Source organism: Epilithonimonas sp. 33E (genome assembly GCF_059372615.1).
On the sequence record NZ_CM182009.1, the window covers coordinates 1,557,130 to 1,672,472 of the forward strand.

Annotated in this window: 110 protein-coding genes and 1 pseudogene (2 of these 111 only partly in view); 56 read left to right on the forward strand and 55 right to left on the reverse strand. The window is 35.8% G+C overall.

The features are described 5' to 3' along the window. Positions 1 to 593, forward strand: the 3' portion of a protein-coding gene (locus AC5P2S_RS07240) for an MFS transporter (protein WP_494556757.1). The gene continues 559 nt to the left of window position 1, outside the view; the window shows 593 of its 1,152 coding nt (coding positions 560–1,152); its start codon lies beyond the left edge, outside the window; its stop codon occupies positions 591 to 593. On the opposite strand, the gene AC5P2S_RS07245 is transcribed toward AC5P2S_RS07240, so the two are convergent. The 3 genes from AC5P2S_RS07245 to AC5P2S_RS07255 are packed head-to-tail and all read right to left on the reverse strand — an operon-like array spanning position 586 to position 3,246. Next, positions 586 to 1,200 (reverse strand): alpha-ketoglutarate-dependent dioxygenase AlkB family protein, encoded by a 615-nt coding sequence (locus tag AC5P2S_RS07245; RefSeq protein ID WP_494556758.1) that lies wholly within the window; start codon positions 1,198 to 1,200, stop codon positions 586 to 588. The genes AC5P2S_RS07240 and AC5P2S_RS07245 overlap by 8 nt on opposite strands. Next, entirely contained in the window at positions 1,200 to 1,655 is a 456-nt protein-coding gene (locus AC5P2S_RS07250; RefSeq protein WP_494556759.1) for a nuclear transport factor 2 family protein, read from the reverse strand. The genes AC5P2S_RS07245 and AC5P2S_RS07250 overlap by 1 nt, the downstream gene beginning before the upstream one ends. Positions 1,656 to 1,665: 10 nt before the next feature. After that, positions 1,666 to 3,246, reverse strand: a complete 1,581-nt coding sequence (locus tag AC5P2S_RS07255; protein ID WP_494556760.1) for a Na+/H+ antiporter — start codon at positions 3,244 to 3,246, stop codon at positions 1,666 to 1,668. A gap of 157 nt (positions 3,247 to 3,403) precedes the next feature. On the opposite strand from AC5P2S_RS07255, the gene hisS reads away from it, so the two are divergent. Continuing rightward, positions 3,404 to 4,837, forward strand: coding sequence for a histidine--tRNA ligase (gene hisS / locus AC5P2S_RS07260; RefSeq protein WP_494556761.1), 1,434 nt, complete (start codon positions 3,404 to 3,406; stop codon positions 4,835 to 4,837). 6 nt (positions 4,838 to 4,843) lie between these two features. Here hisS and AC5P2S_RS07265 read toward each other — a convergent pair whose 3' ends face one another. Then, positions 4,844 to 6,598, reverse strand: a complete 1,755-nt coding sequence (locus AC5P2S_RS07265; protein WP_283415048.1) for a helix-turn-helix domain-containing protein — start codon at positions 6,596 to 6,598, stop codon at positions 4,844 to 4,846. A gap of 282 nt (positions 6,599 to 6,880) precedes the next feature. Here AC5P2S_RS07265 and AC5P2S_RS07270 point away from each other — a divergent pair, with 282 nt between their 5' ends. From AC5P2S_RS07270 to AC5P2S_RS07285, 4 genes are all read left to right on the forward strand, one after another. Then, positions 6,881 to 7,096, forward strand: coding sequence for a hypothetical protein (locus AC5P2S_RS07270; protein ID WP_283415049.1), 216 nt, complete (start codon positions 6,881 to 6,883; stop codon positions 7,094 to 7,096). Positions 7,097 to 7,372: 276 nt separating this feature from the next. Beyond that, positions 7,373 to 8,197: a CvfB family protein gene (locus AC5P2S_RS07275; protein ID WP_283415050.1), complete on the forward strand. Its 825-nt coding sequence runs from the start codon at positions 7,373 to 7,375 to the stop codon at positions 8,195 to 8,197. 91 nt (positions 8,198 to 8,288) lie between these two features. Continuing rightward, positions 8,289 to 9,188: a TIGR01777 family oxidoreductase gene (locus AC5P2S_RS07280; protein WP_494556762.1), complete on the forward strand. Its 900-nt coding sequence runs from the start codon at positions 8,289 to 8,291 to the stop codon at positions 9,186 to 9,188. A gap of 57 nt (positions 9,189 to 9,245) precedes the next feature. Then, a complete protein-coding gene (locus AC5P2S_RS07285; protein ID WP_283415052.1) occupies positions 9,246 to 9,791 on the forward strand; it encodes a DUF1003 domain-containing protein in 546 nt (181 codons plus the stop codon). A gap of 57 nt (positions 9,792 to 9,848) precedes the next feature. On the opposite strand, the gene AC5P2S_RS07290 is transcribed toward AC5P2S_RS07285, so the two are convergent. The 3 genes from AC5P2S_RS07290 to AC5P2S_RS07300 all read right to left on the reverse strand — a co-directional run bounded on the left by AC5P2S_RS07290 (position 9,849) and on the right by AC5P2S_RS07300 (position 12,788). Beyond that, complete coding sequence (locus AC5P2S_RS07290; RefSeq protein WP_494556763.1) at positions 9,849 to 10,961, reverse strand: FAD-dependent monooxygenase; 1,113 nt, start codon at positions 10,959 to 10,961, stop codon at positions 9,849 to 9,851. A 2-nt stretch (positions 10,962 to 10,963) separates the two neighbouring features. Further along, positions 10,964 to 11,851, reverse strand: coding sequence for a class A beta-lactamase, subclass A2 (gene bla / locus AC5P2S_RS07295; protein WP_494556764.1), 888 nt, complete (start codon positions 11,849 to 11,851; stop codon positions 10,964 to 10,966). A 70-nt stretch (positions 11,852 to 11,921) separates the two neighbouring features. Beyond that, on the reverse strand, positions 11,922 to 12,788 hold the full coding sequence (locus AC5P2S_RS07300) for a sigma-70 family RNA polymerase sigma factor (protein ID WP_072998255.1): 867 nt from the start codon (positions 12,786 to 12,788) through the stop codon (positions 11,922 to 11,924). Positions 12,789 to 13,253: 465 nt separating this feature from the next. Between AC5P2S_RS07300 and gldD the strand changes: the two genes are divergently transcribed. From gldD to AC5P2S_RS07320, 4 genes are all read left to right on the forward strand, one after another. Then, complete coding sequence (gldD, locus tag AC5P2S_RS07305) at positions 13,254 to 13,811, forward strand: gliding motility lipoprotein GldD (protein ID WP_494556765.1); 558 nt, start codon at positions 13,254 to 13,256, stop codon at positions 13,809 to 13,811. Positions 13,812 to 13,897: 86 nt separating this feature from the next. Beyond that, on the forward strand, positions 13,898 to 14,818 hold the full coding sequence (locus tag AC5P2S_RS07310) for a PfkB family carbohydrate kinase (protein WP_283415056.1): 921 nt from the start codon (positions 13,898 to 13,900) through the stop codon (positions 14,816 to 14,818). Between the two features lie 56 nt (positions 14,819 to 14,874). Beyond that, positions 14,875 to 16,710 carry a hypothetical protein gene (locus AC5P2S_RS07315; RefSeq protein WP_494556766.1) on the forward strand — a complete coding sequence of 612 codons (1,836 nt, stop codon included), beginning with the start codon at positions 14,875 to 14,877 and terminating at the stop codon, positions 16,708 to 16,710. A 66-nt stretch (positions 16,711 to 16,776) separates the two neighbouring features. Continuing rightward, positions 16,777 to 18,153 carry a peptidylprolyl isomerase gene (locus AC5P2S_RS07320; protein ID WP_494556767.1) on the forward strand — a complete coding sequence of 459 codons (1,377 nt, stop codon included), beginning with the start codon at positions 16,777 to 16,779 and terminating at the stop codon, positions 18,151 to 18,153. Between the two features lie 55 nt (positions 18,154 to 18,208). On the opposite strand, the gene AC5P2S_RS07325 is transcribed toward AC5P2S_RS07320, so the two are convergent. Both AC5P2S_RS07325 and AC5P2S_RS07330 read right to left on the reverse strand, forming a co-directional pair. Then, positions 18,209 to 19,294, reverse strand: a complete 1,086-nt coding sequence (locus AC5P2S_RS07325; RefSeq protein ID WP_494556768.1) for an MBL fold metallo-hydrolase — start codon at positions 19,292 to 19,294, stop codon at positions 18,209 to 18,211. Between the two features lies 1 nt (position 19,295). After that, a complete protein-coding gene (locus tag AC5P2S_RS07330; protein WP_494556769.1) occupies positions 19,296 to 19,652 on the reverse strand; it encodes a hypothetical protein in 357 nt (118 codons plus the stop codon). A 288-nt stretch (positions 19,653 to 19,940) separates the two neighbouring features. Between AC5P2S_RS07330 and AC5P2S_RS07335 the strand changes: the two genes are divergently transcribed. From AC5P2S_RS07335 to AC5P2S_RS07345, 3 genes are all read left to right on the forward strand, one after another. Then, positions 19,941 to 20,273, forward strand: a complete 333-nt coding sequence (locus AC5P2S_RS07335) for a single-stranded DNA-binding protein (protein WP_283415061.1) — start codon at positions 19,941 to 19,943, stop codon at positions 20,271 to 20,273. A gap of 62 nt (positions 20,274 to 20,335) precedes the next feature. Further along, positions 20,336 to 20,791 carry an HRDC domain-containing protein gene (locus AC5P2S_RS07340; RefSeq protein WP_494556770.1) on the forward strand — a complete coding sequence of 152 codons (456 nt, stop codon included), beginning with the start codon at positions 20,336 to 20,338 and terminating at the stop codon, positions 20,789 to 20,791. 69 nt (positions 20,792 to 20,860) lie between these two features. After that, positions 20,861 to 23,407, forward strand: a complete 2,547-nt coding sequence (locus AC5P2S_RS07345) for a phosphoenolpyruvate carboxylase (RefSeq protein ID WP_494556771.1) — start codon at positions 20,861 to 20,863, stop codon at positions 23,405 to 23,407. A 46-nt stretch (positions 23,408 to 23,453) separates the two neighbouring features. Here AC5P2S_RS07345 and AC5P2S_RS07350 read toward each other — a convergent pair whose 3' ends face one another. Then, positions 23,454 to 25,064: a S8/S53 family peptidase gene (locus AC5P2S_RS07350; protein WP_494556772.1), complete on the reverse strand. Its 1,611-nt coding sequence runs from the start codon at positions 25,062 to 25,064 to the stop codon at positions 23,454 to 23,456. Positions 25,065 to 25,214: 150 nt separating this feature from the next. On the opposite strand from AC5P2S_RS07350, the gene AC5P2S_RS07355 reads away from it, so the two are divergent. After that, positions 25,215 to 26,339 (forward strand): DegT/DnrJ/EryC1/StrS family aminotransferase, encoded by a 1,125-nt coding sequence (locus AC5P2S_RS07355; RefSeq protein WP_494556773.1) that lies wholly within the window; start codon positions 25,215 to 25,217, stop codon positions 26,337 to 26,339. Positions 26,340 to 26,789: 450 nt separating this feature from the next. Further along, positions 26,790 to 27,809, forward strand: a complete 1,020-nt coding sequence (gene galE, locus AC5P2S_RS07360; protein ID WP_494556774.1) for a UDP-glucose 4-epimerase GalE — start codon at positions 26,790 to 26,792, stop codon at positions 27,807 to 27,809. Between the two features lie 33 nt (positions 27,810 to 27,842). Here the strand turns inward: galE and AC5P2S_RS07365 are convergent, their stop codons facing one another. From AC5P2S_RS07365 to AC5P2S_RS07390, 6 genes are all read right to left on the reverse strand, one after another. Then, complete coding sequence (locus tag AC5P2S_RS07365; protein WP_494556775.1) at positions 27,843 to 28,496, reverse strand: NAD(P)H-binding protein; 654 nt, start codon at positions 28,494 to 28,496, stop codon at positions 27,843 to 27,845. 128 nt (positions 28,497 to 28,624) lie between these two features. Then, positions 28,625 to 29,134 (reverse strand): isopentenyl-diphosphate Delta-isomerase, encoded by a 510-nt coding sequence (gene idi / locus AC5P2S_RS07370; RefSeq protein WP_494556776.1) that lies wholly within the window; start codon positions 29,132 to 29,134, stop codon positions 28,625 to 28,627. A gap of 175 nt (positions 29,135 to 29,309) precedes the next feature. Then, on the reverse strand, positions 29,310 to 30,080 hold the full coding sequence (gene rsmA / locus AC5P2S_RS07375) for a 16S rRNA (adenine(1518)-N(6)/adenine(1519)-N(6))-dimethyltransferase RsmA (RefSeq protein ID WP_494556777.1): 771 nt from the start codon (positions 30,078 to 30,080) through the stop codon (positions 29,310 to 29,312). 115 nt (positions 30,081 to 30,195) lie between these two features. Next, positions 30,196 to 31,317 (reverse strand): lactonase family protein, encoded by a 1,122-nt coding sequence (locus tag AC5P2S_RS07380; protein WP_494556778.1) that lies wholly within the window; start codon positions 31,315 to 31,317, stop codon positions 30,196 to 30,198. Between the two features lie 62 nt (positions 31,318 to 31,379). Further along, complete coding sequence (locus AC5P2S_RS07385) at positions 31,380 to 33,701, reverse strand: DUF5686 family protein (protein WP_494556779.1); 2,322 nt, start codon at positions 33,699 to 33,701, stop codon at positions 31,380 to 31,382. Between the two features lie 57 nt (positions 33,702 to 33,758). Next, on the reverse strand, positions 33,759 to 34,832 hold the full coding sequence (locus AC5P2S_RS07390; protein ID WP_494556780.1) for a lactonase family protein: 1,074 nt from the start codon (positions 34,830 to 34,832) through the stop codon (positions 33,759 to 33,761). A gap of 208 nt (positions 34,833 to 35,040) precedes the next feature. Between AC5P2S_RS07390 and AC5P2S_RS07395 the strand changes: the two genes are divergently transcribed. After that, on the forward strand, positions 35,041 to 35,685 hold the full coding sequence (locus tag AC5P2S_RS07395; RefSeq protein WP_494556781.1) for a uracil-DNA glycosylase: 645 nt from the start codon (positions 35,041 to 35,043) through the stop codon (positions 35,683 to 35,685). Here AC5P2S_RS07395 and AC5P2S_RS07400 read toward each other — a convergent pair whose 3' ends face one another. Together AC5P2S_RS07400 and AC5P2S_RS07405 are read right to left on the reverse strand one after the other, a co-directional pair. Further along, on the reverse strand, positions 35,686 to 36,102 hold the full coding sequence (locus AC5P2S_RS07400) for a hypothetical protein (protein WP_494556782.1): 417 nt from the start codon (positions 36,100 to 36,102) through the stop codon (positions 35,686 to 35,688). It lies immediately after the preceding gene. Positions 36,103 to 36,113: 11 nt separating this feature from the next. Then, positions 36,114 to 36,602: a DUF456 domain-containing protein gene (locus AC5P2S_RS07405; protein ID WP_494556783.1), complete on the reverse strand. Its 489-nt coding sequence runs from the start codon at positions 36,600 to 36,602 to the stop codon at positions 36,114 to 36,116. Between the two features lie 86 nt (positions 36,603 to 36,688). On the opposite strand from AC5P2S_RS07405, the gene AC5P2S_RS07410 reads away from it, so the two are divergent. From AC5P2S_RS07410 to AC5P2S_RS07440, 7 genes and pseudogenes are all read left to right on the forward strand, one after another. Continuing rightward, positions 36,689 to 37,948, forward strand: a complete 1,260-nt coding sequence (locus AC5P2S_RS07410; protein WP_283415076.1) for a mechanosensitive ion channel family protein — start codon at positions 36,689 to 36,691, stop codon at positions 37,946 to 37,948. A gap of 28 nt (positions 37,949 to 37,976) precedes the next feature. Further along, positions 37,977 to 38,696 carry a pyridoxine 5'-phosphate synthase gene (locus tag AC5P2S_RS07415; protein ID WP_283415077.1) on the forward strand — a complete coding sequence of 240 codons (720 nt, stop codon included), beginning with the start codon at positions 37,977 to 37,979 and terminating at the stop codon, positions 38,694 to 38,696. Positions 38,697 to 38,712: 16 nt separating this feature from the next. Further along, a complete protein-coding gene (locus AC5P2S_RS07420; RefSeq protein WP_494556784.1) occupies positions 38,713 to 39,486 on the forward strand; it encodes an alpha/beta fold hydrolase in 774 nt (257 codons plus the stop codon). Between the two features lie 208 nt (positions 39,487 to 39,694). Next, a pseudogene (locus AC5P2S_RS07425) lies at positions 39,695 to 40,509 on the forward strand (prolyl oligopeptidase family serine peptidase). 294 nt (positions 40,510 to 40,803) lie between these two features. Beyond that, the gene (locus AC5P2S_RS07430; protein ID WP_494556785.1) at positions 40,804 to 41,802 is read left to right on the forward strand and encodes an NAD-dependent epimerase/dehydratase family protein; all 999 of its coding nucleotides are present in this window, start codon (positions 40,804 to 40,806) and stop codon (positions 41,800 to 41,802) included. 93 nt (positions 41,803 to 41,895) lie between these two features. Further along, positions 41,896 to 44,754 carry an aminomethyl-transferring glycine dehydrogenase gene (gcvP, locus tag AC5P2S_RS07435; protein ID WP_494556786.1) on the forward strand — a complete coding sequence of 953 codons (2,859 nt, stop codon included), beginning with the start codon at positions 41,896 to 41,898 and terminating at the stop codon, positions 44,752 to 44,754. A 288-nt stretch (positions 44,755 to 45,042) separates the two neighbouring features. Beyond that, on the forward strand, positions 45,043 to 46,458 hold the full coding sequence (locus AC5P2S_RS07440) for an OmpA family protein (protein WP_494556787.1): 1,416 nt from the start codon (positions 45,043 to 45,045) through the stop codon (positions 46,456 to 46,458). Positions 46,459 to 46,560: 102 nt separating this feature from the next. On the opposite strand, the gene AC5P2S_RS07445 is transcribed toward AC5P2S_RS07440, so the two are convergent. The 4 genes from AC5P2S_RS07445 to pyrH all read right to left on the reverse strand — a co-directional run bounded on the left by AC5P2S_RS07445 (position 46,561) and on the right by pyrH (position 49,437). After that, positions 46,561 to 47,085, reverse strand: coding sequence for a hypothetical protein (locus AC5P2S_RS07445; RefSeq protein WP_494556788.1), 525 nt, complete (start codon positions 47,083 to 47,085; stop codon positions 46,561 to 46,563). 104 nt (positions 47,086 to 47,189) lie between these two features. Continuing rightward, entirely contained in the window at positions 47,190 to 47,957 is a 768-nt protein-coding gene (locus AC5P2S_RS07450) for an alpha/beta hydrolase family protein (protein ID WP_494556789.1), read from the reverse strand. A gap of 120 nt (positions 47,958 to 48,077) precedes the next feature. Continuing rightward, positions 48,078 to 48,632 carry a ribosome recycling factor gene (gene frr, locus AC5P2S_RS07455; RefSeq protein WP_283415086.1) on the reverse strand — a complete coding sequence of 185 codons (555 nt, stop codon included), beginning with the start codon at positions 48,630 to 48,632 and terminating at the stop codon, positions 48,078 to 48,080. A 97-nt stretch (positions 48,633 to 48,729) separates the two neighbouring features. Beyond that, positions 48,730 to 49,437 carry a UMP kinase gene (pyrH, locus tag AC5P2S_RS07460; RefSeq protein WP_283415087.1) on the reverse strand — a complete coding sequence of 236 codons (708 nt, stop codon included), beginning with the start codon at positions 49,435 to 49,437 and terminating at the stop codon, positions 48,730 to 48,732. 137 nt (positions 49,438 to 49,574) lie between these two features. Here pyrH and porQ point away from each other — a divergent pair, with 137 nt between their 5' ends. The 5 genes from porQ to AC5P2S_RS07485 all read left to right on the forward strand — a co-directional run bounded on the left by porQ (position 49,575) and on the right by AC5P2S_RS07485 (position 52,724). Next, positions 49,575 to 50,573 (forward strand): type IX secretion system protein PorQ, encoded by a 999-nt coding sequence (porQ, locus tag AC5P2S_RS07465; protein WP_494556790.1) that lies wholly within the window; start codon positions 49,575 to 49,577, stop codon positions 50,571 to 50,573. Positions 50,574 to 50,676: 103 nt separating this feature from the next. After that, positions 50,677 to 51,354: a (d)CMP kinase gene (gene cmk / locus AC5P2S_RS07470; RefSeq protein WP_283415089.1), complete on the forward strand. Its 678-nt coding sequence runs from the start codon at positions 50,677 to 50,679 to the stop codon at positions 51,352 to 51,354. Between the two features lie 94 nt (positions 51,355 to 51,448). Next, positions 51,449 to 51,826: a YtxH domain-containing protein gene (locus AC5P2S_RS07475; RefSeq protein WP_283415090.1), complete on the forward strand. Its 378-nt coding sequence runs from the start codon at positions 51,449 to 51,451 to the stop codon at positions 51,824 to 51,826. A gap of 90 nt (positions 51,827 to 51,916) precedes the next feature. Next, a complete protein-coding gene (locus AC5P2S_RS07480) occupies positions 51,917 to 52,225 on the forward strand; it encodes a hypothetical protein (protein ID WP_283415091.1) in 309 nt (102 codons plus the stop codon). A 4-nt stretch (positions 52,226 to 52,229) separates the two neighbouring features. Further along, entirely contained in the window at positions 52,230 to 52,724 is a 495-nt protein-coding gene (locus AC5P2S_RS07485; RefSeq protein ID WP_283415092.1) for a phosphoribosyl-ATP pyrophosphatase, read from the forward strand. 37 nt (positions 52,725 to 52,761) lie between these two features. Here the strand turns inward: AC5P2S_RS07485 and AC5P2S_RS07490 are convergent, their stop codons facing one another. Next, positions 52,762 to 53,490 carry a TrmH family RNA methyltransferase gene (locus AC5P2S_RS07490; RefSeq protein ID WP_283415093.1) on the reverse strand — a complete coding sequence of 243 codons (729 nt, stop codon included), beginning with the start codon at positions 53,488 to 53,490 and terminating at the stop codon, positions 52,762 to 52,764. Here AC5P2S_RS07490 and tamL point away from each other — a divergent pair. The 7 genes from tamL (at position 53,476) to AC5P2S_RS07525 (ending at position 63,729) form a co-directional block, all read left to right on the forward strand. Continuing rightward, positions 53,476 to 56,070: a translocation and assembly module lipoprotein TamL gene (tamL, locus tag AC5P2S_RS07495; protein WP_494556791.1), complete on the forward strand. Its 2,595-nt coding sequence runs from the start codon at positions 53,476 to 53,478 to the stop codon at positions 56,068 to 56,070. The two genes, AC5P2S_RS07490 and tamL, sit on opposite strands and share 15 nt — an antisense overlap. Positions 56,071 to 56,087: 17 nt before the next feature. Next, entirely contained in the window at positions 56,088 to 57,122 is a 1,035-nt protein-coding gene (locus tag AC5P2S_RS07500) for an SRPBCC family protein (protein ID WP_494556792.1), read from the forward strand. Between the two features lie 126 nt (positions 57,123 to 57,248). Further along, positions 57,249 to 60,059 (forward strand): 2-oxoglutarate dehydrogenase E1 component, encoded by a 2,811-nt coding sequence (locus AC5P2S_RS07505; protein ID WP_494556793.1) that lies wholly within the window; start codon positions 57,249 to 57,251, stop codon positions 60,057 to 60,059. A gap of 65 nt (positions 60,060 to 60,124) precedes the next feature. Continuing rightward, complete coding sequence (odhB, locus tag AC5P2S_RS07510) at positions 60,125 to 61,366, forward strand: 2-oxoglutarate dehydrogenase complex dihydrolipoyllysine-residue succinyltransferase (protein ID WP_494556794.1); 1,242 nt, start codon at positions 60,125 to 60,127, stop codon at positions 61,364 to 61,366. A gap of 79 nt (positions 61,367 to 61,445) precedes the next feature. Then, on the forward strand, positions 61,446 to 61,889 hold the full coding sequence (locus AC5P2S_RS07515) for a hypothetical protein (protein WP_494556795.1): 444 nt from the start codon (positions 61,446 to 61,448) through the stop codon (positions 61,887 to 61,889). Positions 61,890 to 62,029: 140 nt separating this feature from the next. Beyond that, complete coding sequence (dnaX, locus tag AC5P2S_RS07520; RefSeq protein WP_494556796.1) at positions 62,030 to 63,112, forward strand: DNA polymerase III subunit gamma/tau; 1,083 nt, start codon at positions 62,030 to 62,032, stop codon at positions 63,110 to 63,112. A gap of 26 nt (positions 63,113 to 63,138) precedes the next feature. Next, positions 63,139 to 63,729 (forward strand): DUF8439 domain-containing protein, encoded by a 591-nt coding sequence (locus AC5P2S_RS07525; protein WP_494556797.1) that lies wholly within the window; start codon positions 63,139 to 63,141, stop codon positions 63,727 to 63,729. 4 nt (positions 63,730 to 63,733) lie between these two features. Here AC5P2S_RS07525 and AC5P2S_RS07530 read toward each other — a convergent pair whose 3' ends face one another. Then, the gene (locus AC5P2S_RS07530) at positions 63,734 to 65,467 is read right to left on the reverse strand and encodes a helix-turn-helix domain-containing protein (RefSeq protein ID WP_494556798.1); all 1,734 of its coding nucleotides are present in this window, start codon (positions 65,465 to 65,467) and stop codon (positions 63,734 to 63,736) included. A gap of 278 nt (positions 65,468 to 65,745) precedes the next feature. Here AC5P2S_RS07530 and AC5P2S_RS07535 point away from each other — a divergent pair, with 278 nt between their 5' ends. The 4 genes from AC5P2S_RS07535 (at position 65,746) to rsgA (ending at position 69,466) form a co-directional block, all read left to right on the forward strand. Further along, positions 65,746 to 65,961 carry a hypothetical protein gene (locus AC5P2S_RS07535; RefSeq protein WP_283415102.1) on the forward strand — a complete coding sequence of 72 codons (216 nt, stop codon included), beginning with the start codon at positions 65,746 to 65,748 and terminating at the stop codon, positions 65,959 to 65,961. A 169-nt stretch (positions 65,962 to 66,130) separates the two neighbouring features. After that, entirely contained in the window at positions 66,131 to 66,847 is a 717-nt protein-coding gene (locus AC5P2S_RS07540; protein WP_494556799.1) for a hypothetical protein, read from the forward strand. 502 nt (positions 66,848 to 67,349) lie between these two features. After that, positions 67,350 to 68,429, forward strand: a complete 1,080-nt coding sequence (locus AC5P2S_RS07545; protein WP_283415104.1) for a chorismate mutase — start codon at positions 67,350 to 67,352, stop codon at positions 68,427 to 68,429. 110 nt (positions 68,430 to 68,539) lie between these two features. Beyond that, positions 68,540 to 69,466 (forward strand): ribosome small subunit-dependent GTPase A, encoded by a 927-nt coding sequence (rsgA, locus tag AC5P2S_RS07550; RefSeq protein WP_494556800.1) that lies wholly within the window; start codon positions 68,540 to 68,542, stop codon positions 69,464 to 69,466. Positions 69,467 to 69,516: 50 nt separating this feature from the next. On the opposite strand, the gene AC5P2S_RS07555 is transcribed toward rsgA, so the two are convergent. Together AC5P2S_RS07555 and AC5P2S_RS07560 are read right to left on the reverse strand one after the other, a co-directional pair. Then, positions 69,517 to 70,941 carry an OmpP1/FadL family transporter gene (locus AC5P2S_RS07555; RefSeq protein WP_494556801.1) on the reverse strand — a complete coding sequence of 475 codons (1,425 nt, stop codon included), beginning with the start codon at positions 70,939 to 70,941 and terminating at the stop codon, positions 69,517 to 69,519. Positions 70,942 to 70,977: 36 nt separating this feature from the next. Next, the gene (locus tag AC5P2S_RS07560) at positions 70,978 to 72,021 is read right to left on the reverse strand and encodes a prolyl-tRNA synthetase (RefSeq protein ID WP_494556802.1); all 1,044 of its coding nucleotides are present in this window, start codon (positions 72,019 to 72,021) and stop codon (positions 70,978 to 70,980) included. 150 nt (positions 72,022 to 72,171) lie between these two features. Between AC5P2S_RS07560 and proS the strand changes: the two genes are divergently transcribed. From proS to AC5P2S_RS07575, 3 genes are all read left to right on the forward strand, one after another. Next, the gene (gene proS / locus AC5P2S_RS07565; protein WP_494556803.1) at positions 72,172 to 73,647 is read left to right on the forward strand and encodes a proline--tRNA ligase; all 1,476 of its coding nucleotides are present in this window, start codon (positions 72,172 to 72,174) and stop codon (positions 73,645 to 73,647) included. Positions 73,648 to 73,812: 165 nt separating this feature from the next. Next, positions 73,813 to 75,090: a DUF937 domain-containing protein gene (locus AC5P2S_RS07570; RefSeq protein ID WP_494556804.1), complete on the forward strand. Its 1,278-nt coding sequence runs from the start codon at positions 73,813 to 73,815 to the stop codon at positions 75,088 to 75,090. A 115-nt stretch (positions 75,091 to 75,205) separates the two neighbouring features. Further along, positions 75,206 to 76,534, forward strand: coding sequence for an Nramp family divalent metal transporter (locus AC5P2S_RS07575; RefSeq protein ID WP_283415110.1), 1,329 nt, complete (start codon positions 75,206 to 75,208; stop codon positions 76,532 to 76,534). Positions 76,535 to 76,696: 162 nt separating this feature from the next. Here AC5P2S_RS07575 and fsa read toward each other — a convergent pair whose 3' ends face one another. The 3 genes from fsa to gyrA all read right to left on the reverse strand — a co-directional run bounded on the left by fsa (position 76,697) and on the right by gyrA (position 81,470). Continuing rightward, positions 76,697 to 77,350: a fructose-6-phosphate aldolase gene (fsa, locus tag AC5P2S_RS07580; protein WP_283415111.1), complete on the reverse strand. Its 654-nt coding sequence runs from the start codon at positions 77,348 to 77,350 to the stop codon at positions 76,697 to 76,699. Between the two features lie 101 nt (positions 77,351 to 77,451). Next, positions 77,452 to 78,828 (reverse strand): tetratricopeptide repeat protein, encoded by a 1,377-nt coding sequence (locus tag AC5P2S_RS07585; RefSeq protein WP_494556805.1) that lies wholly within the window; start codon positions 78,826 to 78,828, stop codon positions 77,452 to 77,454. Positions 78,829 to 78,845: 17 nt separating this feature from the next. Beyond that, positions 78,846 to 81,470: a DNA gyrase subunit A gene (gyrA, locus tag AC5P2S_RS07590; protein WP_494556806.1), complete on the reverse strand. Its 2,625-nt coding sequence runs from the start codon at positions 81,468 to 81,470 to the stop codon at positions 78,846 to 78,848. Between the two features lie 146 nt (positions 81,471 to 81,616). Between gyrA and AC5P2S_RS07595 the strand changes: the two genes are divergently transcribed. The 3 genes from AC5P2S_RS07595 (at position 81,617) to AC5P2S_RS07605 (ending at position 86,177) form a co-directional block, all read left to right on the forward strand. Beyond that, positions 81,617 to 81,931, forward strand: coding sequence for a DUF4286 family protein (locus AC5P2S_RS07595; protein WP_494556807.1), 315 nt, complete (start codon positions 81,617 to 81,619; stop codon positions 81,929 to 81,931). A gap of 41 nt (positions 81,932 to 81,972) precedes the next feature. Beyond that, positions 81,973 to 83,610: an ABC1 kinase family protein gene (locus tag AC5P2S_RS07600; protein ID WP_494556808.1), complete on the forward strand. Its 1,638-nt coding sequence runs from the start codon at positions 81,973 to 81,975 to the stop codon at positions 83,608 to 83,610. A 305-nt stretch (positions 83,611 to 83,915) separates the two neighbouring features. Further along, positions 83,916 to 86,177: a polyribonucleotide nucleotidyltransferase gene (locus AC5P2S_RS07605; protein WP_378174289.1), complete on the forward strand. Its 2,262-nt coding sequence runs from the start codon at positions 83,916 to 83,918 to the stop codon at positions 86,175 to 86,177. Positions 86,178 to 86,564: 387 nt separating this feature from the next. Here the strand turns inward: AC5P2S_RS07605 and AC5P2S_RS07610 are convergent, their stop codons facing one another. The 22 genes from AC5P2S_RS07610 to AC5P2S_RS07715 form a co-directional block, all read right to left on the reverse strand. Beyond that, positions 86,565 to 87,071, reverse strand: coding sequence for a hypothetical protein (locus AC5P2S_RS07610; RefSeq protein WP_494556809.1), 507 nt, complete (start codon positions 87,069 to 87,071; stop codon positions 86,565 to 86,567). An 18-nt stretch (positions 87,072 to 87,089) separates the two neighbouring features. Then, complete coding sequence (locus AC5P2S_RS07615; RefSeq protein WP_494556810.1) at positions 87,090 to 87,581, reverse strand: DUF6985 domain-containing protein; 492 nt, start codon at positions 87,579 to 87,581, stop codon at positions 87,090 to 87,092. Between the two features lie 36 nt (positions 87,582 to 87,617). Next, positions 87,618 to 88,316, reverse strand: a complete 699-nt coding sequence (locus tag AC5P2S_RS07620; protein ID WP_494556811.1) for a hypothetical protein — start codon at positions 88,314 to 88,316, stop codon at positions 87,618 to 87,620. Between the two features lie 9 nt (positions 88,317 to 88,325). Beyond that, on the reverse strand, positions 88,326 to 88,742 hold the full coding sequence (locus AC5P2S_RS07625) for a hypothetical protein (protein WP_494556812.1): 417 nt from the start codon (positions 88,740 to 88,742) through the stop codon (positions 88,326 to 88,328). A gap of 38 nt (positions 88,743 to 88,780) precedes the next feature. Further along, the gene (locus AC5P2S_RS07630) at positions 88,781 to 89,308 is read right to left on the reverse strand and encodes an SMI1/KNR4 family protein (protein ID WP_494556813.1); all 528 of its coding nucleotides are present in this window, start codon (positions 89,306 to 89,308) and stop codon (positions 88,781 to 88,783) included. A gap of 17 nt (positions 89,309 to 89,325) precedes the next feature. Continuing rightward, positions 89,326 to 89,727, reverse strand: coding sequence for a hypothetical protein (locus AC5P2S_RS07635; protein WP_494556814.1), 402 nt, complete (start codon positions 89,725 to 89,727; stop codon positions 89,326 to 89,328). Further along, entirely contained in the window at positions 89,703 to 89,879 is a 177-nt protein-coding gene (locus AC5P2S_RS07640; RefSeq protein WP_494556815.1) for a hypothetical protein, read from the reverse strand. The genes AC5P2S_RS07635 and AC5P2S_RS07640 overlap by 25 nt, the downstream gene beginning before the upstream one ends. A gap of 125 nt (positions 89,880 to 90,004) precedes the next feature. Beyond that, positions 90,005 to 90,493, reverse strand: a complete 489-nt coding sequence (locus tag AC5P2S_RS07645) for a DUF6985 domain-containing protein (protein ID WP_494556816.1) — start codon at positions 90,491 to 90,493, stop codon at positions 90,005 to 90,007. Between the two features lie 172 nt (positions 90,494 to 90,665). After that, a complete protein-coding gene (locus tag AC5P2S_RS07650) occupies positions 90,666 to 91,271 on the reverse strand; it encodes an SMI1/KNR4 family protein (protein WP_494556817.1) in 606 nt (201 codons plus the stop codon). A gap of 135 nt (positions 91,272 to 91,406) precedes the next feature. Continuing rightward, on the reverse strand, positions 91,407 to 92,171 hold the full coding sequence (locus AC5P2S_RS07655; RefSeq protein ID WP_494556818.1) for a hypothetical protein: 765 nt from the start codon (positions 92,169 to 92,171) through the stop codon (positions 91,407 to 91,409). Positions 92,172 to 92,175: 4 nt separating this feature from the next. Then, positions 92,176 to 92,676: a hypothetical protein gene (locus AC5P2S_RS07660; protein ID WP_494556819.1), complete on the reverse strand. Its 501-nt coding sequence runs from the start codon at positions 92,674 to 92,676 to the stop codon at positions 92,176 to 92,178. A 17-nt stretch (positions 92,677 to 92,693) separates the two neighbouring features. Further along, on the reverse strand, positions 92,694 to 93,083 hold the full coding sequence (locus tag AC5P2S_RS07665) for an immunity 22 family protein (protein ID WP_494556820.1): 390 nt from the start codon (positions 93,081 to 93,083) through the stop codon (positions 92,694 to 92,696). Positions 93,084 to 93,387: 304 nt separating this feature from the next. Further along, the gene (locus AC5P2S_RS07670; RefSeq protein ID WP_494556821.1) at positions 93,388 to 94,038 is read right to left on the reverse strand and encodes a hypothetical protein; all 651 of its coding nucleotides are present in this window, start codon (positions 94,036 to 94,038) and stop codon (positions 93,388 to 93,390) included. A gap of 41 nt (positions 94,039 to 94,079) precedes the next feature. Next, complete coding sequence (locus AC5P2S_RS07675; protein ID WP_494556822.1) at positions 94,080 to 94,367, reverse strand: hypothetical protein; 288 nt, start codon at positions 94,365 to 94,367, stop codon at positions 94,080 to 94,082. A gap of 14 nt (positions 94,368 to 94,381) precedes the next feature. Next, positions 94,382 to 94,810, reverse strand: coding sequence for a hypothetical protein (locus tag AC5P2S_RS07680; protein WP_494556823.1), 429 nt, complete (start codon positions 94,808 to 94,810; stop codon positions 94,382 to 94,384). A gap of 9 nt (positions 94,811 to 94,819) precedes the next feature. Further along, positions 94,820 to 95,353, reverse strand: a complete 534-nt coding sequence (locus AC5P2S_RS07685) for a DUF4274 domain-containing protein (protein WP_494556824.1) — start codon at positions 95,351 to 95,353, stop codon at positions 94,820 to 94,822. A 620-nt stretch (positions 95,354 to 95,973) separates the two neighbouring features. Beyond that, positions 95,974 to 98,406, reverse strand: coding sequence for a TonB-dependent receptor domain-containing protein (locus AC5P2S_RS07690; protein WP_494556825.1), 2,433 nt, complete (start codon positions 98,404 to 98,406; stop codon positions 95,974 to 95,976). Between the two features lie 71 nt (positions 98,407 to 98,477). Then, on the reverse strand, positions 98,478 to 98,918 hold the full coding sequence (locus AC5P2S_RS07695; protein ID WP_120214905.1) for a MarR family winged helix-turn-helix transcriptional regulator: 441 nt from the start codon (positions 98,916 to 98,918) through the stop codon (positions 98,478 to 98,480). Between the two features lie 117 nt (positions 98,919 to 99,035). Next, entirely contained in the window at positions 99,036 to 100,094 is a 1,059-nt protein-coding gene (locus tag AC5P2S_RS07700) for a nucleotidyltransferase domain-containing protein (RefSeq protein ID WP_494557015.1), read from the reverse strand. 5 nt (positions 100,095 to 100,099) lie between these two features. Then, complete coding sequence (locus AC5P2S_RS07705; RefSeq protein ID WP_494556826.1) at positions 100,100 to 100,618, reverse strand: DNA polymerase beta superfamily protein; 519 nt, start codon at positions 100,616 to 100,618, stop codon at positions 100,100 to 100,102. Then, entirely contained in the window at positions 100,615 to 100,848 is a 234-nt protein-coding gene (locus tag AC5P2S_RS07710) for a nucleotidyltransferase domain-containing protein (protein WP_494556827.1), read from the reverse strand. Before AC5P2S_RS07710 ends, AC5P2S_RS07705 begins: the two co-directional genes overlap by 4 nt. Before the next feature lie 98 nt (positions 100,849 to 100,946). Next, positions 100,947 to 102,338: an RtcB family protein gene (locus AC5P2S_RS07715; protein ID WP_494556828.1), complete on the reverse strand. Its 1,392-nt coding sequence runs from the start codon at positions 102,336 to 102,338 to the stop codon at positions 100,947 to 100,949. A 97-nt stretch (positions 102,339 to 102,435) separates the two neighbouring features. Here AC5P2S_RS07715 and AC5P2S_RS07720 point away from each other — a divergent pair, with 97 nt between their 5' ends. The 4 genes from AC5P2S_RS07720 to AC5P2S_RS07735 all read left to right on the forward strand — a co-directional run bounded on the left by AC5P2S_RS07720 (position 102,436) and on the right by AC5P2S_RS07735 (position 104,319). Beyond that, the gene (locus AC5P2S_RS07720) at positions 102,436 to 102,771 is read left to right on the forward strand and encodes a HopJ type III effector protein (RefSeq protein WP_494556829.1); all 336 of its coding nucleotides are present in this window, start codon (positions 102,436 to 102,438) and stop codon (positions 102,769 to 102,771) included. Positions 102,772 to 102,856: 85 nt separating this feature from the next. After that, a complete protein-coding gene (locus AC5P2S_RS07725; RefSeq protein WP_494556830.1) occupies positions 102,857 to 103,864 on the forward strand; it encodes a helix-turn-helix transcriptional regulator in 1,008 nt (335 codons plus the stop codon). A 40-nt stretch (positions 103,865 to 103,904) separates the two neighbouring features. After that, a complete protein-coding gene (locus tag AC5P2S_RS07730; protein WP_494556831.1) occupies positions 103,905 to 104,027 on the forward strand; it encodes a hypothetical protein in 123 nt (40 codons plus the stop codon). A 127-nt stretch (positions 104,028 to 104,154) separates the two neighbouring features. Then, positions 104,155 to 104,319, forward strand: a complete 165-nt coding sequence (locus AC5P2S_RS07735; protein ID WP_283415126.1) for a phosphatidate cytidylyltransferase — start codon at positions 104,155 to 104,157, stop codon at positions 104,317 to 104,319. Between the two features lie 46 nt (positions 104,320 to 104,365). Here the strand turns inward: AC5P2S_RS07735 and AC5P2S_RS07740 are convergent, their stop codons facing one another. Next, positions 104,366 to 104,653: a rhodanese-like domain-containing protein gene (locus tag AC5P2S_RS07740; protein WP_494556832.1), complete on the reverse strand. Its 288-nt coding sequence runs from the start codon at positions 104,651 to 104,653 to the stop codon at positions 104,366 to 104,368. A gap of 129 nt (positions 104,654 to 104,782) precedes the next feature. Between AC5P2S_RS07740 and queG the strand changes: the two genes are divergently transcribed. The 4 genes from queG (at position 104,783) to AC5P2S_RS07760 (ending at position 109,849) form a co-directional block, all read left to right on the forward strand. After that, entirely contained in the window at positions 104,783 to 105,706 is a 924-nt protein-coding gene (gene queG / locus AC5P2S_RS07745) for a tRNA epoxyqueuosine(34) reductase QueG (protein ID WP_494556833.1), read from the forward strand. Positions 105,707 to 105,940: 234 nt separating this feature from the next. After that, positions 105,941 to 106,618 carry a TIGR02117 family protein gene (locus AC5P2S_RS07750; protein ID WP_494556834.1) on the forward strand — a complete coding sequence of 226 codons (678 nt, stop codon included), beginning with the start codon at positions 105,941 to 105,943 and terminating at the stop codon, positions 106,616 to 106,618. Between the two features lie 212 nt (positions 106,619 to 106,830). Beyond that, the gene (gene alaS, locus AC5P2S_RS07755; protein WP_494556835.1) at positions 106,831 to 109,434 is read left to right on the forward strand and encodes an alanine--tRNA ligase; all 2,604 of its coding nucleotides are present in this window, start codon (positions 106,831 to 106,833) and stop codon (positions 109,432 to 109,434) included. Between the two features lie 97 nt (positions 109,435 to 109,531). Further along, positions 109,532 to 109,849 carry a hypothetical protein gene (locus AC5P2S_RS07760; RefSeq protein WP_494556836.1) on the forward strand — a complete coding sequence of 106 codons (318 nt, stop codon included), beginning with the start codon at positions 109,532 to 109,534 and terminating at the stop codon, positions 109,847 to 109,849. Between the two features lie 151 nt (positions 109,850 to 110,000). On the opposite strand, the gene AC5P2S_RS07765 is transcribed toward AC5P2S_RS07760, so the two are convergent. Continuing rightward, on the reverse strand, positions 110,001 to 110,483 hold the full coding sequence (locus tag AC5P2S_RS07765; RefSeq protein WP_283415131.1) for a SixA phosphatase family protein: 483 nt from the start codon (positions 110,481 to 110,483) through the stop codon (positions 110,001 to 110,003). A gap of 86 nt (positions 110,484 to 110,569) precedes the next feature. Further along, positions 110,570 to 111,511, reverse strand: coding sequence for a ketopantoate reductase family protein (locus tag AC5P2S_RS07770; protein WP_494556837.1), 942 nt, complete (start codon positions 111,509 to 111,511; stop codon positions 110,570 to 110,572). Between the two features lie 305 nt (positions 111,512 to 111,816). On the opposite strand from AC5P2S_RS07770, the gene AC5P2S_RS07775 reads away from it, so the two are divergent. Continuing rightward, positions 111,817 to 112,449, forward strand: coding sequence for a TetR/AcrR family transcriptional regulator (locus AC5P2S_RS07775; RefSeq protein ID WP_494556838.1), 633 nt, complete (start codon positions 111,817 to 111,819; stop codon positions 112,447 to 112,449). Here the strand turns inward: AC5P2S_RS07775 and AC5P2S_RS07780 are convergent, their stop codons facing one another. After that, positions 112,450 to 112,953, reverse strand: coding sequence for a DUF6702 family protein (locus AC5P2S_RS07780; RefSeq protein WP_494556839.1), 504 nt, complete (start codon positions 112,951 to 112,953; stop codon positions 112,450 to 112,452). It lies immediately after the preceding gene. Positions 112,954 to 113,014: 61 nt separating this feature from the next. Here AC5P2S_RS07780 and AC5P2S_RS07785 point away from each other — a divergent pair, with 61 nt between their 5' ends. Together AC5P2S_RS07785 and AC5P2S_RS07790 are read left to right on the forward strand one after the other, a co-directional pair. Continuing rightward, complete coding sequence (locus AC5P2S_RS07785; RefSeq protein WP_494556840.1) at positions 113,015 to 113,593, forward strand: HupE/UreJ family protein; 579 nt, start codon at positions 113,015 to 113,017, stop codon at positions 113,591 to 113,593. Between the two features lie 242 nt (positions 113,594 to 113,835). Continuing rightward, positions 113,836 to 115,343: the 5' portion of a M1 family metallopeptidase gene (locus tag AC5P2S_RS07790; protein WP_494556841.1), read on the forward strand. 865 nt of this gene lie beyond the right edge of the window; only the first 1,508 of its 2,373 coding nucleotides appear in the window; the start codon lies at positions 113,836 to 113,838; its stop codon lies off the right edge, out of view.

Sequence of the window (115,343 nt, forward strand, 5' to 3'; positions counted from 1 at the left end):
CAACATTGAAAGACGAATTAGAGTTTTTCAAATCTGCAAAAGCCTGGCATATCATCGCCATTACCGGAATCGGATTTGGAGGTTTGTTTGCGTGGTTCAGCTATATCACACCTTTGATGACCAATGTTTCCAGATTCGAAACGGATTTTATCGCTTATATTATGGTTTTAGCCGGCGCCGGAATGGTAGTTGGGAATTTTCTTGGCGGCATAATGGCTGACAAAATGCGGCCGGCTTTAGCTGCGGCAATTTTGCTTAGTGCAATGATTCTAGCTCTGATTGGTGTTTTCTTCTTTTCAGAAAACCAGTCGGTTTCGTTGGTTCTGACTTTTGTCTGTGGAGCTTTGTCTATGGCTGTGGGAACACCGGTTAATATTATAATGCTGCGTTCTGCCAAAAACTCGGAAATGATGGCGGCGGCTTTTATGCAGGCGGCGTTCAATGTGGGAAATTCACTAGGTGCTTTCTTTGGTGGTTTACCTTTGGAATTCGGTTTGTCATATAATTATCCTTCATTGGTTGGAGCTGGTTTAGCAGGAATAGGATTGTTGCTTTGTATCGCATTTATCAAAAAATATAAGCCGGTTATTTAGACTTATCAATTGTCCGAAAAGTCAGACTGATTCTTGGTTTGATGATTTTTGTGGTCGTTGGTAATCTGTGAAGCCAGAATTTTTGGGTAACATCTTTCATCATCAGCAGACTTCCGTTTTCGAGAATCAATGAAATCAATTCCTTCGTAGTTTTATGTTTGAAATTGAATTTACGTTCCGCACCAAAACTCACCGAACTGATTGCGCCATTATCTTTCAGATCCTTTTCGCCGTCGCTGTGATAGGCCATTCCTTCGGAACCGTCGTGATAAAGATTTAATAAACAAGAATTAAACGTTTCCCCGCTGACATTTTCTATTTTCTCTTTAATTTCGAGAAGGGTTTTGTTCCAGGGCAACGCTGTTTTTGTCCTTCCGGAATATGTATAGCTGAAAGGCTCACTTCCGTACCAGGCGACTTTCCGTTTGGTTTCAATCAGTTTTCCGAAGATAACAGCTTCGTCACTTTTCCATTGGATTCCGGACATTAATTTTTGAAAATAATCGTTCGCTTCTTCTTCGGAAAATATTTTTCCGTAATAGGAAGTCACACCATCGTAAGGCAAAATATTTTCAATGATATCGAATTGGTCATCAAAAAGGCTCATTATTTCGTCTCGTCAAAATTATCGTAATAAGTAAAATCTTTGGTAATTTTTCCATTCTCAATGGTGAAAATTGTGCAAATCGGCAATTCAAATCTAGTATTATCCGGCGCAGTTCCTGTCGAAACAAATTCAACGATGACGTTGTTATTGCCAGATACATAAATTGTTTTGATCTCATCTTTCAGGTCAGGAAAGATTTCGGTTAACTCCGAATATTTCTTGACAAATCCTTGTCGGCTTTGCTTTACAATTCCGATTCCGAAACTTGGATCTTTGAATTCTGCGTTTTCCACGTAAAGTTCAGAGAGCGCTTTCCATTGATGTTGGTTAAACAGTTGGAAATATTTCTTTACGAATTGTTCATTTGTCGAATTGTCTTTCGAATCACAATTGTTACAGGCAATTGTAATTACAGAAACAAATAATGCTGTTATCAGAATTTGAATGATTTTCATATTATATTTTTTAGATGCTCTTAATTCGTTCCTCTTCCAAATCAATCTGGTACAATTGCTGACGTATGATTTCCTCATCAATTTTCGGATCTTGATTCAGTTCTGTCAGATATTCTCTTTGGTTTTCAAGAAGTTCGTAAAATATTTCTTTCGATTCATTGCTCATCCAGCTGTCGTCATTCGCATTGATTTTTTCTTCCCAATGTTTCATAATCCTTTCAAATCCCGGATTTCCATTCAAACCGTTGTCATACTTATATTTCAATTTGTCATAAATATGGTGTCGCAATCCGTGCTTGATTTTTCGCCTGGTTTCCAATTCGTCATCTTCATTGTAAATTCCTCCAAATAAACCTGTTCTTTGAATTAGTACAGGCAAAGTAAGCCCCTGAATTACCAAAGTCAATAAAATGACAATAAATGTGATGAATAAAATCAAATTTCTGTGCGGAAATGCCTCACCATTTAAAGTCACCGGAATAGCCAAAGCAGCAGCTAGTGAAACCACACCACGCATTCCTGTCCAACCGAGAAGTAATGGCATCAGATAACGTCTGCGTCTGGATGAAGCGTTAGGAATGACACTGGGACGGAAAATAATCGTCGCCACCAAAGCCGCATAAGCACTGATAATTCTGGCCAAAATCAAAACAGCTGTTACCAAAATGCTGTAACCAACTGCCGTTCTTACCTGAACACCTTCCGAACGTATGCCGTCTACAATTTCCGGAAGTTCCAATCCTATTAGCAAAAACACGATGCCGTTGAGAATGAAAACAAAACTTTCCCAAACGCTGTAACCTTTGATTCGGCTGGCACTGTTAAGAAAAATCAAACGTTTGGAGGACATATACAATCCGCCGGCAACTACCGCCAAAACGCCGGAACTGTGGAGTAATTCTGCAGCGAGATACATAAAATAAGGTTCAATCAATGTCAATGCGACATCAGAAGCAGGTTCTGTATCCAGCAATTTGTGAATCTGAACGAATAACCAACCCAAAACCAATCCGATTCCAGCGCCGCCGATGACCATCCATACAAAGCTGGTAGCTGCTTCCTGCCAGATAAATTGTCCAGTCCCGACAGCAATCAGTGCAAATCGGAAAATAATTAATGATGAAGCATCGTTCAGGAGACTTTCGCCTTCAAGAATTGCTGATGTTGATTTTGGAATTTTGACGAATTTGGTAATAGCACCCGTACTAACAGCATCAGGAGGCGAGACAATTCCGCCCAAAAGAAATCCCAATCCGATGGTGAAGCCGGGAATAAAATGATTGGCGAAAATAGCTACTGACAATGCCGTAAAAAAAACGACCAAAAATGCGAAACTGCCGATGATTCGCCACCATTTTTTCATTTCTTTGAAAGAAATGCTCCAAGCTGCTTCGAACAGTAAAGGTGGTAAGAAAATGAAAAATATAAGGTCCGGGTCTACTCTCACCATTGGCAAACCGGGAACAAAACTGATGAGTAAGCCGGCAACCACCAGCAAAATAGGATAGGCGATTCTCAGCTTATTGGCCAAAATGGTAAGCAAAACAATGGCCGCAACCATAGCAAGCAAAAAAGGTAAAAGTGTATGCATTAATTATTGTTGTGTTTTTAAGTTCAAAATAATTCTTAAAAATATAAAAATGCCCGAATTTTTCCTATAAGTTATTTCTGATTTTAGAAACCTTTGTTTGATTATTCTTATTTTTGCAGTCGATTTAACATTTATCAATCATCATTTATTTTATATAATGAAGCCGAGCTTAGCAAAAGGAACCAGAGATTTTACTGCGAAAGAAGTTTCCAGGAGAAAATACATCATCAATACATTACAGAAGAATTTTGAATTGTTTGGATTCCAGCCTTTGGAAACGCCAAGTTTCGAAAATCTTTCAACTTTGACAGGAAAATATGGCGAGGAAGGTGATAGATTGATTTTTAAAATCTTAAATTCTGGTGATTATCTAAAAGATATTCAAAATTATTCTTACTTAATTGATAAACAAGAATACTCAAAAGAACAATTGGATACTGATAAGAATTTAAAGCTAATACCCTCAAGAGATAATATTTTTTCAAATGTTGATTCAAAAAAATTAATTCCTTATATATCAGATAAAGCACTTCGTTACGACTTAACGGTTCCATTCGCTCGTTTTGTAGCTATGAATCACGGACAATTGGCTTTTCCTTTTAAGCGTTATCAGATTCAGCCGGTTTGGAGAGCTGACAGACCTCAAAAAGGGAGGTTCAGAGAGTTTTACCAATGTGATGCGGATGTTGTAGGAAGTACCAGTCTTTGGCAGGAAGTTGAATTGTTGCAATTGTATTTTAAATCATTCAAAGATTTGAAGTTATCGGTTTCGATTCACATCAACAACAGAAAAATCCTTTCCGGATTAGCAGATTATGCAGGAATTGCGGACAAGTTAATTGATTTTACAGTTGCTTTGGACAAGCTTGATAAAATTGGAAAAGAGGGCGTTGTAAAAGAAATGCAGGAAAAAGGAATTTCTGAAGAAGCAATTTCTAAACTGGATTTTCTTTTCAATCAAACGACAGATGCGTTGGAAAATCTTCTTAATCTTAAAGAAAAATTTGCTGGAAACGAAATCGGACTGAAAGGCGTTGAAGAATTGGAATTTGTTATTACTAATGCTTTGAATCTCGGCATCGATTCTCAGAATCTTGTTTTTGATATCACTTTAGCCAGAGGTTTGGATTATTATACAGGCGCTATTTTTGAGGTTAAGGCCGATGAAGTCGTAATGGGTTCTATAGGTGGTGGCGGTCGTTATGACAATCTGACGGAAGTTTTCGGCGTAAAAGATATTCCGGGAATTGGTATTTCTTTTGGTTTGGACAGGATTTATCTTGTAATGGAAGAATTAGGCGTTTTTCCTGAGGATTCTGAGAACAATGTCAAATACCTTTTCGCCAACTACGGAGAAGCCGAATCCATCGAAGCTTTGAAACTGATTTCGGAATTAAGAGCAAAAAATATTTCCGCAGAGCTATATCCCGAAGCTTCCAAACTGAAAAAACAATTTACTTACGCAGAGAAAAAAGGCATAGAAAATCTTGTTTTTCTTGGAGGAGAAGAAATCAAAAGTCAATCAGTTACCGTAAAGAATTTGCAAACCGGAGAACAGCAAACATTAAAAATCGAAGAATTTTTAAATTAGATACTATTAATTCTCCGATATCAGACCAGGTATATTTCCCATAGCTTGATAATTAGAGTTGTCAAGCTCCTTTTTTCTGTTTCTGATAAAATCTGTAGGCCTGATTCCGTTAATCTCAAAGAAAAGATCAGAGAAGTTCTGTCTGGAAGCTATACCACATTCTTTTGCCAACGTATCAATCGTATAATTGAGATAAACATTCTTTTCGAACAATAATTTAGTTATGTGTCTGATTCTCAAGTCGCCCAGATATTTGTTGAAATTCATTCCTTTGTGCTCATTGATGACATGAGAAAGATAGTTTGAATTGGTATCCAGTTGAATCGCAAGCTTCTGAATGGTAAGACCTTTCTGTGTGAACTGTTTTTTCTCCTCAAATATTTTGAGTTTATATAATAATTCTTCTTTTATTGTTTCCGCAATATGAGTTTTTTTGTCATCGTGATTTACGGAACTGACTGTTGGGACAATATTTTCAGGACGGGTATAATTATGATTTTGTAATTTTTCCTGCAGCAAAAAATATTTTTGGAGAATATCCTTTTCTTTTTTGAATTTTTTATATAAAGTAAAAATCAGGAATGCGGCTAAAAAGGCCAGAAAAGTTATAAAAACACTGCTCCATATATTAGCCTTTTCTAATTTTCCTTTTTCTTCCAATAAAGCATTTGTATCATATTCTCTGTGGACTTTAGGCGATAGATAAGCAAAATCCCGGGAAATAATGCTGTCAGCTTTTAATAATTGGGTTGTGTAAAATAATTGCTGTTTAGCATCATTCTTTCCTTTGTAATGATTGATGAGAATCTCGTAATTTTCCCTAAGCTCCGGAAGAATAAAATCTTGCTTAGAAAAAATGGAATCAATTTTTTTGAAATTAGATATGGCTAAGTTTTCATTCTTGAGAGCCAGGTAACTTTTTCCAATATAAAAGTAATCCACTGATTTCCAGGCGAAATCTTCTTTTATAAGATCCAAAGATTGTGTTAGGTAATCAATAGCAGAATCATATTTATTATTAGAATATTCTGATAATCCTTTAGCTTTCAAAAAATAACCTCTTTCCTGGGAAAAATCAGGCTCATTAAAGGTCTTGAGTAATCCGATATTGGTAAGAGAGTCTACTTTTGCATAATTTTTCAGGTTTCTGTAACAGATAATCATCTGATGAAGACTGTTAAGATAACCTTTTGTATTGTTGAAAATCTGGAACTTATGAGATTTTGTATTATTGGATTCCGTCTCAAAATAAGCAACACATTCTTTGAATAACTCCAAAGCCTCCTCATTATAACCCAAATAATTTTTTACAACGCCTAAGTGATAGGAAACCTTATTTTTAAGATAATTATCACCTGTATTTTTAGAATATTTATAAGCCATTAGATATTCATCCAAAGCAGGCTTGTATTTTTTCATTTTTGCATAATAGATACTGCCTTTCAGGACATAAGCAGTAGAAATTCTGTCATCGCTGGATGATTTATAAGCAGCATCCAGACAGCTGTCAGCATAAATTAATTTTTTATCCCATGACTTTGAATAAAAAACCGCGTCGCGATATGCCTGGAATAGCTCAGGGTATTTTTTTTCGGTTTTTGCTTTTTTTATGTAAGGATTTATGTAAGAAAATGCACGGGTGTCATTCTCGGAATAGTTTTCATATCCTTTCCTGTAATTTTCATAGCTCATTGGGCCTTTGTCTTTTGAAAAAACAAATCCGCAGGAAAGGATCAATATGATAAAGAAAAAATTTTTCATTTCAAATTTTTAAACTTCATCATTTGTGTCCACAAAAATACGGAAATCCTAAATATTATTGAGAAATATTTTATAAAAAAAGATTATGAGTTAGAAAATGATATTTTTAACTTTAATACATTGATTTTCAAATTTTTATATTTGTCTCAATTTCTGAATTAGGACGTCTTGATTTCAAAATCAAGACCATAAATGCTTTCATGGGTCAAAATTAGAATATAATTTCGTCACAGAAAACGAACAGAAAGTTTTTCAAAAATTTATAAAAAATTATTACTCTATATGAAAAAATTCATTTCAATCTTAGCAATTGCTCTTGTATCTCTAAACTTTGTTTCTTGTAGACAAGATGATGTAACTTCTGATTTAGATGTTAACCCAACTTCCCAGGAAAAGTTGACTTTTAATAAAGGTGGTGTTACAGCTGATACTGTGGCTGCAAAAGCTCAAAGACCAGTTGATCCGGATCCACCGGTAAAAGATGGTACTAGCTGGTAAGACTGATCTTCATAATTAATTTTATTAAACATTCATTCTCAGCACTTATACACTGCCTCTTTCTTTTTTTTGATAGAGGCAGTACTTAATTCGGAAATATCAAAAATGCTATTCAGTCAAAATTCAATAAAAAACTATGTCTAAAATAAATAACCTTATAGTCATCAAGTTAACCGAAGTTGCTCTAATATTTTTGAAAATGTGCTTCGGTGACGAAATCTTTCGTAAAAGACCGAATTAAAAAAGTTTATCTACTTTTGCAGGAAATTAAATCCTATGAAGCCCGGACAAACTAATTCTCTTATTATTTCTGAAAAAATATCTTCTGGTTTTATTCTAAGAGACGAAAATCAGGAAAAAGCTTTTATTCAGAAAGTTTTTGCAGAAGATAGCTGGGAAATTGGAACAGAAGTAGATGTTTTTATTTACCAGGAAGAAGGAACCCTTAAAGCAACGACAGAAAAAGCCAATGCTGAAATAGGAGAATTTGCGGTGATGACTTGTGTACAAAGTCTTCCAAGCGGGGCTTTTATGGATTGGGGGATTATCAAAGACCTTTTTATTCCTTATAAACAGCAGAAGTCCAAGATTGTGGAAGGCAAGCGATATCTGGTTTATGTTTATATCGACGAGGCAACAGGATTGATTACCGGCACAACCAAATTCAAACGCAATCCGCAATATGATGAGCTTCCTTTCAAGAATGGAGATAAAGTGGATCTGATCATGATGAACGAATCAGAATTAGGCTGGAATGTTGTTATTAACAAAAAATATATCGGATTAATTTATGCTTCTGATGTTTTCAAAAAGTTATATCCTTTGTCGGAAGAAACGGGATATATCAAAACCATTCGTGAAGATGGCAAAATTGATGTGACACTTCAGCCTCAAGGCTTTGAAAATGTAGACGAATTCAAACAGAAAGTTCTGGACAAACTGCAAGATAGCTACGGTTTGCTTTATCTTTCTGACAAATCGTCTCCGGAAGAAATCAAAGATGAATTGCAGATGAGTAAGAAAAACTTTAAAAAAGCAATCGGAAGTCTTTATAAGGATAAAGCGATCGAAATTCTGGATGACAGGATCAGATTGTTATGATTTCCTATGCAAATTATCAGTTTTCCCAAATTTAACACCTATTAGTTTTTCATTGGAATCGTTTTTGTTTTAGCAGACAAAATAATAACTAATGAAAAAAATTCTTATTAGTGGCGCAACCGGACTGGTTGGTAAAAAACTCTCCAAGAAATTATACGAACGTGGATATAAGGTGGAGATTTTGGTTCGTTCAAAAAAAGAAAAAACAGATTTCAAATCCTATATTTGGGATTATGAGAATCAGTTTTTGGAAGAATGTGCGCTGGATAATACTTATATTTTCATTCATTTGGCAGGTGCTCCCATCAGCAAACGCTGGACAAATCCTTACAAAAAAGAAATTTATAGAAGCAGAGTGGATTCCGCTCAGTTTATTTATGAGAGAATGTTTGAAAATGATATCCATCCGGAAGCTGTAATTTCTGCGTCTGCGGTTGGCTTTTATGGACAAGTGACGTCTGAACATATTTTTTCAGAAGAAGATTTACCAGCACAAGATTTCCTTGGTAATGTTTGTGCGGATTGGGAATCGAAAGCCTTACAGTTTCAGAATCTTGGAAGCAGGGTAGTGAGAATCAGAACAGCAACGGTACTTTCTGAAAAAGGAGGTGCTTTGGATACTTTTAGAAAACCTGTAGATTTCAATCTGGGAGCAGCTTTAGGGACTGGTCAGCAATATTTTCCCTGGATTCATATTGATGATTTGGTGAATATTTATTTCAAAGCGGTAGAGGATGTGTCTATGAATGGGGCTTACAATGCATCTGCTCCGGATTTTGTAACTAACGAAATTCTCACCAAAAAACTGGCTTCACATCTTAATAAAAAATTGTTCCTCCCTAACGTTCCAAAATTCGTTATAAAAACTATTCTGGGTGAAATGTCGGTTTTGGCGTTGGAAGGAAGTCGCATTTCTTCAGAAAAAATTGAGAATTCTGGATTTAATTTCAAATATAATAACCTGGATTCTGCACTTTCAGATATCCTTTGATGTATTAATTGCTTTTGCAAATCGATATAAAAGCCTTATTTTTATCAAAATTTTTCAATGAGACTTACCGAAGAAAATCAAGAAAAACTTTCTGTTTTAGAAAAAATAGCCAATGGAATCATTTGGTGGGTAGGTTCTATCCAGTCGTTGATTTTTCATACGATATTTTTCATTGTTTGTTTTGCGTTGCCGATTTTCAATATCGTTGAATTTGAGCATATGTTATTGGTTTTGACAACCGTTGTTTCTTTGGAGGCGATTTATTTGGCGATTTTCATTCAGATGTCAGTGAATAAAAGTTCTGAACATATTGAAGATTTGAAAGAAGATGTCAATGAAATCCAGGAAGATATTGATGAGATCCAGGAAGATATCGATGAAATCCAGGAAGATATTGAAGAGATCCAGGAAGACGTAGAAGAAATTCAGGAAGATGTTGAGGAAATCAGTGAAGACGAAGACGAAGATGACCACAGTGAACGCGCAAGAACTGTAATGCTGAAAAGCAAAGTCACGAATAATAAGAATGACATCAAAAACCTAAAAGATAAAATAAAAGAGTTGGAAGGCTTAATAGAAAGTCTTAAAAAAGAAGAAGAGTAGATACTGTTTATAATACTAAATAATTTTGTCAGTCTGAAGCTCTCGAAGACCTAAACACTAAATTTCCAATTTCATAATCTTCTCCATCTGTTTCTGGTTCACTGATTCCGGGATCATTCTGAAAATAAAATTCCTGACTCCCGTAAAATTTTCCCATTGCGCAATCTTTCCGATTGTCCAGCTTGTGTTCACAATGTGATAAACTTTATTTTTCCTGATTTTTTCAAATTGATGAAAAACTTTGTTCCAGTCTTTTTCAATTTCTAAAAGTTTTGATAAAATATAAGCGTCTTCAACAGCCTGACAGCCGCCTTGTCCCATATTCGGCGTCGTGGCGTGTGCAGCATCACCAATCAGGCAGAGATTTTCTGCTGACCAGTGATTCATTGGCTTGATGTCAATAATGTCATTGAAAATAATATTTGCTTTGGAAGTTTTAGCAATCATTTCCAGGATATCAGGATGAAAATCTCTGAACTCCTCCAACAGATCAATATCTTTAGAATAAAATTTCTCATTCACCAAAGCGTACCAATACAGGGTATTTTCTCTGACCCTCACAAAACCAAAGCGTTTCCCTGTGCCCCATATTTCGTAAGCGTTGTGACTGTATTTTTCAGGGATTTCGGTTTGTAGAATTCCGCGCCAGCATTTCTGTCCGGCATTTCGGATTTCGCCTGATTTTAAAATTTGATTTCGAACCAAAGATTTTACACCGTCAGCTCCAAAAACGATTTCGCTTACAATTTCTGTTCTATCTTCAAAAGTTAAATGATAATTTTCTTTTTTCTCAATTGTCGAAAGCCGTTTATTCAGAATAATGTGTTCTGAGATATTTTCGCTCAAAATTCTCTGTAAATCTGCTCTGTGAATGGCAATATTACAGACTTTGTATTTACTTTCAAGTTTCAAAACATCGGTTTTCGAAATGGTCTTCAGCTTTTTGTCCGTAATGATCAGAGCATGCATTTTGGTTCCCGCATTCTCAATTTTTTCTTTCAGCCCGAGTTTGTCAAAAATCTGCATTGCGTTTCCTGCCATTGCAATTCCAGCACCAACTGGTTTGATTTCCGGTGCACTTTCATAGATTTTGAAATCGATGTTTTGGTGCTTTAGAAAATTTCCTAAAGTTAATCCGCCAATTCCGCCGCCGATGATTGAGATGCTCATTTCTACTTTTTATTGATATAATAATTCCAAGTTGCTTTTGCAATATCAGCAATGATTTTTTCTGTCGCTTCTCTTTCTTCGGTTATATTTTTCAGATAAACAGAAAGAATGAAATGTTTTCCATTTGGTAATTTGACAATTCCGACATCATTCATCGCAGCACGCAAATCTTTATCATTTCTATCAGAGATTCCTGTTCTGTGAGCCAATTCTGTTCCTTTTGGTAAGCCGGCTTTCATCCAAGTGATTCCACGCGAAGTTTCTACCATAATCTGATAAAGATATTTAGTAGTCTCTTTTCTAAGAACTTTACCATTATAGAATTTTTCTAATAAAAGAGTTGTCGCTAGAGGCGTAGTTGTATTGAGGTAGAGATTTCCCCAAACCGACATTTGTTGTTCATTCACTTTGATTGTAAAATCTTTTATGCCTTGTTTATTGATAAATCTTTGGACAGTATCAGTTCCGCCAAGAATTTTCAAAAGAAAATCGCAACCATTATTGTCACTGTGAGAAACAGTGTATCTAAGAATTTGGTCTAAAGTCAAATCAATATTTCCATTCGGAAAATCTTCTCTGATCGGACTCCAGGTGTCGGGATGCAAATCTTCTTTTTTGATGAAAAACTTCTGATTGAGTTTGAATTTTCTTTTGTCAACTTCATTCAAGACAGTTAAAGCAATATGAAATTTGAATACGCTCATCATTGGCATAGCCATATTTCCGTTGATGCTCAGCGTGTCTTTGTCTTCGATTCCTTTAATAGAAATTCCGACTGTGGCATTTTTAGTTGAGATGATTTGGTTTAATTCTTTTCTTAAATCATTAATTGTTTGTGACTTCAGAAGGGTGATTAGAAAAAGTGTACTCAGCAGTAGAAGTTTTCTCATTGTGAATTTTAATTTAGTTATACAAAAAAGCAGGCTAAAAAACCTGCTTCTAAATTTATAATCAAAAATCTTATTTACCAAGATAAGATTTCAAAATCTTACTTCTGGAGTTATGTTTTAGTCTTTTGATAGCTTTTTCTTTGATCTGGCGCACTCTTTCTCTTGTAAGGTCAAAAGTTTCACCAATCTCTTCCAATGTCATCGGATGTTTCCCGTTAAGACCGAAATACAATCTTACAAGATCCGCTTCTCTTGGAGTTAAAGTATTCAATGCCCTTTCAATCTCGATTTGAAGAGATTCTAACATCAGATCCTTATCAGGACTTGGCGATTCACCGGAACGTAAAACGTCATAAAGGTTAGAATCTTCACCTTCCACAAGCGGCGCATCCATTGACAGGTGACGACCACTATTTTTCATCGATTCTTTGATGTCTTCCTCGCTCATATCCAGAACTTCTGCCAGCTCTTCCGGAGAAGGCGGTCTTTCGTTCTCTTGCTCAAGGTGAGCGTAAGCTTTGTTGATTTTGTTGATAGAACCAATCTTGTTCAAAGGTAATCTTACAATTCTCGACTGCTCAGCCAAAGCCTGCAAAATCGATTGACGAATCCACCAAACAGCATAAGAGATGAATTTGAAACCTCTCGTTTCATCATATCTTTTCGCCGCTTTCATCAGTCCAAGATTTCCTTCGTTGATTAGATCCGGAAGAGAAAGTCCCTGATTCTGATACTGCTTAGAAACCGAAACCACGAAACGCAAGTTAGCTTTGATTAGTTTTTCCAATGCAGCTCTGTCTCCGGCACGAATCCTCTGAGCCAAATCCACCTCCTCGTCAGCGGTGATCAATTCAACTTTTCCGATCTCTTGCAGATACTTGTCTAGTGATGCGGTTTCCCTGTTGGTAACCTGTTTTGTAATTTTTAATTGTCTCATTATAAAAACCTCATTCTGTTAGGTTGCATTATATTATACGATGAGAACATCAAAAAGGTTACAAATATTTTAATTTTATCGGATTAATGTTCATTTTTAACGTAATTTAAAATTAATTAGTAAAATTTTGGGCAGCTTTTCCGCCTTCCACTCCCGCTATTTTTTGCCTTTGCTTTTCCAGCCACAAAAAATGAGCTCCGTTCAAGTCGGGCTGCGGGATTCCACATAAAAACAGCATTCAGTAATAAAATCCAATATTGTCATTCCGTAGGAATCTAGACTGCAGAGATTCCTACGGAATGACAATATTATATTTAATAATAAATCAGCAAAACTCCCATAATCAGCGATAAATTTATAATCAATAAGGACTTCAACCGCACATTTCTCTGGAAATCAATTATTCTTAACAAAAATTACGTTTTCAAAATTCTCTGTATCGATTCTAATTGTTATTTTTGCCGAATGTTTAAAAATCTGATCAGAATTTTTGTTGGTCTATCGTTATTTTCCTGTGGCAAAGAACCCGTTCCAAAGCCAAAAGGAGACCTGCGTCTGGAATATCCCAATCCGAAATATCTGAATTTTTCTTCACCCTGCAATTATTCTTTTGATTATTCGGATTTTGCCAAAATCAAAGATGCAAAGCAGCCGTGCTGGTACAATTTATCTTATCCGAAGATGAAAGCCAATGTTTTCATTACCTATTTCCCCATTAAGAATGATTTCCAGCTACACGTGAGAGAAGTGGAGAAAATGGTTTACGAGCATACGATCAAAGCAAGTTCTATCGACACCAAAACATTTTCTTATCCGGAAAGGAAAATTTACGGCAATTTTTATGAACTGAAAGGACAAACAGCGTCTAACATTCAATTTTTTGTAACGGATAGCACAAGACATTTTGTAACAGGGAATTTGTATTTCAATTCCCGCCCAAAACCAGATTCATTAGCGCCGGCTGTAGATTATATCAAGAGAGATCTATTACATCTGATCGATTCTTTTGAATGGAAAAAATAAATAAAAATATATAAAGAGTTAAACTCAGTTAAATAAAATTATAAATGTAATATCCGATCTGATTTCGGACAAAAAAACAAATAAATATGAAATTATTAGCAGTAGGAACTGTAGCATTTGATGCCATCGAAACACCATTTGGAAAAACAGATAAAATTCTTGGAGGAGCAGCGACTTTTATTGGTTTAGCAGCTTCGGCTTTGGATACAGAAGTAAGTTTGGTTTCTGTAATCGGAGGTGATTTTCCACAGGAATATCTTGATATGTTGACTTCTAAAAATATCAATGTTGATGGTGTAGAAATAGTAAAAGATGGTAAAACATTTTTCTGGAGCGGAAAATACCACAATGATCTTAATTCCAGAGATACTTTGATTACAGAACTTAATGTTTTAGCTGATTTTGACCCAAAAGTTCCGGAACATTCTGCTGATGCTGAAGTTCTGCTATTAGGAAATCTAGATCCTGTGGTTCAGCTTTCTGTTTTGGAAAGAATGAAAACCCAGCCAAAATTGGTCATTCTTGATACTATGAATTTCTGGATGGATATCGCTTGGGATAACCTGATGAAGGTGATTGCTAAAACAGACGTGATTACCATTAACGACGAAGAAGCAAGACAACTTTCAGGAGAATATTCTTTGGTAAAAGCAGCGAAGAAAATCCATACGATGGGACCAAAATATGTGATCATCAAAAAAGGAGAACACGGCGCATTGCTTTTCCACGAAGGAAAAGTATTTGCAATTCCAGCATTACCTTTGGAAGAAGTGTTTGATCCAACAGGAGCCGGAGATACTTTTGCTGGTGGATTCGCATCTTATTTGACTAAGAAAGGTGATTTCAGTTTTGAAAGTATGAAAACTGCCATTATCGTTGGTAGTGCAATGGCATCTTTCACAGTGGAGAAATTCGGGACAGAAAGAATTCAGGAAGTGACTAAACAAGAGCTGAGCGAGAGAATTATGCAGTTCCGTGAACTGACTTCTTTTGAATCTGCAATATAATTTTAACCTTATTCCAATTTATCACTCAAAAAAGTGTTATAAATTAAATATACAAAATGAAGAAGATTTTTTTTCCTGTTTTATTGGCTTTCAGTTGTCAGTTAGCTTACTCTCAGTATCTCATAGTTGGGAAAGACAGTATATCTGCAAAAGATTATATAAGAGATAACAAGTACGGACTGGAACATACAGGCCCGGATAAAGCTGTGAATGCTACCGTTGAGTTCTTGCTGCTACAGCAACTGGCAAAAGAGAAAAAAGCAGATACGCTTAGTTTCTTTGTAAATACTGTTAATCAAAAAATAGGAGAGCTAAGAGAGGAAAAGTTTTATCCGAAAACTATCATTGATCCGCTTCTGAAGGATTTTGTAAATTCTAACAAAACAGAAACTCAGGTTTTACTTTTTATCAAAGAGAAAAAATCAGATGATAAAACTGATTACAAAGCTCTGTATGAACAGGTAAAAGCAGGAAAAATGACAATGGAGGATTTCCTTGCAAAAAATGCAAATCCAGAAGCTGGTAAAGCATTTTATGTAAAACCAGGAATGTTGGATTACGAATTGTATCAACAGATCAAAAATGCACCGGTCAATTCTTACACATCATTCGTAGATAAGCCTAATGTTGTGGCTTTTGCAAAAGTGGTTGGTACCAGGCCGAGTCTTGGTTACATGGTTTTTGGTGTTTTATCTGTGCCAAAAGATGCCAATTATGAAGCAACAAAATCTAAAATTTACAAAGAGCTGGAATCCGGGAAAAAATTCCAGGCTGTAGTGAAAGATTTTGGCGCAACAGAAGAGGAAAAAAATTCCGGAGGAGCTGTAATGGGGTCACCAATATTACCAGACGAAGTTTATAATGCTTTGAAAGGTCAGAAAAAAGATTTTTACACCAAAGAGCCAATTTTGTTCGGAGACAAATATTTTATTTTTAATATTTATAATCTTGAACCTTATGAGCTTACCGATGCCAACAGAAAGTTTTTTCAGAAAGAGATGCTGGCTTCTGCTTATGGCGAAGAAGCAACAGCTAAGTTAGTAAGCTGGTTGAAAACTCAGGATAAATTTGTTGAAACTAAAGATTTTGCTGAGATCAAAAAATCCTATCAGGGTTATCTTAATCCCAAAAATCCAAAGGCTGTACTTTTCACTTACGGTAAAAACAGCGTAACTTATGAAGATCTGAAAAAAGCTATTGATGCTCAATATAAAAGCCTGGAATTAATTCCAACTTCTCAATGGGCAGATCTTGTCAATTACCAGGCTGACCAATATATCATTGGTGTTTATGCCAAGAATTTTGAGAACCTTCCAGATGTAAAGCCTGAAATTAATGAGCTTAAGAAAAATCTCTATTCAGAATATATTTTTTCAGAATATCTCAAAGACGAAGTAAAAAATAATCCTCAGCTTTATACAGAGTATTATAACGAAAATAAATCCAGATTTGTTTGGGAAAAAAGAGCGGAATCCAGAGCTGCCGTTATTTCTGATCCGAAATTGGTAAAAGAAATTGAGAAGGAAATCAAAGATCCTAAAAAATGGACTGCACTGAAGGAGCAATATAAGAATCAGGTGAACGGGAAAAATCAAGTTTTGGTTCATTTTGAGGAAGGTAAAATCCAGGAGAGTGCAGATATTTTTAAAAAGCACAATGTACCATTCAAAAAAGGTGTTTTTTTAACAAAAATATCTGACAGAGATGTGATTGTAGCGATTGACGAACTACTGCCTGAACAGCAGATGACGCAAGAAGAGGCCAAAGAAGAAATGACAGATGCTGTCACCGAAAAATTGTTGCAAAAAACAATTGCCAACCAAAGAGCAAAAACAAAAGTTGAGATCCAGCCATCTTTTATGGCGGAACTGAATAAAAATTTTAAGAAATAATTATAATTTAAAATACAGCAGAATTGGTTGATAATCCTAATTTTGCACCTTAATAATCAAAATATAATGTTAAAATACACAAAATGTCTTTTTTTATTGTCGGTTTTTGCTTTCCTCTTTACCGGGAAGTTATCTGCACAATTACAAAAAGGTCAGCTTATAGACGGGATTGCAGCCGTAATCGGTGACGAGATTGTACTAGAGTCTGACATTGAGGATCAAGCGAACTATGCTAAGCAACAGGGCGCTAATGTAGGCGATAAATGTGATTTTATGGAGAGTATCCTTAATAACAAATTGCTGATCTACGAAGCAAAAAAGGATACATTGATCGAAAATAGAGCGGCGGCAATCAAAGAAATGGCTGGTAACAAATACAACCAGATTCTTGGTCAGTTTCCGGATGAGAAAACGATGCTGGCGGCGTATAAATTCAGAACATCTTACGAGATGAAAACTGCGATTGAGAAAATTGATTCTGATAATTATTACGGACAACAAAAGTATGCAAGAATTACTGAAAAAGCAGACGTAACACCCAATGAGGTAACCGATTTTTATAATCAATTCAAATATCAGCTGCCTAACGTAAAAGATGAGGTGACACTTTCTAAAATCAGTATCTATCCAAAAATTTCTGCTGCTCATAAAAAAGAAATTATTGATAAACTTAACAAGATCAAACAGGATATAAAATCAGGTGAAAGTTTTGAAAACCAAGCCAGAATCTATTCTGAGGACGAAGGTTCTGCTGCTGTTGGCGGACTTTACAAGAATATCAATATGGGACAGATGGTGAAACCGTTTGAAGCGGCAGCGCTTAACCTGCAGGAAGGCGATCTTTCCGATCCTGTTGAATCTGAATTTGGTTATCATTTGATTCAATTAGTCAAGAGAAATGGTAAGAAGTATGATGCAAGACATATTTTGATTAAGAGTACGCCTAATGCAGATGAGATTACTGCTGCTAAAAAAGAACTGGATAGCATCAGAACTTTGATTCTGGAAAAGAAAATAACCTTCAAAGATGCTGCTTATAAATTTTCTGACGATAAGAGTAACAAGTATAGTGCAGGAATCATGACCAATAATCAGGACGGTTCTGACAAGCTTGAAAAATTAAGTCTGGATCCTACGATTTCTTATCAGATTGCAGGGCTTAAAAAGAATGATATTACTGAGCCTTTCCAACAGGAAGATCAGCAGAAAAGAAAAATGATCAGCATTGTTCAGGTTAACGATATTATTGATGCGCATCAGCTGGAGTTGTCTACAGATTATGAAAGAGTCAAGGAAATGGCTCTTAATAAAAAGAAAAACGAAATAGTAGAAAAGTGGGTTAATGCTAAAATTCCTTCTATTTTTATCTCGATAGATAACAAATATAAGGATTGCAAATTCCATAGCAACTGGCAAAAAAATACGGTTGTAACGACTAAGTAATCAATTAATTTATAATAAAAAAGGATGAACAATTGTTCATCCTTTTTTTGTTGGACTAAGATTTCCACCATTCAGGAAAAATGTGAGAATCATCGTCCAGATTCAATTTTTCACCAATTAATGGTGTGAAAATCTTGAAATTTTTCCCTTGACTATTTTCAAATACTTTTTGCAAAGGTTCATTCCAAGGATGTTGTGCTAAAGCGAATTTTCCAGAATGAACGGGTAATATATTTTTTGCATTCAATTCTTCTGCAACTTTCACAAACTCTTCGGGCAAAGTATGGATGTAACGCCATTTTGCATTATACTGTCCGTTTTCAAGGATTGCCCAGTCAAACGGACCGAATTTTTCTGCGATTTCTTTAAAATGAAAATCATAACCGCTGTCACCACCAATAAAGATTTTTTTTGTCGGAGTTTCTAAAACATAAGAAGACCAAAGTGTATTATTTCTTTTGAATCGTCGTCCCGAAAAATGTCTTGCTGGCGTAGATGTGATTTTGAAATCTGGGGTTAATTCCGACTCTTCGTACCAATCTAATTCTATAATTTGATCCTCCTCGAATTTCCATTTTTCAAAATGCGAACCAACACCTAAACCACAAATAACCTTATCAATTTTTGACTGCAGACTTTTAATGGTCTTATAATCCAGATGATCATAATGGTCGTGCGAAATAATCAGAAAATCGATTTTAGGAAAATCTTCCGCAGAATAGATGTCTGTTCCTGTAAAAGCTTTAGTCGTTCCAGGGATTGGAGAAGCATTTCCGCTAAAGACAGGATCTACCAGGAATCGCTTTCCACTCAACTGAAAGTAATACGAAGAATGTCCCATCCAGACTAAAAAATTCTCTGAAATAGGTTGTTCTCTCAAATTAATTTTTATTGTTGGTAAGGGATTTTTTGGGATTTTATTTTCGGTTTTGTCAGTTAAGAATTCCCATAATACCTGTCGCATGGTATAACCTTCTGCCAAGGCTGGTGTAAAGCTCAAATTCTGGAAAGTTCCATCCTTGTAATTCGGAGATTGTTTCATTCTGACCAGTCTTTTGCCTTCAGCTTTCCCTCCAAAAACTGGCAGGTTATAGATATAAAATAAAAGCAGCACCAATAGAATCAAAAAAGTAATCGTCATATTATTCAGTCGTTTTTTTTACCAATAAAACCCAATCGCTGTCAAGGATTTTATAACCTTGTTCATAAACGAAAAAGTATTGAGCACCGTTTTTATAAGTCACGATTTGTGTGATGAAATCGAAATCAAAACCGGCACTTAGTAATTTATGACGATTAACTTTTGTTTTTCCTTCAAAATTGTGCTCAGAAAGTATTCTGTAATTTTTGCGGAGCTTATTGTTAATATTCCGCATATAGTTGGTAGACGTTTTATTTTGCTTGTTATTAAAAGCGTTACGACAGGCATCGGAACAGAATTTCTTATCAGATCTTCCTATTATTTTCTCGCCACATTCCGGGCAGGTTAGATTTTCCATTTGTGTGATATTTTATTTGGGCAGCTATTCCGCCCTCCGTTCCCGCTACCTCGCCTCTGGCGGGTGAGCTCCACTCAGGTCGGGCTGCGAGAAATTCCTTGTTTCTAAATTAGATATAAATTCGTTACAAACTGAAATAAAATTACATTTTCCATTTACAAACGATTACAAACGGATATAAATACTTTTTAACCGAATCCCATTTTAAACTTTTTTAAAATTTGCATCAAGAAATCAGAATTACGACAAAACGTTCTGGTTTAGAAGTTTAATTAAATTATTATAATTATGTCGTTAAGAAACAAAGTGACATTGATTGGTCACACAGGAAGAGAAGTAGAAATTTTTAATTTTGAGAGTGGTTCCAAAAAGGCAACAGTTAGTCTTGCTACATCAGATTTTTTTACCAATGCAAATGGTGAGAAAATAGAAGAAACCCAATGGCACAATCTGACAGCTTATGGTAAAACAGCGGAGATTATGGAAAAATACGTGCCCAAAGGTAAAGAGATTGCTGTTGAAGGGAAACTGACATATAGGTCTTATGATGATAAAGAAGGTATAAAGCGAACAGTGACCGAAATCAGAGTGGAGGAAATAATCCTTTTAGGTTCAAAATAGTGTTGATCGATCTTTGATTTTAAATATTGTCAGGATACTATTGTTTCAAAAAACACAATGTCATGAAAGTTAAGGTTTTCAAAGTCAGGATCTCTGAGGAGTTCCAGAAGTCGGACGAGTCTGTCATCAGCAGATTTATTACAGGTCGTGAGATTATAAAAATAAATACTCAGTTAATCAAGGAAGAAATCAACTATTGGTCTGTTTTAATTTTTTATAACGAAAAAACAGTTAAGACTACTCATGATGATCAGGATAAAAGTAAAAGTAATCTGAACACTATAGAACAGCCGTCTGAAGAAGAATTGGTTATTTATAATAAGCTTAAAGAATGGCGGTCGGAGAAAGCGAGAGAACTTCAACTGCCGCCTTATATGGTTTTTCATAATTCACATCTGATGTCTATTGCCCGATATAAACCATTTAACTTGGCAGATCTTGAACAAATTACAGGACTGGGTGAGTCGAAAATAAGAAGATTTGGTGTAGAGATCTTGGAAGTTTTGGAAAACGCTTAGGGCTAAAATTTAAGATAAAATAACATTTAGCGATATTGAGATTCTAAGTTTATCTCTTACATTTGTTATATGCTAAACGATCAGAAAATTGAAAAATTTCGGCAGATTGTAGAAAACAAATTCCAAATCTACAATTCTCTTTTTATGAGTTTGCCATATGATAAAATGACTAATATCGGGATGTTGCTTCCGTTTCTTTACGAGGAAAGCAAAGAAGGCTATCAAGTCGGAAAATCACCCGAAGAGATTGTCGAAGAATTTTTCCAGAAACATACAGAACTCAAAAGCGAAGATCAGAAAACTGAATTGCTCTTCAAGATTATACAATATATAGAAAGACAAGTTGTTTTGTTTGACAGTATAGAAGATGCTGCATTTCAGCAGTTGCATTCTGAGAGCGATTCCGGAACGGTTCTTAACCTTTATGAGAGAGCTTCTCAGGAACATCACCTTACAGCGATTCGGAAAAAGATGGATGATTTTGCGATTAAGATTGTTTTCACGGCTCACCCGACTCAGTTCTATCCGAATGCAGTTCAGAGAATTATACATGATTTGAGAGATGCTATTATTCATGATTCGGTGACGCAGATTGATACTTTGCTTCAGCAATTGGGAAAAACACCTTTCGTTAACAAAGAAAGGCCGACACCTTTGGACGAAGCGATGAGCATTATTTATTACCTGAGATATGTTTATTATCAAAGTATTGGCGAGCTTTACAGAAAGATTAAACAAGTTTACGGAACTTCGAATTTTACACCAAGTCCGGATATTATTCAATTAGGATTCTGGCCAGGTGGCGACAGAGATGGTAATCCTTTTGTAACAGCAGCTATTACTTTGAAAGTGGCTGAAGAATTGAGGATTTCTATACTGAAAGATTATTACGGACATTTAAAAAATGTAAGAAGAAGATTGAGTTTCCGTGGTGTTTCTGATGTTTTGGAAAAATTAAGTAAGAAATTATATGCGTCCATTTTCCAGAAAGACGTCAAAATATCTGCACAGGAAATCATTGCTCAACTGGATGAAGCAGAAAAGATTCTTGTTGAACAACATAATGGATTATTCCGAGAGGTGCTTGATGATTACAGAGATCGTGTGAAAATATTCGGGACACATTTTGCCACTTTAGATATCCGTCAGGATAGCAGAATTCATCAGAAGGTGATGAATGATATCTTTGTAAAAGTTTCCGGATTGGATGTTGATTCAAAATCTAATGATGAGAAGATTAAATATCTATTAGAATCTGATGTGATTTTAAATCCTGATGATTTCGAAGATGAGATGACTTGTGAAACTCTGAAAAGTATTTATAATATCAAGTTGATTCAGGAGAATAATGGAGAACGGGGAATGCATCGTTACATTATTTCAAATTCTGATGAAGTAAAGGATGTCATGAATGTCTATGTGATGATGAAGCTTTGTGGCTATTCCGAAGATGAAATCAATATGGATATTGTTCCACTTTTTGAAACGATGGAAGGTCTAGATAGATCTGAAGAAGTGATGAGAATTTTGTATAGCGATGAGGTTTATAAAAAGCATTTGGCTAAAAGAAACAACAAACAGATTATTATGCTTGGCTTTTCCGACGGCACCAAAGATGGCGGTTATCTGAAAGCAAATTGGCAAATCTATACCTCCAAAGAAAAACTGACAACAATATCGGAAAAGAACGGAGTGAAGGTTGTTTTCTTTGATGGCAGAGGTGGACCACCAGCCAGAGGAGGAGGTAAAACTCACGATTTTTACGCATCACAAGGTAAAACAATCGCTAATAATCAAATTGAATTAACAATACAAGGACAAACGATCACGAGTGTTTTTGGAAACAAGGACCAGGCAAAATTCAATTTTGAACAATTGTTGACGGCAGGCATTGAAAATGATGTCTTCAAGAGCATTAAAAAAGATCTGAACGATAAAGAAAGACAACTGATTTCTGAATTAGCGGATATCAGTTATAAAAAATATTCTGACCTGAAAGCGCATCCGATGTTTGTGCCTTATCTGCAGGAGATGAGTACACTGGAATATTATGGTAGAACTAATATAGGAAGTCGGCCGAGCAAACGTGGCGCAGGTTCTGAACTGAAATTTGAGGATCTCAGAGCGATTCCATTCGTAGGATCATGGGCACAGTTGAAGCAGAATGTTCCGGGCTTTTTCGGATTTGGTTTTGCCTTAAAGGCTTTGAAAGAACAGGGTAGGTTTGATGAAATCAAGGAGTTGTACAAAGGTTCTGACTTTTTCAAAACCTTGGTGCTGAATTCTATGATGAGTATGAACAAAACTTATTTTCCATTGACTTACTATATGCGAAATAATGAGAAGTTTGGTGATTTCTGGAATGTTCTATTCTCCGAATTCGAATTGTCTAAAGAAATGATGCTGGAACTGACAGGCTATAAAATCCTGATGCAGGAAGAACCGATCAACAGAAAGTCTATCAAAATCCGTGAGAAGATTGTGCTTCCGCTACTTAGTATACAGCAATATGCATTAATTAAACTTCAAAAGAATGAAGGCGACCGGGATACTTACGAAAAACTGGTGATGCGCTCTCTCTTCGGAAACATTAATGCGAGCAGGAATTCAGCTTAAAATAAAAATCCGCAATCAAATTTTGAATGCGGATTTTTAATTATATCTATTCTTTAATAAATTTTTCAATGGTTTCTCCGGAATCGGTTTTCATTTTAAGGAGATAATTTCCTTTCGATAATTGAGTAACATTGATTTTACCAGAAGATTCAGTTTTAATTAATCTTCCTAAAGTATCATAGATTTCAATCGACCTTACAGGTTTTTCCGAAGTAATATTGATGAAATCTTTTGCCGGATTGGGATAAATTTTAATTTTAGATTTTTCGATATCATTAATGCCTAGATAAGTCTGGTAAGATTTATACAGATTCAAAATTCCGTAACCCATTTGGTCAGAATTGGAAGGATAAAGCGATGCATCTTGTCTCAGGCGCTGTTTTACATTATCTCTTGATGTTGAATTGGGAAGAAACTGCAAGAGACAAGTGATACCTCCTGCCGCCAATGGTGTTGCGAATGATGTACCGCTTCCGAAATCCGAAGTGTTGTTATATGCGTAATAAGTATTACTACCTCTCGCACTTGCATCAGGTTTAATTACACCTGCTGAATTGGGTCCATAGGATGAAAATCCTGATGATGTTCCTGTTGAATTAACCGCGCCAATTGAAAAAACTTTTGCGTTATCTGCTGGTGCAGATATATAATGCCAAGGATTTTGTCCTTCGTTTCCAGCAGCAATCAGAACAAAAATGCCTTTTTCGGAAGCAATTTGAGCACCTCTGGAAATAAATGTAGTGGTTCCGTTCATATCCGCATAGGTATAATCATAACGGCTATCATCAAATTCCGAATAACCTAATGAAGTAGAAATCACATCCACCCCTTGTCTATCTGCTTCTTCTGCGGCTTCTATCCAATACAATTGTTCTTCTGGAATTTCAACATCAGCATTCTCCGAAGCATACAGATAAAAATCAGCGTCAGGTGCCGAACCAACAAAAGTACCGTCAATATATCCGCCAATGATTCCCAAACACATAGCGCCATGAGGATTAAGTGACGTCGTATAAACACTTGAACTTTTTGTTACAAAATTGTAAGTCGCTTTGATATGTCCATTGTCACGCATTCTTTTAAATGCGCTGCCCGTATTAACATAAGGAAAGCCCGTGTCAATAACAGCTATGGACATTCCTGTTCCGGTATAACCTGCAACATGCAACTGGCGGAGATTGATCTGGTTGGTTTGTGCGAGACTATTCCCGTAATTAAAGGTAGTTAATACATCGCGACTGGTGCTTTGCTGATTAAATTGTTTGAATTTGTTAATTTTTTCTTTTCGGATCCCTCCACTTGGGTTTCTGACAAAAGTTTCTACGTGATCCACATAACTTTGCTGAGATAATTGCGCGATTTGTGTAGATGTCGCGTTTACAGCAACGCCATTCAGCCATTTGGAGTAGTCAGTAACTGTAAACCCGAGATTTTTAATATTTTGGATATAAGTTGGCTCGATTGGCGCATCCTGATCTGTAAGAGTAATTCCGAGATTTGTCCGCCTATTAAGTGATTTTTGGGTCAATTCTGATAACGGATTGCTATAGAAAGCCGCTTTGTTTGGCTTGTCTTTGAAAAAAACAAAAACCAGTTCTGTTTGAGCGGCAGCATATAAGGAAATACCCACCGAAACAATTGTAAAAATTTTTCTCACGTTTCCGTATTTAGATTTTTTAAACAAATAAATAAATGTAAATTTACAAAATAAAGTTTTTGCTTATGAAATTGCTGTAATAATTCTTTATAAAAAGAAACATTTACAAATTGGCAACTATATAAGTCTTAAAAAAATAAATATTTGCGTATGAAAAAAATCCAAATGGTTGATTTACAAAACCAATATTATAAAATTAAAAGTGATGTTGATAATGCAGTTCTCAATGTAATGGATTCTGCCGCTTTTATAAATGGTCCGGAGGTCAAGTCCTTTCAATCAGATCTTGAAAATTATTTGGATGTAAAACATGTTATTCCTTGTGCAAACGGGACAGACGCACTTCAGATTGCTTTAATGGCTCTTGACCTGAAAGAAGGAGACGAAGTGATTACAGCAGATTTTACATTTGCTGCAACAGTTGAGGTCATACATTTGTTGAAACTGAAATCCGTTTTGGTAGATGTGGATTACGATACTTTCACTATTGATACGGAAGCCATAAAGAAAGCCATTACGCCTAAAACAAAAGCCATCATTCCGGTTCATCTTTTCGGACAATGTGCTGATATGGAAGAGATTCTAAAAATAGCAAAAGAACATAATCTATATGTAGTTGAAGATAATGCCCAGGCAATTGGCGCAGATTTTATTTTCTCTGACGGGACTTCCAAAAAATCAGGTACAATGGGAACTATTGGAACAACGTCATTCTTTCCTTCAAAAAATTTAGGGTGCTATGGAGACGGAGGTGCTATTTTTACCAACGATGACGAATTAGCACACAGATTAAGAGGAATTGTAAATCACGGGATGTACGAGCGTTATTATCATGATGAAGTAGGCGTTAACTCCAGACTAGACAGTATCCAGGCAGCAATTTTGAGAAAGAAATTACCAAATCTTGACTCATATAACGAAGCGAGAAGAAAAGCGGCGGATTACTATGATGAAGCTTTCGCCGGCCATGAAAATATCCTGACTCCAAAAAGAGCGAAAAATTCAACGCACGTTTTTCATCAATATACACTAAGAATCACAAACGGAAAACGCAACGAGTTACAGCAGTTCTTAACGGAAAAAGAAATTCCGGCAATGATCTATTATCCGGTTGCACTTAGAAAACAAAAAGCGTATTATCAGGAAAGCAATCCTGCAGATTTTGTCAACACAGATAAATTATTAGATCAGGTTATTTCTCTACCAATGCATACTGAATTGGATGAAGAGCAATTGAAATATATTACGGATTCGGTTTTGGAATTTATGAAATAATGGAAACTGTAAAAAATGTATACAGATATAAAAGTGTTTATTACGTCATTTTTTTATTTTCTTTTTTAGTAGTGATCTTTTATGGATTTGGGTTAATTAGAAATATAAACACTTTCTCTACTTATTCTTTTTTTAATTGGTTATTCTTAACTCAAACAATTTTTAATTTAATAATATTCATTACTTCAGTTATATATTTATTTTCAAAATATAAAAAAAGTATTTTCATAAACAACATTGGTTATATATCACTGGTTATTGTTATTATTCAGAATATATTTATGTTTTTATTTACAAAATATAAAGTTTCGAATTCTTTAACATTAGCTTTCGTAATTCTAGGTGTTGTTTTAACCGTAATGTTTTTAAATAATTATTTTAAGGTAAATAATGAATATAATGAGATAGAAGAAATAGGAAACATTAATAATAAAGTTTAATAAAAAAACCATGTCCATACTTGTAACAGGCGGTCTCGGCTATATCGGTTCACACACAGTTGTAGAACTCATTAATCATAATTTCGATGTCATTATTGTTGATGACTTATCGAATTCGGAAAAATTTATCCTTGATAACATTGAAGAGATCACAGGAAAACGTCCGATATTTTATCCTTTTGATCTCAAAAGAAAAGAATTATTGAAACAGGTTTTCGAAGCACACGATATCGAAGGTTGTATCAATTTTGCAGCTTCAAAAGCGGTAGGAGAGAGTATGACTGAGCCTTTAAAATATTATGAAAACAATTTATTTTCTTTGATTAATGTCCTTCAGGAATTTAAAGAAAGAAATATTTCCAACTTTATTTTCAGCTCATCCTGTACGGTTTACGGCCAAGCCGACAAAATGCCGATTGATGAAAATACGCCTTTGAAAGAAGCTGAATCTTCTTACGGAAAAACCAAGCAAATGGGCGAAGATATCTTGAAAGATTTTTCCAGAGCCTATAACAAAAGAGTTACTTTGCTGAGATATTTCAATCCTATTGGTGCGCACCCAACTGCTTTGCTAGGAGAACTTCCAGCAGGAATTCCTAATAATTTGGTTCCTTATGTCACGCAAACTGCTGCAGGAATCAGAGAAAAATTAAGCATTTGGGGAGATGATTATCCTACAGAAGACGGAACAGCAATCCGGGATTATATTTATGTTGTAGATTTGGCAAAAGCTCACGTTGCTGCTTTACAAAAACTGATGCATTCTGAAGAGGAAACAGTTTTGGATATTTATAATTTGGGAACAGGAAAAGGCTCGTCAGTTTTAGAAGTGGTTAAGGCTTTTGAATTGGCAAATAATGTTGCAGTTCCTTACCAGATTTGCCCAAGAAGAGAAGGTGATATTACGATTGCTTATGCTAATGCTGACAAAGCTGAGAAAGAACTCAATTGGAAATCGGAAACCACTTTGGAAGAAGCGCTCAAAACTACGTGGGAATGGCAAAAATATCTGAAAGACAGAAATAATTAAAAATTAAAACCAATCATTTTAGATTGGTTTTTTTTATGTCTTTTTCTCAGCAAAACTAAAAATATTGTGCAACTTGACTTCTGAGAAATTATTGGATTTTATTTTCGAAGCGACAATCATTGCTTTTGCGAGAACGGAAGTCGGAAGAGGCTGCTGACTTTTAAAAAAACCGAACTTATTCAGGAATTTAATAATTTTCAAACCAAAAACTTCACCACTTCTGTCAGTATTTTTTCTTTCCAACATTCCGGGTTTGAAGATTGTAGTTTTATCGAATTTAAGATTCTTAATTGCCTCTTCCAGTTCTCCTTTCATTCGGGAATAGAAAATTTTGGAATCAGGATTGGCACCATAAGCAGAAACTAAAATATAATCTTCAACACCATTATCTTTTGCTGCTTTTGCAAAATTGAATTGATAATCATAATCAATTACTTTTTGATTTTCTTTACTTCCTGCAGATTTCAGAGTTGTTCCGAGACAAGAAAAAGCGACATCACCTTTCACAAGGTGTTTCCATTCTTCAGGATGGTCAAAATCTACAATATGTGCTTTGACTTTTTCGTTATGAAAATCAGAACGGCGTCTCACAAAAATATCAATTTGTTCGAAGTCTGAATCCTTACAAAGCTGATTAACGAGATCAATTCCTGTAGCGCCGGTTGCACCAATTACCAAAGCCTTCATAAACTTGAGATTTGATAATAAAGTTAAGGAATATTTCCGGGTTGAAAAATGTTATAATTTTCTCGCAGATTTTAGCTAATTCAGTAAATCTTTTAATCTGCAAAACCAGCTTGATTTGCGAGATTAAATTAATTAAGCTGATTTCGATATTCAGCCCAAATGATTTTAAACCATTCTGTAAAATTGTCCGGATTTTCAGAAATTTCAGTTTGTAAATCAGGAATAGAAACATATCGGATTTCCGAAACTTCCTCAGGATTCAAATCAAATTCTCCGTCAAAGTTGCCCGTAAAAACATAATCCAACTCATGTTCCCAAAGCCCTTCTCCAACATCCGCTTTGTAGATAAAATGGAATTTTTCGGTCAATTCACAATCGATTCCCAATTCCTCTTTGATCCGTCTTTTCGCTGCATCCAGATAAGACTCGTCCAATCTTGGATGTGAGCAACAAGCGTTGGTCCATTGGTTGGGTGAGTGGTATTTTTCGCCGGCACGCTTCTGTAAAAGCATTTCTCCCTTTCCATTGAACAAGAAAACCGAAAATGCACGATGCAAAAGACCATTTTCGTGCGCCTGCATTTTTTCCATCTGTCCCAAAACTTCATCCTGAGGATTGACCAATACCACTTTTTCCATACTACAAAAATAAGGATTTTAATGTAATTATTTGGAGCTATTTCCGTTGCAATCTTTTTCTTTTCCTTATGTGAAAGAAAAGAAAAAGGATTTCCACTGCAATCGGGGCTATGGGTTTTGTCTTTTACCAGAGCTTTTGCTCAAAAAATCTTCTCAGTCTGCGAGAAATAGAATTCTATAAATTACTTTTCCACTCATTCGCAAAAGAAATAAAATCTGAAACAGACAATTCTTCTGCTCGGATGTCAAGAAAAGGATGAGATTTCATATTTTCAGGGATACTAAGAACTTTCAAAGCGTTGCTCATCTTTTTACGTCTTTGCCCAAATCCGGCTTTTACGATTTGTTTGAATAGAACCTCATTTCCAGCTAATCCTTCTTTCAAATTTCGGGTCATTCGGATGACACCGGATTTCACTTTTGGTGGCGGATTGAAGACATTTTCGTGAACCGTGAAAAGATATTCCACATCATAATAAGCCTGAACCAAAACGGACAAAATGCCATAATCTTTTGTTCTTGGTTTTGCGGCGGTTCTTTCGGCAACTTCTTTCTGGAACATTCCGCTCATTTCAGGAATCAAAGTGTAATTATCAATGATTTTAAACAAAATCTGAGACGAAATATTATAAGGAAAATTCCCAATCACAGCCAATTCTTCATCAAAAACTTCCGGAATTTTGATTTTCAGAAAGTCGCCTACAAAATGTTGTTCTTCAAGTTTAGGGTAATGTTTTTTGAGATAGACAATAGATTCCTGGTCGATTTCTGCAACATAGATTTCTGACTCTTTTTCGAGAAGGAATTTTGTAAGAACGCCCATTCCCGGACCAACTTCCAAAACTTTTCTGTAGCCTTCAAAAGACAATGATTCTACAATATTGCGTGCGATATTTTGGTCTGTAAGAAAGTGCTGACCAAGATGTTTTTTTGCTCTAACGTCCATTCTGCAAAGATAGAATTATATTTAACGCAAAGTCGCAAGAAGTATTAAAGTCTTCGACTTCGCTCATGCTGAAATTAATATTTGACGTGTCACACTAAGCTCCGTAGGAGCGACACTAGTAACTCTTAACACAAGTGACATTTTTAATTTTTACAGGTTTTCCAACTTTCTTCAACATTCCGGTTTCTAAGTTTCTTCTGAAAACAGTTACATCTTGAGAAATAACATTAGTCACAATAATAAATTTTCCAGTTTCATCAATCGCAAAAGTTCTGGGATGTTTTCCGCCGGTTTTTTGGTAACCTATAGATTCTAATTTTCCGTCATTCACAACTTTGAAAATCGCAATATTGTTTTCCTTTCCTCTGTTGGTAGCATATAGAAACTTTCCGTCTGGCGAGATATGAACATCAGAGCTTTCAAAACTTTCCTTTATTTTGTCAGGATGAGTAGCTATTCTTTGGATTTCTTTCAGGTTGTTATCAGAAAAATCATAAACCGAAATCATCCCAGCCAATTCCTCAATAGAATATGCTCGTTTTCCGTCCTTGCTAAAAGTGATATGTCTCGGTCCGCTGCCTGGTTTTGTATTGATGAACGTACTTTTGATATTAATCAAAGGTTGCTTCTGATTAGCATCAAAAGGATATTGCAAAATTTTATCAGCACCTAAATCTGCAAATAAAACATTTTTATAATCCGGCGAAAACACGACAGAATGCGTGTGAGCTTTCTCCTGTCTTTTCGCATCAATGTCACTTCCTTCCGTGAATTTGAAATGCTGTGCTATAGAATCTATTTTACCATTTTCAAGAAGTGGAAAGACAGAAATCGTAGCTTGATTGTATGTTACATTAATGAGCCATTTTCCGCTTTTATCGACATTCACATAAACCGGATTTTCACCGCCGGTTTTTTGTTGATTAAGGAAAGTTAATGATTTCTGATCAGGATCAAAAGCAAAAGAACTTACAGTTCCGTAATTCGGTGTTTTGGCATCAGAAGAGGCATAAACGTATTTTCCGTCAGGCGAAATTGTGATATAACCTGGATTGATGACATCAGAAGAGGAGGCAGCTTTAGTCAGTTTTCCGGTTTCCGTGTTAAGCTCATAAACATAAACAGCTTCGGAACCTTTATCCCAATTGTAGGAACCAAAAAATACAAATTCTCTTTGAGAATATAATTGAGTAAAAATTAAGAAACTTAAGAGTAGCGTAATTTTTTGGATTTTCATTGATGATAAATTATTTGGAAGTAGACTCGATGACAAAAGAAGTTCTGCTATTCACAAATTTCCTAAAAATTCATCTGAAAACCAAACTGAATTCCAAATTTTCTAATATCAGACTTAGAATTTGAAGTGGTATGATTCAGATAATTTCCTCTCCAGTTAAAATCAATTCTCAGCAATCGGAAATTGCCCCAACCAATATTTTCTATCCCGAAACCATATTCGTAATAAGGTTTGTTAGGCGTGCTCAATGCCATATTGCCGGCATTCAAGTTAATCGTTTCCTGTTTCAGACTTCCGACGCCTGAACGGAAAAATGCAACTTCTCTTAATTTTAATTTTTTAATCAATGGAATCTGGGATAGTATTTTCCCATTGAAATGATGTTCCAGAAAAAGAACGGCATAAGAATCGGCTACAAACTCGTAGTAGTTCATCAGGGAAAAAACACCTCTTTGCAACCCATAAGATTGGTTGGCTGGCAAAACATTCTGTAAAGGAAGTGGAAGCGCATCAAAGTTTTTGCCAACTTCTACATTAGCAAATAATCTTCCCCAATTTCCTAAAATTACTGGTTGGTAGTAATAAAACTGTAACTTATTATAATTAAAATCCGAATTAAAAACGCCGCCAACACCTTTTGTATATTTCAGAATAATAGTCGGGTTGTTTGCGAGTGCTGTCATTTCGTACCTGTCAACACCATAAGTGGAAAATTTGATTCCGGGTCTGGCAATCAGAGTTGCGGTAAATCTTGTATCATTAAGGTCAGATCTCAGAATTCCGCCTCTGTAATAACGGATGTCAAAAAGATTAGGATCTGCGGCTTTTATGCTTTGCTGTGTTGCATCCAGTCTTATCTGGAAGTTTTTCCAGGGTTCTATGCTGGTAAACACATTGGTTTGATTGACAAAACTCAGGGAAGTATTGTCACCGGAATTAACAACCGAAGAAGATGCAAAGGATCTTGTCATGATACCTTCGTCTGTTGTCAACTGAACACCCAATTGTAAAACATCGTTTCTTGTTCCTGCTCCAACGGTAAAACGGTTCGTTTTGTTGAACATATATTTGGCTTCCGCTCCATATTTCCACTTTTGATCACGGAATCCGTAAGCGGTATAAGCCTGGATTCTCCACATATCATTTTTGCCGCGGTAAGTTCGGAAGCCTGTCCTTAGTCTGAATCCTTCAATATCATTATACCCAAATGTCTGAAAAATATTTCCGATTTCTATTCCGCTGTGACCGGCAGGGATATATCCGGAATTAAGAATCTCTATAACTTTGACGACTTTTTTATACTTCGGATTATCTTCCAGCTCATCATACATTTTATAGATATTTTGCTCGCTGTTGGTTAAAGCTTCGGTTCTGTTGGCTTGCCAGTACTCTTCGTCTTTGCTCACGGCTTCATCTTCGGGAACAACTATTTTATTGAGAAATTCGTCCGTTATATTTCCTGTGTCGAATTGATAATCGGAATAATTGGCGACCCGTTTTGCAATCACGGATTTTGCTTTTTCCTTATCACTAAGAACCAATTGCAAGATGGTTTCGTTTCTGATCGGGATAAAAGTAGAATCATCCGGATTATCGAATTCCAAATCTGTAGAAATGTTTTTAACAAAATTGATGTTGATCTTTTTATTGGTTTCCATTTCCACCTTCATCACATTATATTTATCCATAGAAATATAAAGTCGCCCTTTGAGAGCTAATGCATCTGGATTTTTAGGTGTAAACCTGATTTCGTAAGATTTAACGGTATTAACTTCAATCGTGTCCGTAATATTATAATCGAAAACCCCAAAACCATCTGTAGAAACAGGACTTACAAAACCGATATTGAGATAATTGATAGTATTGTTATAGATATTGATGTCCTGATACATATTCTGTATCGTTTTGGAAACAATCTGATTATTTTTCAATCCCGAAAGTCTTGTCGCAACCAAATCTTTGCGTTCTTTCTTCGGATCGTTTTTTCCATAAACTTTAAAGATACTTTCCGTAATAAAAATCGGAAGAACAGCTTTTCCTGCAATCTCGGAGGAATCATTGTATTTGAAAATGATAGAATCCATGCCTTTGAAGGCACGTTTTTTAGTAAACGCACTATCAATATTATCAAGTCGGAAATCGATTTTCTCGTAAGTTTTGTATTGATAATCTTTGTGGAGCAGAAGTCCGTTGGATTTTTTCTTTTTCCAGACTTCCTGCATAATAGCATAAGCCGGGTTTTCTTTTTTGTTCTTATATTTTTTGACGCCTTTAATAACGACGTTTTCGATTTCATTCTCTTTCTCGGTTTGCGAAAACAGCAATCCGGAACAACAAATCAGAAAAAAAGAAAGAATAAATTTATAATCAAGCATCGATTTCATCTAGCATTAACCTTTTAATAACTATTTTTTATTTTAAATATTGTATCGATGAAAAATTTATTTGCCTTTTTCATAAAAAATAATATTCACCGGTGCGCAAACGGGAATAGATTTGTTGGTTGGAGCCAGCTCGCCGGATTCCAAGTCTCTGCTGAAAATATTAATCCTGTTCGTATCCTGGTTGGCAATCAAAACCAGTTTATTATTAGGACTAATGGCGAAATTTCTGGGATTTCTGCCGGTTGTTTTGATTTGTTGGATTCTTTTCACTTTGCCGTCTTCGAGGATTTTGAAAGTAGTAATATCATCTGCATCATCACGGTTTGTCACATATAGGAATTTTTCATTGTCTGATAAATGAATGTCCGCAGCTCTGAAATTGAACCTAACTTTTCTGGACAACAAAGTCTCTTCCTGGATTAATTTGATTTTCCCGTCATCAAAACTTAAAACAGACAAGTCGCCACTCAGTTCCTGAACAAGATAGAATAAATTTCCTGATTTATTGAACGCAATATGTCTTGGACCGGAACCTTTCTTCGCATCATATTCATCAACTTTTTCAAGAACTTTATCGCCGGTTTTATTGTACTTGAACACATATATCTTGTCCAGTCCCAGATCGTTAGCTAAAACATATCGGCCGTCCGGAGAAAACTGAACCTGATGGATATGTGATTTTTCCTGTCTTTTCGGATTTACACCAACACCTTCGAATTTGATATTCTGGAAAACATCGGATAATTTTCCATCAGCATAACGTTTGAAAACATTGATGCTTCCACCGGAATAATTCGCAACGATAAGATTTTGGTCATCAGAAATCAAGAAACACGGATCTTCACCTTGTGTTTTTCTTTCATCTTTTTTGATAAGCGTTCCGTTAGCTTCGTCAATCGTGAAAGAAGTGACTGCGCTTTTGTCGCCGTTTTCATTCACAGAAAAAAGGAATTTTTTATCCGGACTCAAATTCACAAAACTAGGATTGATGATATTTTCTGTGTGATATTTGAGGTTATACTTATAAGTGTTTTCATCAAAATCAAAAACATAAATCCCGCCGCTATTGCACTTCTCACTATTAGTGTAAGTTCCTACAATAATGGTATTTTGTGCTGATAAATTGACCATAAAAAATATTGAAAAAATAAAACTGTTCCAGATTTTCATTCTACGAAGGGCTGTTTTTATAGATAATAACTCAAAAATCGCCCGAATTTATTACAATAAAAATTAAGCCAAATAGCTTTTAAGAGAAATTAACTTTATTTTTCACAGAAAAAGTCAACAAATTTGCTTTAGTCGAATTGTAAATTTAATTTTGTGAAAAATCTGAACAATGACCTGGAAAGAAGTTCTGAAGCCAATTAAAGAAAGTGATTATTTCAAAAATCTTTGGGAAAAAGTAAAAATTCAATACAATTCGACCAAATGTTTTCCTCCGAAAAATGAGATTTTCCGCGCTTTGGAACTCACGGAATTTGATGATGTGGAAGTGGTGATTTTAGGTCAGGACCCTTATCACAATGACGGTCAAGCGAATGGACTTTGCTTTTCTGTTTCAGAAAATGTTACTGCACCGCCTTCTCTCAAAAATATTTTCATTGAACTGAAAGAAGATATGGGAATCGAAAGAAAAAATAAAGATTTGCAGGATTGGGCAAAGCAAGGTGTTCTCCTTCTCAATGCAAGTTTAACAGTAAAAGCGCACGAACCAAATTCCCACAAAGACCTTGGATGGGAAACGTTTACGGATTATATTATCAAACAAATCTCTGATAAAAAGCAAAATGTGGTTTTTGTTCTTTGGGGCGCTTTTGCACAAAAAAAAGCCTCGCTAATTGACGAGACTAAACATTTTATCATTCAATCGGCGCATCCTTCACCATTTTCTGTTCATAGAGGTTTTTTCGGAAGCAAGCCTTTTTCAAAAATCAATAATTACCTTTTAGAAAAAGGAAAAGATCCGATTCTTTGGGGATGATTAATTTTCCCTTTCATATTTAAGAGTCACAGTAGATGCTTCTTCTTTTCCACCGGGATAAGGCCTTACATCCTGTAAAGTGAATCTGTATCCGGAATAGCTGAAAGATTTAGTCACCTGTTTTGGTGAAAAATCTCTTGTTGCAACCTGGATGTCTTTTGTTTCGCTTCCGGAAACAGCTTTCAGATTAACAATAGCTATGCCTTCCCAGACGCAGGTCACATTTGCCGGACAACGGCTGTCTTCCGAGATGTTTTCAAATTCAATAGTGACTTTAGAATTAGGAATTGAAATTTTTTTATTGATTCCCAATGTAAAAGTTTTGTTGTCAGAAGCTGGATTCTGAGTTTGAGATTGTGTTTTGCAGTTACTCATTAATAATAAGAGTGGCGCAAACAAAAGTGTTTTGAAATTCATCATCTTAAATTTTAAAAGAAAATATAATAGCCAACAACCAAAAACATTGCCAGCCCGACCATTAGATTAAATCCTGTTCCGTAAACAAATCCAATAAAAGCACCTTTCATAGAATTGAAAGCCTTTTTCCGGTCATTCATATCGTGTAATAATTCTCCGACAAAAACACCTAATAACATGCCGATTAAAAATCCTAATGGGATCGGTATGAAAAATAATCCTAAAATTGTCCCAACAAATGAACCAATGCTTCCGTAACGTGTTCCACCATATTTTTTGTTGGTTTTTGCGGGAATAACATAATTCAGAACTGTGGAAACAAGTGTCAGAAAAACAAAAATCCAGACATATAGCATTGGCATATTATTTTCTGTCCCAAATTTGAAAATGAGTAATCCGCAGATACTCAACAATAATCCGGGCAAAACGGGTAGGAAGGTTCCCAACATTCCCACAAAAAGCAGCACTAGAGCTATTATGTCGATAAAAACAGAATCCATAGTTTTTAAATTAATTTAAAAATACAACATTCAAAGTAATGCCAAAAGTTTTTTTTTATCCTTAAATTTGAAAAATATTTCCAACAATGAAAAACGAAATCAAAGATTATAAAGATTTTCTTCAGCGAATCAGTGATGAAATTCATTTCTTCTGCAAAGATTTCTTTCCTGATGATTTTGTTTTGGCTTGTCAGATTACGCTCAAGTTTGCACTACTGACCTTACTGGTTTTTGTGGTTTCCTTTATCTTGAAAAATGGGATTAATCTTGTTTTCAGATTCTTTTTTGATAAAGAGAAATACCCTGTAATGAAATCTATCTATCAGGCAAAAGTTACCAATTCTGTGGCTAATATTTTGGCACTGATAATCGGGAAGTTTGCTTTATATTCGATTTTTTACAGGCATCCGAAAAGCTTTGACCTTCTTGAAAGGATGATCAATTTTGTGATAGTTCTTGCTATAGCCAATATGGCGTTCCGGTTTATCAAAGTGTTGCAGAATTATTACCTGATCCAGAGAGATTATTATAAAATCATTGCTATCAATTCCATTTCGCAGACCGTGAGGATTTTCGGAATGTTTATTTTCAGCGTTATTGCCATTTGTGTTATTTTCAATATCAGCGGCACCACGGTTTTAGGAAGTCTGGGAGCGATTACAGCTGTTATTGTCTTGATATTCCGAGATACGATTTTGGGCTTTGTAACGGGTATTCACGTAGCGACATCCAAGAATCTGAAAGTGGGAGACTGGGTTGCTATTCCAAAATATTCTATAGAAGGTAATATCGAAGACATCGACTTGCTGACGACCAAAATCAGAAACTTTGATAAGACCCTTTCCACGATTCCGACTTATGACTTGCTTACGACAGAAATCAAAAATATGCAGGTGATGTCCGAAACCAATACGCGAAGAATCAAAAAATCCATTGTCTTTAATATCAAATCCTTCAAATTTTTGGATGATGAGGCTTTTGGGAAGTTGTTGAAAATCAACCTGATTCACGATTACCTTGTTGATAAGAAAAAAGAGATTGATTCTCAGAAAGGAGCACTTGAAAATTCTGAAGAAATTATCAACGGTCAACAATTGACCAATATCGGAACTTTCAGAATCTATGCTTTGAATTATCTTAAAAATAACCCGAACATCGATCAGGAAGGAACGATAATGGTGAGACAAATGGAGATTACGCCACAAGGAATGCCTTTGGAGATCTATTGTTTTGCTAATGATTCTAACTGGGTGAATTTTGAGCAGATTCAGGCAGATATTTTTGATCACCTTTTGGTAGCTTCTAAGGAATTTGACCTCGAAATAATGCAGGTTAATAAAATTTAAATCAATTATCATTTATCAATAATCAATTATGACAAAACTAAGTGTCAATATCAATAAAATCGCTACGCTGAGAAATGCACGTGGTGGTGATGTTCCTAGTGTAACGCAAGTCGCTGTTGATCTGGAAAGATTCGGAGCACAGGGAATTACCATTCATCCAAGACCGGATGAGAGACACATTACCAGAAAAGATGTCTATGATCTGAAACCATTAGTTACAACGGAATTCAATATTGAAGGTAATCCGCATCGACCGTTTATCGATATGGTCTTGGAAGTGAAACCGGAGCAAGTGACTTTGGTTCCGGATGCTGATGATGCGATTACATCTAACGCCGGCTGGGATTGTGAAAAGAATCTGGATTTTTTGAAATCTGTTATCGCTGAATTCAAAAATGCCGGAATCAGAACGTCGATTTTCCTTGACCCCAATCCGGAAATGGTGAAATTTGCTGCGGAAACCGGAACCGACAGGATCGAACTTTACACAGAAGCTTACGCCAAGCATTATTTTGATAATAAGGAACTAGCAATAGAATCTTATTTTAAAACGGCGGTAGTTGCAACCGAATATGGTTTGGGAATCAATGCCGGACACGATTTGTCATTAGACAACTTAAAATATTTCTCAGATAACATCCCGAATCTTTTGGAAGTTTCTATTGGTCACGCCTTGATTTCGGAAGCTTTATATCTAGGTTTAGAAAATACAGTTCAGGCTTATCTTAAGAGATTGGCGAAGTGGTAATTATATTTAATTATTGATGGAAATTTTACATTCAAAAATATACGGAGAGCAAAAACCCGAAACACCATTATTAGTATTCCACGGATTGTTTGGGATGCTGGATAATTGGGGGAGTTTTGGGAAAGAATTTGGTGAATTAATGCCTACACATTTACTGGATTTGAGGAATCACGGCCGCAGTTTTCATTCAGATTCTATGACGCACGATGATTTGGCTCAGGACATTGTTAACTATATGGATGCTCATAATATTCCAAAAGCAAATCTCCTAGGCCACTCATTAGGAGGAAAGGCGGTAATGCAGTTCGCCGTCAACTTTCCTGATCGATTGGAAAAACTTATTGTTGCTGATATTGCTCCAAAAGCTTATCCGCCGCATCATCAGGGAATTATCAAAGCGCTGCAATCTGTTGATTTTTCTACTGTAGAATCCAGGCAGGATGTGGAAAAAGTCTTGGAAGAATATATTCACGAGAAGTTTGTGATTCAGTTTCTAATGAAGAATCTCTATTGGACAGACGACAAGAAACTGGCCTGGCGATTTAACCTGAAAACTTTAGCTGAAAAATATACAGAGTTTGTCTCAAATGCCATTAAGTTCGGTGTTTTCAATGGTCCGACTTTGTTCATCGCAGGTGCTAATTCCAATTATATTTTACCACAGGACGAATTCCTGATTAAGCAACAATTTCCGCACTCTAAAATTATTAAAATCAAAAATGCGGAACATTGGGTTCAGGCCAATAATCCTGTCGATTTCAATGCAGCTGTGAAAGATTTTCTTCTTTAGCTGATTTCAAAAATTAATATGGATTTGATAATGGTATAAGCCTTGTATTATCGGATCCATATTTAATTTTGCTTCTATGAAATGGCCGATTTCTTTTATTCTCATGTTTATTCTGACGTTTTCAAATGCTCAGGAAAAGCTCTCCGAAACTTTGAATTATAAAGATATTACGTACAAAATAAAAGACACGGCTCAGCAGAAGCTCGACATGTATCTTCCTCAAAAAACAAATAAAAAATCTCCGGTTCTGGTTTTTGTTCACGGAGGTGGTTGGGCACAAGGTGATAAAGGGTTGAGAGACGATTATTACCTCAGTGATTTTGTTCTTAGATTTGTAAAACAAGGTTACGCTGTGGTGAGTATCAACTATACTTTGCTTAATGAAAAGACACATTTCCCGACACCGATTGAAGATACAAAAGAAGCCAACGCTGGATTCGTGCAAATGCCGAAATATATAATTTTGATTCTAATAATATTGGAATTTGGGGCGCTTCGGCTGGCTCACAGATTGGTATGATTGCTGCATATACGGATGATTCCCAGTTTTCAGAAAATACAAAACTTCCTAATTATTCAGCAAAAGTCAATTATTTCATCGATTATTTCGGCCCGTCTGATATGAACAAATTATTCCGTACAGAAGCACCGGGATTTGTGATTTTTATTTTTAAACTGATTTTTCCTAAAATTTATGACATCAGAAACAAGCTTGTTTTTGGGTTTACGGGATATAATATCAAAGAACAGAAGGATGATGCTGTCAATCTTCTGAAAACTTATTCGCCAATAAACTATGTCAGCAACTCGTCTGTTCCTACCTTGATGATTCATGGGACAAAGGATAAAATTGTTCCCTATTCACAGTCTGAAATTTTAAAGGAAAGCCTGGATAAGAATAATGTTAAAAATGAACTGATTTCTATTAAAAAAGGCGATCACGGACTTAATAAAGATGCTGACCACGAATTGATGTTTGAAAAGACTTTTAATTTTGTCAAAGAAAATACAAACGGATTCTGATTGATTTCAATAGCGTTTAGACAGGTTTTTATGGAGAATTAAATTATCTTTGTAAAAATCTCTAATGAAGAAATATCAGGAAACGATTTATAAAATCATCTTACTTTTTTCTGTTCTTATCAATCTATTTTTGATAGGTCTTTTATTTTTTGTTCTTCGCGACTCCTTTGCGGGAAAAGGAGACTGGTTTATAGAAGGCAGGGGTTTTTGGTTCTTCATAGGGATTATATTCGCTTATTCTTTAATGAACTCTATATTTATCATAAGGTTTTTAAAAATTAAATCCACACAAGAATGATTCTAGTAACCGGAGCAACAGGGATTTTAGGAAGAGTTATCGTTCTTGAACTTTTGAAACAAGGAAAGGAGGTTCGTGCAGCTAAACGACCATCAAGTAATCTGAAAGAGGTTAAAGAATCTTATCGTTTTTATACAGATCAGCCGGATTTTTATTTTGATAGAATCCAATGGATTGATATTGATTTTAATGATTTGGATTCGATTCAGATGGCACTACAAAATGTGGATGAAGTGTATCATTGCGCTGCCAAAGTGAGTTTCAATCCCAATGATGACAAAGAGCTTTACAAAACCAATATTGGCGGAACAAAGAATCTTTTGTACGCTGTGGAAAATTCCGAAGTTAAGAAATTCCTTTTTGTAAGTTCAATCGCAGTTCTGGATGGTTATAATGAAAACGGAATGATGGACGAGAATTCTGATTTTAATCCAAAGCTTGACCATTCAGGCTATGCAATTTCCAAGCATCTTTCCGAGATGGAAGTCTGGAGAGCTTCTGCAGAAGGACTGAATACGATTATCATTAATCCAGGCCTGATCATTGGTTCAGGAAACTGGGGCGTCAGTAGTGGTGATTTATTTTCAAAATCGGCTTATCCGTTTACTTACACTGGCGGAACGACTTTCGTAGATGTCCGCGATGTGGCGAATGTAGCTATCAAGCTGATGGAGAACAATGCTTTTGGTGAACGTTTTATCGTTATTTCAGAAAATTCCAAATTCAGTTTGATATCTGATAAAGTGAGAGCGGCTCTAGGAAAAACACCTGTGAAACCAGTTCCTGATTTTGTTTTCAATATTTTACCCATTTTATCCTTTTTTGGATGGTTATTCCCGGTGTTGAGACTATTGAGTAAAACCTCCTTGGAATCCTTGAAACTGGATTCTAAAATTTCTAACGACAAGATCAGGAATAAACTTAATTATCAGTTTATTTCAACGGCAGACAGTGTCGATTTTCATTTAAAAAACTACCTTTCTGATAGGAAATAGAACTTTCGATTTTCGATATTATAGATTGCCCAGTTCTCTGAAAATTAGTATTTTTACGAACCTTTTTAGTAAAATCTAATTCAAAGTTTATAAATGAACACACAGCAATTTGTAAACCGCCATATCAGTCTCAATGAAGCTGATAAAGCGGAAATGCTTAACAAAATCGGGGTTAACAGTATCGATGAACTCATTTCTCAAACCATTCCGGACAGTATAAGATTAGAAAAAGATTTGGAGCTTTCTGAGCCGCTTTCGGAATACGAAATGTTACTCCATTCCAAAGATCTGGCATCTAAGAATGTTGATTTCGATACTTACATCGGATTCGGTTACAACAACACGATCCTTCCTTCTCCAATCCAAAGAAATATTCTTGAAAACCCAAGCTGGTACACAGCTTACACGCCATATCAGGCAGAGATCGCACAAGGTAGGTTGGAAGCACTTCTTAATTTCCAGACAGTGGTTTGCGACTTAACAGGATTTCCGATGGCTAATGCTTCTCTATTGGACGAATCTACGGCTGCTGCGGAAGCGATGCATATGTTCTTCAACAACAGAACTAAGGATCAAAAGAAAAACAATGCGATTAAATTCTTCGTTTCCGATTTAGTATTGCCACAGACGATCTCTGTATTGAAAACAAAAGCTGAAGGTCTTGGAATCGATATTATTGTAGGAAATCACGATAATCATCAATTTAATGATTCTTATTATGGGATCTTGTTGCAATATCCTGGCAAAAATGGAATTGTTCTGGATTATACGGATTTTATCACTTCAGCAAAAGGATTCGATTTGCAGGTTGTAGTTGCTTGTGACCCGATGGCTTTGGTTAAACTGAAATCTCCTGCTTCAATGGGTGCCGATTGCGCAGTTGGAACTACACAGAGGTTTGGTATTCCTATTGGATATGGAGGTCCTCACGCTGCATTTTTTGCTTGTAAAGACGATTATAAAAGAGATATTCCTGGTAGAATTATCGGTGTTTCTCAGGATATGTACGGAAAACGTGCACTGAGGATGGCACTTCAAACCAGAGAACAGCATATCAAAAGGGAAAGAGCAACATCCAATATCTGTACAGCACAGGTTCTTTTAGCTGTAATGGCTGGGATGTACGCGGTTTATCACGGTCCAAAAGGCCTTAATTTTATTGCTGACCAAATCCATTATAAAACCAATGCTTTGGCAGATGCTTTAAAAGTACTAGGTTATGATATTGTCGATGAGCCTGTATTTGACACTGTGAAATTCAGATTGCACGAAGAAGAAAAAACGTCTTTGAGATTATTAATGAGAGACAGAAAAATCAATCTGAATTATTTTTCTCAAGGTATTGTAAGTATTTCCATTAACGAAACTACAACCGTTGAGAAACTTAACAGGTTGGTTGATGCTTTTGCACAGTTCAAAGGCAAACAGGCTTATAAATTATCTCTTAAAGAAGAATATTCGATTCCGGCAGAATTGTTGAGAACGGATGAAATCCTAAAAGAAGAAGTTTTCAATAAATATCATACCGAGACAGAATTGATGCGTTACATCAAGCGTCTGGAAAGAAAGGATTTGTCTTTGACACATTCCATGATATCTTTGGGTTCTTGTACAATGAAACTAAATGCGGCAACGCAAATGATTCCTTTGTCCTGGGCAGAATGGGGAAGTATACATCCATTTATTCCGACAGAACAAGCCGGTGGTTATCAGGAAATGATCAAGCAGCTTGAGAAAGATCTGGCAGAAATTACAGGTTTTGCAGGAACATCACTGCAACCAAATTCAGGTGCGCAAGGTGAATATGCGGGACTAATGGTTATCCGAGAATATCACAAAAACAGAGGGGAAGGGCACAGAAATATCGTATTGATTCCTCAGTCGGCACACGGAACCAATCCGGCTTCCGCTGCAATGGCAGGGATGAAGATTGTTGTTGTGAAGAACCTTGAAAATGGAGAAATCGATTTTGAGGATTTGAAAGCGAAGACAGAACAGCATTCAGAGAACTTGTCTTGTGTGATGATCACATATCCGTCTACTTATGGATTCTTCGACGCTAATATCAAAGAAATTACAAAACTGATTCATCAGCACGGTGGACAGGTTTATATGGACGGTGCAAATATGAATGCTCAGGTTGGATTTACAAGCCCTGGAAATATCGGAGCTGACGTTTGCCACCTTAACCTTCATAAGACTTTTGCCATTCCTCACGGTGGTGGTGGTCCTGGTGTTGGCCCGATCTGTGTGGCGGAGCATTTGGTTCCGTTCCTTCCAACTAATGCCAATATCCCTGTAGGAACAAAAGATGCGATTGAAGGGATTTCTGCTGCGCCTTATGGTTCAGGATTGATTCTGAATATCTCTTATGCTTATATCAAATTATTAGGAACTTCCGGTTTGAAAAAAGCGACTGAATATGCAATTTTAAACGCTAATTACCTGAAAGAATTATTGGCAGAACATTTCCCGATTCTTTATGCGAATGCCAACGGCAGAGTAGCGCACGAGTGTATCGTAGACTTCCGTCAGTTCAAATCTTTGGGAATTGAAGTGGCTGATGTTGCAAAAAGATTAATGGATTATGGTTTCCATGCACCGACAGTAAGTTTTCCAGTAGCAGGAACATTGATGATAGAACCAACAGAATCGGAAAGCAAAGAAGAGATCGAGCGTTTTGCTGAAGCGTTGATTAATATCAAGAGAGAGATTGAAGAGATTGCTAATGGCGACGCTGATGCAACAAACAACGTTCTCAAAAATGCACCTCATACCGAGCAGTTAGTAATTTCCGACAATTGGGATAAACCTTACGGTAGAGAAAAAGCGGCTTATCCATTAGAATGGGTGAGAACACATAAGTTCTTTGCTACAGTTGCAAGAGTGGATGAAGCATATGGTGACAGAAACCTGGTTTGTACCTGTGAACCGATCGAAGCATATATGTAATAAATGATTTTTAGTTCTGGTTATATAAAAAGCCTCTCCATTTGGAGAGGTTTTTTTTGTTGTATTTAGATCATCATATTCCTTTGTTTCATAAAAGGTTGGTCTGCAAAAATAGCAATGTAAATAGGAATAATTTTTTATATGATTCAAAAAAATAAACAAATTTTATTGTTGGTATGGTAATTGGATATGTGAACGCATATCTCTCTAAATATAACAATATTTAGAAAACAAGTATAATATTCCAATTATACTTTTAATAAGTAAAACAATTAAAATTTATTTTTTATGAAATCAAAATTAACTATTTTGTCACTGGCCTTGGTGTGCCCGGCCGTGATGTTCTCACAGGTTACTCAAACTACTACATCGTCAGCTGAAACAACAACGATGGATACAACTCCAAGCTATAACAGCTGGTCCATCTCTTTTGGTGGTGGTATACCATTGATGCAAAATGCCGATCTGAGATCTATCCAAAACGGAAATACATTGGTAGGCTATTCTGCTTACTTCAGTATTGACAAAGCGCTTTCTCATACATTTGGGCTGAAATTGCAATACGACCGTGGGGAAACAAGACAAGGTTATTTTAATACAAAAGATGCAGCGCCTGCTAATGCTGCTGCTAATCTCCAGGTTGCAGGTAGAACACAATATGATGGAATTTCCCTTATAGGAGATATTAACCTGTCTAATTTATTAAGAAGAGTTGATAGAAAATCGGACTTCAGATGGGCAATCCACGGATATGCCGGTGCGGGAGTTCTGGCTTACCGCGCTTATCAGAAAGACGAATTCGGACAGAGATTAATGACAGAGAAAAAGCCTTTCAAATTCAATTCATTGTTTGGACAGGCCGGTGCCGGCTTGAAGTATAAGATCAGCAACAGAGTAGACATCGAAGGAAGATTGATGTACGTTATAACAGGTGATGATGAATTTGATGGTGGTGGTGACCAATATAGTGCTGTTAACAGAATCAGCTCTCATACAACGGACAACTTCTTCAATGCTACATTGGGGCTTACTGTTAATCTGGGTAAAAATGCTAACCATATCATGTGGGTTGATCCTTTGAAAGATATCTATAATAAAATAGATGACTTAGAAACCAAAGTGGACAATATCCAATTATGCAAATCTGGTGATGCCGATAATGATGGTGTTTGCGATGACTGGGACAGACAGCTTGATACACCGGCTGGAGCAAGAGTTGATGGTTCAGGTGTTGCTCTTGATGTTGATATGGACGGTGTAATTGATCTTTATGATAAGTGTGTGACTGTGCCGGGTCCTGTAGAGAACAACGGATGTCCGCTTAACAATACAAATAATGGTGCTGTATCGGCTGATGAAACCGTGATGAACGGAATTGAGTTTGATCTTAATTCTGACAGAATCCTGCCAAGCAACAACTCTATCCTTAATAGTGCTGTAAGCTATATCAATTCAACCAATGGGTCATATGTGGTTGTAGGAGCCACAGATACAAGAGGTACTGAAAGTTATAACCAGGCTTTGTCCCAAAGAAGAGCGGATAATGTGAAACAATATTTGATTTCCAATGGAGCTAATTCATCAAAACTGGAAGCACAGGGTAATGGTAAGTTTGACTTGAAATACCCGGAGTGTAATCCTGCTTCAAAATGCCCTGAATGGAAAAACAGAGCCAATAGAAGAGTATATTTTAAAGCAAAATAAATTTTAATTTTTCTATTTAGAAGACTGCTGGCAACGGCAGTCTTTTTTGTTTAAAACAAATTTTTCAAAAAAGATGGGTAATTTTAAACAAGCAGTAATGTATTATTTTTCTAACTCTTTAAGAAAATTATAGGTTGCAACTTTCAAAGATTTTCGTAAGTTATTGCTTGGATCTCCTCCACCACTTTTCCTTATTCCTTCAGTATTATAAATTTGATTATTAATTGGAATTGTATAAATAACATTGCTTTTGAGCGTTGCTACGGAAAAACCGAAAGACCACAAAATGTCTGTAATTTTTGTCTCAACTAATATATTAGATTCATTGCTGGTAAGGCCATTCCAATTTTCAACATATTTTAAATTAAACTTTGTCTCTGCTGCCAATTCTTCAATAGATTCTTTAAATACCATATTAACATCAGGTGCCTCAGATGGTCCTAATATATTAGTATACATTCCTTTGTAATTGATGATGCGCTGGCTGTCGGAATTCAGTTTAAAATAAATTGTTTTAGAATTATAAAAATTCTTATTTAATGTGTTTTGTGAGAAATTGCTGCTGGTGCCACAACTAATCAGAAATAAAGCAAATAAATTTATAAAAATGAAGTTAAGTTTTTTCATGGAAATATATTAATTATACCCTGTAAATATATTTTTTTTTTAATAATTATTGTCTTAAACTTCAATTTTCATAAAAAATGATTCATATTATCAGTGAAAATTTGTTATTTAGAATGTCTTTTGAAAAAAGCTATAATTTCGGGTAGAGATTGCTTTGGAAACTCATGCCCTGCATCACTCTGCTGTAAAACTAATTCTGTGCTATTTTTACCTGAGAAGAATGTTTTGTCACCTTCTGTTTTACCTGCGCCTGTGATTCCGAGATTAGATTTAACAATAGGAATTGATTGTTCCTGACTCTGCGGAGAAACAATCCTGTCATTTTTTCCGATATACATCCATATCGAAAGAGGAGCAGCGCCATCAATTAAATTACCACCTTGAGCAGAAGCCGAACAAATAGCTGTTATCTCGTTGCCTCTCATTTTCCAGAGCACGTTGGCAAATCTTGCTCCGTTAGAATGCCCAATAATATAAATTCTTTTGTCATCAATGTTATAAAGTTTATGAATATCTGAAAATACAGCATCGAAAAATTTGATATCTCGACCTTCGAGGTCATCTGTGAAAATCTGCCAGCCATTCATTGTGCCGTTAGGATCTATTCCGGGAACTTTTCTGCCGGGAAGCCCTTCCATAAAAATAACTAGGGCGTCCTTGTAATAATTTTGAACATCAATTCTTCTGCTCACAAAATTAGCATTACCGCCATGACCGTGGAAAACAAAAACGACCGGAATTTGGACTGATTTGATTGTGGGTTCATAGATAATAGTCTTTCTGGAAACCTGATCTATACTATAGTTTTTTGTGATTTGAGAAAAAAAAGAAACAGCCCATGTTAACAATAGCAATTGAAGAATTCTTTTCATTGGTAAAAATTTATTCTTTGATTCTTCTTAATAGAGTAAAGTTAAATTAAACTCAAAATTTACATAAAAAAAGACCTTACATATTTATAGTAAGGTCTTAATTTTATATAAGGCAAAAACTTAAACTTTCAAGATTTCTGCTTCTTTTACTTTCAGATGATCGTCTGCTTTTTTTACATAAGCGTCGGTAAGATCCTGAATGTCTTTTTCAACACCTTTAATTAGATCTTCTGCAACACCTTCCAGTCTTTTCAGTTCTTTGTTCCCTTCCTGTCTCGCATTTCTTATAACCACTTTTGTCTGTTCAGTTTCGGCTTTAGCCTGCTTAGCTAAGTCACGTCTTCTTTCTTCTGTCAAAGGCGGAACATTAAGGATAATTACATCGCCGTTATTAGAAGGTGCGAAACCAAGGTTAGAATTGATAATTGCTTTTTCAATAGGTCCGATTGCAGATCTGTCCCAAGGCTGGATAGAAATGGTCATGGCATCAGGTACAGAAACGTTCGCAACCTGATTGATAGGCGTCATCGCACCATAATATTCTACCATCACATCCTGAACCATAGACGTAGAAGCACGTCCGGCTCTGATTTTTTGAAAAGCATGATCCAAATGCTTGATTGCAGCATCCATCTCTTGCTTTACCGATGCTACAATGAGTTCTAATTCTTCCATTGTATATTTAAAATTTGATAATTGACACATATTTTTGTGAATGATTAATTATAATTGATAAATGATTTTAAATCAATATCAAAAATCAATCCCTCATTTAAACGTTAACTAGTGTTCCTATATTTTCCCCGTCGATTAATCTTTCCAGATTACCTTCTTTGTTCATATCAAAAACGATAATTGGCAGCTTGTTTTCATGACTTAATGTGAACGCTGTCATATCCATTACTTTAAGATTTTTTTCAAAAACCTCTTCGAAAGACAAGCTGTTGAATTTCACTGCATCTGCATTTTTCTCCGGATCGCTGTCGTAGATTCCGTCCACTCGTGTTCCTTTCAGGATGACATCTGCATCAATTTCGATGGCTCTTAATGTTGCAGCAGTATCGGTTGTGAAATAAGGGTTTCCTGTTCCAGCGCCAAAGATCACTACACGTCCTTTTTCCAGGTGACGGACTGCTTTTCTTTTGATAAAAGGCTCTGCTACTTTGTCCATTTCTATGGCAGATTGTAGTCTCGTCATGATGCCGGCATCTTCAAGAGCACCTTGTAAAGCCATCCCGTTAATAACAGTTGCCAGCATTCCCATATAATCGCCCTGGACTCTGTCCATGCCTTTTGCAGCGCCAGCCAATCCTCTGAAAATATTTCCCCCACCAATTACTATGGCGATCTCGCAACCTTTGTCCACAGCTTTTTTGATCTCAACGGCATATTCCTTTAGCCTGTCGTTATCAATACCGTATTGGCGGTTTCCCATTAGTGCTTCTCCACTAAGTTTCAGGAGGATTCTTTTATATTTCATCTAATTTATTATTTTTATTTCAATTTTTTGACTGTGCAAATATAATGAAAGGAAAAGAATTACGTTAATGAAAAAGATAGTCGTTCAAAAATTTTGATAAGCATCAAAATAGATTATTTTTGCAAAGCTAAAAGATAGTGTTGAAGAAGTTTTACAGTCTATTTTCACTGATGATTTACAGCGTGGTTTTTTCTCAAACGGGAACCACGGTTTATCAGTTTCTCAATATTCCGATGTCTCCCAGACAGGCAGTTTTAGGAGATGCCGTATCTGTACGCGATTATGATGTCAATTTTACGGCTGCTAATCCTGCATTGATGAACCTTGAAATGGATAAGATGCTGTCCGTAAATTATTCATCCTATCTTGCAGGGACAAAAATTGGAAGCATCAGCTACGTGAGGGATTTGGAATACGGACATCTTGTTTCTTTCAACGCAAAATATATGGATTACGGGAGTATGCCGAGAACCGATGAGAACTCTAATATCAATGGTGATTTTTCAGCTATGGATGCTTCTGCGGGTATTGGTTACGCCTACCAGTTTGAAGATGACTGGACTATTGGGGCTAATGTCAATTATGTCACTTCCAAAATTGATACTTATACATCATCTGCTATTACAGCTACTGCCGGTGTGACCTATTATTTTGATAAGTCGAATGAAACTTTGGCTTTAGTTTTCAGAAATTTTGGTTATCAGATCAAGCCTTATAACGGCGTGAGAGAAAAACTGCCTTTCCGTGTTGATCTGGGCTATACAAAAATTCTTGACGAATTTCCCGCAGCGATTACTATTACGGCGCATGATCTTCAGCAATTCAATATCTCTGCAACAACAGATATCAACGGACAAGAAACCAAATTCGGAAGGAAAGTTCTGGATCACCTGTCTCTTGGAGCGGAATTATTCCCGGGCCAGCCATTCAATATCAGATTTGGTTACAATGTGAAAAGAGGCGGAGAGCTGGCTGTTCTGGATCAGAGGAGTTTCAGCGGTTTGTCAGCAGGATTCAGTCTCAAGATTTCATCTTTCCGTTTCGACTATTCTCATATGCGTTATCATAATGCATCCAATGTTAACATGATTGGTCTTACGATGGACCTTATAGAATTGGGTGGAAACAGAAGATAATTTTGAGATTTAAGACAAGTAATCCGTTAATCTAAAATTCATTTATTTTAATTTCTTGAATATTTAATTTTTATTTTTTTTGTTTACGCATTACATTTGCAGTATGACAAAAAAACCGGTTATCGCTATAGACGGATTTTCATCCACAGGAAAAAGTTCGATTTCTAAAATCATTGCAAAAAGATTGGGTCTTATCCATATGGATACGGGTGCACTTTACAGGGGGATTACTTTTTATGCCATTCAGAATTGTGCTAATACGGACAAAACGATTGATATTAAAAAGCTGATTTCCGATCTTCCTAAAATTAATCTGGAATTTCAGAATATTGACGGTGAACTAAGACTTTTTCTTAATGGGAAAAACATAGATAAGGAAATCCGCTTTCCCCAGGTTTCTGATAATGTAAGTCAGGTGGCAAAAGAAGCCGAAGTCCGCAATTACCTTTTGACAACACAGCGCGATATTGCTAAAAAAGGCGGCGTTATAATGGATGGTAGAGATATCGGAACAGTGGTGCTTCCTGATGCAGATTATAAATTTTTTATGACAGCAAGTCAGGATGAACGTGCCAGACGACGTTTCCTGGAATTGGAACTGGCAGGAGAAAAAACTGATATCGAAACGGTAAAGCAAAACCTTATCTCTCGTGACAAGATTGACAGCGAAAGAGAGGTTTCTCCCCTGAAACAAGCTGACGATGCTATTCTTATTGATAACACCAGCATTAACAAAGAGGAAACAATAGAGTTGATTTTGTCCTATATCAAAAAGTTTTAACAAAATTTTAAGAGGTTTGTTTTTTCTTTGGCATTTTAGTTGTAAATTTAAAATTGTTAATGACCCTTTTTAAATAACTTAAAAATTATAAACAATGTCAAAGAAGTCAAATTCAGCAGCAATCTTAGCTGCATTATTAGCGGGAGCTGCTACGGGTGTAGTTTTAGGATTACTTTATGCTCCGGAAGAAGGTAAAGAAACCAGAAAAAAAATCAGAGATAAAGCAAACGATCTTAAAGATAAAGCTGTTGATGAATACGGCAAAACATCTGAAAAAGTAAGAGATACATATTCTGAAGTTTCTTCCAACGTAAAAGATAAATACCAATCTCTGTCTTCTCATCTGAAAGAAACGGCACAGAATGTTGCTTCTACAGTAAAAGACAGCTATGATAAATACAAAGACCAGATTGTTTCCAAGACATCTGATGTTGTAAAAGATGTGGAAACTGAATTGGATGGTTTGAAATAATCTCTAAATTTGGTTTTACAGAAAGGAACTTAGTTTCTAAGTTCCTTTTTTTGTAAATAATTGTGTAATTTTATTTTTAATAAGATGCTTATGATAGATATTATAAAAGATTATACTACAAAACGTCTGGATCTTCTCAAATTGCAGTTTACTGAGAAGTCCTCTCTGTCTGCGGGAATCATAGCGTTTATTTCGATTGTACTCATTGCGTTTTCATTTTTTATTATCCTTTTCAACTTCGGGATTGCTTTTCTGATCGGAGAATCTTTAGGAAATATGTCTTACGGCTTTTTAATTGTTGCCGGGTTTTATTTTCTTTTGATGATTATTGTAATCTTTTTGAAGAAAAAAATTGTAAACTCTATCGCAAGTCAAGTAATTGAATTTTTAAAACATTAGGAATATGGCGACTAACTACAATAATATTAATGAGCTTAGAAGTCAAAAAAAGCTTCTAAAACAGGAAATTAAAGAGTTGGAAGATATTTTGACTTTCAAAAGTAAGAAAGAAAGCCTTGGTGTTTTGACGCATGGTTTTACAGATAAATTCCTAAAAGAAACAAAAGATGAAGATGGTGATACTTCTATCTCTCTTGATACCCAGAATATTATGAAAGAAATATCATCCGGAATCAAGGAATCTGCATCTAAAAAAAATCTTCTTGGTTTAGCGAATGACAGTGTTCAATCCGGATTGCTGGAAAACACTATTAAAATGGGAGTTGTAGCGTTGGTGGGGAATTTTGCTAAAAAAAGCGTGATGAACAAGAACTGGAAAAGAAAATTAATTGGTTTAGGATTGGTCTATGTTGCACCTTATGCCTTGAGATTCATTCATGAAAAGCTGGATGAATACCAGAAAAATAAAACCACCAAAAGTATGGAGAAACTTATATAGGTTTTGCCTTTCCGGTATAAAATAAAGGAGAGGCATTTTATTTTTTAGAAAAAATCTCTCCAAGTATTATTCCGGCGGACATGGAAACATTCAAACTTTCTGTAGATTGATTTTGTCCAAATCTGGGAATAGTAATCATTGTCGAAATTAATTTTTCTGTCGAATCTCGCAGGCCATTGCCTTCGTTTCCAAAAACTAAAGAAAATTTTTCCGGGAATTCGGATTTATAAATATTTTCTCCGTTCATGTCAGTTCCCAGAATCGGGTATTGGTAAGAGGACAGATATTCGGCAAGATCAACATAACAGATATTCACCCTCAAAAAAGAACCCATGGTTGCCTGTATCACTTTTGGATTATAAAGATCAACAGTGTCATTACTGCAAATAATCTGCTCGATTCCGAACCAGTCTGCTAATCTTATGATCGTTCCAAGATTTCCTGGATCCTGAATCCCGTCCAGAACGATCTGAATGTTAGTTTCTTTGATGTAATTATTTTCCGGGATTTTACATACAGCAACAGAGTCTTTAGGATTCTGAAGAAAACTTATTTTTCTAAGCTCATTTGGCAAGATTTTTTCTGATTTTGCCATTTTAATATTTAACTGATCCGGATCAATAGAAAAAATGTCGGTTATTTCATAATCAGAATTTGGAAGTTCTTTTATGATTTTATTACCTTCAACTAAAAACAAATTGTATTTTTGCCTGTATTTCTTTTTGTCCAGAGATTGTATTATCTTTATAGTATGAGCCGTAAGCATATCAACAAATATTTTCAAAAATATCATATATTTTATTATTCCGCAATTTTCAGTGTGTTTTTGTATGCCTGTAATGTGACAAAAAAAGTTCCTGACGGCGAGTATCTGTTGACCAAGAATAAATTTGAATATACAGACGGTAAAATTTTTTCAGATGAAATTCCTGATCTTGTCGCCCAAAAGCCAAATAAGAAAACACTTTTTGTATTGCCAATAGGATTAGCTTTTTATAATATGGCAAATCCAAAATACGATACTATTCTGAAAGAGTATATGACTTATCCTAACGAGATGAGAAATCAAAAGCTCAGAGATTCACTCTTCATAAAATATAATCATCCGGAATATGTTGGCAGAAATCTTTTCTGGAACCGTTTTTTTCATACAGTTGGGCAGGCTCCAGTAATCTACAGTGATGCAAAAACAAAACAGAGTGCAAAAAGTATCAATAACAGATTGATTAACCGCGGCTATTGGGATTCCGAAGTTAAGACAAGTGTGAAAAGAGATTCTGCTGCCAAAAAAGCGGAGGTTGATTATGTCATTACCCACAAAGATCCAACCTATATCAAAGAATATTTTTATAACATTCCTGATCAGAACGTTAGAAGCATCTATGAATCTCAAATCAATAAAAGTTTTGTGAAAAAAGGTCAGATCCTTGATGAAACTGTATTGGAAAAAGAAATTACCAGGATTAATGACCAGATGAAAGAAGAGGGTTATTATAAATTCAATAATGATAATCAGGATATCTATTTTGTCGCAGATTCTTTACAAAGCAGAAAGAATGTACCTGTTACAATGAACATTATCAAAGATTCTATCGGTACACCTTACAGAAAGGCCACAATTGGAAAAATTACAGTTTCTGTTGCCAATAGTGTAAACAGTACTAACCTTCCTCTGAAAGATAGTATAAGAGGAATTAATATCTTTAGAAAAGATAGTGCCTATAATGCCAATGCACTTTGGTTGCCCATTATTCTGAAACCGGGTGATCCTTATAAACAATCCAATCTTGATCTTACCAGGAGAAACCTGATTTCTATGAACAACTTCACGATACTGAAAGCTGCGGATTATCTTCGTAAAGAAGGAACAGAAGCAGAGAGAGACAGTATCGTAGATGTAGAATATGTCCTGAGACCGTTACCAAAATATGAGTTTAATTTTGCGACAGATATTCATTATTCTCAAATTCTGAACTTTGGTTTTTCACCTTCTGTTGATCTTACTACGAGAAACGTTTTTGGAGGCGCAGAAAATTTGATTACAAGTTTTTCCGGAGTTATTGGAACAACAAAAGATCCTAAAAATCCGGACGCGATTTTCAATGCTTATGAATTGTCTGCTCAGGCATCTCTTCAGTTTCCCAGATTGGTGGTTCCGTTTAGAAAATATTATAAGCTGATTCCAAAAAAATATTCTCCAACAACCAGCATCACATTAGGAGCGTCTGTTCAGAATAATATTGGATTGGGAAGAATCAACTTCAATGCTGGACTTACCTATTTTGCGAATGTGGATGATGGGAAAGTCCAGCACAGGCTGACTTTGTTTAACACTCAGCTGAGTTTAACCCAAAACAAAGACAGATATTATGAATATTTCCCTGGCGATAATGAATACCGTGAAAATATTTTTAATCAGTATGCCGTAAATCATCCGGAAATATTGACATCCGGTTATACGTATGACCAGATTTCTGCAATTATTTTATCAGACGAAAATTTTATCACCCAGATTTTCAATAGTGACAGGAATCTTTTATATAACTATATGCAGTCTCTTTATAATAAGGAACGGCAGACTCAGGATGTTATAATTTCATCCATTATTTACAATTTTATATATAACGAGATTGGAAAAAAAGAATACAGGAATCCATTTTCTTTTAGTGGTAAAGTAGAATTGGCGGGTAACTTTTTGAATCTTGTTACTAAAAAAGAGGAGAATTATCTTTTGTATGGTGATACAAAAACGATATTCAATATTCCGTTTTCACAGTTTATAAAATTCGATTTTGATTTTAAGAAATACTTTACTTTTTTCAATGACAGAGCCAAACCGCATACATTGGCGTTTCGTCAGTTTGTAGGAATTGGAATTCCTTACGGCAACTCGTCATCGATGCCGTTTGTGAGATCTTATTTCAATGGTGGAGCTTATGATATCAGAGCTTGGTTGGCATTTGGTGGATTAGGTCCTGCCGATTCCCAGTTGGATGAAAGAGTGCGTTCTTATGCAATGGATAATGTGAAGCTGACTACCAGTGTAGAATACCGCGTTCCTCTCACCAATATGTTTGAAGCAGCCATTTTTACAGACGCAGGAAATATCTGGGGACTGAAGGATAATGGGTTTGGGGACCAGTTTAAATTTAAAAAGTTTATAAGTCAAATGGGAGTTGGAAGTGGATTAGGAATCAGGATGAATATTGCTTACGTCAATCTGAGACTTGACTTTGCTTATAAAATGTATGACCCGAATCAGCCTGAAGGGAACAGCCGTTGGGTTATTAACAAGATCAAGCCTTTGCAGCCAACTATCAACTTTGCAATTGGTTATCCTTTTTAAAAATTTTATTTGAAAAAATGCGTTGGTTAAAATTCGTAATTATTATTTCTCTTTGCTTATTCGGAATCTATTCTGCTATGATGAATTTCGTAGATGATAGCAAAAGTTTCACTCATCAGTCAGAAATTGATTATCCCATAGACAAAGTTTTTCCTCAGTTTAATAATCTTCAGAATTTTGCAGCCTGGAACGATTATTTTACCGGAAAAGAAGATATGACATATTCCTTCTTTACACCATATGAAGGAGTAGGAAGTGCTATGAAATTTTCTGATAAAAAAAATGATGAATCCGGAGATTTATTTATTCGTTATTCCAGAGCTAATCGCACTTTGCATTATCAATTGTTCGAAGGAGATAATGATAATCCTTATTTAATTGATATTAACTTTAAGCCTTCCGGAAACAGGACAAAAATGTTCTGGAATATCCATACACCCAAAAGAAGCTACCTTGAGCGGTCTTTAAATCTTATTGCGGAAGATTTTTTTGTGAATAGTATTGATAAAAGTATGAAAAATCTCTATCAGATATTAGGGAACAAAGTGGATCGAGATCAAAAGCTGGCCTCTATAAAATATGACAGCATTATGATCGAAAACAGAGAGGGCGCATTACTTCTTGGCGTTAATGTCAGCACAAGGAATACCAAAGATATTCTTTTCAAAAATGTATTGATGAACCATGGAAAAGTAGTGAATTATGTGCGGTCTGATCTGGGTAAAAAAGATGATGAATTTGGCATCCCGGTTCTCATTACCAATCCTGCAAATCTTAAAGATAAAGAGATCTCATATTTCTATGGTGTGCCATTATCCAAGAGAATTTCTGTAAGTGATAATAATTTCAGCTTTCAGACACTTAATGCTTCTAAGGTTTATTATATTTATTATCAGGGTAATTATAATAACCGCATAAAAAATATTCAGGAACTTCTTAAAAAAGCTAAAAAAGATACTTTAAGAAATGGTCAGCTAATGGAAGAATTTTTGGAAGAGCCTGCTGATAATCAGGATGTAAAATTAAAATTGTCTTTACCTGTTTACCGTTAAAAAGATCTGATAAATATCACTTATATTTGTCAGAATAAATGGTTATATTCATCGTAGGTCCACAAAAATTTAGTAAATTTGTTGGCAATTATTTAAAATTAAAATTTTAACAGATAATCTGTAATAATGGATAAATTTTCATTTCTAAATGCCGTACATGCTCAGCTGATTGATGATATGTATGAGCAATACAAAAAATACCCGGATGCATTGGAACCTTCTTGGAAATCGTTTTTCCAGGGATTCGATTTTGCATTGGAAAATTATAGCGATGATGATTTTGGGTCGGCCCCAGTTTCTAATTCCGCTCCGGTTCAATATGCTCAACAAGCAGTTACTAACAATGCTGTTTCAGAAGATATCGCAAAAGAATTTAAAGTTGTAAATCTTATAGAAGCTTACAGATCAAGAGGTCACCTTTTTACCAAAACCAATCCTGTAAGAGAAAGAAGGCATTATTTTCCAACACTTGACATCGAAAATTTTGGTTTGTCTAAGGAAGATTTGAACAAAAAATTTAATTCTGCGACGCAAACAGGAATGCCTGGTCCAGCAACTTTGCAAGAGATCATTACGCACCTTCAGAACATCTATTGTGATTCTATCGGTGTAGAATATATGCACATCCAGAATGTAGAGGAAAAGAAATGGATTATGGAATGGGTTAACGTTAATGAAAACCACCCTAATCTTTCTGCTCAGGAAAAAACAGAAATTCTTTTCAAACTGAATCAAGCGGTTGCATTTGAAAATTACCTTCATACTAAATTTGTCGGCCAAAAACGTTTTTCATTGGAAGGTGGAGAATCTTTGATCCCTGCTCTGGACCAATTGATTACGCGTTCTTCGCAATTAGGTGTTGATGAGGTAGTTCTTGGAATGGCTCACAGAGGCCGTCTGAATGTTTTGACCAATATTTTCCAAAAATCATACAAGCAGATTTTCTCAGAATTTGAAGGAAAAGAATTTGAAGAAGATGTATTCTCTGGTGATGTTAAATATCACTTGGGTTCTTCAAAAAAAATCACGACTGCAAATGGAGAAGAAGTAAGAATCAACCTTACTCCGAATCCGTCACATCTTGAAACTGTAGCTGCACTTGTGGAAGGAATCTGCAGAGCAAAAGTAGATAACGTTTACAAAGACGATTATTCTAAAGTTTTACCGATTGTCATCCACGGAGATGGCGCAATTGCAGGACAGGGAATTGTGTACGAGATCGCTCAGATGATGAATCTGGAAGGTTACAGAACAGGTGGAACAGTTCACATCGTGGTAAATAATCAGGTTTCTTTTACAACCAATTATCTGGATGCAAGATCATCGGTTTACTGTACCGATATTGCAAAAGTGACAGATTCTCCGGTAATGCACATTAATGCTGATGATGTGGAAGCAGTAGTTCACGCAATCAGATTTGCTGCAGATTTCCGTGCGAAGTTTGGTAAGGATGTTTACATTGACCTTTTGGGTTATAGAAAATACGGTCACAACGAAGGTGATGAGCCAAGATTTACGCAACCAAACCTTTATAAATTAATTTCAAAACATCAGAATCCAAGAGAGATTTACAAGGAACTTTTAATTAAGGAAAATGTAGTTTCTGATGAGGTTTTGAAGAAAATGGAGCAGGATTTCAAGGCTTTGCTTGATGAAAACTTCGATGCGTCCAAAGAAATCGAAAGAAATACAATGGATGTTTTTATGCAGGATGACTGGACGGAGTATCCAATTGGAGGCAAAAACTGTGTGACGGCTTCAAAAGTTGATACAACATACGATTTGGAAAAACTGAAAGAACTGGCAATTAAGATTTCCACATTACCTGCAGATAAAAAATTCATCAACAAGATTACGCGTCTTTTCGAGAACAGAATAAAAATGGTGGAAACCAATTCTTTGGATTGGGCAATGGGAGAATTGTTGGCTTATGCAACGCTTCTTACTGAAAAATATAACGTAAGAATCTCAGGGGAAGATGTAGAAAGAGGAACATTCTCTCACCGTCACGCTGTCGTTAAAACTGAAGATACGGAAGAAGAATACATTCCGCTTCGCCATGTGAACGAGCAGAGATTTGATGTTTACAACTCACACTTGTCAGAATATGGTGTTTTAGGATTTGATTACGGTTATGCTATGGCTGCGCCGAGAACTTTAACCATTTGGGAAGCTCAGTTCGGAGACTTTACTAACGGTGCTCAGATCATTGTTGACCAATATTTGGTAGCTGCCGAAGAAAAATGGAAAATTCAGAACGGTTTGGTAATGATGTTGCCTCACGGTTCCGAAGGTCAGGGTGCGGAACACTCTTCCGCAAGATTGGAGAGATTCCTGACGCTTTGCGCGAATGAAAATATCATTGTTGCCAATATTACTTCACCAGCTAATTATTTCCATTTGTTGAGAAGACAGATGAAATTCGGATTCAGAAAGCCATTAGTAATTATGACGCCTAAATCGCTGTTAAGACATCCAAAAGTAGTCTCTCCGTTAGAAGATTTAGCCAATGGAAGCTTCCAACCGATCTTGGACGATCCAACAGCAGATCCGGCAAAAGTAGAAAGGCTGGTTCTTTGTACAGGTAAGTTGTATTATGATCTATTAGCTAAGAAAGAAGAGCTTAATGATGACAAAGTAGCTTTGGTAAGATTGGAACAAATCTATCCTTTGAACATGGATAATATCAATACGATCTTTGATAAATATAAGAATAGGAAAGAATTGATCTGGGCTCAGGAAGAACCCGAAAATATGGGTGCTTGGAGTTATATCTTAAGAAACTTCAGAGATACAGGAATACAGGTGATTTCTCCTGTTCCAAGTGGAACGCCTGCGCCTGGAAGTCATAAAATGTTTGAGAAAAATCAGACCAAAATTATCAATGATGTTTTTCAAACCAATGATGAGCCTGCAAAAAGACCTGTAACAGCCTAACAAAATTAATAAACTATAAGAATAACAATCTCCGGATTGTTCTGAAATTAAAAACAATTATTAGTATGTCAATATTAGAAATGAAAGTTCCTTCACCGGGAGAATCTATCACAGAAGTTGAAATTGCAACGTGGCTAGTACAAGACGGTGATTACGTAGAAAAAGACCAGCCGATTGCAGAAGTAGATTCTGACAAGGCAACTTTGGAACTTCCTGCTGAGCAAAGTGGAATCATCACTTTGAAAGCTGAAGAAGGAGAAGTGGTGCAAGTGGGGCAAGTGGTTTGTCTTATCGATATGGATGCTGCAAAACCGGAAGGTGCTGCTGTTCCTGCTGCTGAGCAACCTAAAGGAGAACCAAAAGCAGAAGTTAAAAAAGAAGAACCAGCTCCAGCAAAAGTAGAAGCTGCTAAAACTGAATCTTATGCTTCTCAAACACCTTCGCCTGCAGCCAAAAAAATCCTTGATGAAAAAGGAATCAATGCATCTCAGGTAACTGGTACAGGTAGAGACGGCAGAATCACCAAAGATGATGCGGTAACAGCTTCTGTACCTGCAATGGGAAGTGCTCCTGCGGGTGGAAACAGAGCTCAGACCACTACAAAACTTTCAGTTCTAAGAAGAAAATTGGCGGCAAGATTGGTTTCCGTTAAGAATGAAACAGCAATGCTGACGACCTTCAACGAGGTGGATATGTCGGAGATTTTCAGAATCAGAAAACAGTATAAAGAAGAATTCGCTGCAAAACATGGTGTAGGTCTTGGATTTATGTCATTCTTTACAAAAGCGGTAACAAGAGCCTTAAAATTATTCCCGGATGTGAATGCATCTATCGACGGCGATTTCAAAATCAATTATGACTTTGCTGATATTTCTATTGCAGTTTCAGGTCCTAAAGGATTAATGGTTCCTGTTCTTAGAAATGCTGAAAATATGACTTTGAGAGGTGTTGAAGCTAACATCAAAGATCTGGCAACAAAAGTAAGAGACGGAAAAATCACTGTTGATGAAATGACAGGCGGAACATTCACAATTACCAATGGTGGTGTTTTTGGGTCAATGTTATCAACACCAATTATTAATCCACCGCAATCTGCAATTCTTGGGATGCATAACATTATCGAGAGACCTGTTGCTGTAAAAGGACAAGTAGTGATCAGACCAATGATGTATGTAGCAATGTCTTATGACCATAGAATTATCGACGGAAGAGAATCTGTAGGATTTTTGGTAGCCGTGAAAGAAGCGCTTGACAATCCGGTTGAGTTCCTGATGGATGGCGACGAAAGAAAAGCATTGGAATTATAAGAAATTATATTCAGCATAAAATTAAGAGAGCAGGTTTTGCTCTCTTTTTTGTTATATTTATTGATGAAATTTTATTTTAATGGAATGTTTTGAATTACCACTTTACAAAAAATCTCAAGAAATTTTTGATGTGCTTGAAACTATAACAGATTTATTTCCAGATGATAATGAATATTTACAAAGTATCAAAGGTAATTTAATTGGCGATATAATGACGATTCAAGCTAAAATTTGTGGTGCTGAAGCAGTGAAGCTTTATGATATTAAAATGGAGAATGCTACAATTATTAGAAAAGTGGCGAGAGATATTTTTGTTGGAGGAAACACTTTGGAGCATTTTGGTTTTTCTGATTCTAAATACTATAATTTAGTGAGAAACTTAGTTGAAGAATTCAGACTTTTATTCATCGATTGGATTTCTGGTTTCAATCCAAAATATTATATTGTCGATAGCTGGGGTTTGTTCAATCCGCCGGGAATTTCTTCTGATTACGAACTTGATTTTTTAGATAAAGATGAATAATTTTTACATTCTTTACTAAGTTTTATGCCTTTGCAAACTTTAAAATATTTTCTATAATTAATAAAATCTTTGCGTTCGAAAAAGAAATAATTAAGTAAAAACCATTTCCAAAATTCACAATTAATCCTTACTTTTGAGCAATGGAAAATTTTATCGTATCCGCACGCAAGTACCGTCCGCAAGAGTTTGATACTGTTGTTGGACAATCTCACGTTACCGATACTTTAGAACACGCCATAGATGAAAGTCAGTTGGCTCAGGCATTGCTTTTCTGTGGACCAAGAGGCGTCGGTAAAACAACCTGTGCCAGAATCTTAGCCAGAAAAATCAATGAAAAATCCGGCGCTGCAGATGATGAAGGATTTGCATTTAATATTTATGAGTTAGATGCGGCTTCCAATAACTCTGTTGACGACATTCGTGAACTGATTGACCAGGTAAGATTTGCACCTCAGGTTGGCAAATACAAAGTTTATATCATCGATGAGGTTCACATGTTGTCTCAGGCTGCTTTCAATGCGTTTCTGAAAACTTTGGAAGAACCACCTGCACATGCAATCTTTATTCTTGCAACGACTGAGAAACACAAGATTATTCCAACGATTCTTTCAAGATGTCAAATCTATGATTTCAAAAGAATCACAATTGAAGATATCCAGGATCATCTTAGAAAAATTGCGGAAAAAGAAAATATCACTTATGAAGATGATGCGCTTTACCTTATCGCTCAGAAAGCGGATGGTGCTTTGAGAGATGCTTTGTCCATTTTTGACAGACTAAGTACATTTTCTCAGAAAAATATTACGCTTGAGAAAGCTGCAGAAGTTCTCAATATCCTGGATTATGATCAATACCTTAGGATTGTTGACCTGGCAAAAGAGAATGATATCCCGGGTGTGTTGACAGCTTTTGATGAGATTGTTAAAAAAGGTTTTGATCCGCATATTTTTGTTGCAGGATTAGGCAATCATTTCCGTGATCTGATGATGGCGCAAAATCCAAAAACACTCAACCTCATTGAAGTTGGTGAGAAAACAAAAGCTAAGTTTGCTGAACAATCCCAAAAATGGTCAGCTCAACAACTGATAGACGGGATCGAAATCTGCAATTTTGCCGATATCAATTACAAAAATTCCAAAAACCCGAGACTGACTGTTGAGATTGCACTGATGCAATTATCAAGTCTGACAGCAGGTTTGGAAGCTAAAAAAAAAAGTTCCTGATATTAGCGCCGCTTCTTGAAGCTAATTTGATTTCCGATAATAGACCGGTTCCTGTAGAAGCTAAAACTCAGATTGAATCCAAACCTGAGCCTGTAAAATCTGTTTTTGAAGAACCGAAAAAAATCATCCAAAAAGCATCTGAACCAATTGCGAAAATCAATTCGGGTTCAAAATTCAGTATAAAAGCTGCTTTAGAGAAAAAAGAAGAAGTAGAGACAGACAAATTTGCCGATGTCAAAGATGAAAATCTTCCTTCCAGTCATTTTACGCAAACAGATCTGGACAAGGAATGGAATTTATTTCTTAAAAATCTTGCAAAGACCAATACATTTGTCTACAACGCTATCAATAGTTTCAAGTTAGAAAAATCTGATGAACACCAGATTACTGTAAAGTATTCTTCAGAAACAGCAAAAGCTGAATTTGACAGATTAAGCATTGAATTTTTTAATCATTTTAAACACAAAGTCAATAATTTCAAAATCGAAATCGATTATCAAACGGACTTAACTATCAAAAAAGAGGTAATAACCAAACGCAAAATTTTTGAAAGATTTGTAGAAATTAATCCCGTTTTGAAAGATTTGGATGATCTGATGAAATTTGATTTGACATAACCAATTACACGGTTCCAAAAACCGGAAAATTTTGACATCCGGTTTTTATATCCTTCTGCCTTTTCTTTATAAAATCCGTGGGACGCATTCCGTTAATTTCTCGGAAAAGGTTTGAAAAGTTTGTCCTGGAAGCAATACCGCATTTTTCTGCCAAAGTTTCTATTTTGTATGTGAGATAGATCTTGTCATTATACAATTTGTTTGTAATATAACGGATTCTTAATTCGCTGAGGTATCTGTTAAAGTTGACACCTTTATACTCATTGATAATCTGCGAAAGATAATTGGAGTTGGTGTGTAGTTTGTGAGCTAATTTGTTGATTGTTAGTCCATTTTCTATAAATCCGCATTTGTCTTCAAAAGATTTTAATTTTGACAGTATCTGTCCAACAAGTTCTTCGTTTAAGTTGCATTTTTCATCTTCATTTGGCTTTGAATCAAATTTCTCATGGGAAGGTGTGTAAAAATTATTCAGGATTTTGTCCTCAAGAATTTTGTAATTGATTTTGATGTTCTTTTCATTTCTCAGTTTTTCTGCGATTATTGCAACCAAAAGTAAAGCTAAAAATATAAGACCAATGATAATCCATTTTCCCCAGGATGTTGTTCTTTCCAGTCTTTCTTTTTCTTCCTGCAAAGTCCTCGTATCGTAATCTTTGTGGATTGTGGAAGATAAGTAGGCAAAGTCTTTAGAAATTATTCTGTCGGCTTTCAATAGTTGCTTGGTGTAATAAAGTTCTTTGGAGTTATCCTTTTGATCTTTATAATAATGTATCAGCTGCTCATAATTTTCTCTCAGTTCCGGTAAAATAAAATTGTGTTCCTGAAAAACAGAATCTACTTTTTGGAAATACTGAATGGCCTTATGAGAGTTTTCTAAAGCTAAATATGATTTCCCAATATAAAAATAGTTAACTGTTGACCATGCAAAATCATTAATGTGATTAATTGGTTTTATTGATTTTTGCAGTGAGTTAAGAGCATTTTTAACATCATTTTTTCTGAGCTGTTCAATTCCTTTTTCTTTCAAAAAATAGCCGTATTCCTGCTGGAAGTCAGGATTGTTTTGTGTTTGAGCAAGACCTTTGGTAATCAAAGAATCAGCTGCATTGTAACTCTTGAGATTTCTATAACAAACAATTATCCTGTGTAAGCTATTGTAATAGCCTTTTTTGTTGTTAAAAATAATATTGGGATGCGCTTTTTCCTGCAGCTTTTGATAGAAATAATCATTGGCCTTCTGAAAATGAGCCAAAGCAGAATCATAATATCCGAGATAACATTTTACTACTCCAAGATGATACAGGATTTCATTTTTCAAATAGTCATTAGTAGAATTTTCAGAATATTCATATGCTTTCAAATACTCATCAAGAGCAGGTTTATATTTTTTATAATTGAAATAATAAATAATTCCTTTTCCAAGATAAGCATCACTGATAATATCATTGTTTTTTGAAAGCAATGCTGCATAAACAGTGCTGTCAGCATATTTTAATTTATCCACAGAAGAAGCGGAATAAAACACAGCATCTTCATATCCCTGCGCAAGCCTATCGTAATCTTTTTTTTGTTTTGCCAGTTTTATGTACTGATCTAGAAAAACAAAAGCTCTTGAATCATTTTCAGGATAATTCTCATAATTCTTTTTGATATTATAATAATCACTATACTTCTTTTGCTGAGAAAAGTAGAGATTAAAAAACAGAATTGCAGTTATGAAATAGATTTTTTTCATACCTCTTAAAATAATGGTTAAGTTTTATACTCAAATTTAACCAAAATTTGTGCTAAATTAAAAGTATTATTAATTTATAATTATTAAAAATAAATTAAACTCTTTGCGAATAATATTTACATATAAATCAACAGTTTAAAGATTAATAAACATATTTATTGATGTGTGCTTATTTACAAATAAGCACCATTATTGTTTTTAGGAGCTAACGATTGTCAATAGATTTGGTAAAGAATTCTAAAATAAACCGGCCGGGATAACCTTTAAAATTATTAACAATGAATAAGTTTATCTCAACAATCTTAGCAGTATCAATTTTAATTATTACGAATTCTTGCAGATCGCAAGACGAAGATTTGATACCAAATCAAACTGAAAATACAGAACCATCAATTATTAAGAGAAGCACAGACAGCATCCAGGTAAATACTTCTAATCCCGAAAACCAATTGGTTGAAGGTGATCCACCACCAAAAAACGGACATCAATGGTGAAAATAAAAACTAATAACTATGAAAACCTACAAAAGAATTATGTAAGCGATATCTAGAAGAAAGGAGTTCTCGGAGTGTTAGAATTACATTTCCAGTAGGAATTAATAAGAGGCTTTGGATGTTTATCATTTTTTGGCTTTTTAATAAATAATATTTTAATACGAAATTCATGGAAAAAAACTTCTTATTATTCGTTTTTTTTGTATTAACGAATATTTCACAAGCACAAGTAGGGATTAATACATCAGATCCCAAATCGACTCTTGATATCAACGGAAATTTAAAAATACGTAATGTAACTTCTGTAACTTCTGTCAATAGCAATCAAACTATTTTGTTAAGGGATAAAACTTCCACAACAGGAGATTTTGAAATAAAAGAAATCAGTTCAGACTTATTGGTTGTTGCTAATGCCAGTGCTTATTATGCATCAAAATCTGGTTCCTGGTCACTTTTAGATCTTGGATTGGGAACTTTTTGGTCAAAAATTAATTTGACAGGTGCCAGTGACACCAAAGTCGGAAATCCTGCACTTTTTAACACAGGGGTCTATACGGCTCCACAAGCGGGAATTTATACTATTAGTTATGAATTTCAATTTCCTGCCGGAGTGAACTTGGAAGCCTTAGGCAGTAAGAGATTAGGAATTATAAAGAACGGGAGCACTATTTGGGATGAAAAAATTTTTGATGGTGTCAGAGTTTCTATTTTGGGTGTTACCTTAGCTTCGGTGCCTGTAACTTCTACTTCATTGACATCATTGGTGCAGCTTGCAGCAGGAGACACGATTACATTTGCTGTCAATGTTTCCGGATTACTTCCAATTGATATAACGCTTTTGAATAGTGCAAAAGTTAGTCTTTATATCTATAAAATCTCTAATTGACACCAAATTATTTTCTTATACATAAAAGCACAAATTAAGATTCTCAGAATTCAAATGTTGAATTAAATTTATAAAAGCAGATGATTCTGCTTTTATTTTTTGCCTAAGAATTAAGTTTAGTTTGATATTAATTTATATATTTGTTCAGGATTTCTTCAACACAAGAAGAAAAAATATTAATCAAAAACAAGCTAAAGTCCTTTAACTAAGGATTTATGAAATGGAATTAAACCAATTTCCATATTTTGAAACGACAAAATCTGCCTTCACTTGGGGTGGATTATTTAGCTTTTTTGGATTTTATTACGGAAATTTCAGAAACTATTACCGATTTTATTGGTTTAGCTAGCTGAATTTCTTTCTCAAAAAACTCACGGAATAATTTCAAATTCCGGACATAATTAAAATTTTTTTAACGGTATTTTTTGAAAAAGAATTATAAATCAGGATTTATAACAGATAAACTGTTGCACTAATATTAAATATATAACATTAAAAATAAATGAACTTAAACGAATTGAAAAATGACTGGGTTAAGGAATTTTCAAACCCAATGATCATTGCAGGACCTTGCAGCGCAGAAAGTGAAGCTCAAATGTTGGAAACAGCAAGAAGATTAAAAGAAACAAACGCAGAAATTTCTGCATTCCGGGCAGGAATCTGGAAACCTAGAACAAAACCAAACGGTTTTGAAGGAGTAGGGGTAATCGGTCTTAACTGGCTCAAAAAAGTTAAGGAAGAATTCGGATTCAAAACAGCAACAGAAGTTGCTAATGCGCATCATGTTTTTGCAGCATTGGAAGCCGATGTAGATATTCTTTGGATCGGTGCGCGTTCTACGGTTAATCCATTTACAGTTCAAGAGATTGCACAGGCTTTGAGAGGGACAGATAAACCGGTTTTGGTTAAAAATCCTGTAAATCCCGATCTGGCACTTTGGATTGGCGCTTTGGAGAGACTTTTAGGTCAGGGTGTAGAAAATATCGGTGCCATCCACAGAGGGTTTTCAACTTACCAAAAAACCAAGTACAGAAATATCCCGAACTGGCAAATTGCTTTGGATTTTAAAAATCAATTCCCTAACATTCCTTTGTTTATAGATCCTTCTCATATTTGTGGAAACAGAACCGGTTTGGCAGGTGTTGCGCAGGAGGCTTTCAATGTGGGTTATCAGGGTGCAATTATAGAAAGCCATTGTGATCCGGACAATGCTTGGAGCGATGCTTCTCAGCAAATCACGCCGGAAGTTTTGGCAGAGATGATCAACAATCTTCAGATTCGTAATTCGGACATCTCAGGATACGAAGACGAGATGGGAAAACACAGAACATTAATCAGTGATATGGATTTCCAGCTGATAGAATTGTTGTCTCAAAGAATGAAAGTATCTGAGAAAATCGGAAAACTGAAAAAAGAAAATAATATTGCTATTTTCCAGCCGGAACGTTGGAAGGTAATTACGGAATACGCAACTCAGAAAGCATTCGAAACAGGTATGTCACAAGAGTTTATTGAGAAAGTTTTCAAAGCAATTCATGAAGAAAGTATTGAAGTACAAAATAATATTATGATTGATAGGTAACAAGATTTTCCATTTAATTACAGAAACTAAAAGAAGCTAAATTATTAGCTTCTTTTTTTATTGAGGCTAATTTTAAATTTCTAAATTTGCTAAATACAAAATTCTACTGTTTGAAAGGAATCATCATCAAGTCAACCGGAAGCTGGTACCAGGTTTTGGAATCGGAAACAAGACAAATTTATGAAGCCAGAATCCGCGGCAAATTCAAATTAATCAAAACGCGTCTTACCAATCCATTAGCGGTAGGGGACGAGGTAGAATTTTCCCTGGAGCAAGATGATGTTGCCTGGATTACCAAAATTTTTCCACGGAAAAATTATCTCATCAGAAAATCTGTCAACCTTTCCAAGGAAGCCCATATTATTGCTTCTAATATTGATATTGCTTGTTTCATTTATACTTTGAAGTTTCCAGAGACATCTTTAGGTTTTCTGGATCGTTTCCTGGCTTGTTGTGAAGCTTACAACATCTCTCCATTGATTTTATTCAACAAAATGGATGTTCTTTCTGAAGAAGAAACAGAAATTGTAGGAAACATTGAAGCAATATATCAAAACATTGGTTATGAAACTTTAGAAATTTCTTCTTACTCCAAACTGAATCTTGATATTCTGGAAGAAAAAATCAAGAATAGGACTTCAGTATTTTTTGGACATTCAGGTTGTGGGAAATCTACTTTGGTTAATGCATTACAACCGAGTTTGGATCTCAGAACAGGAGAGATTTCTGACACACATCTGAAAGGAAAACATACGACAACATTTGCCCAGATGCATTTTTGGGATTTTGGAGGCTCGGTAATTGATACACCGGGCGTTCGGGAATTCGCAATGATTGATGTTGAGAAAGAAGAAATACAGCATTATTTTCCGGAGATTTTTCAGACAGGAAGAGAATGCAAATATCATAATTGCCTCCACATCAATGAACCTAAATGCGCAGTCATTCATGGTTTGGAAACAGGAGAAATAGAAGAAACCAGATATATTACCTATTTGAAACTGATGGAAGAAGCAGAAGAGATTAACCAGAAATAAAAGATCCTGCAAAAATTTTTGCAGGATCTTTTATTTATATATTTCTCTTTTTAGAATTTCCAGCCAAGTGTAATAAAGAAATTATCTCTCTTATTTTTGACTTTGGAAACTGCGGAAGAACTGCTTAAAAGTTCTATGGCTGCCGGATCAGAATAATAACCGGAAGTTGTATTATTTCCGGTATCAACACCATATAAAAACGGACTTGAGTAAGTTGATGAGATGTTTTGATAAGAAGCATCGATATAAAATGCCTGAAAATCATAACCAATACCAGCGCCAATTACATTTCTTTTTCCAATAAAAAGATTAGAATAAGACTGATTAGATGTTGAACCATTATCATTGTAATTGGATATAGAGATATTATCAAAACTATTTCCTTGGTAAGCATAACCTCCTCTTAATCTGAAAGCGGCAATTCTGTATTCTGCTCCAACTCTTACTTCTGAGGAGTTTTTATAAGAATCACTGAAGAAATCATTTAATTCCTGTTCTGCACCACCATATTCTTTATATTTTGGTTTTGTAATTCCTTGAATAAAATCGACATTCAAAGCAAAATTCTTACTTGGAACAAAAGCAGCACTAATCGTTGCTTTCATAGGTGTTGACAATTTTCTGTCTTCAGTAAAAACATCATAATAACTGTCTTCCTTATAATATTGATTAAAAACCCTATCCATATTCCACCAGGTAGGAGTTTCTATTGCGGCTCCTAACCTGAATTGATTATTTAATTTAGCAATGACTCCAATGTTGGCAGAAAATCCGTCTGCTCTTTCTGTAAAATTGGTGTATTGCTTATCAAAGGATGAAATCGTATTCGTTGTATTATTTTGAAAATTAGCAAAATCATCCTGACTCAAATAGGAGTTATGAAAATTAAGCCCTGCTCCAAAATAAAAACGATTATCGTAATTAGCCGCAACAGTAAAACTCGTTTTTGAGATGTCTCCCGTTCTGTTATAGACATGTCCTAAATAAGAGTAGTTAGCAGGAGTACCTACACCTGGGTTACTAGAAATTTGTATGTTCTGATTACCCGCAGATTCTACATAATTGTCAATAGATCTGGTATTGTAATTGATTCCAAGATTGATGAATTTCCATTTTGAAGTATCTCCAAGGTTTACAGATAAAACACCTCCTGAGTTGTTAAGATCCGTATTATTGGTTTTGTAACTAACAGGTTTCCCTGCAAGTGTTGAAGTATTTTGGTTACTATTAATACCTAAGGTAAGATTAACATCACTGGTTATAAAAACTCCGATCCCGGCAGGGTTTACGCTTGCGGAAGAAATATCTCCTCCAAGCGCTCCCATTGATCCTGCCATAGAATTATATTTTGAAGTTCCATTAATCGGGTTTCCGGAATATACATCAATTGTATTTGTAATTACCGATACATCCTGAGCTTTTAGATAGAAAAATGAAGCAGGAATACTAATCAGTAATAAAGTTTTTTTAAGCATTTTATCGTTAAATGTTTTTATTATTAATAGATGAAATTATCTTCTGCCTCCGCCGCCAGAACGCATTCCGCCGCCGCCACCGGATGAACCACCTCGGAAGCCGCCTCCGGAATTAAATCCTCCAGAATTTCCGCCCGATCTTGTTGGTGCATTATAACTATCATTTCTAAAACCACCATTTGGCTGAGTTCTTATACCTCCATTATTTCTTATGCCACCATTATTGGGAAAGTTTGGTTGAGTTCTAATTCCTCCATTATTTCTAACACCTCCGTTGTTAGGATAATTTTGTCTAATTCCACCATTGTTAGGGTAGTAAGGATAACTTCTGGTGCCATTTCCGGCATTTCTCACACCATTATTTCTGATACCGGAATTGCTATTATCAGACATCCGGATAGAATTTCTCAATCCTGCAGTACTATTAATACCTCGGAAGCCATTGGTTCTATTTTGTGGTATCATACCCGACAGTCTTCCATTATAACCTGATCTGTTATAATAGATTGGATGATGATAACCCCCATAATATGGATAGTAATAACCTCCCCATCCCCATCCGGAGTTCCAAAAAGGATCGTAGAATCCTCCCCAACCCCAAGGTGAATAAAATGAGTTGCCCCATCCCCAGCCAAATCCTAGTCCCCAACCAAAAGAATTGAAGCCGCTGTTCCATCCCCAACCATAGTAAGGATAACCCCAGCCACCATAACCACCCCAACCCCAATTGTTAAAACTTGTATAATTGGTTTCAGTTCCGGTAAAAGTTCCCCAGTCAGAATCATTTGCTAGCGGTTTTGTATACTTGTTCTGCTGATCTTGTATGTTTTGTTGGTTGTTGTCATAGATACTTGGATAGGTGTCCTGATAGTTGTAATAATCATCAACTTGATTACCATAATTACCGGAATATGATCCTGCAGGTAAAGAATCCTTGTTAGGATCATAATATACACCATCAGTTTCTGAATAGCCTCCGGTATAAATTACACAGGAAGTTAAAAGAAAGCTGCTGGAAATCAGAATCAAACCTTTTGATTTGATTAGATTTAAAAGGCTTGTATTGTTGATATTTTTCATTTTATAAGAAGTATTAAGTTTCATATATTTGCATTTCTTAAAAGAAACCAAATTTTATACCATTTAAATTTAATAAAATACGTGTAAAATTAGGCTTTTTATTTAGATTAAAAAGTTTAAAAAAAGTTAAAAAACTATATCAAAAAATTTATGGCAAAGTTAACATCAAGAGCAGAAGATTATAGCAAATGGTATAATGAATTGGTTGTTAAAGCAGATTTAGCAGAAAATTCGGGCGTTAGAGGATGTATGGTTATCAAACCCTATGGTTATGCTATTTGGGAAAAAATGCGTGACGAGATGGACAAAAAATTCAAAGAAACCGGACATCAGAACGCTTATTTTCCTCTTTTTGTTCCCAAAAGTCTGTTTGAAGCCGAAGAAAAAAATGCAGAAGGTTTTGCCAAAGAATGTGCTGTTGTTACCCATTACAGATTAAAAAATGACCCTGATAATCCCGGAAAACTAATTGTTGATCCGGAAGCTAAACTGGAAGAAGAATTGATTGTACGTCCAACTTCGGAAGCAATTATATGGAATACGTATAAAAATTGGATTCAATCTTATCGGGATTTGCCGATTCTGATTAATCAGTGGGCTAATGTTGTAAGATGGGAAATGAGAACCAGATTATTCCTAAGAACTGCTGAATTTCTTTGGCAGGAAGGTCACACGGCTCACGCTACAAAAGATGAAGCAGTTGAAGAGACTGAAAAAATGCTGGAAGTCTATGCGAAGTTTGCAGAAGATTTTATGGCCATTCCGGTTATCAGAGGGATCAAATCGCCTTCTGAAAGATTTGCCGGAGCTGACGAGACTTATTGTATCGAAGCTATGATGCAGGACGGCAAAGCTTTGCAGGCTGGAACTTCACATTTCCTTGGTCAAAATTTCGGAAAGGCATTTGATGTCAAATTCACTACAAGAGAAGGAAAGATTGAACACGCTTGGGGAACATCTTGGGGAACATCAACCAGATTAATGGGAGCTTTGATTATGACGCATTCCGATGATCTTGGTCTGGTTTTACCACCAACCTTGGCACCGATTCAGGTTGTGATTGTTCCTATTTTCAAAGGTGAAGAACAATTGGCTCAGATCAGCGAAGTAGCTTTGGAAATTCAGGCAAAACTAAGGGCAAAAGGAATTTCGGTTAAATTCGATGATGATACGCAAAACAAGCCAGGCTGGAAATTTGCTGAGTATGAATTAAAAGGTGTTCCCCTGAGAATTGCAATGGGTCCAAGAGATTTGGAAAACAAAACTGTTGAGTTGGCAAGACGGGATAACTTAACCAAAGAATCTGTTTCTATTGAAGGTTTGGAAAATTACATCGAAGAATTATTGAAAACAATCCAAAAGGATATCTATAACAAAGCATTGACTTTCCGTGAAGAAAATATCACAAAAGTTGACTCATATGAAGATTTTAAGAAGGTTCTGGAGGAAAAAGGGGGATTTATCCTCGCTCACTGGGACGGAACTGAAGAAGAAGAAGAGCAGATCAAACAAGAGACAAAAGCGACTATCAGATGTATTCCTTTGAATAATGAACTGGAAGATGGCATTTCTCTAATATCAGGAAAACCATCCAAACAAAGAGTTGTATTTGCAAAGTCATATTAATATAAAAAACCGTCTCGTTATCAGCTAAGAGGCGGTTTTTTGTTTAGAAAATTAATTTATTTTTTGTTTTTGTCTTGTTAAAATTTTATTAAAATTATTAATTCTATAAAAAGGTGGATTAATATTTGGTAATATTATAAAGTCAAACACAAAAAATAAACTAGTATGTCAATTAATCTAATCGAACTTGTAAAAAGCCAGCTAGGACCGGAAACGGTTTCTCAGGCTGCAACTCAACTTGGAGAAAGTGAGTCAGGAGTTTCAAAAGCAATTTCAGCATTATTACCAGCGGTTGTTGGAGGATTTTCAAACAGCAATGCCCAATCAGAACTTTTCAGTACACTGAAAGATGCTGCTTCATCCGGAGTTTTATCCAATCTTCTTGGTAATCTGGGTGAAAATGATTCTTTAATTTCCAGAATTCTGTCACTGATCTTTGGAGATGGCGATAAGTTATCTGCGTTAACCAGCTCTGTGTCAAGTTTTGCGGGCATTAGCAATGATTCTACAAATTCATTATTAAATTTGGTTACAGGCGCGACTGCAGGCAGTCTTGGAAGGTACATCTCCGATAGCAATCTTGATTTGTCGTCATTTGGAAGCTTATTGTCAGGTCAAAAAGGATTTTTATCTGCTCTTATACCAGCTGGATTCAGTTTTGGTACTTTAGGATTAGGAAACTGGTTTGGGAATGATACAGAAACTGTAAATGTACCACCCAACACACCAACAGCTGAAGCTGCCGCAAGTCCGAAAATTGATGTTAACAGAAGCGGAGCTACTCACGAGATTACTTCTGATCAAGATTCCGGAGGAAGTATTTGGAAGTGGCTGCTACCGTTGTTACTACTTCTGTTGCTAGGCTGGTTTTTCTGGAAGCAGTGCAACAAAAAAGCAGACACAGTTCCGACAGCAACAGTTGATTCTACAACAGTCGTTACAGACTCGACAAATGCTGCAGGAGATACAGTTGCCGTCACAAGAGAAACAACAGTTGTAACATTGCCAAGCGGAAAAACTTTACAGGCATACAAAGGTGGAATAGAAGATCAAATTGTCACCTTTCTAAAATCTGACGAGTATAAAAATGCAACAGATGAACAACTGAAAGATAGATGGTTCAATTTTGATAATCTTAATTTTGAATTTGGAAAAGCAGTTTTAACACCGGAATCTAAAGTTCAGTTGGAGAATCTGAAAATGATTTTAACTGAATTTCCAGATGCGAAAATTAAAATCGGCGCCTATACTGATAAAAAAGGAGATGAAAATACTAACCTCAAATTATCCGGTGAGAGAGCAAATGTTGTAAAAACATCAATCAATTCTCCACAGGTCAAAGAAGCAGAAGGTTATGGATCTAAGTTTGCGAAAGTTCCTGCAGAAGCTTCTGATAAAGAAAGAGAATCTGACAGAAAAACAGCAGTCAGATTTTTGAAATAAATTCTAATTTCAATTGAATATAAACTGTCAATTATTTGGCAGTTTTTTTATTGCCTGTTTGTGAGTTAAGCAAAGTATTATTATTTTTGTTAGTCTAATCTAACATTTTTGGTTTTTGAAAGAAAAAAATAAAGCCTGGCGAAAAGAAAAAACTGCGAATTCCTTGAATGAGGTTTTTTCAAGCATTCCTATTCCTGAGAGTGGTAGCTTCAGGAAGAAATTTATGGCCTATGTTGGGCCCGGATTATTGGTTGCTGTAGGTTATATGGATCCCGGGAACTGGGCAACGGATATTGCGGGTGGAGCACAATTCGGATATACACTTCTGTCTGTGATTTTGATTTCGAATCTTTTTGCGATTGTTTTGCAGCATTTGTCTGTTAAGCTGGGAATTGTTGCTGAAAGAGATTTGGCCCAGGCTTGTAAAGATCATTTTCATCCTGCTGTGAATTTTATTCTCTGGATCTTTTGTGAGATTGCGATAGCTGCCTGTGATCTGGCAGAAGTAATAGGCTCAGCAATAGCATTAAATCTTCTATTTGGAATTCCTTTAAGTATAGGAGTTGTGATAACAATTATTGATGTCTTTTTGATTTTGTTTCTGCAATCCAGAGGTTTCAGATACATCGAAAGTATTGTTGGAGGATTAATCTTCATTATTTTTGTGGCCTTTTTTTATGAAATTTTTCTAAGTAAACCTGAAGTTTTTCCAATGCTGAAAGGTTTGATTCCCCAAAAGGAAATTATTACCAATCCATCAATGCTTTACATTGCCATTGGAATTTTAGGAGCGACAGTAATGCCTCACAATCTTTATCTGCACAGCAGCATTGTCCAGACACGAAATTATCCAAGAACTAATGAAGGGAAAAAAGAAGCATTAAAATTTGCAAGTCTTGACAGTAGCCTTTCTCTGATGCTGGCTTTTGTCATTAATGCTGCAATTCTGATTATTTCTGCTGCGACTTTCCATACATCCGGCAATAAGGACGTTGCTGACATTAATGATGCTTATATGCTTTTGACACCGCTTTTAGGAACAACCTTGGCGAGTATTTTCTTTGGTATCGCTCTACTTGCTTCAGGACAGAATTCTACATTAACGGGAACGTTAGCCGGACAAATTGTAATGGAAGGTTTTCTGAATATCAGGCTAAAACCTTGGGTCAGAAGACTGATTACAAGATTAATTGCCATTATTCCCGCCTTAATTGTTTCAATTCTTTACGGAGAAAAGGGAACTGCAGAATTATTGGTTTTCAGTCAAGTGATTTTGTCAATGCAGTTGAGTTTTGCTGTAGTTCCATTGGTGATGTTTACAGGTAGTAAAGCCAAAATGGGAGAGTTTGCAAATAAATCTTGGTTAAAAATCATGGCTTGGATTATTAGCGCAATTATCATCATCCTGAATCTATATCTTTTAAAGGAAACTATTTTTCCATAAATCAAAAAACCGAATCACTTGGATTCGGTTTTTTATGTTGATTTTTTGATAATCAATGTTGTTTTGTGCGCAGCGCGCCCCGGGCTGAACGGAGCTCTTTTTCTTTTTTGTAAAAAAAGAAAAAAGCGGGAGTGGAGCACGGATAAAGGCGCCCTTATAATTTTACCCTAATTTCTTAGAATCCGCTACGAATTGGGCTAGTCCAGAATCTGTTAAAGGATGTTTTAATAGATTAAGAATAGATGCCAGAGGAGAAGTAATAACATCTGCCCCGATTTTTGCACAATTGATGATATGCATTGGACTTCTGATAGATGCTGCAAGGATTTCTGTATCGAAAGCGTAGTTGTCAAAAATAACTCTGATCTCTTCGATCAAATTAAGACCGTCTACAGAAATGTCATCTAATCTGCCTAAAAACGGAGAAACATAAGTTGCTCCTGCTTTTGCTGCCAAAAGAGCTTGTCCGGCTGAGAAAATCAATGTACAGTTGGTCTTGATGCCTTTGTCAGAAAAATATTTAAGAGCTTTCACACCGTCTTTGATCATTGGGATTTTTACAACAATTCTCTCATGAAGTGCTGCTAATTCTTCTCCTTCTTTGATCATTTCCTCATAAGTGGTTGAAAGAACTTCTGCGGAAACATCACCGTCCGAGATATTGCAGATATCGATATAATGTTGGTTGATTGCTTCTTTGCCCGAGATTCCTTCTTTTGCCATTAAGGAAGGGTTAGTTGTTACACCGTCTAAAATTCCTAGATCCTGTGCTTCTTTGATCTGATCCAGATTAGCTGTATCAATGAAAAATTTCATATATAGATTTTTTATTTGTTTTTAAATGTTTGTTCGCAAATATACATTTTTAGTTGGCACTGAAAAAATCAAAAAAGAAGTCCGGAGACTTCTTTTTTGATTTATTTCATTCCAGCTTCTTTTGCTTTAAACTCATTATACTTTGCTGTATTCTGAGTAGTCATGTACATGCCTTTTAGAAGTGTTACGACTTCTTTATTATTAGGATCGTTTGCATAAAGTTTTTCTGCATAAGGTAAAGCTTTTTGGAATCTTGCTCTTCTTTGCTCCAGAACTTTGTTGGCTTCATCAATTTTGCCTGCTTTTTTAAGCTCTCTGTATTGATTGATAGCTGCTTCATCTTCTCCTAAAATTGCAAAAACTAAATTGTTAAGTGCATTTGGAAATTTGGGATCAAGATCAACTAATTTTTTGAAAGTGGCCTCTGCTTCAGCTTGTTTTGAAGGATCTTTACTCTGCATCACCCCAAGATTGTACAAACTTTCTTTATCGTTTGGATTAGCAGCTATTTTTGCCTTCAGGTTATTTACAAACTCATCGGTTTTACCAGATTTGAAATAAGAATTACTTTGAACTTGTCCTAAAGATTGATTTTTAGGGAATTTTTTTAATCCTTCTTCTGCAACTTTACCAGCTTCGTCATATTTTCCTTGTTCGAATAACAGAGATGCTGTTACCTCATAAAGCTCTTCTTGTTTGCTCGGTGTTTTCTCAATTTTGAAATCTGAGTAACCGGCGTTTGCTTTTTTGTAAAGATCAAATGCCGCTTTATCCAAAGTTTCTACTTGTCCGGTCTTTGTATTTTTTGCAGTGTAAACAGTTTCTTCGCCTGTATAATTTGATTTGATCAATGACTGGAGAATATCAGTCGACTGAGCTTTTTTATCAGGAGTCTGAGCATAGGCTACACCTGCGTAATAAAGTAAATTTTTGTTGTCCTGACCTGCAGCTTTGAAAAGATAATATGTTTCTGCAAATTTTTCACCGGCAACATCAAATTTTTTGTTGTTATAGCTAGTAGTTGCAGCCTCATTTGCTTTGCGTAAAAGGGGATCGATGACCTCTCTTAATTTTTCCGTCAATGCAGGTGAATATTTTTCTTGTTTAAGAGAAAGTCCGCTTCCTGACTTATCTGCTGCTGCTTTCCCGACAAAATATACCTTATTCTTTTCAGCATCCTTACCGGTGTAGATTTCTTCGGTTCCAAGCGTTGAAATTTTAGCAAGATATTCTGCACCTTCAATATTTTTTCCGGCTTTTAAAAGAGATAAGCCTTTTGCATAATAATATTGTTCAAGAACAGAAGGTTCCAGCAGATAAGTTTTATCGCCAAAGATACCTTCAGCTTTTGATATTTCTGAGTTTGCAGTTGCCAAGTCGCCTGAATCAACTGCTTTTACAGCATTAGCGATCTCTTTTTTCTGTGCCCAAACTAATGATGCAGACAAAATAGCTAAACTTAAAATTAATTTTTTCATTTATTTACTTTTATAATTTAATCGTTATTTTCAGGTTCATCAGCATTATCATTGGCTTCTTCATCTTCAATTTTTCTTAATTCCTCTTTATCTCCAAGATTGATTTGATTGTCACCGGTCTGAGGTTTGTCCTTGAATTCCGGGTTGTTGCTGTCATTTTCAAGTCCTTCTTCATTTTCTTCTTCCACATCCTTATCCATTTCAACTTTGGCAATCGCTGCAATCTCATCATTTCCTTTCAGATTAATGACTTTTACACCTTGGGTATTTCTTCCCATTACTCTCAGGTCGGCAGTATTCATACGGATTGCAACACCGGATTTGTTGATGATCATTAATCCGTCTTCATCTGTTACACTTTGAATGGCAATTAGATTACCTGTTTTCTCCGTAATGTTAAGTGTAATTACACCTTTACCGCCTCTGTTGGTAACCCTGTAATCTTCAACAGCTGTACGTTTTCCATAACCTTTTTCAGACACCACCAAAACAGTATCGTTCTCCAGATCATTAACAACAATCATTCCGATTACTTCATCATTATCTTCAAGGGAAATCCCTCTCACACCTATTGAACTTCTCCCGACTGCTCTTGCTTTTTCCTCAGGGAAACGGATACATTTACCATTCTTGGTAGCAATCATAATTTCAGAATTGCCGTCCGTTAATTTTGCACCTAACAATTGGTCATTATCACGGATTTCGATGGCGTTAACACCGTTGGTTCTCGGTCGTGAATAAGCTTCCAAAGATGTCTTCTTGATCGTACCGTTTTTGGTAATCATTACCACATTCATTTGGTTGATGTATTCTTGATTTTTAAGATCCTTTGTTCTGATGTAAGCCTTGATTTTATCATCAGGTTCGATGTTGATCAAATTCTGAACAGCTCTGCCTTTTGCAGTTTTTGAACCTTCCGGAACTTCGAAAACTCTTAGCCAGAAACATTTTCCTTTTTCTGTGAAAAACAGGAGATACTCGTGGTTGGTTGCAGTTACGATATATTCAAGGAAGTCCTCGTCTCTTGTAGTAGCACCTCTGTTTCCAACACCACCTCTTGACTGGACTTTATATTCGGAAAGAAGCGTTCTCTTGATATAACCAGCGTGAGAAATCGTCAGAACCACTTTTTCGTCAGGAATAATATCTTCGATAGACATTTCTCCACCAGAATAATCGATCTCTGAACGTCTTTCATCACCATATTTTTCTTTGATTTCAATCAATTCATCTTTGATAATTTGATAACGTCTTGGCTCATTGGAAAGAATATCTTCCAGATCTTTGATCAAAGCCATTATCTCTTCATACTCAGCACGGATTTTGTCCAACTCCATTCCGGTAAGACGAGCCAAACGAAGATCCAGAATAGCCTGAGCCTGAATTTCTGATAATTCGAATTCACTAATCAAACCTTCTTTTGCAGCTTGTGGATTTGCGCTGTGACGGATAATCGCAATAGCTCTGTCAAGAGAATCCTGAGTTCCGATTACCTTCATAAAGCCTTCAAGAATATGTGCTCTTTCTTTGGCTTTTCTCAATTCATATTCGGTTCTTCTTACAATCACTTCGTGGCGGTGTTCTACGAAATGGTGAATGAGGTTTTTCAAGTTCAGTTGTTCAGGTCTTCCTTTAACTAAGGCGATATTATTAACTGAAAATGAAGTTTGTAGAGAAGTGTATTTATATAAAAGGTTTAATACGACATTTGGAATTGCATCGTTCTTTAATTCATAAACTATACGAAGTCCTTTTCTGTCAGACTCATCACGGATTTCGTAGATTCCGGTAATTTTTTCATCCTTAACCAACTCAGCTGTTCTGGCAATCATTTCTGCTTTATTAACCTGGTAAGGAACTTCTGTTACTATAATAGCGTTTCTGTTTCCAATCTCCTCGAAGTTAACTTTTGCTCTCAGAACAATACGTCCTCTTCCTGTGTGGAAAGCGTCACGAACTCCATCATAACCGTAGATGATACCACCTGTTGGGAAATCCGGGGCAATGATGTGCTTCATTAGGTCATCAATCGTGATTTCTCTGTCGTCTATGTAAGCGCAGATGGCATCAATACTTTCCGATAAGTTATGCGGTGCCATATTGGTTGCCATACCAACCGCAATACCGGAAGTTCCGTTAACTAAAAGATTTGGGATTTTTGTAGGGAGGACAGTAGGTTCCTGTAAAGAGTCGTCGAAGTTATTTTGAAAATCAACGGTTTCCTTATCAAGATCTGCAAGAATCTCATCAGAGATCTTCTTCAGTCTTGCTTCCGTATAACGCATTGCTGCAGGTGGGTCACCGTCCATGGAACCGAAGTTACCCTGACCGTCTACCTGCTCATAACGCAAGCTCCAAGGTTGTGCCATTCTTACCATTGCATCATAAACCGAGCTGTCACCATGTGGGTGATATTTACCTAAAACGTCTCCAACGATTCTGGCAGATTTCAAATGTTTTCTGTTTGAAAATACATTAAGCCCATACATACCGTAAAGAACACGTCTGTGTACGGGTTTTAATCCGTCTCTTACATCCGGTAACGCTCTTGATACAATTACCGACATCGAATAATCGATGTAAGAGGTTTTCATTTCGTCAACAATGTTGATCGGTATTAACCTTTCTCCTTCCTTATGCATAAATATTTTTAATTTATTGTAAATCAGAACGCTGTGTTAGTTTCTGACCTGTTGAGTTTTTCTGTTTTTTATAACGGGCTAATTTACAAAAAAAATACGATTTTTGCATTCTGAATTTATCAACATTAATCATAAAAAATAAAAAAATGAGCATCCTTAGTATTACTTTTCATACAACAGAAAATAAAATCCAGGAATGGGATCTTTATCTTGAAAATGAGCTACATCAAATGGTTGAAAATCTAATGGATGTTGAAAAATATATCCTGTCCGATGTCCATTCTGATATGGTAAATGAAGGAAAAAATACAAATCTTTTTCTTTGGTTTGATAATGATGATCTGCGCAGTCAGTTTATGGAAAGCGAACTGGTTAATATAGAAGAAAGAATTTTACAGAAATTCGGGCCAGAAGTGATGATTTTTGCTACGTTTCTCAATCCCAAAAAGAAGAGATTTTAAAGGGAATAATTTTTGAGGACAATTAAAACTCAACTCAAATTATGTTCGACAAACAGCAACGCAAACTCAAACGTTCCGCCAAATTAATCTCTGTTCTAAGCAAATACGGATTTAAGGATTTGATTGCCAGGATGGGCAAAAAACCGGACGAAAGTTCTGTAAATGAAATTGTTTCCAAAGGAACGGTTTATGAAAGAATCAGATTGGTTTTGGAAGAGTTGGGGCCAACGTTTGTGAAGCTTGGACAGACTTTCAGTAATCGTGAAGATCTGCTTCCACCGGAATTGATTCAGGAACTGCAGAAACTTCAGGATCGAGTTGAGGTTGTTAAAATGAATGTTGAGGAAATCCTTGAAAATGAATTCAATATTTCGGTCAAAGAACATTTTTCGGAAATCATTTCAAAACCTTTGGCAACTGCTTCTATTGCTCAGGTTTACAAAGCTACTTTAATTTCTGGCGAAGAAGTGATTTTGAAAATCAAAAAACCTGATGTTCTCAGTGTAATCGAGGATGATTTGCTTCTCATTAAAGATTTAGTAAAGCTAATCTCTACTTATTCTGAAATTGCTTCAAAACTAAATCTGAAACAAGCCATTGCAACCTTCGAAAAGTCTTTGTTAGAAGAAGTTTCTCTGGTTAATGAACGAAATAACATCAAGCAATTCTCTCTCAATTTTAAAAATAATAAAGAAACTTACATTCCGATTGTTTATGACGAATTTTCCAACAACAACGTCCTTTGTATGGAGTTTATTGACGGAATCAAAGTCACAGATAAAGCTGAACTTTTACGCCATAATATTGATCCGGTTAAAATTTCGGAAGTTGGATTAAGGTTTTTTGTTTCTCAGATTTTGGATTACGGATTTTTCCACGCTGATCCTCACGCAGGAAATATTTTGGTGAAAAAAGATGTAAGAGTAGTTTTTATAGATTTTGGTGCGGTTGGAAAAATTCAGCCAAATGATAAGGAGATTTTGGAGAGTCTGATTGTTGCTTTTGTTGCGAAGAATTCTAATAAAATTGTACGTTCTCTCAAGAAAATGGCGGTGAGTTATGAGATTCCGGATGATAGGAAATTTGAAAATGATGTGGATGAAGTTCTGAATTTCGTTCACAGCACTTCTTTAAAAGATATTGATCCGCACATTATCATCAACAAAATGAAAGATGTTCTTAAGGATAATCAGCTTTATATGCCAGATTATTTTTATCTTTTGTTCAAAGGAATTGGTTTGATAGAAGGCGTTGGCAGAACCATTAATCCGGATTTGGATATTGTAAAAAGTCTGCATCCTTATACCAAGAAAATATTATCCAAGAAAATCAGTCCGAAAAAAATCTTGAAAAACGGAATGGATAAAGTGATTAATTTCACGGATAATGTAGATGAAATTCCAAAAGAACTTCGTTCTGTTCTGCAAAAACTGGATGATAATAAATTCACGATCTCAAGTGAAATCAAAAATATTGAGAAAACGAATAACCTTATTAAATCTAGCATCATTAATCTGATTTTAGCGATGATTCTGGGGGCGAATATTATTGCAACTGCCATAGTTTTTGTTTCAGAATCAGGCCCAAGGATTGGAGAAATGTCTTTGGTGGCGGTTTTAGGATTTGTGTTTTCTATTTTCCTAGTTATATTTTTATTATTAAGGATTACAAGAAAGTGATTATGTCATTTGTTAAACACAAAGGCACAATGTTTTTTTAATTCAAATTAGATTAGGGCACAAAGTACAACTTGGTTAAATAAAAAATCTTTGATTTTCTTCGTGGTTTAGTATAGTCTAGAGCTAATATATTCTTTGTGTCTTTGTATTTAACTTCGAGCAGATTTATTTTAAAATTTCTTTCTCAGAATCGCTTGTTTTCAACACTTATTTGTAATCCAAATAAATACATTAAATTTGCACCAAATTTTAGACGAAATACATTAATTAAAAGTACTCAATACGGAGTACAACACAAACAATTTATGAGTGCACCTCAAGCAATTACAGAGCTGATTACTCTTGCAGACGGCAGAGAAATCACAATCGAAACAGGGAAGCTGGCAAAACAGGCTGACGGATCTGTAGTCGTAAAAATGGGCGGAACAATGCTTTTAGCAACGGTTGTAGCCAACAAAGAAGCCAATCCTGGTGTAGATTTTCTACCGTTAACAGTTGATTACAGAGAAAAATTCTATGCAGGCGGTAAAATCCCCGGAAACTTTTTCAGAAGAGAAGCTCGTCCTTCAGACCAGGAGATTCTTACAATGCGTTTGGTTGACAGAGTTCTTAGGCCTTTATTCCCTGAAGATTTTCACGCGGAAGTTCAGGTAATGATTTCATTAATTTCTTATGACGGACAGTCGATTCCTGATGATTTAGCAGGTCTTGCAGCGTCGTCAGCGATTGCGATTACTGATATTCCTTTCAATGGGCCAATGTCTGAAGTGAGAGTAGTAAGAATTGATGGTCAGCTTTCAATCAATCCTAAATTCGAAGATCTTAAAAATTCTGACCTTGATATTATGGTTGGAGCAACTAAAGATTCTATCGTAATGGTGGAAGGTGAGATGAAAGAAATCACGGAAGCAGAAATGCTTGAAGCGATTACTTTTGCTCACGAAGAAATCAAAAAACAAGTTGAAGCTCAGGAAAGATTAGCTCAAAAAGTAGGAAAAGCTTTCCCTAAAAGAGAATACAACCACGAAAATCACGATGAAGCCATCCGTGAGAAAGTGTGGAAAGAAACTTACGATAAAGTTTACGAAGTAGCAAAAACTCCTTCAAGTAAAGAAGAAAGAGGAGAAAAGTTCAAAGCGGTACGTGATGAATTTTTAGCTCAATATGTTGATGATGCAGAAGAACTAGAAAGAGTAACCCCTTTCGTGAAAGTATATTACCACGATGTGGAAAAAGAGGCGATGCGTCAGATGATTTTGAATGACAAAATCCGTCTTGATGGTCGTGATCCTCAAACGATTCGTCCGATCTGGAGCGAAATCGATTATTTACCGGGAGCGCACGGTTCTGCGATCTTTACAAGAGGGGAGACTCAGTCTTTAACGGCTGTAACGCTTGGTTCTGTAAAAGACGCAAATATGGTCGACAGCGTAATGGTAAATTATGACGAAAGATTCTTCCTTCATTATAACTTCCCTCCATTCTCAACGGGTGAAGCTCGTCCTTTAAGAGGAACTTCAAGAAGAGAAGTTGGTCACGGAAACCTGGCTCAAAGAGCTTTGGCGAATATGATTCCTGAAGAAAATCCTTATACCATCCGTGTTGTTTCTGATATTTTGGAATCAAACGGTTCGTCTTCTATGGCGACAGTTTGTGCGGGAACTTTAGCATTGATGGATGCGGGTGTTCAGATTCATAAGCCGGTTTCAGGTATTGCAATGGGATTGGTAACTGATGTTAAAACAGGGAAGTTTACGGTACTTTCTGATATTTTAGGAGATGAAGATCACTTAGGTGATATGGACTTCAAAGTAACGGGAACTGCAGACGGAATTACGGCGTGTCAGATGGATATCAAAATCCAGGGGCTTTCTATGGATATTATGGAGAAAGCGCTTCTACAAGCCAAAGAAGGAAGACTTCATATTTTAGATAAAATCACTGAAACTATTGCTGCTCCAAGAGAAGATGTGAAACCTCACGCTCCGAAAATGGTGATGATGGAGATTCCTAAAGATTTCATCGGTGCTGTTATCGGGCCTGGTGGAAAAATCATTCAGCAGATGCAGAAAGATACGGATACCGTTATCGCTATCGAGGAAGTTGGAGAAATCGGAAGAATCGAAATTTCCGGTATCAGCAGAGAGAAAATCAACGAAGCGGTTGCGAAAATCAATGAAATTACTTTCGTACCGGTTGTAGGCGAAGTCTACCAAGGTAAAGTAGTGAAAGTAATGGATTTCGGAGCTTTCGTAGCGATTGCTAAAGGGACTGAAGGATTGCTTCATATCTCTGAAATCGAGTGGGCAAGGCTTGATAAAGTTCCTTACAAAGAAGGTGACGAAGTGGAAGTGAAATTTATGGGTTATGATGACCGTAAGAAAATGAAACTTTCAAGAAAAGTTTTGTTGCCAAGACCACCAAGACCTGAAAAGAAAGAAGGTGAGCAAAGAGGTCCAAGACCTGAAGGTCAGAACAGACCGGAAAGACCAGCGAGACCGGAAGGTAAAGTAAATCCTGAAGGGAAAGACCAGCCGGGAGAGCACAAGCCTTTGAACGAAGCTTAAGATTATCTTAATCATATAGAAAACCACCGAAATTCGGTGGTTTTTTGTGGGTTTTGATGGTGTTCTGTTATCAGGATATTATGTTAAATTGGGGAATGGGAACCCCTAGTGGGAGGCTAGGGGGTTTGGGTTGTGAGCACGAGCGGGACGCTCGCGCTAGCTGGGTTCAAAGTCGGGAGACTTTGCGCAGCGGAGGTCTTTGATGGTCATTTTATCCGTCCGTTTATTTCTGCTAGTTTATTTTGATTTAATTCAAAAAGTCTATTCGTTTCACTTTCGTAATAAATATCCTGAATTTTCACCCTGTCGCCACCGTAAGTAAAAATGCCGATGTTAAGCAGGATGAGTTTTTTGCCGTCAACAGTGGTTTCTTTCTCAATGATATAATCAATGACTTTTTACTTCCTTTTCTTTATCGTTTTTGGATAAATCTGCCAATGCCTGTTTCGCTTTTTCATTTTGCGTTACCGAAAAGTAATATTGTACTATGGAGTAAGATTTGGAAATAAACCTCCCGTCACACTCATAGTTCCAGGTGTATTGCAGTTTCAGCGGATGTTCTTTGAGAAAGGCTGTAAGCTTTCCTTCTTTTGTTCTTTTTACCGAAACCAGAAGCGGTAAATCGTACTTTGGGTTGTTGGTCCATTTAATTTCCAGCTCATCGCCACGGTTATAATTACCACGAATATCATCCGGGAATTCTAATGAAAATTCTTTGCCTTCTTTTAGTGTTACAAAATTTGAATTGTTGTTTTTGTCCCAATAACCAATAAATTCTACCGTTGCAGAGTTTTGTTTTTCGGTTTTGGTTGTTGTATTTTCATTAGCATTTTTTTCCTGTCCGTTGCAGGAAATCAACAGCGGTAAAATTGCGAGTAATAATAGTTTTTTCATAAGAATGTATTTTTATAATTAAGTTTCAGCAATTCCACCAACTTCGGTTATCATCCCATTTGTAAATCTAAATTCTAAGCCGTGTTCTGTATCCAGTCTGTAACGGATGCTTATTGTTATGGTTTTATCTTCCAAAACACGCAGGTACATCAGATCCTTAATGTAAATATTGTGTTTTTCTACGGTATCAATTTTCAAAGGCCATTCTCCGGATTTTTCAAGATTTTCGTAGTATCGGGCATATAGCTTTTGGTATCGTTCAAAAGATTTTTGCTGTATATCAGCCAAATGTTTTTCAATATTTTGAATGAAATTTTGATAAGTTTTGGCAAATTCTGTCAGCTGATTTTCGGTTGGGAGTTCTTCGATTTCCTCACCGTCATCATCGTATTCTTCGCCTAAAAATATTTCTGTTTTCTGATTTTCAAAAAAAGGGTGGTAAAACATTGTTTCAGGCGAAAAGCCTTTCCAGTTTTCCTGTACTTTGCCCCAAAATTTGTGTGTAGTCATTGCCTTGTTTTTATAGTTTCTTCTTTTCCTTTTTCATTAATCAATATACACAAAATCATTAGTTTTTAATTTCTCAATGGCTTTAATGTAATCGCTTTTAATGATGTAGAAATAGCCTTCTGTGTGCGGGTTTTCCTCGTCTTTTGGAAAGCTTATCGTTCCCTTGTCTTTTTCAATTTTAATGGAGTTTTTGTCATCATTAAAAACAGTTGCAAAACGGTACACCAAATCTTTGCTTCGCCATTCGTAAATGAAAAATGTTCCGGCAAAATCGCTTTCCACTTTTTTGTACTCACCAAATTTTTTGGTCAGATTTTTTATAAAGGCTTCATTGTCTTTTTCCGTGGTTTCGTCTGCAACGGCGCCGATAACTTTTATCTCGTTATTCATATCGGTAACGAAACTTAGCTTATTGAAAAACTGTTTGCCAAACTTCGCCAGCTCATTACCGGTTGACCAGTTTTTCTGTCCGTAAACCTGCATCAGCGGTTTGGAATTCGGGTCGTATGGCTTTTCGTAAATAATCGATTTTTCAATTAAAACCGAACCGTTTTCGTAAGGAATGCGATAATGGTCTTTGTACAGGGGATGCTTGTATTTTTCGGGATACAAATCGGCTATTTTTGTATCGAAATCGAATTTTTCCAGATTAATGGCGGTTTCGCCAAAAGGTTTCTGTCCGTTGCAACTTGTTAGAAAAAATAAGCTGAACAAGATGACTAGTTTTGTTTTCATAGATTGTTTTTAATTATTTATATTTTTTTTCAAAATCTTCAAACAAAAGAAATTAACCACCGCCAACGCAACCCAAACCGGCAATGCCAAAACCAGTGCAAAAACAAAAGTTGGAAGGATACCTTTCAAACCTGCGGTAATCATATTGTCCATTGGTAAACGATTGGCAACAGAAGTAAAAATGCAGGCTATCAGCATTGCTAAAAGTGCCGTGATAACTGCTACAATAGCAAGCTGTAATTTTGTAAGGATTTTGTTTTGTTGCGTAATTATTAAAAAAGCAAACGTGTACATCAACGCTACAAGAGCCGAAATGATTAAATGATAGATTTTCGGCGCATCAATTAAAAAAAAGACCAGTACGATGTTGCCAACAAGCAAATTAATGATGATGCAGATTGATAAGGCGGGAATGTTGTTTTTCATTTTTTATAATCTTTTCATCCCTTCGGGATTTTTTGTTTTTATGCTATCGTTTCAATATCGCCTTCCTTCTCAATGTAGGCATCCAGTAAATCTTCGAATGTTGGATATAAAACCTTCCATTCATCGGCATTAAATTCGTGAAATGCATCCAGAATTTTTGTGGAATGTTCTTCGGTTGCATCCCAAACCAGATTTTCCTGACCACGAGTGTGCATTATCGGGATTAGTCTTTTGCCGGTATATTTTTCCTGCTCCTGATAATCAATCAAGGTAAAAGAGCCATCAAAATTGTAGGCTTCTATAATCTCTTTAAGGCTGAGGAAATAATTGCTGTTCCAAATAATGCTTCCAAAATCTTCAGGGTTTTGAAGCTCTTCGACTTTCCAGAGATTATCGGCAAAGCAACCGCCGTTGCTCAAGAGAAAGAATGCTTTTAAAACCAATGGAAGTTTGATATTTAAAGTGGTTTCAAAATTTTCTATTTCACTTTCTGATGCACCTTTTGCAAAAAGATTTCGTTCTTTAAGTTGTTGTGATTTTTGTTTGAGTTTTTCGGTGATATTCATAGCCTGTTTTTAAAAAATTAAACACAATACTTCCAGAATTTCCCGGCATCCGTTCCAAATTCATTCTCTGCAAAGACTGAAAATTCCTTCTGCTGATTTTGCCTCTTTGCCTTGAATGCAGTTCCCAAACCTTGTAGAAAAAGTGTAAAAGAATTGGCGATTTTCAATTTGCCTTCAAAAGAAATTATAGTTGAAATACCATAAACAATTCCGTTTTCGGCTAAAAGGATTGTAAAAGGGTCGCTGTTGGCAATGATTAAAACATTGGCTTTTTGTACATCATCATACCAATAATTATGCGAATTGTTCAGCTCTGTAAGTCTTTCAAAATAATCGTCCTCATAACCAAATTGTACATTTTGTATCGAAAAATTACCAAAATCGTAATCGCAAATCAATTGTTCAAAATCTGTTGGCAATGCTGATATGGAAAGTTTTCTTTTAATTCATTAATATCTTCATTGGTTTTGCAATGTGGTTTTAATAATAAATCTTCTACCATTTCGTCATCTACATCCTTGAATTCGTTTTGCAGAAAATCAACAATATTTTTTATGCTTAATAATTTCATAGATATGTTTTTATTTCACCTCTTTGAGGTTTTGTTTGCTTGTTGTTTCTGTTTCTATAATATTTTCATCTCCCGAAGTTTCGGGACAAGCTCTTCGGGATTTCCGGACAAGCTTTTTCGGAATTTTAAGTTTCAGCAATTCCGCCAACTGCGGATATCATTCCGCTTGTAAAACAAAATTCCAATCCTTGTTCCGTATCTATTGCGTACCGGATGGTTAACTTGATTGTTTCATCTTCCAATACACGCAAGTACATCAAATCTTTAATATAACTATTATGCTTTTCCACGTTATCGATATTCAAAGGCAGTTCGCCTGATTTTTCTTGATTTTCGTAATAATGGGCATAAACTTTTTTATAACGGTCAAAAGCTTTTTGTTGAATTTCGGACAAATGTTTTTCAATATTTGTGATGAACTTTTGATATGTATCAGCAAATGCATCAAGAAATTCTATTGCTGGTGGCGTGTCGATTTCTTCGCCGTCTTCGTCATATTCTTCGCCTAGAAAAATTTCAACGTTTTGTTTGTCAAAAAATGGATTTGAAAAAATTATGTCGGAAGTAAATCCTGCCCAATCCTCTTTTACATTTCCCCAATATTTATGTATCATAATTTTGTTTTTTCAGATTTCTATTTGATGTCGAAATTACCGCCAATGTTTCGTGGCTAGCGATGCTGGCGCAATCGAAGCATAACTTGTCCCGATTTTTTCATCGGGAAATCGTCAATTTTGTACAAAGGTTGAACCGAAGAACAACTGTTGAATTTTTCAATTTTTGTGATTAATATCGCCACTTTTTCAATTTTTCTTCCCCTACAATTTCCGATACAATTTCTTCCGCCCATTTTTCTACATCTTCTTGTTCTGCATTTCCCAAAAGGTCAGATTGTGCGAATATTAAACAGCCTTTTAAATATTCGTCAACCGTGTTGAACATTTTAGTCAAGTATGGTTTACTGTCGTGGTTATAATAATAGATTTCTTTTGTTTCGCTGTGAAAGCAAAACATATTTCCGTTGCCTAAATAGTCGCTAAACGAAACTAAAAATGGCAAATGCATTTTGTCTTCTTCTGTAAAATCAGGTCCATATTGAGGTTGTTCTGCCCAAATATCTTTTATCCAACCAATTTTATTTAAGTCTTGTAATTGTTCTCCAATATCCGCAAGACCAAATTTTTGATAGAATACTTTTAAGCTGTTTGGCAAAGTAGTGCCCAAACGATTTTCAAGTTCTTGAATTTCCTCATTTGAAATGGGTTCTTTTAATTCGTCATTCCAATTCTCGGCAATAGATTGAATAATTAATTGTGTTTTACTTTCCCAATTGTCTTCTCCAATTTTGTTAAATGGAATTATGATGTCTTCTTTTCTGTTAATTTCAAGCATTGTGTTGTTGTGTTTTAAAATTGCTGGTAACGTCTATATTAGCATAACTTAGCCGTTATTAATTATTTGTAATCGTTTAATTTTTCGCAAGAAAAGGTTGTTTTATTTCCACTGGTTTCAGGTAATTGTGGGTATTTATTCCGGTATTTTTCTCCATTCTTCCATTTTTAAATGAGTTATCATATTGCCTAAATTCATATTGTCCATTGCCGTTGTTGTTCCGTTGAATAAGTCTTCCAGCGTTATGTTTTCCTTTTTCAGTTGATTTATCATATCCCTGTTAAACATATAAATTTCGTAAACCGGAAACATCGTTGCTTTGTTGTTGTTAAAGTCTTCGTCTGTGAGAAAATCGCCTTCGTCGTGCTTGTAAGAAATCCCGATTAATTTTTCGCCGTTCTGCCAATAATATTGCAGATAGCCACTGCCAATTTTAGATTTTTTATAGAAGCCTTCCATTACATCTACCGGTTTTCCGTATTTTTTGGTCAGATAATCTATGGTATTTTTTATGTCCACGCTATCGCTGTACATAGATGAGCCTGTAATACCAACCAACTGGTTTTTATAGGTAATAAACTGCATAGCCCGTAATTTTATCTGGTGCAGATGTGCTACATTTTGCTCGCGGTAATTACTTGCAATATTGGTCTGTTCCCAGTAGAAAGTCTTGCCATCAGCTGTTTCCCTGTCATTTTTTACATATTCTGTAGCATTGTTTTCCTCTTCGGTCTGTAAGCTGATGCTATCATTTTCCAATTGCTTTTTGTATGCTTTTGCATTGGTGTTTTTGGTAAATTTTTCAATATCGGTGTAATTTACATTGTCTTTCTTAGCTTCTGTATTCTGACAGCTCGCTAAAAAAGGTAAACTGATTATCAGTAAAAATATATTTTTCATAATTTTAATTTTTCGAAGGTTGTTTCATTTCGGCAGGTTTCAGATAGCTATCCGGTAACTTATCGGTATCAATGGCTACCATTTTCTCGCTTATTTTTTTTAACCCGTATTTGTAGGGAACATATACTTCTATAGTGCGGTATGCCCCGATATAATCGTAGCTGTCGTTGGTTACGACCAATGTATTGTTTATTACTTTGTAAGCGCTTTCTCCCGTTATTTTCCCATTTTGGGTGTTTAGTTTTGGAAATTCCAAATCGGAGTATTTTCTCTTATCCGGTACTATTTTGTATAGCTGAATAACAATAGCATCATTTCCTTCCAATGGGTCAATCGTTGTTTCGCTGAGATATACGTTGTATTTCTTCTTGCCAAGCACAAAGCTTTCTACCAATTTATCTTTTTTGGTCACTTGGGATTGCCCTACAACAGCATCAGGTTTTTCCTGTGCTAATGTGGCTGTGCTGATGAATAAAGAGAGTAGGAGTGTGAATAGTGTTTTCATAGATATTGTATTTTGTTTTAATCTCCTTCAAACATTCCAATATATTTCAAACCGTTATATTCTTCTTTGTATGGTTTTGGAATTGTAAGCTCACCATCGGCATACCAGAAAATAGCATTGGCTTTTTCGATGCCATAATTTCTACAAATGGTTTTGATGCTCTCCCATTCGGCAGGGTCGGTTGAAGAATGTTCCAGAATTTCATCTAAAGTAATTTCTTTCTCAAACCTTGGAATGATGCCCATAAAATCCTTATCGTACCATCGTTTGCCGATGTCTTTGCAAAATTGACAAAGCTTATCAAAATCGCCCTCACTTAAATAATCAAATTCAAAGTATTGCCGATATTCTTCTTCGGTTTTGTTAGATGTTCCTATCCAAAGATGGATTTTGTTGTATCTGTCCATTTCTATATTGTTGTTAGTTTTTCAATTTTTTAAAAACGGTTTGCATAAAGTTTTTGCTCGGGGGGCTGTGCCGTTCCGTTTTCGTTCCAGATGGTGGGCTGTGTGCGGAAGATTAATTTTTTATCTTTTACTTCTTAGAGGTTAACTGCCCGTAGCATTTTGTTTGTGCATTTTGTGGAGCTCCGTAGGAGCGGTCTGTTAATTATAGATTATGTTTTTTTTTTACAGTTCGCTCCTACGGAGCTAATTCGTTTTCTATTAACGGTACGCCTCTACGAGGCTTGCTTTTCCATTTATTTCTCTCCTACAAATACTGTATTCCGAAATAGCCCGCGTCCTTTACAGGCATATATTTTCTGTAATTCTGGTCTATCCAGAAATAGGCTAATCCGTTCAGAAAAACACCTTCATATTCTTTGTGAAGCTTTGTCAAATCATATTCATTAAGTTGAAGAATAGGTTGATATTTCATTGCAGGTTGAGGATGCACGTCATCCTGCAAAAAATGAGGTAAGGAAAAAAGTTTGCTTTTATCTGTACCTTCCTCGTTGCTTTCCTGCATTACTTCTTCATCAGTAAAATGGCGTTTGCTCATTGTAATTACAGGTAAAACTCCGCTTTCGCTAATTTCTGCAACAGGTTTTTCCGATTTTTCGAGCAACAGTGCTTTGGCATATTGTTTTGAAGTTGCAAAGCCGTCGTTATCTTGAATGGCGTATCTCCTGCTGAAACCCCGTTTTAGCTGTCCTCTTTCATTGGTTTCGTTGTCGAGGTAAATGCTGATGCAATATCTCTCATCAAATTGACCACCTGCATAAATGATGCTGAACAAAGTAAAGAAATGTATCATTCTTTGGCCCTTTTCGTTTAACGGCCAATCGCTAAGGTTTTTCAGGTAAGGGTTTCCGCCCATTACTCCGAAAATATTTGCTGTTTTATTAAATTCTATTATCATTGGTTGATTATGCTATTTTATCATCTGTGTGGATTTATTTTTCATTTAATTAGAAACAAACTTGAGTTGCCGTCATAAGGCGCTTTATAAAAAAGATACCTTTTCCCGATAGCTGGGATGATTCTAAATCTGTTGCTGGCTTCTCTTTCCTTAAACATAATTGTGTTTTTTGTTGAACCGATTTTAAAATAAGACAGGTAAACAGGGCAGACAAGGGGACCTAATTTTCCACCTCCGCAATGCGCGGAGTTTGCAATCACGATTTCCTCAAACGGCTTGAGTACGTTTTTATGATTATGTTCATCGGCAAAATCGGTCTTGAATTTCATTTTTTCCTTTTTTTTCAGGGAAATAGAATCCAAAACAACGGGCTCGTAATCAGGCGCGGAAAAACGATAAATGCCGCTGTAGATATTTCCATCCAGATAATAGACCTGATACGGATTGAGATTGGGTTTGACGAATCCTGTCCGGTTTTGTAATAAATCTTTTTTACTTCCGAGAGATTTTTGTATTCCGATATTACCAATGAATCTGGCGAAATGCCTGCTTCCCCAACTTCGCTTATAAGTATCAACCGTTCATTATCTATAAAAAGATTTTGTATGTCTTCATTCTTTTCATTGATTTGTACTAAACCGTATTTTTCCGGATTTTGCAAAACCTGCCCGGAAAAAACGGGGATTTCCGGATGCCGGTCTTTTTCCGGACTTTTATAGTCGCAGGAAATTACCAATACAAGAAACGTTAATAATGTGAGTGTTTTTTTCATATGTAATTTTCACACGGCATCAAATCTTTCATATAATTCGTCTTGCAAGTCATACAATTCCGGTGGCATTCCTTCTATAAAATTTTCGGGTTCTTTTACCTGTTCTCCAATTAATTGCTCAAACATCATTTCGGGAATTTCCCTCACTTTCGGTTTGTCCTGGTATTCACTTGTCCAATCGTAACCTTGCTCATCATTTTTAGGATTAAATTCAAAATGTTGTGTTTCATAAAATTCGTTCAGATAATTTTTTTCGATTTTTTCAACAAAATCAAAACCAGCAACTGCCCGGGATTGTTTTTTCAAAACATCTTCCCTGTCATTGAACTGCTTGTGGTATCTCGGAGCAGATTTCCAATATATCATTAAAGCAGTTGCTTTATCGGTTTTGGGATTATCGGCAAGCCAGTTGAAAAAAGCGGATGTTTCGTTCCATTCCATAGCCATTTGATGCCAGATTTTTGGCGTTTGCTTTTCTGCAAACCGAATAACAATTTCATCAAAAAGCTGTTGGAATTTTTCATTTGTTATTTTTTCTTTCATAATTGTGTTGATTATTTTTCGATACTATGAAGTAGGATTGCAAATCTGCGCTTTCAAGGTTAGACTATAGTTTTGGTAACGAAAGAATATTACTTTGTAATAACAGAATTTTACAAAGGAAAAGATATAAATCTACAACAGTACAGTGCAAGTTTATTTGTTGGATTCGCTTTTCTTATAATTCGCCGAGTTTGATAACAGCATTGGTATAAAGGCTTTTAAAAACTTACTACTATAATGTTTTTTTGCCCGTGGTTGTAAAGTGTGTAAACGCTAATTTGTTCGATAGTTTTTGCAGGTTCGTCACATTTTTGGCGTGTCCTACTTCTGATGTTGAAGACATAGTATTGTGTTTTTGTTTAGTTTTTCAAATATAGAATTTATTTTGGATTGAAATGATTTTTGGGTTAAATATTTTGTTGTCAGTATATTATGTTAAATTGGGGAATGGGAAACCCTAGCGGGAGGCTAGGATTCTGGATTGTTGTGGGGCACGGATTGCAAATTGCGCTATCCTGTTCATTTTATCTATATTTGATAAGAATAATGCTTTACTTCGACAAACTCAGTATATGCTTCCTCACAATGACAGTGATGAATTCCCCGCAATGACAATAGTTTTACCCATTCCCAGCCCTCTGCTTCAAATCATCAGCCCCGCCAGTTTTTCTAGCCTGCCCGGATTTTCCTGAACCAAAGTTATAGGTGTAGGAAAGTGTCGCCACTCTGGTGTCTCTTCTAACAATGAAGTTTTCTACATAGCCGGAATAGATGTTTCGGGCTTCCGGATTGCTCTTGAAGAAGATGTCGTTGAAAGAAAACTTGAGGGTACTGTTGTTCTTGAATTTCTTCTGAGCACCGATGTTCACAGACCACATTGGTTTCAGGTGCATATAGGCATAGATTTGCTTTGCCTGGTAGTTGCCTGATAATTCTGCCGAATAGCCGTTCCCAATCTTGAAAGAGTTGATGCTGTTGATGTTGAAGGTGAAGTTCCCTTCGTTTTTTATGTAAGTATTGGAGATGTTCCCTGTGTAGGTACCGTAATAGAAATTGGCGTTGTTATTCATATCCCACCATTGGGTCACTTTTACAGGTGCAATCAGGTTGAGTCCGTAATAAGATGCGGAACTCAGATTCTCGTTGGTCTGTACCACCACTGTTTTATCGTCCTCGATAATCGGCATCAGAACATCGGTGATGTTTTTGTTGGTTTTGCTGTAGCTCAAGGTTACAAAATATTTGTTGCTCAAACTGTACGTGAACTCATAATTCATCATAGTTTGCGGATCGAGATTGGGATTTCCGGCCTGGTAGGTTGTCGGGTCCAGATAGAATTTGAAAGGATTGAGCTGACGGTAATTCGGTCTTGTGATTCTTCGGCTGAAGTTGAGCTCTACCGTGCTTTTGTGATCCACATCATAAGAAAAAACGGCACTTGGAAATAACTGTGTGTAATTCTTTTTGTTGATTTGGTTTGTTGTGATCTGATTTCCTGTAACGTTGGTGTTTTCTACCCTCAGACCAAAATTAACTTTGAACTTATCCCAGTTTTTGATCACGTTTCCATAAGCTGCATTGATGTTTTCCTCGTAAATGAAATGGTTGGTTTTTGATCTGTCAATCACAGAATTGCCCGAGCTTGCATTGAAAAACTGAAGATCGTTATCCGCTTTCACGAAGCTTGTTTTGACTCCTGTTTCCAATTTCCAGTTGTTTCTGAATACTTTGGTAAGGTCAGATTTTAAGGAATAGATATTGAGATTGCCGTCCAAATCGCCTTTTAAAATATATGGATTCGGACTGTCGTCGGTAGATTGCGAAAGATTGCCGGCAACATCAAAATTCCTTGTGTTGAAGTTCTGAAGCGATGTGTTGGAATAGTTGATGTAATCCAGATCGGTTGTGAGTTCCGAACCTAATGAGTCGATTTTGTACTTGTGGTTGAAGTTCAGAGACACATTTTTCCAATGGTCGCGGTTGTTGCTTTTGGTGTTAAATGTTCCGTCGGGCTGGTAATTTTGGTTCAGAACCTGTGTGTCGTTATTACTTGTCGGGTCAAATCTATTGCTGACAAAACCTACTGAAAATCCTAAAACATTTTTATCATTGGCGTAATAATCCATCCCGACTTTTGCGATGTGATTGCGGAAATTCATTTTCAAAAAATTATCCTGAACATAAGCATTCTTGAAAGTTCCATTCTCATAGAAGTTCCTGTCCAGAATCAACTTGTTGTAAAACTCCCTGTAAGCAAAGCTGTAATTGGCAAAAAGATTGACTTTTTTGTTTCTGTGGTTGATGCTGAAACTGTTGTTGTTTTTAATATATTTTCCGGTTCCGAGAGACGTAGAAAGACTGCCGTTGGTACCTTTTCGCTGATCTTTTTTGAGTTTGACGTTGATAATAGATGTTCCCGCAGCATCGTATTTTGACGAAGGATTGGTAATGAATTCGATTTTTTCAACACTTGAAGACGGAATTCCTCTGAGGTAATTCGCAAGGTCGGTTCCGGTCATCGGTGTGTTTTTTCCATCGATCTGAACAAGCAGATTGGCTTTGCCACGCATACTGATATTGTCGTTGCTGTCGATGTTGACGCCCGGCGCTTTTTCCAACACTTCAAAGGCAGAGTTTCCGGTGGAAGCGATGCTGTTTTCTACATTCAGGATCATTTTTCCGTCCTGTCGTTCGATGTAAGGTTTTGTTTTGGTAATGGTTACGGCTTCAATAGATTTCTCGTTGAGTGCAATCGAAGGAAGTATAACATTTTCATTAACGGAAACTTCCGATTGATAAACTTCGGCACCGTTCTTATTGATTTTCAGATGGTAATTTCCTGATATCAAATCATTGAAAGAGAATTTTCCGTTTTGATCGGTGACTTCGGTTTTTACCAATTTGTTTTCCGAATTGAATAGATTGATTTCTACCTGATTTGTATTGCCGGAATCAATCGTTCCCGACAAAGAATGGTTCTGTCCGGATTGAGCAAACAAATTTGTGAAAAAGGAGACTATCCATAGAATGATGATTAGAAATATTCGGGTCATTGTGATTGTTTTTTTAATTAAGACTGATTTTTTGTTTCTCGCTGATTTAATTGATTTTGCAGATGAGAGTTTTATTTTTTTGTATTGATACAGTTTTCTGCTATTTTGAGAAGGGCAGAGTTCATTATTTCTAACTCAGATTTAGAAACATTTTCTAAAGCCACGCTTCTGTTATTTTCTACAAGGTTCTGGACTTTTTCGATGATTTCTTTACCAGATTTGGTTACTTTCAAATTGGTTTTTCTTCGGTCATTGGGATGAATTTCCCGAATGATGAATCCCGATTTGACTAATAAATCAATAATCCTCGTAACCGAAGCATTGTCCTTGAACACCAGATTTCCGATTTCGTTCTGTGTGATTTCTGGATTTTCGAGAATCGCTTTGATGATGAGCCATTGGTCGATTGTGATGTTGAAGCCATTCGCTTTCAGTTGTCTTTGTGCGTAATTTCTGTAGGCTCGGATGGCTTTGTCGATATTGTAAAATATGATTGAATCTAATTTTTCCATAGTTTGAAATTTTAAAATGATTTATCAATTATTGATATATCAATTAATTGGTTGTGATTGTTTTTGATTTGTTACAAAGTGGGTGAAAAAAAATAACACCATCAAAATCTGATGGTGTTATTTGTATAGCTGAGTTCTGATTTCTAGTAATGTTCTCTTAGCTTTTTCTTTATCTGGTAAATCTGGTAAAGAAGATTTATCAGCGAGTGAATTCAGTTCTTCAATTAGCTTATCCGCTAACAAAAGCAAATCATCATAATTCCAATTTCCAGCTTTGATATCCAAAAGTTCATCACGGTTTTTAATACGGATTTCAATCTTATTATTTTTGAAAATATTAACAGCCGATTGCAAAAGACGAATAGTATGCATCATATTTTTACTGTCGTAATTTTTGCCGTGCTGTTGATTGGTATTGTATCGGTCATCATTTCTTTTCTCGACCCAATCCCAATATTCTTTATAGTTTTTGCAATAAATAGAGTAGGCATCCTGATTGAAAAACAGATAAGCTTTTTGCTTTTCTTCTTTTGGGACAGATGATAAACTGACTTCGTTAGAATCTGCATTTTTATAGATTCCGCTGTATTTTTTATCTCCAATTTCATCATAAAACAAAGCGAAAACACCTTTTGAATTGGGCATCTTTACCAAACCGCAATTTTCTTGTAAAAAATTTTTTTCCTTCAACCAATCTTTTGCAGGAATTGAATTTGAATCTTCCAAAATCACACAAAAATCCAAAATTCCTTTTCGTTCTTTTTCAACAGGATTCACAATCTTTTTATTAAGTCCTCTTGCTTTCTGAATCTGAGTTGACGCATATCCACCAAAAGTATCTTTACAAAGTTTTGATAGAAAATCTTCTTGACGAAATTGATCCATTATCGGATTTTTGTAAAGAATACAATCTTCCGGCGTTGCTAATATTTCCAGAATATTTGGATTGTTCTTTAATAAAAGTTCAGTGAATCTTCCAATCTCGTAATAGACAATATCATTAGTTGCATTTGAAACTTGCGGAATATATTCTAAACCATAGAATAAATCTTTCGGTAAATAGAAAACACCTTTTATATCCGTATCCGAATTTTCCGTCGCCAATCCGAAAGACTTGCTTCCGGAAATGGCTTCGAAAAGGATAAGGTTATTTTCTTTTAAAAAATCGATAGTTATCATTGTTAAGATTTCAATAATTCTACAAATATTCTTTCAGCTTCTGATTTATCAAGATTTCCTGCTCTCAAAGTTTTTGCTTTTTCTGAAAGGTTTTCTATTTCTGATTTAAGATATTCGAAAAGTTCCCAATCTTGACCGTGGAAATATTTTTCTCCATTTTCAGATTTTATATTCAATAAAAATTGAACTTTATCGAATATATTTTCGGGTAACAAATCTAACATTTCGTGAAATATCACTGGCGGAAAAGCTCCTTTCTCAACGACCCATTTTGAGGCTAAAGTTGTTCTTAAACAATAGAAATAATCTTTAAGCTTCACTTCATTTTTGTTACACGATTCCAAATATTTTTTACTTATCGATAAATAATGAAAAACTACTGCAACGGGAGAAAAAGCTTCTTTTGCTAAAGGTAATATCTTTTCCAAAAACGCATCGTTTTTTATATAAAATATGTGTGAAAACAAATGCTCCAAAAGTGGAACATTCGATTTGTTCAATAAATGAAAAGTCTTCTTCAAGTCCCAACCGAACCGTCCAAATCATCTTCGGTCATAAATTCTATTGTATCGCGCTTTTCCCACGGCGAAAGATACCAATCTATAGGATGTTTGTATATGAAACGTATATCGTAATCGCTGTCGGGAGAGGCAAATCCCCAAGAACGGCTTCCTGATTCTATCGCAAAAAGTATCTCTATATTTTTCTCTTTCTCAAGAGTTTTTAATTTATCTATTATTTTTGTTTTCATTGTTTTTAAATTTCTAAGTGAGCGTGAAAAGATTGACTTCGTCGAATCTTCGATTTCGAACCTTTGATCGTCTGCTTAGAAGGCAGATGCTTATAAAATTACCTTTTCACAAAATACTTCTTCTTTTTATTTTTCCAGGGCGCATTCTTTCCAACATCACCGGCCATAATGCAACCGTAAGGTATCACTTCATCCAGAACTTCGCAAAGGCCGTATTCTTCAATCTGTGCTCTTACATTTTTGGCATTTTTATATGCGCTTGGTAATTCGGAAATATCAATTTCGTTGGTAAAGAAACGGATATCCAGACCTTGGGTTTCCTCGGCAAAAATTTCGTCAATGGTTTTATGAGCCAGAGATTTTTTATGAAAGCTTCTGCTGAAGTTTCTTCCTGCGCCGTGAGGAGCAAAACCTAAATTTCTGTCGTTGGTTGTTCCTTGGACAATCAGTACAGGTTCCGCCATATTCAGAGGAATCAGTCTTGGACCTGTAATATCCGGCAAAAATTTGTCGTCCAGCGGTGTTGCTCCTTTTGCGTGGTAGAATAAATCTCCATCTCTGAATACAAAATTATGTTCGTTCCAATATCTGTGTTGTTTTTCAATATTTAATTTGTCTAAAGTCGCATTATGAATGGATTCGTGATTTTCTTTAGTCCATTTCCTGATGAGTTGTAAGGCTTCCCAATATTGCTGTCCTTCCTCAGTTTCAAACGGAATCCAGGCGTTTTCCTTCAATGTTTCCGGCGAAAGTTCCATTCGGAAGCGGTTGGCGACTTTCATTCCTTTGTCGTATAACTTTGCACCAGGCGCTCTGGAACCGTGATGGGTCACTAGCATTGTGTTTCCTGTATTTTTAGAAATTCCGACAAACAAAAAATGGTTTCCGTCACCCTGAGTTCCCATATGCGAACGTGCGATGCTGATGAGGTTTTCGTCATTCAGGAAAAGATTTTCTCTGAAAGCATCCATCAACTCCTGAGACATTGGCATTTGTTCTCCTCTGGGTCTTCCGCCGTAACCGAAATGTGTGATTGAGTGTGCTGCATCCAAAACATCTTTCGGATTCACTTTTCCAAAATCTGTCAACATCACAGAACAGCAAATATCTGCACTATGAAATCCGGGATGAATCGCATTTTTAGCCACTACAACACCACCCACCGGAATATGACCTTCTGGACCTGTTGGACAAGCATCAGGCATAATTGCTCCCTTCGTCAAAGTTGGGGTTTTCATCAAAACATTCATTGTGTTGATGACTTTTTCTACGTTGTCATTTTCGCTTTCATCTTCTGCCCGAATGTTGATGACAAATTCAGCAGGAGTGTCCAATAATGAAATCGGTTCCGGAGATTTGAACTGCTCCAGATATTCTTTCATTTGAGTTTCATCAAGGTTATTTTCGTTGATATATTGCAAAGCTTCGGCAAACCATTTTTTTGGTGTGTATCCTAAAGCGATTAAGTCGTTTCCTGTAATTGTTTTCATTTTTGTTTGTTTTGAAGATGCAAAGTAATTGTACAAGTGCGCAATGTTTTTGCGTTGTTGAAATTTTTTTAATTATTTTTGATAAAATTTTATTAAAATGATTTTAGAACAACTGAAAAACTCTCCGGAGACAATTGATTTCAACAGCGTAATTGCTTTTATTGATGAGGATTATGATTTCACACCAACGAAATTCACGAACGGAAATACGGTTAACGAAGCCAATCAAAATAATGGTTCCTGTAAAGTTTTCAGTTTTGCAAAATTGAATCAACTTTCAAAGGAAGAAACTTTAGCTTTATTCGGAGATTTCTACAGAACAGATGTTTTAAAAAATCTTGAAGGAACAGACCATCAGAATATCAGAAACTTCATTGAGTTTGGATGGGACGGTATTTCGTTTGAAGGAGAAGCTTTAAGGAAAAAAGATTAAGATTTACTGGAGCTTAAAAAATTGTCAAATTTTACGGCAATTCAAATTCATTCATAATTCATAATTAATCATTTATAATTATTCTATGTCTTCCAACAAAAATGCTTTAATCCGCTACAAAACACTCGACAAATGCCTGAAAAATAAATATAAAAAATATACTTTGGAAGATCTGATAGACGAATGTTCCGAAGCTTTGTTTGAATTTGAAGGCAAAGAATCTTTTGTTAGCAAACGTACCATTCAGTTGGATTTGCAGAATATGCGGAGTGAAAAATTCGGTTATGAAGCACCAATCGAGGTTTACGAAAAACGCTTTTATCGATATAGTGATCCTGATTACAGTATTCATAATATTTCGGTTAATGAAAGTGATTTGAAAGCCATGAATAATGCCGTTCAGATTCTGAAACAATTCAAGGATTTTTCGATGTTCAAAGAGATGAATGGTGTCATTCAGAAATTGGAAGATTCGATCCAGTCGGCCAATCAGAAATCGATTATTCATCTTGATAAAAATGAACAACTGAAAGGCCTGGAGTATATCGATGTCTTGTACGAAAGTATCCTGAGTAAAAAGGTCTTGAAGATTCTTTACAAGAGTTTCAAAGCCAGAGAATCCAATCACTTTATTATTCATCCGCAATTACTGAAAGAATATAATAACCGTTGGTTTCTAATCTGTTGGCACAAAAACAAGATTATGAATCTGGCTTTGGACAGAATGGAAGAAATTTCCTTTGAAGATAAAATCGAGTATGTTGATAAAGACTTCAATGCAGACAGATATTTTGGAGAAGTAATCGGCGCTACTGTTTCCGAAACCCAACGCCCTCAGAATGTGATTTTCTTCGTTACACGAAAACACGCACCTTATGTGAAGACCAAACCTTTTCATCATTCTCAGGAGATTGTCAAAGAAGAAGAATCTGGAACAACTTTCAAAATCTGTGTTCAGCTGAACTTCGAATTGGAAAGAATGATTCTGGGAATGGGTGAATTTATAAAAGTTTTAGGACCTCGGAAATTGAAGCAAAGAATTTATAAAAGTTTAAAAGAAGCTGTTCAGAACTATGCTTCTGATGAAAATTAATAATGGCTCACTTCTTGTAATAGTATTGAAAATTTAAAATATGAAAACAAGATTGTTAAGAATGGCTCTGACATGGGCTGCGCCTTTTATAATTGGTTATATTGTGAATAAAATAGAAGAGAAAGCCAATAAAAAGAAAACAAAAGTACCAATAAAAGCATAGAATAACCACTGAATCTCAGTGGTTATTTATTTTGGAAAGTACCGACCACTTAGAATACAAATACCATTTTATCAAAAAAACACCATTTTGGCTTAAGTTTTGAATTTTTAATACAAATAAATAAATTATGAAAAGATATATCAATATTATTCCATTATTCCTAATATTAGGGTTATTGACAAGTTGTGAAGCAGTGGAAACTATTTTCAAAGCCGGAATGTGGTGGGGAATTATTCTTGTAGTTGGCGTTATCGGCTTAGTAATGTGGTTGTTATCAAGGGGTAAAAACTAAAAAAAGCGGGATTAATTCCCGCTTTACTTTTTTATAGGACCAGATCTTAAAGATTATCCAAAGTCTGGCTAAGGTCATTATAACCTCCGCCATTATAAACATTTTCAAAACCTTGTGATTTGTAGAAATCTGTAGCTTTTCCGGAACGGTTTCCCGATCTGCAGAAGAAAATCACATTTCCGTCCAACGCTCTGATCTCATCAATATGAGCTTCGATATCTCCTAAAGGAATATTCTGCGCTTCAGCGATATTTCCGTCTACTTCCAGTTCCAAAGGCTCGCGTACATCAATCAAGTGATAGTTTCCTGCTCTTAAAACATCTTCTATTGCCATAATTTTAAATTTTACAGTTTAATAGTAACAAAACTACAATATAAAATTCAAATTTCCATATAAAATCGATAGTGTCAAAAATCGATTCCCGTAGGAATTAATTAAATGTCTTAATTTCGCAAAATATTTATGAATCTTAAGGAAACATACACGCAACTTATTAAAACCAAGGCTTTGGCTTTTGGTTTTCAGTCGTGTGGGATTTCTAAGGCGGATTTTTTGGAAGAAGAAGCCTTACATCTGGAAAACTGGTTGAAAAATCAATTTCATGGTGAGATGAAATATATGGAAAACCATTTTGATAAGCGTCTGGATCCAAGATTGCTTGTGGAGGGTTCCAAATCTGTGATCTCTCTAAGCTATAATTATTTCCCCGAAGAAAAATTGCAGAATGAAAATTTCAAAATTTCAAAATATGCTTACGGTGAAGATTATCATGAGGTCATTAAAGAAAAACTAAGATCTCTGGTTGTTGAACTCCAGGATGAGATTGGGGAATTCTCTTTTCGTATTTTTGTAGATTCGGCGCCGGTTTTGGAAAAAGCCTGGGCACGGAAATCCGGAATCGGCTGGGTTGGAAAAAACTCAAACCTGATCACGAAGAAACATGGTTCTTTTTATTTTCTGGCGGAGATTATCTGTGACTTGGATTTGGTCGAAAATTCTCCTGTGACAGACCATTGCGGAAGTTGTACCAAATGTATCGATGCGTGTCCGACTCATGCCATCATTTCAGATAAAATTATCGATGGGAGCAAGTGTATTTCATACGCAACCATAGAACTGAAAGATCAGATTCCTGATTTTTTCAAAGACAAAATGGATGATTGGATGTTCGGATGCGACGTCTGCCAGGATGTTTGTCCCTGGAACCGTTTTTCCGCTCCAACTCTGGAAGAGAAATTTCATCCGAATTCCCGGCTCAAAAATTTTACAAAACAAGAGTGGAAAGACATTACCCAGGAGATTTTTTCCTCGGTCTTCAGAAAATCTGCAGTCAAACGGACAAAATTTGCAGGCCTAAAACGGAATCTCGACTTCTTATCTGAGTAAAATCCCGTTTGTCAAGCTATCTTTTCTTTTGAGCTCTCTTCGGTGCAACTTTTACTCTGATTTTTAATCTTTTGTTGGATTGACGTTTTTTCGGCATATATCAGTGATTTTTCGTTATTAAATTTCAAAATAAATTTTAAAAAATCCAAGGAAAATTAAAAAAAATTAACATAGCCGTTTTGCTTTAAAAATTTTATTATCTTTATTGTTCTATACGATTCGTAAAACGTCCGGATGAAAAAGAAATTACTAGTAATCATAAAAATCATCGGCTTCATTATTGGAGTCGTTTTTTTGTATATCATTTTGGGATTGTTGCTGCCATTGATTCCTATAAAAGCTAAGAAGACAAATGATCCTAAAATAATAGAAGCTTATATCCTGACCAATGGTGTCCATACCGATCTGGTGCTTCCCATCAAAACAAAATATATAGACTGGAGCGAAAAACTGCCGTTTGAAAACACCAAAGGAAAAGAGACGGATTTCAGGTATATTTCTTTTGGCTGGGGCGATAAAGGTTTTTATCTTGACACGCCAACTTGGGCTGATCTCAAATTTTCTACTGCTTTCAAAGCGGCATTTTGGCTCAGCGAATCTGCGATGCATTGTACTTATTACAAAAAAATGACTGTAGCCGATGACTGCAAGAAGATAATGCTGACGGAAAAACAATATCAGAATTTGATTAAATTCATAGATGATAAGTTTGACAAAGATTCTGCCGGCAAATACATCTTGATAAAAACCGATGCAGTTTATGGAAATAATGATGCTTTTTACGATGCAAAAGGCAGCTACAACTTCACCTACACCTGCAACACCTGGGCAAATGACGGCCTAAAAGCTGCCGGACAAAAAGCGGCGCTTTGGACACCAACGGATTTTGGGATTTTCAGACATTATAAATAATATTTGGGCGGACATTTCGGGCTATTCAAGGGTTTCATCTTGTTAAAAATTAAAAATTTCTAATAAGACTGCTCGTTTCACTCTTGCCCTTACTATCCCGACCGCAGATTTGTCATTAATTTCAATTTTAGACATAGAAAAACATTCTCAAAATCACATAATTTCATTAAATTTGCCAACCATAAAAAGCTTCAAATAAGCAAAATTAAATTATGACTTCACAAGAAATAAGACAGCAATTTTTAGATTTTTTCAAAAGCAAAGAACATTTGATCGTTCCTTCTGCGCCAATTGTCCTGAAAGATGACCCGACACTGATGTTTTCCAATTCCGGAATGACGCAGTTCAAAGATTATTTTTTAGGTTACAAAGAACCGAAATCATCCAGAATTGCCGATACGCAAAAATGTCTTAGAGTTTCCGGAAAGCATAATGATTTGGACGATGTTGGTCGTGATACTTACCATCATACGATGTTTGAAATGTTGGGGAATTGGTCTTTTGGCGATTATTTCAAAAAAGAAGCGATTACCTGGGCTTGGGAATTGTTGACGGAAGTTTACAAAATTCCGAAAGAAAATCTTTACGTAACCATTTTTGAAGGTGACGAAAAAGAGAATCTTGAAAGAGATACAGAAGCTTACGATTTGTGGAAACAATTCATTTCCGAAGACCGAATTATCAATGGAAACAAGAAAGATAATTTCTGGGAAATGGGAGCAAGCGGACCTTGCGGACCTTGTTCTGAAATCCATGTTGATTTGAGAAGTGCTGAAGAAAAAGCCAAAGTTTCCGGACTTGAATTAGTTAATAACGATCATCCGCAAGTTGTCGAGATCTGGAATCTGGTATTCATGCAATTTAACAGAAAAGCGGACGGATCTCTGGAAAATCTTCCTGCAAAACATATTGATACAGGAATGGGATTTGAGCGTCTTTGTATGGCCTTGCAACATAAAGAATCCAACTACGATACTGATGTTTTCACACCATTAATTGCTAAAGTTGAGGAACTTTCCGGTAAAAAATATACAGGGATTTTAACGGATGAAAAAGATATCGCAATCCGTGTGGTTGTAGATCACATCAGAGCAGTCTCTTTTGCAATTGCGGACGGACAGCTACCTTCCAATGGTGGTGCAGGTTACGTTATCAGAAGAATATTGAGACGAGCTATTTCTTATTCCTACAGATTTTTGGATAGAAAAGAACCTTTCCTTTACCAATTGGTTGCTGTTCTTCAGGAACAAATGGGTAAATTCTTCCCGGAATTGGAAAAACAAGGAACTTTGGTTACTGAAGTAATTAAAAGTGAAGAAGAATCTTTTTTAAGAACCATTGAGACAGGATTAATTAGAGTTGATAAATTAATTCAGCAAACCATTTCCGAAGGTAAAAAAATATTGCCTACAGAAGAAGTTTTTGAATTGTACGATACTTATGGTTTTCCTGATGATCTAACAAGAATCATTGCTGAAGAAAAGGGCTTAACCATCGATGAAGCTGGATTTGAACAGGCTTTAAATCAACAAAAACAGCGTTCTAAAGCAGATTCGGCTCAGAAAGTTTACGATTGGGTAACTTTAGAAGAAAAACCAGAAAACTTTGTAGGTTATGATCAATTAGAATCGGAAACTTACATCACAAGATACAGAAAAGTAGAAAATAAAGACGGCGAATTTTACCAGGTTGTTTTAAGCGAATCACCTTTCTATCCGGAAGGTGGAGGACAAGTGGGTGATAAAGGAACGCTTGAAAATGCAGCAGAAAGCTTTGAAGTTCTTGAAACTAAAAAAGAAAATGGATTGATCATTTCTTTGATCAATGCGCTTCCAAAGGATGCTGGCGCAGTTTTCTATGCAAAAGTAAATGTTGCCGACAGGAAGAACTCCCAGGCTAATCACTCGGTGACGCATTTGTTGCACGAAGCTTTAAGAGAAGTTCTAGGAACGCATGTTGAACAGAAAGGTTCGTATGTTGGTCCAGATTATTTGAGATTTGATTTTTCTCATTTTTCTAAAATGACTGAAGAAGAGTTGGCTTTGGTAGAATCAAAAGTGAATGCAAAAATCAAAGAAAACATTCCGTTGCAGGAATTCAGAACTATTCCGATTCAGGAAGCTTTGGATAGGGGAGCAATGGCGTTGTTTGGCGAAAAATACGGTGACAATGTAAGAATGATCCAGTTCGGAAGTTCGAAAGAACTTTGTGGTGGAACGCACGTTAAATCTACAAGTGAAATTGGTCATTTCAAGATTGTTTCGGAAAGTTCCGCGGCTGCAGGAATCAGAAGAATCGAGGCAATTTCCGGAGAAAAATCGGAAGAATATTTCAAGAATTTGGAAACTCAGTTTACAGAGATTTCACAATTGTTAAAATCAAAAGATTTGGCAAAATCAATTGAAAAATTGTTGGAAGAAAACTCTGCTCTGAAATCTGAAATCGAATCTTTCAAAAAAGAAAAAGCAAAAGGCGAAATACAAAACTGGAAAAATGATTTCGAAGATAACAACGGAAAGAAATTATTAGTTAAGAAAACTTCTCTGGATGCAGGTTCTGTAAAAGACATCGTGTTCCAACTGAAAAAAGAAATCCCGAATTCTGTTACAATTATTATTTCAGATGCGGGTGAAAAACCAATGATAACAGTTGGTGTTTCTGCGGATCTGGAAGCGAATTACCACGCCGGAAATATCGTAAAAGAATTAGCCAAAGAAATCCAAGGTGGTGGCGGCGGAAATCCGGGATTTGCTACAGCCGGCGGAAAAAATCTTGACGGAATTGAGAATGCTTATCAGAAAGCTTTAGAAATCTAATTTTGCCAAAACCTCATATATGAAATGTACTTGTCTATTATTTTTTCTAGTTTTTTTAAGTACAAAAATAAATGCGCAAACGTTTCGATATTATGAAATGCATCCAAGTCATTATAAAGGAATTAAATTTACGAAAGACCAAAAGATTCAATTTAGAACAATGGGTTTGAATCATTGTAAAGTTTACGATTCTTTAAAATTTGACTATGAAAATAAAGTCAATATGCTTAAGGAAAGAAATAATGAACGACATTATAATTTGAGAAGGATTTTCTTAATAAAAAAAGATAGTTTGGAAGCAAGCTTCGAAAATGAAGTTGCAGAAAAATTAAATGAAAATCAAAGACATATTTATCTAAAAAAAATAGAATTACGTAACAAGGAAAAAGCGAATTCTCCTGATTATAGATTTTAAATAAAATAAAAAACGTCCTGACTTTTCGAGACGTTTTTTATTTATAATTGAACTTAGAATTGTACGCAGTCCGGCTTGAACGGAGCTCTTTTTCTTTTTGTCGAAAAAGAAAAAAGCGGGAGTGGAAGACGGATTAAGCTGCCAAATTAATTTACTGATTAAAATTCTTAGGCGAATAGAAATACAGAAACTTCTTCTTTGCCATTTCGAAATCACTCCATTTGTCACAATCAATTTCATAAGCAACAACACCCGAAGTTGGTAAATTTACGATCTCATCGGAAAGAGAATTGGCGAAATTGGAGATCCCGTTGTTGTGAGAAAACAAGGCTAAACTGTTGACACTGTCATCCGTATCAAATATAACTGAGAGAAAATTTTCCTCAGACGGTCTGTACAACTTTTCTTTGGTGCTGTAATCTTTTCCGTAAACCTGAGAAAATAACTCGCAAGTCTGTTTGGCTCTAACAGCGGGACTTGTGACAAAGCTGTCAATATCTATATTGTTGAATCTTAGAAATTCAGCCATTTTTGGAGCGTTTGTTCTTCCAAGCTCGGTCAACGGACGGTCAAAGTCATCCATATCTTCCGGCCAGTCACTCTTGGAATGTCTAACCAGTAAAAGTGTTTTCATTCAAAAAGGGTTTAATCAAATAAAATTAGTAAAAAAAATCATCGGAAAATCTTTTCCGGAAATTATTTTCTAATAAAAAATTTAATTTAGTAATTTTCTACGATTTCCATTAACTCGGAATAGATTTTCTCTGTAAAAGGCGTTTTAATATTCAGATCCTTTCCGTAATTGATAATTGCTCCGGCAAATAATTCCAACTCGCTATTCTCCTTTTTTAAATTGATGTCCAGTTGTAAAGAAGTTGGGGTTGCAGGAGGAAAAGTCATGGCTTTTTCAAATGTTTTCTCAATAATGTCATCGGGTAAATTGATTCCTTTTTTGTCAGCAATCAATTTGACTTCTTTCATTATTTCCGTTGCTTCCAGTTTCTGAATTTCATCTGCGCAAACTGTTCCGATGGAAGAATTATATTTAGCTGTAACCAATCCAAAACTCGATACAAAAATGAACTTTGTCCATATATCTGTAAACGAATTGTCTTTAAAATCGAAATCAATTTGACTGTTTTTCATCAACCCGATAATCCAATCGATATCTGTGAAAAGATTGGCCGGATCTTTTCCAAAAATCAGTTTTCCTGCCTTTCCTTTATGTTCAACGATTCCTTTTTCTCTGATGTGGGAAGCGACGTATACACAAGCCGGCAAAATTGTATTGTTAGGAATTATTTTCCTGATTCTGTCATAGATATCTGCACCGTTCATCATTGGAAGGAGAATGGTTTTGTCCGTAATGACTTGCTTCAATTGCTTGCAAACATTTTCCAGATCATATTCTTTCACACAAACCAAAACCAAATCAGGATCGTTGATTTCAGAAACGCTCTGTAAGAGGTGATTCGGTTTTGTAATGCTGTTTGGATGTTCTGGAGAAAGTAATGTCAATCCATTAGTTTTTACAATGTTATAAGTTTGATCTCTCGCAATAAAAGAAATCGTAAACTGATTTGCCGTTTCATTAAACTGATTAATCTTAAAACCGAAATAACCGCCAACGCCGCCAAGTCCTACAACTACAATATGCTTCATTTTTTATAAATTATATCAAACGATAAATTTACTTAATTAATCGTAAAATAAAAGCAGCAATCACTTACGATTGCTGCTTTTATAACAACATACAAATTTATGAACTTGTATTGGTAGCTTCAAAAAATTATTTATATAAAGCTTTTATTGCTTCCGTAAATTAAAAATGTAAAGAAAGCTTTCATGGTTATCAGTCTGTTAGTTTTTAAGATTAAATTTAGAAACCCTAAAATTTTGCACAAATATAATCAAAGTCACCAAATGGTGACAATAAAAATTGTTAAATTTGCTTAACCTCCGAAATCATGACAAAACAAAACCCAAAAAACAGAACAAGAAACAAAGAAAGAAGCAAACAGCAATTTCTGGACGCGGTTGGAAATATTTTGAAAACGAAAGGTTATAAATATCTTAAAGTTAATGAGATTGCAGCAACAGCTGGTCTTGATAAGAAATTGATCTATAATTATTTTGGTGGAGTTGATCAGCTTTTGGATGAGTATATAAAAACACAGGATTTTTGGAGCAATGTAAAGAATGAAAATTCGGAGATGGAAATTAATGACGGCGGAAAAGAATTTACCAAACAAATGCTGATTGAGCAATTTGATTTTGTTGCCGCAAACAAAGATTTACAAAAAATTCTGATCTGGCGACTGACAGAAGAGCGTACATCGTTGAGGAAATTAACAGAAGGGCAGGAAAAGAATGGCGAATTGCTTTTCAAAAGCATAACGGATCCGTACTTTCAGGATAAAAGTGAAGATTTTCGCGCAGTTGCTGCAATTCTCGTTTCGGGGATGTATTACCTTAACCTCTATTCCGAAGTTAACGGAAGTGTTTTTTGCGGGTTGGATCTTAAAACCAATGAAGGAAGATCGAAAATTAAGAATGCTTTAAAAATGCTTGTGGATAAAACTTTCGAAGAACTGAAGTAGTTAAAACTCCTGAAACAGATAACGGTCAGGATAATTCAGTCTTTCACTTTTACGTTGACCGTTGATAACGATGTGGATGATATTCATCTGGTCATCGAAAAGATTATAGAGAAAGCTGACGGCCGTTTCCACTTTTTTAGGATTACTCACAGCTTCGGATTCCAGAAAAACATCAACACTTTCCTTATCTTCTTCATAACCAACGTATTTAACTTTTAAGAATTGATTATTCACTTTTAGTTTTACATATTCGGAAGCGTAGTTTTTCAAAGCTTCGTTCATTTCTTTTTCAGATTTCGGATTGAGGAAATGAAGACTTTTCCCGTATTTTTTATTGATGGCGTTTTCCAAATCATCCATAAAAAACCGTCCGGAAATTTCAAAAGTTTTTGACTTTTGGTTATAATTAAATTCCATAGAACCAACATGATAAGGATGAACCCTGAACGAAAAAAGTGCGACAAACAAAGACAAAACAACAACCGCAGAAAAAAAGTTCTTCATCAGACCCAAAATTTAAATCGAAATTAATCATTATTTTCGTAATTCTTTTTAAAATGACAGAATGCAGGATTTTATTTTTTACCTGAAGTTGGGTTGGGAACACATTATTTCTTTGGATGCGCTGGATCATCAGTTGTTTATTTTGGCTTTGATTGCAGTTTATTCCTACAACGATTTCAAAAAAATCCTGATTCTTGTAACAGCCTTTACCATTGGGCATTCCATCACTTTAGCGCTTAGTTCGCTTAACGTTTTGAAAGTTCCGAGCAATTGGGTAGAATTTCTCATCCCTTTGACCATTGTTATCACGTCGTTGGATAATATTTTAATGAAAAACAATCAGAAAACGCTGATGACAATGAACTATTATTTGGCAATGATTTTCGGGCTCATCCATGGGATGGGATTTGCGAACACTGCCAGAATGATGCTGGCAAAAGAACAAAGTATTTTTGTTCCACTTTTAGGCTTCAATATTGGGTTGGAATTGGGTCAGGTTGCTTTGGTCATCGCGATTTTGATCTTACTTTTCATTCTGCTTAAGCTTTTCCGGGTCAACAGAAAAGACTGGATTTTATTCGTTTCCTCTGGTGTTTTCGCATTGGCTTTAAAAATGACTTTGGAGCGACTTCCTTTTTAATATCAGTTTTTTTGATTTTGGCAGCCATTCCGCGCTCCGTTCCCGCTATTTTTGCCTTCCAAAAGTCCTCGCAAAAAAATGAGCTCCACTCAGCTCGGGCTGCGATCAATTCTGTGTTTTAATATTCTGCTATTTAGAATTAATCTTTACTGGTGAAAATAAATACAAATCTTTATTTCATTCGTAACAATTTCCTAAATTTGATTACTTGTAAAGAATTATTATCTAATTGTTTTGAAAAAATGAAGTTAAAAGTTTTAGGACTTTTATTCTGTTCTGCTGTTGTGTCGGCACAGAATATCCAGAATAATCCGGGGAGCAACCACGGGAACAAATTTGAACAACTCGGAACCATCCTTCCAACACCTAATGTTTACAGAACTGCTTCTGGCTCGCCGGGACAAGCCTACTGGCAGCAACGTGCAGATTATGACATAGAAGCTTATCTGGACGAGGACAAAAGAAATCTGAAAGGTTCAGAAACCATAACTTATTACAACAATTCTCCGGACGATCTGGATTATCTCTGGCTTCAGCTGGACGAAAATCAACAGTCATCTGTGAAAAATGCAGATTATCCTTCTTCTTCAACTTTACCGAAAAGAACGGTTTTAGAAAATTTAAAAGCATCAGAACTTCCTGTTTCAGATAATGGTTATGGTGTTAATCTGGAGAAAGTAACCGATGCTTCCGGCAATCCGTTGAAATATGTTGTCAATAAGACAATGATGCGTATTGACCTTCCAAAAGCATTGAAAAAAGGGGAGAAATTCGTTTTCAAAGTTAACTGGAATTACAATATCCCGAATCGTATCGAAATGGGCGGAAGAGGTGGTTATGAAAGTTTTCCTGAGGATGGGAACGACCTTTACACAATGACACAATGGTTTCCGAGAATGTGTGTTTATAGTGATTTCCACGGTTGGCAGAATCATCAGTTCACAGGACGTGGCGAGTTTGCTTTGGTTTTCGGAAATTATAAAGTAAAAATGAACGTTCCTGCTGACCATATTGTTGGTGGAACTGGAGAATGCAAGAACTATGAGCAGGTTTTAACTTCTGAGCAATTAGCAAGATATAGAAAAGCAGAATCTGCCAACGAACCTGTAGAAATCGTAACGCTTGATGAAGCGAAGAAAGCAGAAAAGAATCATTCAAAACAGAGAAAAACCTGGATTTTTGAAGCCAATGACGTTCGTGATTTTGCATGGACCTCTTCAAGAAAATTTATCTGGGACGGGATGCGCGTAACGATTCCTGAAAATAATAACAAAGTAATGGCAATGAGTTTCTACGGAAAAGAAGCTTACGGATTGTATAGGAAATTCTCTACAAAAGCCGTTGCACATACGATTAAAACTTATTCAGAATTCACGATTCCTTATCCATATCCTGTAGCGCAATCTGTAGAAGCGGCGAACGGAATGGAATATCCGATGATCTGTTTCAATTACGGAAGAACAGAAAAAGACGGAACTTATTCCGAAGCAATCAAAAACGGAATGTTGGGCGTAATTATTCACGAAGTTGGACACAACTTTTTCCCGATGATTATCAATTCAGACGAAAGACAATGGAGCTGGATGGATGAAGGTCTGAATACTTTTGTTGAATATCTGACAGAAGAGAAATGGGATAACAAATTCCCGTCAAAACGTGGTCCGGCTTGGACAATCGTGGATTATATGAAGCTTCCGAAAGATGAATTGGAACCGATTATGTCCAATTCCGAAAACATCGCAAGATTTGG

Coding starts and splice junctions, on each gene's coding strand:
- AC5P2S_RS07245 (WP_494556758.1), bottom strand. CDS start 1,200: ATGAGCCTTTTTGATGACCAATTCGATATCATTGAAAATATTTTGCCT.
- AC5P2S_RS07250 (WP_494556759.1), bottom strand. CDS start 1,655: ATGAAAATCATTCAAATTCTGATAACAGCATTATTTGTTTCTGTAATT.
- AC5P2S_RS07255 (WP_494556760.1), bottom strand. CDS start 3,246: ATGCATACACTTTTACCTTTTTTGCTTGCTATGGTTGCGGCCATTGTT.
- hisS (WP_494556761.1), top strand. CDS start 3,404: ATGAAGCCGAGCTTAGCAAAAGGAACCAGAGATTTTACTGCGAAAGAA.
- AC5P2S_RS07265 (WP_283415048.1), bottom strand. CDS start 6,598: ATGAAAAATTTTTTCTTTATCATATTGATCCTTTCCTGCGGATTTGTT.
- AC5P2S_RS07270 (WP_283415049.1), top strand. CDS start 6,881: ATGAAAAAATTCATTTCAATCTTAGCAATTGCTCTTGTATCTCTAAAC.
- AC5P2S_RS07275 (WP_283415050.1), top strand. CDS start 7,373: ATGAAGCCCGGACAAACTAATTCTCTTATTATTTCTGAAAAAATATCT.
- AC5P2S_RS07280 (WP_494556762.1), top strand. CDS start 8,289: ATGAAAAAAATTCTTATTAGTGGCGCAACCGGACTGGTTGGTAAAAAA.
- AC5P2S_RS07285 (WP_283415052.1), top strand. CDS start 9,246: ATGAGACTTACCGAAGAAAATCAAGAAAAACTTTCTGTTTTAGAAAAA.
- AC5P2S_RS07290 (WP_494556763.1), bottom strand. CDS start 10,961: ATGAGCATCTCAATCATCGGCGGCGGAATTGGCGGATTAACTTTAGGA.
- bla (WP_494556764.1), bottom strand. CDS start 11,851: ATGAGAAAACTTCTACTGCTGAGTACACTTTTTCTAATCACCCTTCTG.
- AC5P2S_RS07300 (WP_072998255.1), bottom strand. CDS start 12,788: ATGAGACAATTAAAAATTACAAAACAGGTTACCAACAGGGAAACCGCA.
- gldD (WP_494556765.1), top strand. CDS start 13,254: ATGTTTAAAAATCTGATCAGAATTTTTGTTGGTCTATCGTTATTTTCC.
- AC5P2S_RS07310 (WP_283415056.1), top strand. CDS start 13,898: ATGAAATTATTAGCAGTAGGAACTGTAGCATTTGATGCCATCGAAACA.
- AC5P2S_RS07315 (WP_494556766.1), top strand. CDS start 14,875: ATGAAGAAGATTTTTTTTCCTGTTTTATTGGCTTTCAGTTGTCAGTTA.
- AC5P2S_RS07320 (WP_494556767.1), top strand. CDS start 16,777: ATGTTAAAATACACAAAATGTCTTTTTTTATTGTCGGTTTTTGCTTTC.
- AC5P2S_RS07325 (WP_494556768.1), bottom strand. CDS start 19,294: ATGACGATTACTTTTTTGATTCTATTGGTGCTGCTTTTATTTTATATC.
- AC5P2S_RS07330 (WP_494556769.1), bottom strand. CDS start 19,652: ATGGAAAATCTAACCTGCCCGGAATGTGGCGAGAAAATAATAGGAAGA.
- AC5P2S_RS07335 (WP_283415061.1), top strand. CDS start 19,941: ATGTCGTTAAGAAACAAAGTGACATTGATTGGTCACACAGGAAGAGAA.
- AC5P2S_RS07340 (WP_494556770.1), top strand. CDS start 20,336: ATGAAAGTTAAGGTTTTCAAAGTCAGGATCTCTGAGGAGTTCCAGAAG.
- AC5P2S_RS07345 (WP_494556771.1), top strand. CDS start 20,861: ATGCTAAACGATCAGAAAATTGAAAAATTTCGGCAGATTGTAGAAAAC.
- AC5P2S_RS07355 (WP_494556773.1), top strand. CDS start 25,215: ATGAAAAAAATCCAAATGGTTGATTTACAAAACCAATATTATAAAATT.
- galE (WP_494556774.1), top strand. CDS start 26,790: ATGTCCATACTTGTAACAGGCGGTCTCGGCTATATCGGTTCACACACA.
- AC5P2S_RS07365 (WP_494556775.1), bottom strand. CDS start 28,496: ATGAAGGCTTTGGTAATTGGTGCAACCGGCGCTACAGGAATTGATCTC.
- idi (WP_494556776.1), bottom strand. CDS start 29,134: ATGGAAAAAGTGGTATTGGTCAATCCTCAGGATGAAGTTTTGGGACAG.
- rsmA (WP_494556777.1), bottom strand. CDS start 30,080: ATGGACGTTAGAGCAAAAAAACATCTTGGTCAGCACTTTCTTACAGAC.
- AC5P2S_RS07380 (WP_494556778.1), bottom strand. CDS start 31,317: ATGAAAATCCAAAAAATTACGCTACTCTTAAGTTTCTTAATTTTTACT.
- AC5P2S_RS07385 (WP_494556779.1), bottom strand. CDS start 33,701: ATGAAATCGATGCTTGATTATAAATTTATTCTTTCTTTTTTTCTGATT.
- AC5P2S_RS07390 (WP_494556780.1), bottom strand. CDS start 34,832: ATGGTCAATTTATCAGCACAAAATACCATTATTGTAGGAACTTACACT.
- AC5P2S_RS07395 (WP_494556781.1), top strand. CDS start 35,041: ATGACCTGGAAAGAAGTTCTGAAGCCAATTAAAGAAAGTGATTATTTC.
- AC5P2S_RS07400 (WP_494556782.1), bottom strand. CDS start 36,102: ATGAATTTCAAAACACTTTTGTTTGCGCCACTCTTATTATTAATGAGT.
- AC5P2S_RS07405 (WP_494556783.1), bottom strand. CDS start 36,602: ATGGATTCTGTTTTTATCGACATAATAGCTCTAGTGCTGCTTTTTGTG.
- AC5P2S_RS07410 (WP_283415076.1), top strand. CDS start 36,689: ATGAAAAACGAAATCAAAGATTATAAAGATTTTCTTCAGCGAATCAGT.
- AC5P2S_RS07415 (WP_283415077.1), top strand. CDS start 37,977: ATGACAAAACTAAGTGTCAATATCAATAAAATCGCTACGCTGAGAAAT.
- AC5P2S_RS07420 (WP_494556784.1), top strand. CDS start 38,713: ATGGAAATTTTACATTCAAAAATATACGGAGAGCAAAAACCCGAAACA.
- AC5P2S_RS07430 (WP_494556785.1), top strand. CDS start 40,804: ATGATTCTAGTAACCGGAGCAACAGGGATTTTAGGAAGAGTTATCGTT.
- gcvP (WP_494556786.1), top strand. CDS start 41,896: ATGAACACACAGCAATTTGTAAACCGCCATATCAGTCTCAATGAAGCT.
- AC5P2S_RS07440 (WP_494556787.1), top strand. CDS start 45,043: ATGAAATCAAAATTAACTATTTTGTCACTGGCCTTGGTGTGCCCGGCC.
- AC5P2S_RS07445 (WP_494556788.1), bottom strand. CDS start 47,085: ATGAAAAAACTTAACTTCATTTTTATAAATTTATTTGCTTTATTTCTG.
- AC5P2S_RS07450 (WP_494556789.1), bottom strand. CDS start 47,957: ATGAAAAGAATTCTTCAATTGCTATTGTTAACATGGGCTGTTTCTTTT.
- frr (WP_283415086.1), bottom strand. CDS start 48,632: ATGGAAGAATTAGAACTCATTGTAGCATCGGTAAAGCAAGAGATGGAT.
- pyrH (WP_283415087.1), bottom strand. CDS start 49,437: ATGAAATATAAAAGAATCCTCCTGAAACTTAGTGGAGAAGCACTAATG.
- cmk (WP_283415089.1), top strand. CDS start 50,677: ATGACAAAAAAACCGGTTATCGCTATAGACGGATTTTCATCCACAGGA.
- AC5P2S_RS07475 (WP_283415090.1), top strand. CDS start 51,449: ATGTCAAAGAAGTCAAATTCAGCAGCAATCTTAGCTGCATTATTAGCG.
- AC5P2S_RS07480 (WP_283415091.1), top strand. CDS start 51,917: ATGATAGATATTATAAAAGATTATACTACAAAACGTCTGGATCTTCTC.
- AC5P2S_RS07485 (WP_283415092.1), top strand. CDS start 52,230: ATGGCGACTAACTACAATAATATTAATGAGCTTAGAAGTCAAAAAAAG.
- tamL (WP_494556791.1), top strand. CDS start 53,476: ATGAGCCGTAAGCATATCAACAAATATTTTCAAAAATATCATATATTT.
- AC5P2S_RS07490 (WP_283415093.1), bottom strand. CDS start 53,490: ATGCTTACGGCTCATACTATAAAGATAATACAATCTCTGGACAAAAAG.
- AC5P2S_RS07500 (WP_494556792.1), top strand. CDS start 56,088: ATGCGTTGGTTAAAATTCGTAATTATTATTTCTCTTTGCTTATTCGGA.
- AC5P2S_RS07505 (WP_494556793.1), top strand. CDS start 57,249: ATGGATAAATTTTCATTTCTAAATGCCGTACATGCTCAGCTGATTGAT.
- odhB (WP_494556794.1), top strand. CDS start 60,125: ATGTCAATATTAGAAATGAAAGTTCCTTCACCGGGAGAATCTATCACA.
- AC5P2S_RS07515 (WP_494556795.1), top strand. CDS start 61,446: ATGGAATGTTTTGAATTACCACTTTACAAAAAATCTCAAGAAATTTTT.
- dnaX (WP_494556796.1), top strand. CDS start 62,030: ATGGAAAATTTTATCGTATCCGCACGCAAGTACCGTCCGCAAGAGTTT.
- AC5P2S_RS07530 (WP_494556798.1), bottom strand. CDS start 65,467: ATGAAAAAAATCTATTTCATAACTGCAATTCTGTTTTTTAATCTCTAC.
- AC5P2S_RS07535 (WP_283415102.1), top strand. CDS start 65,746: ATGAATAAGTTTATCTCAACAATCTTAGCAGTATCAATTTTAATTATT.
- AC5P2S_RS07540 (WP_494556799.1), top strand. CDS start 66,131: ATGGAAAAAAACTTCTTATTATTCGTTTTTTTTGTATTAACGAATATT.
- AC5P2S_RS07545 (WP_283415104.1), top strand. CDS start 67,350: ATGAACTTAAACGAATTGAAAAATGACTGGGTTAAGGAATTTTCAAAC.
- AC5P2S_RS07555 (WP_494556801.1), bottom strand. CDS start 70,941: ATGCTTAAAAAAACTTTATTACTGATTAGTATTCCTGCTTCATTTTTC.
- AC5P2S_RS07560 (WP_494556802.1), bottom strand. CDS start 72,021: ATGAAAAATATCAACAATACAAGCCTTTTAAATCTAATCAAATCAAAA.
- proS (WP_494556803.1), top strand. CDS start 72,172: ATGGCAAAGTTAACATCAAGAGCAGAAGATTATAGCAAATGGTATAAT.
- AC5P2S_RS07570 (WP_494556804.1), top strand. CDS start 73,813: ATGTCAATTAATCTAATCGAACTTGTAAAAAGCCAGCTAGGACCGGAA.
- fsa (WP_283415111.1), bottom strand. CDS start 77,350: ATGAAATTTTTCATTGATACAGCTAATCTGGATCAGATCAAAGAAGCA.
- AC5P2S_RS07585 (WP_494556805.1), bottom strand. CDS start 78,828: ATGAAAAAATTAATTTTAAGTTTAGCTATTTTGTCTGCATCATTAGTT.
- gyrA (WP_494556806.1), bottom strand. CDS start 81,470: ATGCATAAGGAAGGAGAAAGGTTAATACCGATCAACATTGTTGACGAA.
- AC5P2S_RS07595 (WP_494556807.1), top strand. CDS start 81,617: ATGAGCATCCTTAGTATTACTTTTCATACAACAGAAAATAAAATCCAG.
- AC5P2S_RS07600 (WP_494556808.1), top strand. CDS start 81,973: ATGTTCGACAAACAGCAACGCAAACTCAAACGTTCCGCCAAATTAATC.
- AC5P2S_RS07605 (WP_378174289.1), top strand. CDS start 83,916: ATGAGTGCACCTCAAGCAATTACAGAGCTGATTACTCTTGCAGACGGC.
- AC5P2S_RS07610 (WP_494556809.1), bottom strand. CDS start 87,071: ATGAAAAAACTATTATTACTCGCAATTTTACCGCTGTTGATTTCCTGC.
- AC5P2S_RS07615 (WP_494556810.1), bottom strand. CDS start 87,581: ATGACTACACACAAATTTTGGGGCAAAGTACAGGAAAACTGGAAAGGC.
- AC5P2S_RS07620 (WP_494556811.1), bottom strand. CDS start 88,316: ATGAAAACAAAACTAGTCATCTTGTTCAGCTTATTTTTTCTAACAAGT.
- AC5P2S_RS07625 (WP_494556812.1), bottom strand. CDS start 88,742: ATGAAAAACAACATTCCCGCCTTATCAATCTGCATCATCATTAATTTG.
- AC5P2S_RS07630 (WP_494556813.1), bottom strand. CDS start 89,308: ATGAATATCACCGAAAAACTCAAACAAAAATCACAACAACTTAAAGAA.
- AC5P2S_RS07640 (WP_494556815.1), bottom strand. CDS start 89,879: ATGAAATTATTAAGCATAAAAAATATTGTTGATTTTCTGCAAAACGAA.
- AC5P2S_RS07645 (WP_494556816.1), bottom strand. CDS start 90,493: ATGATACATAAATATTGGGGAAATGTAAAAGAGGATTGGGCAGGATTT.
- AC5P2S_RS07650 (WP_494556817.1), bottom strand. CDS start 91,271: ATGCTTGAAATTAACAGAAAAGAAGACATCATAATTCCATTTAACAAA.
- AC5P2S_RS07655 (WP_494556818.1), bottom strand. CDS start 92,171: ATGAAAAATATATTTTTACTGATAATCAGTTTACCTTTTTTAGCGAGC.
- AC5P2S_RS07660 (WP_494556819.1), bottom strand. CDS start 92,676: ATGAAAACACTATTCACACTCCTACTCTCTTTATTCATCAGCACAGCC.
- AC5P2S_RS07665 (WP_494556820.1), bottom strand. CDS start 93,083: ATGGACAGATACAACAAAATCCATCTTTGGATAGGAACATCTAACAAA.
- AC5P2S_RS07670 (WP_494556821.1), bottom strand. CDS start 94,038: ATGATAATAGAATTTAATAAAACAGCAAATATTTTCGGAGTAATGGGC.
- AC5P2S_RS07675 (WP_494556822.1), bottom strand. CDS start 94,367: ATGAAATTCAAGACCGATTTTGCCGATGAACATAATCATAAAAACGTA.
- AC5P2S_RS07680 (WP_494556823.1), bottom strand. CDS start 94,810: ATGAAAAAAACACTCACATTATTAACGTTTCTTGTATTGGTAATTTCC.
- AC5P2S_RS07685 (WP_494556824.1), bottom strand. CDS start 95,353: ATGAAAGAAAAAATAACAAATGAAAAATTCCAACAGCTTTTTGATGAA.
- AC5P2S_RS07690 (WP_494556825.1), bottom strand. CDS start 98,406: ATGACCCGAATATTTCTAATCATCATTCTATGGATAGTCTCCTTTTTC.
- AC5P2S_RS07695 (WP_120214905.1), bottom strand. CDS start 98,918: ATGGAAAAATTAGATTCAATCATATTTTACAATATCGACAAAGCCATC.
- AC5P2S_RS07710 (WP_494556827.1), bottom strand. CDS start 100,848: ATGAAAACAAAAATAATAGATAAATTAAAAACTCTTGAGAAAGAGAAA.
- AC5P2S_RS07715 (WP_494556828.1), bottom strand. CDS start 102,338: ATGAAAACAATTACAGGAAACGACTTAATCGCTTTAGGATACACACCA.
- AC5P2S_RS07720 (WP_494556829.1), top strand. CDS start 102,436: ATGATTTTAGAACAACTGAAAAACTCTCCGGAGACAATTGATTTCAAC.
- AC5P2S_RS07725 (WP_494556830.1), top strand. CDS start 102,857: ATGTCTTCCAACAAAAATGCTTTAATCCGCTACAAAACACTCGACAAA.
- AC5P2S_RS07730 (WP_494556831.1), top strand. CDS start 103,905: ATGAAAACAAGATTGTTAAGAATGGCTCTGACATGGGCTGCGCCTTTT.
- AC5P2S_RS07735 (WP_283415126.1), top strand. CDS start 104,155: ATGAAAAGATATATCAATATTATTCCATTATTCCTAATATTAGGGTTA.
- AC5P2S_RS07740 (WP_494556832.1), bottom strand. CDS start 104,653: ATGGCAATAGAAGATGTTTTAAGAGCAGGAAACTATCACTTGATTGAT.
- queG (WP_494556833.1), top strand. CDS start 104,783: ATGAATCTTAAGGAAACATACACGCAACTTATTAAAACCAAGGCTTTG.
- AC5P2S_RS07750 (WP_494556834.1), top strand. CDS start 105,941: ATGAAAAAGAAATTACTAGTAATCATAAAAATCATCGGCTTCATTATT.
- alaS (WP_494556835.1), top strand. CDS start 106,831: ATGACTTCACAAGAAATAAGACAGCAATTTTTAGATTTTTTCAAAAGC.
- AC5P2S_RS07760 (WP_494556836.1), top strand. CDS start 109,532: ATGCATCCAAGTCATTATAAAGGAATTAAATTTACGAAAGACCAAAAG.
- AC5P2S_RS07765 (WP_283415131.1), bottom strand. CDS start 110,483: ATGAAAACACTTTTACTGGTTAGACATTCCAAGAGTGACTGGCCGGAA.
- AC5P2S_RS07770 (WP_494556837.1), bottom strand. CDS start 111,511: ATGAAGCATATTGTAGTTGTAGGACTTGGCGGCGTTGGCGGTTATTTC.
- AC5P2S_RS07775 (WP_494556838.1), top strand. CDS start 111,817: ATGACAAAACAAAACCCAAAAAACAGAACAAGAAACAAAGAAAGAAGC.
- AC5P2S_RS07780 (WP_494556839.1), bottom strand. CDS start 112,953: ATGAAGAACTTTTTTTCTGCGGTTGTTGTTTTGTCTTTGTTTGTCGCA.
- AC5P2S_RS07785 (WP_494556840.1), top strand. CDS start 113,015: ATGCAGGATTTTATTTTTTACCTGAAGTTGGGTTGGGAACACATTATT.